Source organism: Paenibacillus tarimensis (genome assembly GCF_021532315.1).
In the GTDB taxonomy this organism is placed as follows: Bacteria; Bacillota; Bacilli; order Paenibacillales; family Paenibacillaceae; genus Paenibacillus_I; species Paenibacillus_I tarimensis.
In genome coordinates this window covers 346,027-427,185 of sequence record NZ_JAKGAO010000009.1, presented here as the reverse complement: position 1 = coordinate 427,185, position 81,159 = coordinate 346,027, and the positions used below count along the sequence as shown (strand labels likewise).

The following is an 81,159-nucleotide window of genomic DNA, read 5'->3' as shown; positions in this document are numbered from 1 at the left end:
GGCAAGGCCCCTCTCTAAGTCTGTCGCCTGCATACATTAGATCTAACGTACTCATTCAGGACCCATTCGGCTGTAAAGCTAAGCCTGGTATCCGCTTAAGCTGTCCAAGTTTCTTCTGCGCGAGCATCCGCCCGCTTGCCTTACCCTGTTACATTCACAGCCAATTCACGCGAGTTGGCTTCCATCTGCTCCTCCGCTGTAATGACACCATGCTGCTCCATGAGCTCCAGCACAAGCTGCCTCCGCTCATACGCCTTCTCCGGGTTCCGCAACGGCGAGTAATTCTCGGGCGCTTTCGGCAGAGCAGCCAGCATTGCCGCTTCCTCCAGCCGGATCGTTTCCCGGTCCGGGTCTCCGGCCCGTACAGTTTTCCCGAAATACAAATTAGCCGCTTCTTCAATTCCATACTTGCCGTGCCCAAAATAAATCTGATTCAAGTACATCGACAGAATCTGCTCCTTGGTATAGCTGCGCTCCAGATGAAGAGCAATCGCCGTTTCCTTGATTTTGCGCAGCACGGTCTTGTCATGGGTCAGAAACAGATTGCGCGCAAGCTGCATCGTAATCGTGCTTCCTCCTTCAACAAAGCCTCCGGCTTTAATGTCCTCCGCCAACGCCCTGCCCAGCGCTCTGGGGTCCACCCCATGATGGCTCATGAACCGGTTATCCTCCACCGCAATGAATGCCTGCCATACATAGTCCGGCATCTCGTTAATCGATATATAGTGCTCTCCGTTCAGTACCGCATTCAGCTTCTGCTCTTCGGTTAACCGGCCTCCAACGGCCAGCACGCTGTGCCATACGGCGAGCAGCAGCAGCACAAGTGCCATTAACAGCACAGGTACTTTATATAAACGATAAATTCCTCTCTGCTTACCTCTTGCCGCATGTTTATTCCCAGCCTTCGCATGCTCTTTAACATAGGTTGTATGAAGCATTCGCACCGGCCTCCTTCAAGTCGTCTTGTCTACACTCTAACGGAGCGGGCTAAATGCTGCTATCGAATAACCTTTCTTAAGCCTTACATCTTTGTAAGAAAACAAAAAAACCTTCAAGCGGCTGGCTTGAAGGGATGCAGCATACCTGCGTTCAGCCCCGATTTACAGCCGTCACTCCTGTACCGGTCACCTCCACAATACCAAACGGCCGCAAAATTTGCAGAAAAGCTGTGTTCTTTTCCCTGTCGCCTACCACCTGAATGGTCATGGTTTCCGCCCCGACATCAATGACAGAGCAGCGAAAGGTATCGGCAAGCCCCAATATTTCCTGGCGGGCTCCAGCTGCGGCATGACATTTGATAAGCATTAATTCTCTGGTTAGCAATGGCTTCTTGCTAAGAAGCTTCACCTGAATGACATCGATCAACTTGTTCAGCTGTTGGCAGATCTGGTCGGCTATCCGCTCCTCGCATGATGTGACAAGAATGATTCGCGAGCAGCCCTCTGACTCAGAACGTCCAACTGATATACTGTCAATATTATATCCCCTCCGGCCGAACAGGCCGCAGACACGCTGCAGAACACCCGGCTGATCTGCGACCAGGACGGAAATCGTATGTTTGGTCATCTGTCTTCATCCCCCAGTATCATATCCTCCAGCGACTGGCCCTGCGGCACCATGGGATATACATATTCATCCCTGCTTACATGGAAGTCTATTAGTACAGGACCATCCGTTCCGAGCGCTTCCTTCCATGCCTCTTCTGCTTCCCTCGGGGTAGTGGCCCGCAGACTCTTGACCCCGTAGGCTTCACCCAGCTTAACAAAATCCGGACTGCCGGACAGGTCGATATGGCTGTAACGGCTCTCATAGATGACCTCCTGCCACTGCTTAATCATACCAAGTGTCTGATTATTAATAATAACAATCTTGACCGGTATCCGGTTAATGGCGCAAACCGCCAGCTCCTGCACACACATCTGCATCCCGCCATCCCCGTTAACGGAAATGACAAGCTTATCAGGACAGCCGATCTGCGCCCCAATCGCGGACGGGAAGCCGAAGCCCATGGTACCCAAGCCGCCGGAGGTTATGAGCGAGCGCGGGTGACTGAATTGGTAAAACTGCGCTGTCCACATCTGATGCTGCCCCACATCTGTCGTTACAATGGCCTGCCCTCTCGTCGTGCGAGAAATCATCTCAATCACATATTGCGGCTTCAGTTCCTTCTCCGAGGCGGTATAACGCAGTGGAACCGCCTGTTTCCAGCTCGCAATTTGACTATTCCAAGGACGCGGCTCAATTGGTTCCGCTATCCTCAGGGCTCGTTCCAGGACAGCCTTCACATCGCCCTTGACCGCCAAATCCGCCCGCACAAGCTTACCTATTTCGGCTTCATCAATATCGATGTGGACAATTCGTGCCCCCCTAGCGAACCCGTCAAGACGCATGGTCACCCGGTCGTCGAAGCGTGCCCCGCATGAAATAAGCAGGTCACAGTTAATTAACGCCTGGTTGGCTGTATAGGTGCCGTGCATGCCAGGCATGCCAAGCGATAAGGGATGTCCTCCTGGTATAGAGCCAAGCCCCATCAGCGTCGTCGTTACCGGCAGATTCAGCTTTTCGGCGAAATTCCTCATCACCTCCGCCGCTTCGGAATGAATCACCCCGCCCCCTGCAAGGATTACCGGTTTCTCGGCAGCTCGGATCATGTCCGCCAGTTCTGCTGCCGCAGCTTCCTGTGAAGCCCCCAGCTCAGCGGCATCTTCAACGGCCTCTATCTCCGGGTATATGAAGGTTGTCGATGCCGCAGACACATCCTTTGGAATATCGATCAGCACCGGACCCTTGCGCCCTTCATTGGCTATCCGAAAAGCCTGCCGGATGGTAACAGCCAAATCCTCCACACGCTGGACCAGATAGCTGTGTTTTGTAACCGGCTGTGTGATCCCAACAATATCGGCCTCCTGGAAAGCATCTGTTCCGATCAGCGATGTGGCAACATTACCCGTAATGACCACCAGCGGAACCGAATCCATGCAGGCGGTTGCAATGCCTGTTACGAGGTTCGTTGCCCCCGGACCTGACGTCGCTATGCATACCCCTGTTCTGCCGGTTGCCCGTGCATACCCGTCGGCCGCATGGATGGCACCCTGCTCATGCCGGGCCAGCAAGTGCTTGAAGTGCTCATTACCATGCATAGCATCATAGATATAGAGCAGCGCGCCTCCCGGATAGCCAAACACACATTCAACACCCTCGAGCAGCAGCATCCGGAGCAGAATCTCCGAACCGGTAATCCGGTCCTGCTGCATCAGCTCCCGGCGGAATCCGGGGTCTCTAAGCTTATCTTTCGTTGACATGGAAACCATACAAATCCCTCCTTAGCATCTTGTTTACAAGCTAACATGGAAACGGGGAGGAATACGGTATCCATAAGTAGAATTATCTGGTACCCATTCTGATAAGTTGGAGGGCCGAGTAAGCGATATGGAGGATTGGCAAAAAAACGGAAGCCCGCCGACCATAGGCCGGCAGATGCAGGAGTGGATGGAATCCGACTTTGTCGGAAGAGCCTTCGAGCTTCATCTTATTGAAGAATATATAGCACGGCTGGAATTGCGGGATGAACGGATTATCAATATTCATGGAACTGGCGGGATAGGCAAAACCAGTCTGCTCGGACGCTGCCGCACACTAGCCCGCAAGCATGGCGCAAGATATGCAGAATTAAACATGAAGGATATGGTTCCTAATCCCGGCCAGGTGTATTTGCGATTATTGACACAGCTAGGCCTCCCCGCCCCTCATACTGACAAACAGGGAGAAGACGTATGGGCAAACTGGGATATTGTGAACGAGCTTGCAGAGCGTCATCGGATTGTCCTTGCTATTGATCATTACGAAGCAGCCGGCCTGGTTGATCAATGGCTTAGGGAACAAGCGCTTCCGAAGCTGCATACGAACATTCTTATTATTGTTGCGGGACGTTATCCGCTGGCAGGACGCTGGAGACTTTCGTCAGCTTGGCAGCGGCTGATTGTCCCCCTGCCCCTAAAAGAACTAAGTTACGAGGAAACCTGCGCCTATCTGCAGCGTTCGGGTATCCAGCAGGAGCAAGCGATGGATGCAATATGGCTTAGGACCTTCGGACATCCGCTAGTTCTGTCTCTGGCTGTTCCCCTGGCCCGCCATAATCGTATTTTCGATCCGTCACGAACCCTTTTACCGCTGGATGACATCATGGATCTGTGGCTGCAGGAAATTACGGACACAGAGCTGCGGCAGCTTGTTATGGCAGCCTCCATTCCACGAACCTTTAACCTGGAAACGTTGTCTCTGCTGCTTGAGAACGAGCTGCCTGTAACACGCTTCGAAGAGCTCATCCGCTTGTCCTTCGTCTCGCAGTCCTCCAGAGGCTGGAATATCCATGAACTGGTTCGTGAGACCCTTCAACACAGCTTCCGGAGAAGAATGCCCGATACCTACGACAAGCTTAATGCCAAGGCCCTTCAAATCTTCTCTGCACGAATCAGGAACAGAATTGCGAATAAGCAGGATATTACGCAAGAGGTTGCAGAGGTGGTCACCTTTTCGGATAATCCTGTTCTGCGCGCCCATTTCCGCCATACCTCCTGGTCACAGAATGTTATCGAGCGGTTCAGGCCGGACAATATGCCGGAGCTGCTGAGCTATCTTGAGCGCCGGATGTATAGTGGGAAGGGCTATAAAATTGTCTGCTCGGACCCGGATTCAGCCACAGATTTCAGCTACACCTTTACAGCGGAGCAAGGGCTGCTCAGGCTCAAGGCATTCGATATTCCCGGCATGCACAGGCACGGTGCAGAGCTGAAGATTTTGCGGAATCCGGAAGGTCGCATGATCGGTCTGCTTGCAGAAATACCAATCCACAGCAGGAGCCTGAAGCACTTAACCCGCGCGCCAGTGACGTCAGCTTATTTCAAGCAGCTGCCGCCTGCAATCCTGCAGTCTATGCGCACAAGCGAGGAGGATTCGATCGCCACGTATATGCTTACAGTTGACGTAGAAGACCCGGAAGATCAGGAGCTCCGGTCAGATATGATCCGGATGCAGTTTGGCTGCATGCTCTCCGGCAGAATCGTGGTCACCTCACCGCCACCCCTAGATTATTATAGGATGGCCTGCATCAGCCTGGGCTTCCGGGAAGTTCCCGGCGCCGTGCATTATGATTATGATGGCGTTACACCGGCTTCGACCTACATGCTGGATACCCGGACTGATAAAATACCCGAGCTCCTCGCGTTTCTCGCCGGACCTCAAGACATTGACAAGCATGTTCACGTGGTAAAGAACAACTTGCCTCTCCTCTCATTCACCCAGAGAGAGCAGGAGGTTGCGGAGAGGCTTATCAAGGGAGAAACCAACCGGCAGATTGCAGGTGCGCTGTACATCAGTGAAGCGGCGGTCAAGAAGCATGTCCAGTCCATGCTGCAAAAAACAGGCCTGCGCAACCGTACCCAGCTGGCCAAGACCATCCTGGAGCACAATTAGAGCATATATAAGCCGCTGCGGAGCCTTTCATCATCTCCTTGCGGCTTATATGCCTCTATTTTTTTACCACCTGCAGCAGCTGAACATCCTTTAATAGGTAAGTATCCTTAATCTGCTCTTCGGTGAGCACATTCAGCTTGACGAGACTGGCCACCTTGGCGGTATCCGCTCTGGACAGCATTCGCCACAGCTCTGGTTCAGGCAGCGCCGAGAGCAGCTTCGCATCATCGTATTCCCTGCGCTGCTGCACAACCAGAGTAAGCTTGCAGCCGCCAGCTTCCAGTTGCCGGACCTCATGCTCCATACAGTACCCAATCAGTTCATCACGCAATTCGGCCAGCTCATCGCTGAGCTGTTTGATCTGCTGTTTCAACTCATAATACCGCCTCAGCTTTGCTTCCACTGCTGTCACCACACTCCTTCTCTCCCATCCTATGCACAGAAGCCATGCATATAACCGGCTCCACCGATTCAAGCGGACCTGCCGGGGTTATAAAGGAGCATATGTATTTTGCTTGCTGGCTTGCTTTTCAGCTATGCCGCCTAATCGTTTTGAAACAGCTGTTCGGGAATGAGGTGGACAACAACAACATGAGTTGCTTTTTATTTTACACCGCAGCTCCGCTGACCTATAATTAGATGGAAGATACATTTTGTATCAAACACTAACTGCCTTTGGAGGTAATACCATGAAACGGAAAGCAGCCTTACTGCTTGTTACAGCAGCAATCACAATAGCCACCGCGGTTCAGCCTATCCGCATCCTGGCACAGGACACGCCTGTACTCGATGCTGCACCGGTTGAAGTGCCTGTGCCGGTTACCGTACAAGCAGAGGATACGGCCGCAGTCGTTAGACTGACGGATTTTGACTATACGACCGGGTGGACGGATGAAGATGCAGCCAATTACTACGGCCAGAACGAGGACGACGGAGACCGCCGGATCCAGGTCATGCTCGAAGGCCGGCTGGGCCGCGGCCAGGAAGCTGCTGTAAGATACAAAGTGGAGCAGCTGCATTTTGTCGGACCCGCAGCCAATGCGTGCGGATATGCACAGATTCCCCCCCGGGAGGGTACGCTTACCTTTACAGACGAACAGCCTCAGCAGGAAATAATCGTGCCCATTACGGACGATGAAGTGTCCGAATGCATAGAATATTACACTATATCCATCAGCCCTGAGACCGACAATATTGTCGTCCCTTACCAAAGCGCAACAGCGGAGCTGTACGTCTTTGATGACGATGAAACAGTTGTCACTTACACAAGGAAGAGCAACCGGGCTAACCCCTGGTTTGAAGTCGTGGAAGACGGCCAGCTGGCTGTCCGCCCATGGCAGACAGATAATAGCATCATGGATGGCATTATCATACTAGGAGACCGCAGCAAGCCGGTGACGGTTGATCTGAATTACATCGATTGCTGCGCCAAGCGGAACGAGGACTACACCTCCAGAATGACGAAGTTTTCACCGCAGAAATTCAGTTACGACAAGGATGTTGAGTATACGCGAGCCAACAATCCCTTTACCAGGTTCAGCTGGAATAACACACATATGCTCTATGAACCGAATCGGCTGTTCGGCATTATCGACGATAAGGAAGTGGAGCTGAAGCCGGAAGGGTTCAAAATTGCCCTAGCCAATCCTGTTAACGCTGCAATAGGTGCGATCGATCACGGCTATATTGCCATCCGGGATAATGACCGGCCAAACTTCTACTTCAAGTCTCAATATATGTACGGTACGTACAAATTCTCCAAGACGTTAACAGTGACTGTTATGCGCAGCAGCGGCGAGGGGGAAGCGTCGGTGACGCTCACACCGAAGGAGGATCACTTGACACAGGCAGGGGACCGCTGGATGGCGAAGGCAGGCGTCGAGTATGACGGCACACCTCAGAAGATAAGGTTTGCGCCTGGCGAGACGGAGAAGACGGTGAAGATCCCTCTGTATCCGAACGGCTATGTGACACCTTACAGCGCGCTGGCATCCAAGTATTTCCTGCTCGAGCTGAGCGGTGCATCCAAAGGCTACCGCGTTCTCCACACCGGCATGGTTACCGTTCACTAACGACTTTCCCGCCTCGTTCCGATATAATCAATAGCGGATATTAAGATAAGGCGGGGGAGATATGACGGAAGTCAACCGCATCGACTGCATGAAGTGCAAGCATTTTTACGTAACGTGGGACCCAGGTTTCCCGCGCGGCTGCCGGGCTTTCGGCTTCAAGACGAAGAGCATGCCCAGCCAGACTGTACATTCCTCTTCCGGCCAGCCTTGCATGAACTATGAACAGAAAGTGCCGGCCGCAGGGATCAGTGCCCCGGTTATGGGGAAGCGGAACTGGCGGAACTGACCGTTACAATGCAGCAGGGGCTGCCGTGCACGTTACAAGACGTGTCGGCAGCCCCTGCTTTTATTAGTATTAGTTATAAGCTTTAGCGGATTACTGCGGCTCCTGGCCCCACTGCAGGCTGCCGGCAGTATAGACGGTTGTCTTGGACCAATCCGTATAGCTGCTGGCCGAACCGTTAAAGGAATAATCGCCCGTTTGCGAGTAGCTGCTCCAGTTGTTTTTGGCTATACGGGTTTGTATATCAATGCTCTGGCCTGCAGGCAAGATCCCCGCCCCGCTGGAAAATCCGATTTCCACGTAATGGTCGGCACCATCCTTTGGAGAGGCCATTTTCACAAATTTAGCGGTCACATTACCGCTTCCCGCAGTCGACCAATCGCACCAGAAGCTCTGCTCCTGCTCGCCGTCTATTGTGTAATAATAGCGAATCTTCACGTCAGCCAGAGAGATATCCGCCGCTCCCGTGTTCATCAGCTTGAAGCGCGGATTCAGCGTATTGACTTCCGATGAGGTGGAGCCGTTAAACATCTGCGCCTTCACACTGCCCGGCTCAGCCGCCGTGCTGTCCGACACTGCAATCTCCAGTACGGGGTCCGTACCTGCACTGAAGTCGAAGGTAAGACTAAGTGTACCGAGCGGCTGGGCAGCCAGATAGCTTGATTTGATCGTCACCTTATTCTCGTCTATCGTATAATCCTGCCCTTCGACCAGTACCTTGCTGACGTTGCGGACAGCTGTCAGTGTATTGCCATTGGGGGTTATGGTCACCGTTACATCCGTCTGGCTGCCTGCCTTCTTATCAAAGGCAGCCGCGACAGGCGTGATGGACGAATTATTCACTGGCTGAGCCGATGTTGAATCTTCAATGGCAATCTCCAGCACGGGGTCCGTCCCTGCACTGAAGTCGAAGGTAAGACTAAGCGTACCGAGCGGCTGGGCGGCCAGATAGCTTGATTTGATCGTCACCTTATTCTGGGCTGCCGTATAATCCAGCCCTTCAGCCAGCACCTTGCTGCCGTTGCGGACAGCTGTCAATGTGTTGCCATTGGGTGTTATGGTCACCGTTACATCCGCCTGGCTGCCTGCCTTCTTATCGAAGGCGGCCGCCGCCGGCGTAATGGACGAGTGATTCTGAACCGGACCGGCAAGATCACCATAGACTATTCCCCGTCCGTTCGTACCCACATAAACCCGGCCGTAAATTCGCGGGTCTCCCGTTATGGCCGAGCCTGTATAGGCATATTGATGCTTGTCATCATTAATCCGAACCCAGCTCAATCCGGCGTCATCCGAACGGAAGATTCCCCTTACCCCGTCGATTTGAGCCGAAATATACAGCGCCATGTAGGTCTGGCCCGGTGCCGCTTTGCCGAAGCCGACGACGTCCGCTTCCTCCACATTAGCGAGCTTCGTAAAGGACGCGCCTGAGTCGGTCGAATGCCACAATCCGTACACACCGCTGCTTTCACTGCCGCCAGCCAGCCAGATATCCCCTTCCACGCCCGGCATCGCCTTGAATTTCAGTGCACCTTCTGCGGGAAGACCTGCAGCAGCCGTCTGGGTGAAGGTCGCGCCGCCGTCTGTACTCACATAGAACGCACCTGCGGCAGCCGCATAAAATTTGTTCTTGTTCACCCTGTCAGATGCCACCTTGGCTCCGTCAGGCAGACCAGTACTCTTCATCCACGAGTTGCCGGAGGACTTGGAGTAATACACACCGACATCCGGTGTACTCCATACTAACGAGCTGTTGTCGGCTCCAACTGCCAGTGTGCCGCCGCCCTTGGTTCCGGCCGGTTCCGAAGACGGATTAAACCAGTTGGTTCCGCCGTCATATGAGAGTGCAATGGACTTTGCGTTAGGATTATTCTCATAGTCTCCGTAGCCGACACGCGCTATGAAGGTCGGGTTCAGCTCAGCGTAATCTATGCTGGCCGTGCTGCTCGGACCAATGAACATCTTGGCTGGCGCTTTCGTAACATCATCATGCCGGAAGCCTGACACATCACCTACACCACTGAGCAGCGGAGCGCCTGATGGCGGGCTGATCAGATCGATAACCGAAATCTCCTCAAGCCCCTTGGCCATCACAGAGATATTAATTTTTTTGTCCGCATCCCAGTCCGTCAGATTGTTCGTTCCGTAAATGGTGGCACCCGTTCCATACATCATCCGGTTAGAGTTATGAGGGTCGATCTCCAGGTCACCGACCATCCAGCCAAGCTTTGGCGTCACTTCCGGAGGCTGCGGATTAGTGCCAAAATCCAGCCAAGGCGCTGCAGAGATATCCTGTGTATACCGCAGCGTCCGGTTAGGATAACCCGCCCAGTCCCAAATGCGCGTCCAGGTAGCCCCGCTGTCCGTGCTGCGGAACAAAATCGTATCCGGCCACCACGAGTTAAGCGCAGAGACCATCAGCGTACCCGGCTGCTGTTCATCCAGCGCAAGGCCCCCGTAACCGAAATAATTGTCCGTACTCGAGCTTGGCACCGGGCTCACATTGGTCCATTCACCCGTAACCGTGTTATAGCGCCATACATCGCCCTTCTCCCCATCATAGGGGCCGATCGCATCATTATACGTTATGAACAGATTGCCGCTGCTGTCGAGCTCCCCATGATGCGGCAGGAAGCCGCTTGGCTGGCCTGGGACCGCCGACCAGGTTGCACCGCCATCTGTACTGCGGTAAATACTAGTCTCTTTGTCGGCTACACCGATATATATCGTCTGGGTTGGGCTGCCAGGCGAGCCGGTCGCAGGATCGAAGGTGATCCAGGCAAGCCCCATAATGTCACTTTGGTAGGAGTTGGATGGGTCCTGAACATAGGTTCCGGGGTTCGGGAAGGATGTCACTTTATTCCAGGTCGCGCCATAGTCGATGCTCTTCCAGAGACCGTTGCCGCTGCGAGCGCCAAAGTACAGGATGTTGTTGCTGTTCGGGTCTATTGCCAGACGCTCGCCCATTGACCGGCCCGGCATATTCCCGCCAACCTTGAAGGGCAGCTCGGTCTCCTGCCAGGTATCCCCGCGGTCAGTAGACCGCATAATGTAGCCGTTATTCGGGTCCCAGTCATTCGTGTAGGTGCCAACAGCCAGATACAGCCGGTCAGGGTCGACCGGGTCGGTAGCCAGCGCATCGACACCCGTCTTGCCCCACTCATCCCAGCCTACAAAATCAAGCAGCGGAATCCAGCTGTTGTCTGCCGGGTTCCAGCGGTACGCGCCGCCTATGTCTGTCCTTGTATAGATCAGATCCTTTTCCGTCTTGTTGAAAATAATGCCCGGGATAAATCCCCCTCCGGCACCGGTCACGACATTCTTCCACGTATACGGTTCGCTCGGGGCGGCCTTTACAGACTTGGTATCGCTTACAATAGTAGTGCCCGCAAATACGGCGGCCAGTGTGAGCAGTATGCCCGCTTTACGTATCGTTTTGCTCAGCTTCATCAGTTCACCCTCCAACTTTAATTAAATTTGGTTTGCTCTTGAAGCTTTATAGACCATTCTGTTCGCTGCAGCCTCCCTGTTTTCTGATGATGTCCGTTTAACGGAATTTGTACTCCTTTCCATTGATTGCGCTTTCATAATAACATAAAAATTCATACGATAATACATGGTATATTAGACATTTTTTACACTGTAAATTAGTTATTTATCTATTTCTTCAGAGCGCCTGTATTTACCTGAGAAATGAGCCGGGCCCGGCTGCCTCCTGGCCAGTGACACTCTCTATGAATAATATACTGTAAGAAGAGCCGGAAGCCCCCGGCCCTTCAGCATGAATGTCATCCTTAAGCATATATTCGTTAAATTTTATAGTCTTGCGTCTAATGACTGCCTTCCGTTATCTGCAGGTGCACGCCTGAACGCTGAGCAAAACTGCCGGTTTATCCGGCACTGCCCTTCAGGCTCTCCGGCTCCTTGCAAGGCAAGCCTAAGCGGTAAAGTCCTTCCGCCGCCAAAGCTGCAACCATCCTGGCTCCAAGCTCCGAGAAATGGGTGTCATCATGGACGCCCTCCGGATAGTTCGGATGCACGCCCGGCTCCAGCCACATGAACAGCCGCTTCGATTCCTCAGGACCGAGCCGCTCGTAGAGCCGCCCTGTCAGCTCCCTTAAATCCAGCAGCGGGATGCCCCGCTTGCGCGCCAGCTCTTCCATAGCCGCGGGATAGTCGCCATGCGTATGCTCCAGCAGACCGTCAGAATTAAACTTGCGCCGCTCTACCGATGTAATCAGAATCGCCTGCGCTTCCCTGCCGGATGCCCCTAGCAGGTAACGCTCCAGACATTGCTGATAGCTTCCATACGGATCGGTACGCCGCTGCTCATCAGACTTGGCATCATTATGCCCAAACTGAATGAGTATGTAGTCACCCGCCTGTACTCCGCTCAGCAAGTCTTCCAAACGCCCTTCATCAATAAAACTTTTGGAGCTTCGCCCCGACATCGCTTTATTGCGTACGGACACATGCGACTGGACAAATTCCTGAAGCATCTGGCCCCAGCCCGCTCTTGGCGCTTCCTCCGGTCCGTATTCGGACATCGTGGAGTCGCCGGCCAAATGAAAGGTTACAGGTTTCATTCCTTCATTCATCCTCCTCATACCGGGTTCCAGCCGTCATGACCCGCCAGAACCCTGCCTATTCTATAGTGCTCCGCCTCCTCTGGAAGCAGCTGCCTGGACCAGCTGACCCGCTGTGAGGGACATGCGCCCGGCCCTGTATTGGCGTACTCCTCATAGCGGACTGAATGCTCACTATCCGGGCGGCCCCAGTTGTCCCAGCCCTCGGGCCTGATATGTGTGCCCATCCAGCAATTCATATATAGGGTATGGGCGTGGTCACGCCAGGGTCTGCCCAGATACACACTCCCTGGTGGTGCGTCTCCGGTTAGCCGGCAGGTGTCGAATACATAACCGAAGGGAGCATGCTCGGGCGTTGAAGCCGCAGTTATCCAGCCATGCGTCACAGGGTGAGCTTCTCCCACTCCTGGCAGGTCTCTTCGCCTCGAGAAGAGCTCACAGCCGAGGAAATACGCTGTCGCCGAGCCAAAAATAAAGTCAATGTCGCCTTCTATGTAACAGTCCTCGTAAAGTTGACGAGTGGCCCGCCTTGGCAGGATATCGCGCGGTCCGCCAAAGCTTGCCCTCTCCTTCGGCTTTGGCGGCAGCGGCCCTGTGAAGAGCGTATCCTGTTTGCCAAGGAAACGGCAGCGCCGGAATACGGTCCGGTCCCCATCCGCATACACGGCCAGCGCTTGGCCTACCCGCTCGCCCGGACCAGCCGTGTTCGCGAAAGTAAGCTGTTCTGCCGTAAAATCATCTGCCCCCACTAGAAAGCTGTAGGAATGAAAGGTATGATAATGTTCTCCATCCGGAAACTGCTTCTGCGCGTAATCATCGTAGGTGATGATTGTGCTCTCCGCATCGTCGCCAATCAGTGTAACACCCGGACGTTCGACAGACACCTTCTCCTTATAAATCCCGCTGCGGATCCGGATCGTAACCGGCTGCCCGCTTCCATAAGCATCAGCTGCATCTATAGCTTCCTGCACGGTACGGAAATCGCCGCTGCCGTCAGCTGCTACAATCATCATAAAAATGCCCTCCCCTGCGCAAGAAAGTCCAGCTGCCTGCACTTACTGCGGCTCTGCATGAAGCCGAATCCGGCGGGCCAGCCTGCGCGCAATTTCCTGCATGCCCTCTGCTGACGGATGCAGCAGGTCAATAGTCAATGCCCGATCATCCGGCAGCAGCTCGCGTCCAGATAGGTAAACGATTTTCTCCTGTCTAAGCGCTCTTACGCAGCGGCGGACAATGTCTCGATATTCAGTAATAACAGGATCCCGGTTATAATCCCGGTGGCATGTGAAGAGGTCTGTGCAGAAAACCCATCTGTCTCTGCTGTTGTCGGCTATGGTGCGAAGCATATAGCGCACCCGCTGTTCAAACTCGGCCAAAGGCATAAAATCAATGACATTGACACCGAGCTCCAGCACGGCATACTGCCAATCCCTTCGGGAAGCAATATAGTCTGCCATTGCGGGTTCTACATGACAGCTTCCCGAGAAACCTAGGTTAATAAGATCGGCTCCAAGACGCCGGGCAGCTGCATGCGCATAGCTGCCCGAAGGCAGCACTGCATCCCCGCCGGCCGTAATGGATGAGCCGTGCACGAGCAGCCGGCCAGCCGGCACCTGTCCCCTCCTCGGCGGCGCCACTGCTCCTTCAACACGTAACAGGCGGACCTGCAGATCATTGGGCAGCATAATACGCAGCAGGGAGGGATCGAAGTTCAGGAGCCCTTCATCATACCTGCGCCTTAACAGCTGCTCATGCTTGCGGCTTCGGCGAATGACAAGCCTGGTTTCACCGCCCTCCCCCATCGGCTGGGGAGTGGTGTCATAGGCGCCCTGATAATCCCCCTGGTATACTTCAAATACCCCTTTGGGGCCGGCACTGCCGGCAGAACGGTCAACGGGATCATGCAGGAAGGTAAGGACTGCTTCGTCTCCCTCCAGATTGAAGCGAATCTCCGATCCCGCTCCAAGCAGAGCCCGCCCCTGCGCCTTCTCATTCAGTGCCATACGCACCTTGGACGGCACCCGCGACAGCTGGATACCCTGTCCTTCCCCAAGCTCCTCTACCTCAGCAATATTATGAAGACCGACACCTTGAACCACAATATCTCCCGGCATGGAAACCATCCGGTCAAGCATGGCCTCTCTCCTCCTTCACCTTCGTCTGCAGCCAGTCAAATGACAGTCCTCCCCTGATCTCGTGTCCGCCCTCAAACAGGTCAAGTCTGAAACAGTCTGCCGCGCCCAGCTCTGCGTACAGCTCCACCAGATAGTCTGCTGCGGCCTGTACCTCTTCCACGGGAAAAAGATGATCGGAACGGCCGGACTCCAGCAGCAGCGGCCTCGGAGCTATCAAACCAAGCAATTCAGGCATTTCCGCTTCCCGCAGAATGCCCGGCAGATAATTATCCAGACAGTGCTGCATGGCCAGAATACTGCCCCGGTATGTGCTTCCGTAACCGCAAATAACGGCAGCACGGATCCGATTCTCCACAGCTGTTGTCAGAGAGGCAACCATCCCCCCGCCGGAGAAGCCGATACAGCCGACACGCGCTGCATCCACATCGTCCCTGGTATCCAGGTAATCCAGCGCCCTTCTTGCTTCGAAGACACGCAGTCCGGCCAATGTCCTCCCCGTCATCAGCAGTGCGGATGCCAATCCGAAGCAGGAATTAGCCGAAGGATCGGATCGCCCTGCATCCCTCATCAGCTTCCTGTCCCCGAACCCGGCAATGTCCGGTACCAGAACAAAGAACCCCCTCTGCGAAAGTGCTTCAACTGTATCGCCGTGGATGCCCGGGCCATCCGGTTTAGGCGTGCCATCCGGGCTCAGCCCCAGCATGTCACGGCTGCCGCTTCCATGCCCGTGCAGAGCAAGTACGGCAGGGAGCCTGCCGCCGCCTGACGTCTTGCTCCATACCGCATAGGCAGGCACACGAAGCCCATAGCCCGCGGTAAATTCCACACGCTCCCGGATCATTCCCGCGGTCTCAATCCGCTCAAGCAGCCTGGGGGCAAGCGGTCCCCCTTCTTCGGCCAAATCATCGAAATCACCTAATATGCGTTGCAGAGAGGCGAGCAGTTCTGCTCTCCTTTGCTCGCGTGTCCTAACGGAAGCTTTAACCTTCCGTTCCTCTTCCAGCCGCTCTATCAGCCTCTCAAGCGCTAGGTCCGGCGCCCAGCCGGTTCCTTCCTGCTCAGCCGCCCTTCTCTTGTTATCCTGCATGGATTACCGCCACCTTTCACCAGTGTCATTTCAAAGCAGACGCCTGCTGCTTCTTATAAGCCGCATTATATTCCTGCACAATATTACTGCCTCCCTTCTCCATCCATTGATGAACCGCCCGGTCGAAACCAAGGTCATTCATATCTCCCATGATATATTGGAAAGTAGCATCTCGAATGATTTCCTGGAGTCTAATGCCTAGGCTGCTGGAAGTCTTTGAATCCAGCGCTGCTGTCGGATCATCGATCAAGTAGGCCTCATTTTCTAAAGTTAGCGCCTCTGCCTTATCTCTGGCGGGAAGCTCATAATCCGGCTTAAGCATATCTATGGTGCGCGGGCCGCCGATTTGGAGCGCCTGATAAGGTTTTATTTCCTCTTCAAACCGGCTGTATGGCTCCTGCAGAACAGCTCTTCCGTCAACCAGCCGGTAGTGCTCATCCTCTACACCCCAGAACAGCAGATTGGCCGCCTCCGGTGTCATCAGCTTATCGTAAAAGGCAAGAATGCTTCGCAGTTCCCCCTCTGTGGCCACAGCCGATTTGGGGAAGAGAACTACAGCGCTATAGCCGGGAATTGACCAGATTCCAAAGCCCTTCGGTCCATAGATACGGTTATGCACATCCAGCTCGGCATCCGGATTAACCGCCTGCAGCTGTGCGTGCAGGGTCTGCACATTGACCATTGCTCCGATATACACGCCGGCTCTCCCGCTCACAAACAGCTCAGCCTGATCCTGCTTGCCTGTCACCGCAAAATCACGGTTCATCAGTCCCTCCTGATGCAGTTTGCGGAAAAAACGCAGCGTCTCCTTATAGGCAGGAAACATAAATTCCGGCTTCAGCTTGCCGCTCTCTATCCCCCAGCCGTTCGGCGTTCCGAAATAGGAGCCTACCGTCTTGAACGCTCCGTAGACCAGGTCGCTGCGGTTTGCAAGACCAATGGTGTCATGAAGTCCGTTGCCGTCGGGATCCTCTTCCGTAAAACGCTTGAGCATAACATACAGCTCATCAATGGTTGTCGGCTCCTTCAGTCCCAGCCGGTCGGCCCAATCTTTGCGGTATATAATCCCCTGCCTGGACAAGGGCCGTTCCTGGTACAAGCCATATATTTTGCCATCCACTGCCGTGTTACGGAGCACCTCGGCCTCCAGCTTACGAAGGTTAGGGAAATCGGACAGCAGCGGTCCGATTTCCCAGAACAAGCCGCTGCGGAAGGCTTGACGGTAAATATCCAGCGAGGCAGCGTTCTTGACGTATACCGCCTGCGGTAGAGAACCGGTGGCAAAGGCTGCCTGCATCTTCTCGTCATAGCTGTCATCCGGTACCCAGTCGATGATGAGATTCATGCCGGTCAAGGCTTCCAGCTCCCGCTCAATTCGGTCATCCGGCACCTGCGGCGTATGAAGATCCGCCATAACAGTCAGTGTCATTTGCTTTCTGTCCGATCCGTCCCGCGACATATCCTTCATAGGATGAAAAGCATCCTTCTTAGGGATAGCGCTTTCATTTTGTGCTACACTATACGTACATCCAATCAATACCAGCAGCAGGACAGCGGCCGACATCAGACGCATGTTCCCGGCTGTCATCACATTAGTCCCCTCCCCCGCAACCTAATATTTGGCATCCTCTTAACAGCATATCGCAGGACACCCGGATGGATCAAGCGGAACGTTGGACGAATGCGATCTCTGTTCCCACTCCTGCATAGAATTCCGGACAACCTGATCTAATGATTATCGTTGTCATAGTGATTATCGGACATTAGGAGCTGCCAGTCCAGGAATAAGCCGTCAATCTGCATACTCTACAGGAGGAATAACCTTATGAGCAGAATCAGCCTCTTTAGCAAAATGATCCTTTTCGGCTGTGCCGTCAGCGTCCTCCCTCTGCTCGCTCTCGGCTACTTCTCCTACCAGAAGTCATCCGCGTCGATCCAGCAGCAGGTCAACGAGAGCAATCTGCAAATCATGGGCCAGATCAACGGCAGTACCGAGCAGGTTCTCCGGACAATCGACTATACGCTTAACTATGTCATCAATACCAGCCAGCTGCAGGAGGCATTGCACCGCCGGCTTACCTACCATGATTTTCAGCTGTACTATAACCTCAAGCGCGAGCTCAGCCTGCTGCAGTCGCCGGAGACGCATGTGACCGACGTAATCCTGGCTAACGCTTCCAAGGATTGGCTGATCAATAACCGGGGACTATATACATTCTCCGGTTATGAACACAAGGAGACGCTGGCCGAGCTGATGAAGCTTCCCGAAAGCACCAGCTGGGTGCTCCTAGAAACCGGCACCATCGGTTCCAGCGATAACGAGAGCTATGGCTGCAGCCATACCATTGTACTGGTCAAAAAGATGCCCCTCCTTCATTTAGGTGAAAAACGCGGCGCGGCTTTCGCCACCATTCCGAGCTGCCAGCTGGGCACCATGCTGGGCAGCCGTGACGATTCAATACAGACCATGGTGCTGGATGGCGGCAACCGGATCGTCGCTCACCCGCAGCCGTCGATGATCGGCAAATACCTTCATGAAACCTATGTGGGAGAAAATCTGGATCCGGCCTTGTTCACCGGACTTTCCGGTCAATTTGCCTCTAACGCGGGAGGCAGGGAGCTATCAGTCACCTATGTGCGCTCCTCCTTTAACGGGTGGGTATATGCCTCCTTTACGGAGATGAATGAATATACCCGGGAAGCCCGTTCGATAGGATGGTTCACTTTTTATGTAAGCGTTCTTATGGTTATGCTGACCGTCTTATTCGTATGGCTGGGCAGCCGCAGGGTATACACGCCGATCAGACAGATGTTTCAGGCCATCGCGCAGCGTCTGCCCGTCCATATGGAGAATAGCAGGAATGAGCTGCAGGTTATCGATACCCATATCAAGGAGCTGTTTGCATTCAATACCCAGCTTCAGGAAGAGCTTGATCAGACGAGCCGTCAGGTCCGCACTTACTTCCTGCTTAGACTTTATCAGGATCAGCTGGGGTCAACCGAAATTATGGAGCGGATCAGGCTGTACGGATACGGCAAGCAGGTCGATAGCTGGCAGCGGCTCATTGTGATGACGCTTCAAATCGACGACCTTGAAGACACCCGGTACAGTCAGAAGGACCAGGATCTGCTGCTGTTTGCTATTAATAACATAGTTGAAGAAATGATCCCCCCCGGCGACAGGCTGCCTCCGGTAATCGTGGACCAGACGCAGGTTACGCTTGTCGGTTCGGCCGGTAGATCGGAGGAAGAGTTCGGAGATGATATCTATAAGCTGACAGAACAGATTCAACAGCACATGAAACATTACCTGGACCTTGATGTCAGCATCGGGATCAGCCTCCCCTTCGAATCACTGTTGAAAGCCGGGCGGGCTTACCAGGAAGGATTAGAAGCGCTCAAGCACAGGCTGAAGTTTGGCAAGGGCGTCATCATTCCTTATCACACTCTCAACGAAGGCAAGCATACCGGCGTCTGCTTCTATCCCAAACAGCTGGAGCATCAGCTGATTGATGCGATCAAGCTGGCAGATGAGGCTAGAGCACAAGAGCTTCTGAAGCAATGGCTTGATCAGGTATTCTCCAAAGAGCGCACTCCACAAGAATACCAGATTTCGCTGATCCGGCTGCTGAATGACCTGCTCATCGTCCTGCAGGAGGCCGGTATCCGGTGGTCGCAAATTGGCCTGCAGGAAAGCTCATTATACGAAGAGCTGCTGCAGCTATATGTCTACCCCGAGATCGAAAGCTGGTTTAGAGCACGCCTCATCATCCCCATGGCGGATGTATTCCGGCAGCGGCAAGAGGCGCAGTACCACAACCTGTCAGAGCGGATTATAGCCATAATACAGAACGAATATGATACGGATCTGACACTCGAGAAATGTGCATCCCGGCTCCATTACAATCCCTTCTACCTAAGCAGCGTCTTCAAGAAGGAAACCAATCTGTCATTTAGTGAATACTTGTCCCGGTACCGGTTCAACAAAGCTAAGCAGTGGCTCATCGAGACCGATATGCCCATCAAGGAGATTGCCGAGCGGCTGACCTACAACAACTCCCAGAATTTCATCCGCTCCTTCCGCAAGCAGGAGAACATGACGCCAGGACAGTACCGGAAGCAGTACAGCAGCCGAGAGAGCTAGTCCATTGCGAAGGCTGCGTCGTGGCATTGGCGGTTATGCATACACCTGGCAGAACGGCTCCCGCCGGATCATCTCGGCAGGAGCCGTTCCATTATTTTTCCGACCAGATACCACCCTTATATTCCGTCTCGTCATGCTTGACTGCTTCTCCCGCACATTTAGCTCCTTCCATTACCTCGGCTGCATTATCAAGCGGCTTGTACCCGATCAGCTCCTCCAGATAATCAATGTTGTAGTAATTGTCCGTGTTATTGGAGGTGCCGTACATCGCGAGGAATTTGATGTCCTTGTCCGCTTCAATGCATCGCTCTGTTAGCTGCACAAGATCTCTCGCCGAAATCCATATATGCGCCGCACGGTCCGAATGAGGGCAATCGTCGCCCGGGAAGTTGCCAATCCGCATATTGAGGGAGGACACGCCGTATTTGTCGGAATACAGCCGTCCCAGCAGCTCGATATAACATTTGCTGAGACCGTAGAAGCTGTCCGGCCGGTAGGGGTCGGTAGCTCCAATCTGCTCGTCCACCTCGTAAAAGCCGGTAGCATGGTTAGAGCTCGCGAAGATTACCCGTTTAACCCCATTCTTGCGGGCCGCCTCGTAGATGTGGTAAGCCCCCGTTACATTGATAGGCAGCACTTTGCCGAGAAAATCCTCCTGATCCTTTGCCCATGCGATATGGAGGATGGTATCTACTCCTTCCGTGAGCTCCAGAAGCCTCTGAGGATTAGTCACATCCAGCTCGATGACACCTCTTTCCTCATCAGCGCGGATATCACCGGCTACAATCTCATACTTGTCCTTCTCATGAAGCCCCTCCAATATTGCGCTCCCAACAACTCCAGCAGCACCCGTGATTAACAGCTTTCGTTTCATCAGCCTCATCCCTTCCATTCGAATTGGGGAAGTCTTGTATCTTACCTTTATTACCCAAACAAGCTGGTATTATTTCCTGCAGACTTTAGACCCCTAATATAATAGATGAGCTATAAAATGTAAGCGCATTCCGAAAGCCATCGTTTAATCTTCTCAAAACCACATATAATAATAAATATGCTTCTATCCCCCCAGAGGTTTATTCCAGAAACTCATCTTCTGTCAGTGCATCTCATTTTACTAATTGGAATTAAATTGCTATTATTGAATTCGTATCTTTATTTTATAGCGTTGACGCTTACAAATCGCTTCCCTCCCGGTAAATCCTTAGCTGCTCCTTCTCCCGAGCAGGCGCCCCCCGCCTGCAGTCATCCGGACTGCTTCCATTTTGCCGTCTGCCTTTTTAGCGCTAAATTAGAATAGGAAATTTTCATTGATTATTAATAAATAATTTAATACAATCATTAACAGATGTCTTATTTATACGATGCGTGAAGCAGCTGATGCTCACGCGACCAAAAACCCGTCGGAGTATTTGAATACGCTGCCGATTCAGTGGGGGAACCATGAAAATTGATGTTACTGATAAGTGGCTGCCGGTATATGAAGCATTGGCCAGCGCTGTCCGCATTGAGATGATTCAACTGCTCGCCAAACAGGAAATGAACGTAAAAGAATTAGCGCAAGCGCTTAACTTGAGCAGCGCGATAATGACTATGCATGTCAAGAAGCTGGAGAAAGCCGGCCTTATTAACACTACAATGGTATCCAGCCGCGGCGGCGCCAAGAAGGTCTGCTCGCTGGCCGTTGAGGGTATTGAAATCGCTTTTCCTTCTAAAGTTTTGCCGCAAAATCGTGATTACCATCTTACAGAGGTTTCGGTCGGACACTACACTGATTTCCAAATTGAGCCTACCTGCGGACTAGCCACAGTTGAAAGCGTAATCGGTATCTTCGACGAGCCCCGTTATTTCCTTGACCCTGAGCGGGTAAACGCCAAAATTTTATGGTTTGGTCAAGGGTACGTCGAGTATAAGGTGCCGAATTTCCTTCTGAGAACCGAAGAACCGGTAGAGCTTGAAGTTTCGATGGAAATCTCCTCTGAAGCTCCGTTTGCTAATGAGAACTGGCCTTCTGATGTTACCTTCTTCCTCAACGGTGTCCATGTTGGTACATGGACCAGTCCCGGCGATTTTGGCGGCGGTAACCGCGGCAAGTATACACCTGACTGGTGGTGGAACGAAATTAATCAGTTTGGCCTGCTCAAGGTGCTCAAAATTAACGACAAAGGGACTTTTATTGACGGTCAGAAGCTCTCCGAAGTCACACTGGATCAGCTGGACATTAAGCAGAAGCAGTGGACCTTCCGCATGGCTGTAATGGACAGTGCTCAGCATGTTGGAGGATTAACGATTTTTGGAGCTGGTTTTGGCAACTATAATCAGGATATTAATTTCAAGCTGTACTATGAGAAGAATCCACAGGCATAGTTAACCTGACAACCCTGCCGGCACAACAGCCAGCAGGGTTGTCATATATTTTAGAATAACGATAAGGCCCTCAACGCACTTGAAAGCGCGTGAGGGCCTTATTAATAATACTTGAGCTGGCAGGCTCAACTTAACGGGAATACCATAGCCGAAATTAAGCTTTGACCAAACGGATAACATTCCATGACTTTGCTGAAAGAACAGCATGCAAGACGCCGCCGTCGAGTTTGCTGTTACCGCCTGTATGCGGAACAACTTCCTCTTTTGCAGCACTGTTTCTAGCTTTCAAGTCCGAATGCTCGAGCACGATATGCTCTGCGATTTTATAACCTTCAAAGCTGCGGACATCGCACTCCAGCTGAAGCCCTTCCTCAAGATGACGGTTCACTGCAAAGATGGTGACTTCTTCCTTCTCTTCATTAAATACCGCGGTAGACTCCAGGTAAGGAACATCTGTGAATTCCTTGGAGTCATAAGTCGGCGACTTCGACAAGGTATGAAGCGCCACTCCTCTGCCGTATAAAGAAGCATGAAGGTAAGGATAGTAGATCGTTTGACGCCAAGCACTGCCGCCCTGTTCTGTCATAATAGGCGCGATAACATTGACCAGCTGTGCAAGGCAGGCAATCTTAACTCTGTCAGCATGCTTCAGGAATGTAATAAGAAGTGTACCAACAAGCAGGGCATCTTCAAAATTGTAATGGTCCTCCAGCTGTGGAGGTGCGATCGTCCATGGCTCGATCTGCTTATCAGCATCGTTGGAGTGATACCACACGTTCCACTCATCAAAGGAAAGGTTCAGCGTTTTCTTGCTGCGCTTCTTCGCCTTGATGAAGTCTGCCGTTGAGATAACCGTCCGGATAAAGCGATCCATCTCAAGCCCTTTGGCCAGGTAGTTCGCCGGGTCGTTCTCGGCATTGCCGAAGTATTGATGCAGCGACACAAAATCGACATGCTCATACGTATGCTCCAGCGTAGTCGCCTCCCACTGCGGGAAGAGCGGCATCGCTGAATTGGAGCTGCCGCAGGAGACCAGTTCAATCGTTGGGTCTACAAGCCGCATAGCCTTGGCTGTCTCAGCAGCCAGACGGCCATATTCCTCCGGCGTCTTTTGGCCGACCTGCCAAGGACCGTCCATTTCGTTACCCAGACACCAAGTCTTAATTTTGTGAGGCTCTTTATAGCCGTGCGAAATTCGCAGGTCGCTATAATAAGAGCCGCTTGGATGATTACAATATTCAAGCAGGTTACGTGCAGCATCGATGCCGCGCGTTCCCAGGTTAACGGCCATCATTACATCAGAACCGGCTTTTCTTGCCCAGTCAGCAAATTCATTGGTTCCCATCTCATTGGTTTCGATAGTCCGCCAAGCAAGCTCCAGCCTACGTGGTCTGGAGGCAACCGGGCCTACGCCGTCTTCCCAATTATATGCGGATACCATGTTGCCGCCCGGATACCGGACGATCGGAACATTAAGGTCACGCACCAATTCCAAAACATCTTTACGGAAGCCCTGTTCATCTGCCGAAGGATGGCCAGGCTCATAAATACCGCCATATACCGCCCTTCCCAAATGCTCAATGAACGAACCATAAATCCGTTTGTCTATTTCTGCTACACGGTAAGCTTTGTCAACGACCATACTGGCTTTTTTTAGCTGAGACATGTCTTAACCCCTTTTCCGGTAGTGTATTGAAGCGCCTTAATCAAAGAGAAGGGGTAATCAATTGATTACCCTTTCACTCCTGATATTGCAACTGACTCAATAATCTGCTTCTGGAAAATTAGGAATACAATCAGCATCGGGAGCAGTGCAATAATAGATGCTGCCATAATAAGCGGATAGTCGGTCTGGATGGCATAGGTCGCATTATAGTTGGCAATAACCAGCTGCAGCGTCTGCTTCTCCGGTGAATTCAGATAGATGATCGGTGCCAGGTAGTCGTTCCAGATTCCCATAAACCAGAGAATAAGCTGAGCTGCGATTGCCGGCTTAATCAGCGGGAACGTAATTCTGGTAAAGATACCGAAGTACGAAGCCCCGTCAATCTTGGCCGCTTCAATGATCGCATTAGGCACGCTCATCAAATACTGCCGCAGGAAGAAGATCATAAAGATGTTACCAAATAATCCCGGAACGATCAACGGTAACAGCGTATCCACCCAACCTGCCTTGGAAAACATAATAAACTGCGGAATCATAACGGCAGGATACGGTATCATTAGTGAAGCAAGCAATCCCATGAAAATGTAATCTCTAGCCGGGAAGCGCAGCTTCGAGAAGGCAAAGGCAGCCAAGCTGGATGTCAGCGTACCAATAATCGTAACACTTACTGCCACGATTATACTGTTCATAATACCTTCAAGCAGCGGCCCCTTTTCCCAGATTTCAGAGTATTTCTCAAACTGCCATGGATCAGGAATCCATTGAGGCGGAAGTGCGAAGACGTCATCCCTCTCCTTGAAAGAAGTCGTCAGCATCCAGATCAGCGGTGCGATCATGAAGACAGCACCCACCAGAAGCAAAATATAGATAATTATATCGGCAAATATGCCTTTTCGTTTGGTTTCACTCATGACGGTTCTCCTCTCTATAGACTATTAATCGTGATTGTCGGACGATTTGTCCAGTTTGAATTGGATGAGCGTAACGACAAAGATAAACAGTCCCAGTACTGCCGCCATGGCGGATGCATAACCCATTTGCAGATTGCCAAATGCTTTCTGCCATACATAGAAGACTACTGTTGCCGACGAATATTCCGTACCACCGGTCGGTGTCATGATGTTGATTTCGGTGAAGATCTGCGATCCGCCGATGATGCTTGTTACAACGATAAAGAAGGTAACCGGTTGTACCATCGGCCATGTGATATGGCGAAGCTTCTGAAGCGCGTTAGCCCCATCCAGATCAGCTGCTTCATAATACGATCTTGGAACGCTCTGCAGAGCCGCAAGATACAGAAGCATCGAATAACCAAGACCCTTCCACACCGTCATAATAATAATCGCCGGTTTTACCGTATGTTTATTGGCTAACCAGTTCGGCCCTTCGATACCGAAAATCTCTAAAAACTGATTAACCAAACCATAGTCACCATTGTAGGCCCACTGCCACAGAATCGAAATGGCAGCCAGCGATGAAATAACCGGAATGTAATAGATAACCCGGAACGTTGTCGTCCCGAACTTGCCTCTGTTAAGTGCCAGTGCCAACATAAGTGCAAGTACCAGACCAACAGGTATACCTAACATCAAATAGAACGTATTGAAAAGCGCCTTATGAAACTGTTCGTCTGCTAATAGCTCTTGATAATTACCAAGACCCATAAAGTCCATGCGCCCAAGACCATCCCAGTCGGTAAAAGAACCATATAGGGAGTACAGTGCCGGGAACAAAGCGAAAATCAGAAATCCTAGAACGGGCGGCAGTATGAATAGGTAGCCATAATATTTCTCTTTACGGTACAGATTGGATTTGGTTTTCATGTTTCACCCCTGGTTATCCACGGAACGAAAATGATGTTAGTTGTCATGTTAACCCAACTAACATCATTTCCCCGTTAAAAATGACTACTGTTTATCTCTTTTTATATTACTTTTTGGACTTTTGCTCTTGCTCGATAGCTTTATCAAGAAGCTTTTGCATTTTTGGCTGCTCTGCTTTTACAAACTCAGCAGCTGTAATCTTGCCGTCAAGCACAGGTTGAATATCCGTGAAGAACAGCTGGTACCACTCAGCGTTGTATGTGCGGTAGCCAGGAAGCGGACGGCCGTACTCATTTACGATCTGCAGGAACTCTTGCTTGTTAGCAGGCTTCGTGGTCTCATCTGCAGCCCATGTTTCAGCCATTTCAACCAGGTTAGGAATCTGAATCTTCGCATCAACAAGCGCTTGCTGGCCTTGCTCGGATGCTGTCAGGTAAGCAACCAATTCTGCTGCTTCCTTAGGGTTCTTCGTCTTGCTGGAAACACCCACACCAAGGGAACCGAGCCATGCAGCAGTCTCACCAGTAGAACCTGCCGGGTAAGGAATCAAATCATAGTCGAAAGGAAGCGATTCGTAAGTGGCCAAGTCCCAAGGACCAACCGGGAAGAATGCAAGCTCGCCTTTCATCCAACGCTGGTAAGTATCAAGCGTCTGAGCGTCTTCAATCGATGGTGTAATCTTGTATACGTTTTGCATATCAGCAAAGTACTGGAGTGCTTCAGCAAACTTCGGATCATCGATTGTTACCTTCGTGCCAGACTCGTCCAGCCAGTCCGCGCCATTGCTCCATACGAAGGATTGAAGCGACCAGTTAACGTTGAAGCCGGTACCATACTGATCTGGCTTGCCGTCGCCGTTCTTGTCAATCGTCAGCTGCTGGTTGACTTTAATGAACTCGTCCCAAGTATAAGGCTTGTCCTTGTCTGGAAGCGGAATGCCTGCTTCTTCAAACATTGTCTTGTTGTAGCCCAGGGAGAATGGCCCCAAATCCTTCGGCAGGCCGTAGAGTGCACCTTGTCCTACCTTGTCTCCGTCGTAACGGTACAAGTCAACGCCTTTTTGCCACAGTTTGCTAATATCGATGTTCTCTACATTCTCAACATACTGAGTAATATCAAGCAGCACGCCGCCATTTGCGTAAGCTCTGAGGTCACCTGTTTCAAAGAAGAATACGTCTGGCAGGCTGTTGCCTGTAATAGCAGCCTTCAGCTTTGTTACATACTGGTCAGGCGCAGTAGTGATAACCTTAACCTTTACGTTCGGATGGTCTTTTTCATATTGAGCTACCGTATCTTTATAAGCCTTTTGCTCCTCTGGACCACCACGGAACATGAACGTCAGCTCTATTTTTTTGTCGCCGCCTTCTCCGCTTCCGCCAGTATTGCCGCCGTTGTTGCCACCGCAGCCTGCAAGAACGAGAACAAATGCCATCATCAGAGTTACTGCCGACAACCATTTCTTTTTGCTACCCAATTCAAACCCCTCCTAAATGTAAAAGCCAGATGTTGTATCTATTTGCAGAAAGGCCCGCAAATATTCAAAAACATTTTTTTAGTCAATCATTAATATCTATATTAACTGCAAAATGTTTTTGTTACCTTTATGATAATTCAAAGCGCTTACAATGTCAATGTATAATTTTAAGCGCTTTCTTGAGAGACGCAGAGTAGTATTTAATATTGGTATTAGCACAAACAATTAAATATTTACTGCCAATATAAAATTAATCATAGCGGGAACCGAACCGAAAGGCAGCGCTTTCATCCAATCCGCATGATAATGACTGCAGATTTAGCGCCTTCGCTGCAGCCACACTTTCCCGGAAAGCATGAGACCGGTAGACCGCCAGCCTCATGCCAGTCGCAGGAAATGCTGTTGAAGCGCCCCTTATTTCTGCCCGCCAGGAATGCCGAAGTCCGGCGTTCCATCTTCACGCCATGCAATCGCCTGTACGCGTGTGTGGCGGTTAGGGTCATACAGCGGATCACCTGTGATATCCTTGTAGCTGCGTGCATGATATACGAGCAAGTCTTCCTTGCCGTCTTCAGACACTGTAAAGCTGTTATGGCCAGGCCCGTAATGCTCGGTTTCCTCATTAGTGGTAAACACCGGCTCCGGGTTTTTCTTCCATACCGACGGATCAAGCAAGTCAGCGTTCTCATCAGCGGACAGAATTCCCATACAATAGTTAAAATCTGTAGCGCTTGCAGAGAAGGTTATGAAGATTTTACCGTTACGTTTCAGGACAGCTGCACCTTCATTAACCAGGAAACCGATCTTCTCCCAATCATATTCCGGTGTCGTAATCATAACCTGCTTATCGATTTCAATCGTCCACGGGTTGGTCATTGGTGCAATGTACAAGTTCGAATTTCCAACGATATCAGGATCCTTCTGAGCCCATACCAGGTACCGAACTCCGCGATGCTCAAAGGTTGTGGCATCCAGAGCGAATGATTCCCACTTTGTCTTGATCTGACCCTTCTCAACCCATTCGCCTTCAAGCGGATTCTCGGAATCGTTCTCAAGAACGAACATACGGTGGTCGAACAGACCTTCGTTTGTCTCAGCAGTCCAGGCAGCAGCAAAGTAGATATACCACTTGCCGTCAATGTAGTGAATTTCCGGCGCCCAGATGTTCGCGCTCATTAAACCGGTTTCATGTTTGCGCCAGGCTACCACAGTCTCGGCTTCAGCTAGTCCATTAATTGTCTTGGATCTGCGCAGCTCAATCAGATCGTAAGCCGGTACTGAACCAGTGAAGTAGTAATAGCCGTCAGTGTGGCGATAAATCCACGGATCAGCCCGCTGGAGAATAAGAGGATTGGCGTACTGGTTTCCCTTAGTGACTGTTGACATGAATGTCCACCTTCCCATCTGCTAATTTAACGTTTTTGTTATATTGTTAATATCATGATTATATAAATAACATCAATGTGTGGCAATAGCAATTTTCGAGTATTTATCCGCCCGCAGGCTTGTTAACAGTTTTGACACATATTTGCTCCTGCTATTTTTAGCATTGCCTATACCGAGCACAGCTATTCGAAGCTAATAAAAAACCGGTTTCCTTATTTATATCGGAAACCGGCAAGAAGTTCATTAACCGCTTTAGTGTAAAGATTATTAGATTTGTTAACGACTCTGGGTGATAAGAAGGGCATTGCTGATCTTGCGCCCCGGCGTGGTAATATAGCTGCCCTTATAGTATAAGCCGCTCGAAGCCCCGCCATCCATATTCATCGCTTGATAAGCTCCGGCCTGCTTCATAATGCTCGCCATCTGGGGAATAGTCGCCCCCTTACTCGTCACAAGAAGCAGCTTGTGGTCACGGGTCAGGCCAATAGCGCTTCGCGCGCCGCCGCCGGTCAGTATTTTCGGATCACGGAAGCCCTCTTCCTTGACATTGAGAGTTATCTTACCATTAGTGACAAGCCTCGGGCCTACCTGCAGGGCTCCGTCAACATCTCCCTGCTCGTAACGCTCAGGAAATGAAAGACCCGCAACCATTTCGGCACGGTTCATCTCATCAAACAGAAAGACAGTCTTTCTGTCACCCGAGCTCTTCTTCTTGATTTCCCCGTTATTGACAATGTAACCATACGGCGTTTTGAAGCTCGCATCCGAATAGGCATCAAAGAATGTTCCGTTCATGGCTACGACCGCCTTATGGCGCGAGGCTAACGTCTTTAGCTCCTCGACACGGCCTACTGCACCGCCAGCTATCCCAACTGACAAATCTATAGACGGATGCAGAAGGGTTACTGTCACAATGTCGACTGACATAGAAGAGCCGCCTACCCGGAACGAACGTTTGGCATGCTTAATCGGCTCCCCGCTGCTTACCTTCACACCTTTGTTGATTACAGGCAGCTTATACGTATCTCCCTCATAAGTAATGAAGAGAGAGGAGGTTGCTGAATCCATTTTGGCACTTAAACCAAGACTCTGACAAATGAACTTTAGCGGCGCATAAACAACCCCCTCCTCCCTGAAGGGCTTGTCATCAAGCGTCACCTTCTTATCATCAACCATAGCCTGTGGCTTGTCTACAAAGAATGTAATTACCTTCGTATCCTTAATGATGGTGACCTTACCATCCTTGCTGTTCCACTGTACCTTGGCACCTGTCTGCTCGCTGATGAAGCGGATCGGCACGAACGTACGGTTCGCCTTCTGGTCATTGTAGCCATACATCTTGGTTCCAGCCGAAGCTGGTAAAGCACCGAGCAGTAATGACATGACTACTGTCCAAACGATAATCTGACTGCGAATCGGTTTCATACTCACTTTCCTCCGTGTTATCTCTAGTGGCTCTCACCCTAGTTTTATATCGGCACGGAGTGAGGAAGATTTTAGGCTATTTGGTCGGATCCTCGTTTGTCATCCTTCTTTTTGCTCCACGGCCTTGAATGTGTTGGTTACTAGTCCAGCCCTGCGAAGCTTCGCATTGACCTTGACAGAGACAGCTGCCTTGCTGAATTGAATATTCCAGCGTCCCTTCACTCTCTGGAAATAATCATGTTGCTGCCTGTTCATCTCCTCCCCGAAACCAAAAATATCACTTCCATATCGCGTCTGGACCAGCACAATTACATCCTTCAACCGCTGAGCAAGCACAGTCTCTGTTCTGCTCTCATAAGCTTGGTAAACCTTCTTCTTGCTCAGGTCATCCGCACATTCCGTCCCATCAATCTGCCCTTCAACCTCAATACCCAGGTGGATCTGCGGTATGTCATCTTTCACTGCCATCTTTATTTTTGCGCGCGTATCTTTCAAGTCGACCGTAAACCGCTCACTCGCATTCTCTCTGCAGGCAGCTGAAATAACGGTCTCCCTGAGCTTATTATCCGCAAGCAGCACGTAGGGTATAGCCTCAACTGGCAGGGAGCCAACATACTTGTCCTCCTTGAATATGGCAAGTCCGTCCATGAAGACAAGTGCGTCCGGAGTTACTTTCTCCATATTGCTGACTGACTTTCCTTCCTCTGCAGAGCCGCGTATTTTGACTATCGACATTACCGGTTCACGTCCGGGTGACATTAGGGAATTAACGATGTCCTTCAGCCTGATATCCGGATCTCCGCCCCACTCCCGCTTGAGCGTCTGCATCTGCGTATTCAGCTTTATGGAAGGCACCTTCTGAACCGGATACGTGATTTGCAGGACATCAGCAGCCTTCCCCTTACGTGCCAGAATAATCTCAAAATCATTTCGGATTTCCCGGCTTCGTTCCAAGTAGTCCAAGAAATCAAACAACCCTTCACGCGCAACATCCAGACTGATGACGAGCAGGCGCATATGGGAAAAGACTAGATCCCGGGTCAACCCGGTATTCATTTTTTGCGCAAGCTCGGCAATCGTATGCCCCTCTCTCCAATAAACAATTGCCGGTGCCGCTGCTCCGCCCTGCTGCTGGTTCAGCTCCGGGCTGTTAATCACCTCGACCGTAAGTCTATATTTCATCTCCTCACCCGTATCAATTGCCATCCCGGTAACAACCGACACTTCGTTAACTTCCCGCCGGTCCCAGCACCCTGTCTGGCAAATTAATGACAAAAGCAAGAGAGGCAGCAGTATACCGTGTCTATTCATGGTTGATCACCTTTACTTTTACGCTTTCCTCTTCGTTCTGAAGGATATACCGGAGGCGGTGAAGGCGATTCACTTTCCTGCTGCTTCACGGCGCTGTCGGGCTTCAGCATCTGCGGCCGCAGCTTGGAGGCCCATACCGGAAGGCGGATAAAGATATCCTTCTGATCCTTCATAATGAAGGGAGCGATAGGTGCCAGATAAGGCACCCCAAAGGAACGGAGTCCGCAGAGATGACCAACCATCACCATAAGCCCCAGGAACACACCATACAGACCAAAAACACCGCCCAGCACAATAAGCCCGAAGCGAAGCAGTCTGGAGCTGATCGAGAATATATAGTAGGGGGCAACGAAGCTTGATATCGCGGTCAGAGCCACGACTATTACCATTGTGTTGGAGATAATTCCTGCCTCCACAGCAGCCTGGCCAATTACCAGACCGCCTACAATCGAGATGGTTCCACCCACTGCCCGGGGCATCCGCACCCCCGCTTCCCGCAAGATTTCAAAGGTTACCTCCATGAGAAAAGCTTCCACGACAGCGGGGAAGGGGACACCTTCCCTCTGTGAAATCACAGAGATCAACAACGGCGTGGGAATCAGCTCATGATGATAAGTAATGACCGACACATACAGGGACGGCAGCATTAGCGCGAACATGAAGGACAGATACCGGATCAGTCGGAGGAAGCTGCCCATCATGAAGGACTGGTAGTAATCCTCCGGTGCGATCATAAAATCATTAAAGACAGTTGGAAGCGTAATTACAAACGGCGTACCATCCACTACGATGGCAGCCTTGCCGGATACCAAATGAGCCGAGACAGCATCGGGACGTTCCGTACTGTAAACGGTCGGAAACGGCGTTATCGTCTTATCCGCGATAAATTCCTCGATGTTCCCTGTCTCAAAGACAGCATTCGTGCGGATATCCTGCAGCCGCTTCCGAGCCTCCTCCACTATACCTTCATTCGCTATTCCCTTCATATAGATCAGGCAGACATTAGTGCCTGTGTCTGTGCCAATCGTGAATGTCTCGATCCGAAGCTTGTGATTCCTGATCCGCTTGCGCAGCAAGCTAAGATTGGTCCGCAGATCCTCCACGAAGCCGTCCTTAGGCCCTTTCACTATTGTCTGGGTGGTCGGCTCCTGTATCCCCCTCTTGCCGCCCCCTTCGGTGAATATAGCGACTGCAGCAGAAACTCCTTCCATAACTATCACACTGAAGCCTTCGAGGATCTTCTGAACAGCATCCTGGTTCGTGTGAAGGATTACGTGAGCAGATCCGCCTAACATTTTTGCACAGAGCTGCTCAAACTCATCAACACTTGCAACCGATTGTTCGACAGGAAGCCGCCCTATCGGCTGCAGTACCCGTTCAGTGAGCAGCTGTGCATCCGTGATGGTGAGCAGGTAGAGAAGCATGGCCTGCTTCTGTCCAATCTGCAGATCCTCCATCCTTAGATCCTTGGTTTCACCAAAAAGTTCAGTCATTTCCTCACGGCATTCATCAAGATTACCCGTTAACGGCAGCTCACTTCCACTTCTGTAACGTTCCCCTGAACCCATGACGCTTCACCCTCCTCTGCCTCCAGCGTTGTATGAGCAGTACGGCAAGCAGCAGCACCGGTATTATAATTTGGAAAGGAACATGAAAGAATAAAGGCACGATTTGCACTCCTTCTTCGATATGCTCCGCAAAATTGGCGGCAATAATGATCGACAGAAAGCCTACCATCAAACCGCAGGGAAGGACAAAATGCCGGAAGGGGATGCGGGTGAGAAATTCAAGGCCTTTTAAGCCGCCATAGAAAAACAGGCTGACTTTTACAAAAATGCCGACCATCATAATAAAAACAACAAGCGCATCCAGCCGCTCAATAAAGTTGGCAATGGAGACTTCCCTTACAACACTAAGCAAAGGGAAGGTCGACCTGGCTACCATATCCCCGCCGAGCACAGCAATCATTAAGAAGGCATGGTACGAAAGCACTGAGCCTGACAATACGGTCGCAAGCAGGGCAGTGAGCGGCATGTAGCGGGGATGGGTGGTGTGGGCCATAATAATCATGAGAACAACAGTCTCACCGTAAGGAAAGGTTACCAGCTCAGGGAAGACCACCTTCAGCACGGGCTCCCACCCATCCCCTAATACCGGCAGCAAATTCTCAACACTGATATCTTGACCGAATATTAAAAATAACGTAATAAGCAGGACAAAGGTAATAAAATACGGCACAAAGGTCTCTGACATTCTGCCCAGCACCTCAATCCCCATATAAACCATGTAGATCACCGTCAGAATAAACAGCAGCGTCACAATTTCCAATGGTGTTTCCGGCAGGACATCAATGATGAGGAGCTCGGTAAAATCGCGTAAAACACGGGCCGATATATAAAAGAAATACAGGATGTAAAGAACCGCAAGCAGCCGTCCCGGCCATCTGCCGAAGACCAAAGACAAAATATCATAGAGATCATATCCCGGCTTGAGACGAAGAATATAAACGTAAATTACGACAAGTATAAGCCCAATCGCACAGGCCACAATTTCAGCAATCCACAGATCCTGTTTGGCATCGGCAGCGCCAGCCCCTACAACAATAGCTGACCCCACCTGAAACAGGAATATAAGAACGAACTGCTGCAATATGGAAATCCGCTCCAGCAGCGGAGAATGCATACGTCACTCCTCCTTCCTTGCACGCCAGCGTCTGAAGTCAATCACTATAGCGCACACGAGTATAGCCGGTATATAAAGCAGCAGAAGCATTTCACCTTTGAACAGATTATCTATCCAGAGCATCTCCACAGCCTCCATAATCGGTAGCTTGTAGATGAATGCATCTAAGACAGCCATACCAGATATTAAAAGCAGGAGCAGCAGAACGGTCACTAATGAAACCACCGGTCATCACCTTATTCCATCCAATATCTCGTAGTGTGAGCATAAACTGCATTTTCCATTCCGCGCCTGCAGAAGTGCGGATATTTCGCAGCATTAAGGCGGATGCCCGCAAACACAAAAAAGACTGCCCGAATGAATACATCGGGACAGTCTGTGTTCTGCCTAAATCGGAGGCATATTCTATTGCAGCACCCGTAGCGGCGGTGCTTGAAGCTGCTCCTGCCGCAGAGCAGTCCATACGGCACGCAGCGTCTTTTGCAGCTGCCAGGCTGTACGGCCTGCAGCCAGCACTGCCAGGCCGTGCTTGCTTGTCAAGCTTGCTCCTGCCAGAACGGGATGTTCTCCGGCTGCCTGAAGCGGCTTATCCAAGACTTCCCGGGCTGTTGCGAGCCAGCCGGGATTGATCCGGTCAGAGAAGGCATAGAGAGTGCCAAAGTGAGTCTGTCCTTCCCACGCTCCAGGCGCCTCAAGCTGTTGCAAGCCAGGTTCTATCAGCTGCCGCTGATAAAAGACCAGCTCATCCCCATGATAAACCTTGAGACGGTTATCCAGCTTCCGGTAGAGGAACGATTCTCCGCGGAGCAGCCGGCCCGGACTCAACACCTCTGCCTGCATCCATACCGCTCCACATCCGAGCTGTACCTCCGAATCATTCATCAGGTCAGCGTCACGGTAGAGCATAATCGGCTCCATCATGCTCTGCATTAATGCTCCGTCCTCCACCTTGAAGCGCTGCTGCATAACAGCCCCACTTCCATCCCCACAGGGGTGTACCTTCGTATAGCTCTGGTTGGTCACATAGACAGAAGTTCCTGGTCCAGCCCGCCAATCAAACCGATAGGTATCACCCTCCAGCATGCCTGGTGAGGCATCCATGACAATGGCCGCAAGCTCCCCGCTGTAATCGAACGTTTTGGCGATTTTGATTGGAGCGGTCTGATATTTGCCAGTCATGACCGTTGTTCCGCCCCGCTGTTCAAACTCCGCCCGCAGGAAGGAAGTACGGGAAGCCTTCTCTTCCCGCTGCTGCTTAGTGGGAATGGGTAATGCCTTGGGCATGCTGGAGTTCATGCTCAATCCAATGCATGATCCGGTCAACGCCTTCACCGCCGTGCAGGTTAGAGAAAATGTACGGACGGTCGCCGCGCATCTTCTTCGTATCCTCTTCCATAACCTCGAGACTGGCACCTACATAGGGAGCCAGATCAATCTTGTTAACGAGCAGCAGATCCGAACGCATAATGCCCGGTCCGCCTTTACGCGGAATTTTCTCCCCTTGAGCCACGTCAATAATATAGATGAACCGGTCCACCAGCTCCGGACTGAAGGCCGCTGCCAGGTTATCCCCGCCGCTTTCAATCAGAATAAAATCAAGATCACCAAACCGGGCTTCAAGCTCCTCAACCGCCTCGAAGTTCATGGAAGCATCCTCGCGGATTGCCGTGTGAGGGCAGCCGCCCGTTTCCACGCCGATAATGCGCTCCTCCGGCAAGCATCCCGTGTGAAGCAGGATACGAGCATCTTCCTTTGTATAGATATCATTCGTAATGACGGCCATATTGTATTTGGCGCTGAGCGCTTTGGCGATACGCTCAACAAGCGCCGTCTTGCCGGAGCCTACAGGACCTCCGATACCGATGCGAACCGGCCTCGACCGGTCTAGCTCCGGACGCTCCCATTCCTGATGATGATGCCCTTGACCTTGACACATTGTGCATTCCCCCTGTGCTATTATTGGTATTGCTGCGTTGCCCTTCTATCGTTTATGACATAAACAACCGAGAATAGAGTGTTTCATGACGGATCATCGCAAGCTCAGACATCGGCATATTGGTATAGGCTTCCTCTGGCCTCAAACGCTCGACCAGGCGCCAAGCTTCCGCCGTACGCGGAGTAAGCCTTGCGATCAGCTTCTGTCCTTCTGTCTGCCCCATCGACATGAGGCGCAGGGCGCTGTTGACACAGGTCACAATACAAGTATACAGATATCCCTGGACGGCCTGTTCAAGCGATACACCCAGTCTCAGACAGGCGATCCCGTGAACAAGCGGATGCGAGGCAAAGCATCGTCCTGCCGCGGCCGCCTCCCTAAGCGGCTCCCAGTCCAGATCCGAGTGGACACTAACCGCCAGCTGCATCATTCTCCGGCCCATTTTCTCGACACCTGTACGGGATTCTGCTCCAATCCGCTGGAGATGAACCAGCCTCTCTATGGCCCATACACGCTCCCAGCCTGCCTCTTCCCATTCATATACGGCCTTGATGATCATGGCATCACTTGTTGCCCAGCTCTGCAGCAGCATCGCACCAGCATACTGTTCCAGCTCTGCAACCGTATTAATTCGCCCTTCTTGCACCAGAGTCTCCAGACCGAAGGAATGAGAGAACCCGCCGATCGGCAGTGCCGAATCCAGCAGCTGCTGCATAGCCAGCCACGGAATCATACGCCTTCCCCCTTCCCGCTCGTCTAGCTGCCTCTCTGTCAAAACAGAAAATACCGCTGCGCCATCGGGACGACCTCGGCCGGCTCGCAAGTACACAGCTCTCCATCCACCTTAACCTGGTAGGTTTCCGGGTCCACCTCAATACTCGGCGTTGCATCATTGAGGATCATATCCTTCTTCGTTATTCCCCGGCACCCTCGGATAGGTTCAACCCGCTTCCGCAGTCCAAGCTCTTCATGGATCCCCTTCTCATATGCCGCGCGGGACACGAAGGTAATGGAGCTGCTCGTCAGCAGCTTGCCGAAGGAGGCGAACATGGGCCGGCCGTAAACCGGCTGGGGCGTGGGTATCGACGCATTCGGATCTCCCATCTGCGCATAGGCAATACTGCCCCCCTTCAGCACCAAATCCGGCTTTACCCCAAAGAACATCGGGTTCCAGATAACCAGATCGGCGAACTTACCAGGCTCCAGCGAGCCCACAATATGGGATACACCATGCGTGATTGCCGGATTGATCGTATATTTTGCCACGTATCTCTTAATCCGGAAATTGTCACTCTTGGTATCAGGCGCAAGCGGACCGCGCTGACGCTTCATCTTGTCAGCCGTCTGCCAGGTACGGATAATAACCTCGCCCACCCTGCCCATCGCCTGAGAATCCGAGCTGATCATGCTGAATACGCCCATATCGTGCAAAATATCTTCCGCCGCAATGGTCTCCGGCCTGATTCGGGAATCCGCAAACGCAACATCCTCCGGAATCCGGCTGTCCAGGTGATGACAGACCATGAGCATATCCAGATGCTCTTCAATTGTATTCACCGTAAATGGCCGTGTCGGATTCGTCGAAGAAGGCAGTACGTTTACCTGGGACGCCGCACGGATAATGTCGGGCGCATGCCCCCCGCCGGCCCCCTCCGTGTGATAGGTATGTATCGTTCGCCCGCCAATTGCCTCAAGTGTATCCTCCAAAAAACCGGCTTCATTCAGCGTATCCGTATGAATGGCCACCTGAACGTCATACTGGTCAGCTGCCTGGAGACAAGCATCAATAGCTGCCGGCGTAGTGCCCCAATCCTCGTGAAGCTTAAGACCGATCGCCCCTGCTTCTATCTGTTCAATCAACGGTCCCGTAAAGGAGGCATTGCCCTTCCCGGTAAAACCGAGATTCATCGGGAAAGCCTCCGCAGCTTCAAGCATCCGCCGGAGATGCCACGGTCCCGGCGTGCAGGTGGTTGCATTCGTACCTGTTGCTGGCCCCGTGCCTCCGCCAATCATCGTTGTAACACCTGAGGAAAGTGCCGTCTCGATCTGCTGCGGGCAGATAAAATGAATATGCGCGTCAATACCGCCCGCCGTAACAATTTTACCTTCAGCCGCAATGACTTCGGTCCCCGCCCCTACAACCATGTTGGCGTCGACTCCATCCATCAGATCCGGGTTTCCCCCCTTGCCAATTCCGACAATATGACCATCGCGGATACCGATGTCCGCTTTTACGATTCCCCAATGATCGATAATGACTGCGTTCGTAATCAGCGTATCGAGCACGCCATCGCGGTGAAGAGCGCCGCTTGACTGTCCCATGCCATCACGGATAACCTTGCCTCCGCCGAACTTGCACTCATCTCCATAAACTGTATAGTCCCGCTCGATCTCCGCCCAAAGCTCCGTATCTGCAAGACGGACGGCGTCACCAGTTGTAGGCCCGAACATCTGCGCGTAGCTCTTCCTGTCCATCCTGCTCATGACCCGGCCCCTTTCCATACAGTCAGCCGCTGACGGACTTCATCGCTCATCCCGCCGCTGCGCGCTTCCCCCCGGCTCAAATTATTCAGCCCGTAAGCCCGCCTGGCGCCTCCGATCTCCGTCAGCCGAACCGGCTTCTCCTCACCCGGCTCAAACCGGACAGCGGTGCCCGCTGGTATATCAAGACGCATGCCAAAAGCGGCTTCACGGTCAAATTTCAGACCCCTGTTCACTTCAAAGAAATGATAATGCGAACCGACCTGTACAGGCCGGTCTCCCGTATTGACAACCACCAGCTCCATCCAATTCCGGCCGGCGTTAAGCTCAATTTCTCCATCCTCTACTCTGTATTCCCCTGGTATCACTGCTGCACGCTCCCTCCGGCTGCTTATCCATCTAGTTAAGAATACTCACATGCTATCCGGCAATCGGATGATGAATAGTTACAAGCTTAGTCCCATCCGGAAAGGTGGCTTCCACCTGGACTTCATGAATCATGGCAGGCACACCCTCCATGACCTGTTCAGGGCTTAAAATCCTTGTACCGTATTCCATTAACTCAGCTACACTCATCCCATCCCGGGCACCCTCAAGAATTTCAGAGGTAATCAGGGCCACACATTCCGGGTAGTTTAGCTTCACACCCCTGCCAAGTCGCCGCCTTGCGAGATCGGCGGCAATAGTAACCAGTAATTTCTCTTTCTCCCGTTCGGTCAGCTGCATAGCTCCCACTCCTGTTGGCTAATTTTTCTACAGCTATTATAGCTCCATTTGTCAACTAAGTAAACCTAAGATGTCAGTTTACCTTACATGTTAGAGTTTTGTTTATGTGCTTTCTTGCAGTGGGAATCCATCGTTCATATGTTTCTTCGTATCAATCTCTTCCGAGGAGGCCGGCCTAGCTTTATTCGCCAGAAAACGACAAGGTCTTTTAAATCCCTAGCAAATGGGTCGGGCTTATGATAAAATAATAGGCATGTACAAGAACAGGGAGGGAACATCTTGGCGGCTAATAAAATGAGATCCGATATGATCAAGAAAGGGTTCGACAGAGCCCCGCACCGCAGTCTGCTTCGGGCTGCAGGCGTTAAGGAAGAGGACTTTGGCAAGCCGTTTATCGCGGTCTGCAACTCATACATTGACATCGTACCCGGTCACGTGCATCTTCAGGAATTCGGCAAGCTGGTTAAGGAAGCGATCCGTGAGGCCGGCGGTGTTCCTTTTGAATTCAATACAATTGGCGTCGATGACGGCATCGCAATGGGCCATATCGGCATGCGTTATTCGCTCGCAAGCCGCGAGATTATCGCAGATTCCGTTGAAACCGTCGTCAATGCACACTGGTTCGACGGCATGGTTTGTATTCCGAACTGCGACAAGATCACCCCGGGCATGATGATGGGAGCACTCCGCGTCAACATTCCGACCGTATTCGTCAGCGGCGGACCGATGAAGGCAGGCAAAACCTCCGACGGCCGCTCCATCTCTCTCTCCAGCGTGTTTGAAGGCGTAGGCGCTTTCCAGGCTGGCAAGATTGACGAGGCAGGTCTTCAGGAGCTTGAGCAGTACGGCTGCCCGACTTGCGGATCCTGCTCCGGCATGTTCACAGCGAACTCCATGAACTGTCTCGCAGAGGCGCTTGGCCTTGCCCTTCCAGGCAACGGCACAATCCTGGCAGTTGCTCCTGAACGCCGTGATTTTGTTAAGCAATCAGCTCGCCAGCTCATGGAGCTGATCAAGCTGGACCTGAAGCCGCGTGATATCGTTACGAAGGACGCTATCGACAATGCATTTGCGCTTGATATGGCAATGGGCGGTTCAACCAACACGGTTCTTCACACGCTTGCGTTGGCTCATGAAGCCGGCTTTGAATACCCGATATCTCGTATCAACGAGGTAGCCGAGCGCGTACCGCACCTGGCGAAGATCGCTCCGGCATCGGATTATCATATTGAAGACGTGCACAATGCCGGCGGCGTATCTGCTGTTCTTAACGAACTGCTGAAGAAGCCTGGGGCTATTAACGGGGATTGTATAACGGTAACTGGCAAAACACTCCGCGAGAATGTACAGGGCCAGGAAATCAAGGATACGGATGTTATCCATACGCTGGACAACCCGCACAGCGAGCGCGGCGGACTGGCTGTATTGTTCGGCAATATTGCACCTGAGGGTGCAATTATCAAGGTAGGTGCAGTCGATAAGTCGGTAGGCGGCTACCATAAAGGTCCTGCGATCTGCTTCGATTCCCAGGACGAAGCGCTTGCCGGCATTGCAGGCGGCAAGATTCAGGAAGGACATGTTGTTATTATCCGCTACGAGGGTCCGAAAGGCGGCCCGGGTATGCCGGAAATGCTTGCCCCAACTTCCCAGATCGTGGGCATGGGTCTTGGTGCGAAGGTCGGCCTTGTAACGGACGGCCGTTTCTCCGGTGCATCCCGCGGTATCAGTATCGGTCACGTTTCTCCTGAGGCTGCTGAAGGCGGTCCAATTGCCTTCGTGCAGGACGGTGACATCGTTGAACTGGATCTGAACAACCGTACCATGAACGTATTGGTCAGCGATGAGGAGCTGGCTGCCCGCAAGGCACAGTGGAAAGGCTTCGAGCCTAAGATCCGCCGCGGCTATCTGGCTCGTTACTCCCATCTGGTTACTAACGCCAGCATGGGCGGCGTAATGAAGATCTAATACAGCAACTGCCCCTTAATCGATACTATCGATGTAAGGGGCAGTTTTTTTTGTGTTATAGAGTCCTGGAACGATTAATAACCTTGGCCCTGACCACCAGACATAATGATTACACCAGAACTGGTACCAATACGTGTGGCGCCTGCTGCGATCATGGCCTGTACAGATGCCATGTCTCTTACCCCGCCCGATGCTTTGACACCCATATCAGGTCCGACCGTACGGCGCATAAGAGAGATGTCCTCTACCGTCGCTTGACCAGGTCCGAAGCCTGTTGATGTTTTGACATAATCGGCTCCTGCCGCCTTGCAGATCAGACACGCTCTTACTTTCTCCTCATCGGTCAGCAGCCCGGTCTCCAGAATGACCTTAACGGCTGCACGGCCGCGGCACATGCCCACCACTCCCGATACGTCGGCCTCTACAACATCATCCATGCCCGACTTCAGAGCACCCACGTTCAGTACCATGTCAATTTCAGTGGCTCCCCCTGCGATAGCATCTCTGGCTTCCGCCATCTTGGCAAAAGTCGAGGTTGCCCCAAGCGGGAAACCAACGACCGTTGTAATACCCACGCCTGAGCCGGCAAGCTGCAGTGCTGCTTCGGGCACCCAGAACGGATTCACACATACCGTTGCAAATTGATGGGTCTTCGCCTCTTCACAAAGCTGTGTAATCTCCTCGAGGGTACTCTGCGGCTTTAACAGGGTATGGTCAATATAAGCAGCAATCTCCTGGGTAGGAATTGGTTGGTTCATCGTATACACTCTCCTTCTATTATCATGAATTTATATTGTCGTCGCTCTTTCTTCCCGCTTTAACAAACTGTCTGCCGTATACTGATCCGTAACCAGAACATTCGTGTATCTGCCTCTGAGGGCGCCGTATACCGCATTCACCTTAGACATACCGCCCGCTACCAGGATAGACTGTTCTTTCTTTCTCAGCTCATCCAGTGTAATGCCAATAGTTCGGTTGTCCAGCTCCACGCTGCAGAGAACACCATCCGCATCGATATACCGGGAGCAAATATCTCCTGCTCCATGCTCATAGATAACCGCGAGATCATCCTCCGTAAAATAATTCGCTTTAATTAATAGGGAATCATCAGTAGGCGCTCCCACGGTAACTATCGCAATATTAGCACGCTGGCCAAGCTCCAGAATATTACGGATATGGCGGTCAGCCTCAATGGCATGCTTTACGACCGCGTGATCGACAATAGCCGGCAGCGGAATGAAATAAGGCGTTGTCTGAAAAGCCTTGCCAAACAGCTGAACAATCTGGTGTGCGTATGTATCGGTCTCAGAATGGCTGACTCCTCCATTCAATTGCACGACTTTCACATTCCGGACATGCTTGGGTTTCAAGTGAACGGCCACCTGATATAGTGTTGTTCCCCATGTCGTGGCAATAATATCCCCGTCCTTGACGATTTCCCTCAAGTAAGCAGCTGCGGCCTCGCCCAGATACCGCTTAATAACAGCCTCTTCATCGTCAGGAACCGGCACTACTACCGCTTTCTTTAACTGAAACTTCTCCTCCAGCCGTCTCGCCGTAATCCCGCTGTTCTCCTTCGGATCAACAATCCGGATCTGTACAATACCTTCCTCCTTGGCAAGCTGAAGCAGCCTGGATACAGTCGGGCGCGATACGCCAAGACGCTTGGCAATATCTTGCTGGCTGTAATCCAGCTCATAGTACATGCGTGCCGCATCTACGACTTTAGCCTGCTTGTCCTCCTGCTTGTCCCAAGTTAGTTCTTTACCCACTTTGGTCTGCGTCATCCTCCCTACAGTAGCCGCCTTCTTGACATTTTCCTCCCATATAGTATGAATAAATTAAGAAATTTTGTAAAGTCATAAATTTAACATCTGTTCTACAATGGGCGAAAAAAAAGCCGCTCAAGGCGTAACTTCCCCGGCGGCTTTGTCAGCTTCGTATGCTCTTAATGGCTTTGCTGCCAGCTCAATAGGCGGTCTTGTCCACTGGCGGTCAGGCGTCGTCGGCGGGTCGTACCGCTTATGAAATTCGTCCATCGACATCGCAATAATACGCGGGATGAGTGTCCCCTTCTTGTTCGACACACGCTTGCCTCCTCCTGGGTGCAGTACACGCAATAGAAGCCGCAGATAGAACCGGGTTAATATATTAAACAGCCCCTTGGGAAGATCAAGGACACTGAAGCCGAACGATTCCGACCCCCGGTGTATCATACTGATGCCATAGAGACCGCTCACACCATCAAACTCCTTGCGGCCAGCCATATGTACAGCCAGCTTGGGCAGGGACTGTTCAACTTCCCTAATCAGCTGGATGGCGCTCTGAAGCACCGAACGGGAATTCATCATGACATGAAGCAGCTTGCGGTTGTCGAAATGCAGCTCGATCACGCGGTCATTATTTCGGATGATACGGCCGTCAGCCAGCTTCAGCGGCTCACCGTGATATGGACATATCCGGTAGTGGAAGATGGAATCTCCTGTCCCGATTCTTTCCACTTTGAACATTACCCGGAAGCATTTCTCCCAGCCGATCCATAGGCTGATAGCAGCCCGTTTCCAGATGCTGAGCTTTGTTTTAGTTGAAGCGGACAAGGCTCTCTTGCCCGCATGGTCAGAAGCGTTATCAGTCAGCTCAATCATCTGGTCAATCGACACAAAGCGGTATCCCTGCTCCCGGCCTGCAGTCATGTAAGCTTCCAGTGCAGTTAGCATTTGGACAGGAGCATCATGGTCCGCTAAAAACGTCGTACCGCAATCATGCAGCAGTAATACCTCTCCCGGCCTAAGCTTCTTCATCATTCGCTTGGTCAGCCGCTCTGCCCCAACCCGGTTTCGCCAGTCCCCAAACATGCATGACCACAAAATAATTTGCAGGTAACCCATATTAGAGAAATCAAAAAGATTGACAATGCCCCAAGGCGGCCGGTAATAAATGGGACGTTCCCCCGTGGCGGCTTCAATTATTTCACTCGTGCGCTGAATCTGCTTCTTAACCGTAGAGGGTCTCATCAGCCAGTTCGTCTTATGTACGTAATTATGAATTCCAACGATATGCCCTTCGTCCTTCATCCGCTTCAGCAGCTCGGGATGGCGTTCAGCATTGGCTCCTACCACAAAAAAGGTCGCCTTTGCATCAAAACGCTTCAGCAAATCAAGCAGCATTGGTGTATAAACCGGATCAGGCCCATCATCAAATGTCAGGGCGATTTCCTGTTCTGCCCGGCCTTTCTTGAAGACCCTAAATCCGAAGGTTCTGCTGATAAAGCCAGGAAGAAAGGCGTAAAATGTCAGGAGGTAAAATCCCCACAGCAGTAAGTTCTCCATATTGTCGCTTCCCCGCTATCTCGTTATGTACGCTCTCCTCTGAGCGTCTCCGCTAGATGCCCAACTTAAACTATTGTATCATAATGCATTAAGAAATAGGCATATTTTTAATTCTATAGTACAATCAAAATTAGCGGGTAACCTTACATATAACGAAGTGTATACGTTTAGATCACCAAATATAACCATGTCCAAAGGAGAACCTCAATGATCACGTTCTACCAGAAATACTGGCGTACCGCATTTGATATTGCGCTAATTGCTTTAACAGTCTGGCTCATTATGTATGCCTTCAGTTTTCTGTACCGGATCGCAACACCTGTATTCATGTCATTTGTGATCTTCCTCTGCATTGAGCCGCTTGCTAGGTGGCTGAGCCGGATCGGGATCAAAAAATCACTGGCTTCTGCTATATCTATCCTGTTCTTCAGTATGGTTATCCTCAGCGCCTTTATCGGGGCTGGTATACTGCTCACCAATGAAATCACGCAGCTGATCCATAAGCTCCCTGAATATCAAAAGCTGCTGACCGTTCAGGCGACGAACCTGATTGCATGGGCTCAGGATCAGATCGGCGCCCTTCCGGCTGATATGGATCTTGTAAACAAGTCACAGCAGATTATCGGTACCGTGACCGCCTGGGGACAACGGGTAGCCGTGGAAGCGCTGAGCTCACTGGTTGGATTTCTGTCCTCCCTGTCTTCCTTCGTCTTTAACTTCGTCATCGGAATTGTGCTTGCTTATTTTCTTAGTGTCGAAATCGAGAGCTGGAAGCGCGCCGCCAAGCTAAAGACACCCAATACCTTCAAGAAGGCGTTCTTCTTCCTGAAGGATAATGTACTCGCAGGAATCGGCGGGTACCTGAAGGCGCAGGCTATCCTGATATCGATCACCTTCGTCGTCATACTTGCAGCTCTGCTGCTGCTCGGCGTCAACAATGCGTTCATGATTGCCGCCTTGTCCGCTATTGCCGACGTGCTGCCGCTGCTCGGCGTATCCACAGTGTTCATTCCATGGATCATCTACTTGTTCATTGTCGGGAATACAGCTCTTGCAATCTGGCTCTCCGCTATTCTGCTAATCGTGATCCTGACCCGGCAGATTCTGGAGCCCAAGATAACCGGTGATACACTTGGCGTGTCCGCTTATACCATGCTGGTCTTTATGATTATCTCGCTCTCACTGTTTGGTGTAGGCGGCGTCATCATCTCCCCGATTCTCGTTATACTGATCAAGGCATTGTACGATCAGGGATATTTTAAGCGATGGATCCGGGCACCAAAGGACGAATATGACGACCCTGCCGGCCCGCCGAATGAGAGGCCAGGCATGCCCGGTCAACCCCTCGTACCGCCCAGCAGTCCGCCCACAGCTGACTAAGCTGCCATAATTAAAGAAGCTGCCCTGCTCTTAAGAGCGTCGGGGCAGCTTCTTCTCTTGGTCGGCAATCACCTTCATAACACCATGGAAGATTTGCGCTGCCTGATTAGCACTGTTCTTAGGGCGACTCTTCGCCAGTACCGCTATCGCATAACGCGGACTATGGATTGGCCCGTATCCCGCAAACCACTGGTGATTAACCTCTTTACCGTTCAAATAGGCCTGAGCCGTACCGGATTTGCCGGCCAATCGCCAGCTTCCGGCCTGCCCGATCGTCCTTCCTGTTCCATGGTCCATGACAGCTTCCATTCCCTTCAGGAGAGTGGAGGCGGTAGAAGCACTAATCCGGCCTGCCGGAGAGGGGGAATCTTGTAGCGGAAAGCTCATCATCGTTTGCCCGTTGGCATAACGGATCTCCTTGACAAGCCTTGGCGCCAGCACCCTGCCGCCCTGCAGAAGGCTGACTACAAGATTGGCGGCCTGTAATGGTGTAACAGCGGCATCCCTCTGGCCGATGGCAGTCTGGGCTACAATGCCGCTGTCTGCAGAAGTCTCTGCTTCTGAAGCAAAGATACGTCCCTCCGCCTCTTCCGCAAGCGGGCGCAGCGGACCCTTCAGCACACCATTCCCTTTCTCCGAGTACCAGCCAATCCGCCGCCCTAGCCCGAGCTGCCGGGCGGCAGCAGACAGCTTCCCTGCGCTTAACCGCTCTGACAGAGCAGCGAAAGCAACATTGCAGGACTGGGCAAGCGCCTCGGTCAGAGTTAGTTCCCCATGCCCTCCAGGCAGCCAGCAGGATAATCCGTACCGGCCATATTCGCCGTTACAGCGGAATGTCTCCTTAGGTTCTATCACACCAGACTCCAGCGCAGCTGCTGCGGTTACAAGCTTGAATACCGATCCAGGCGCCACTGGCTGCAAGGCATGGTTAACCGTCTCCCTGCCGCCTTCCATAATGTGATAAGGATTGAATTCTGGCTTTGACACGATAGCCGCAATATCGGCGCTGTCAGCTTCCAGGACAACAACTGCGCCCTCCTTAAGCCCTGCTCGTTCCGCGTACTCTTCAATCAGCTGCTGCAGCTCAAGATCAAGTGTTGTGGTAACCTCAAGCGGATAGAAGGGATTATCCGGCTGCTTCAAGCGTATCTCCCTGCTCGCGGATCCAGCAGGCTCATGAATCTGGGAACGGTATAGAACAGTCGGCCCTATGCCTCTCAGGAGCTTGTCCAGTGAACGTTCCAGCCCTTCCCCGCCAACCCGGTCGGACAGCTTAATCTTCCCTGAGGCCAGCTCAGAAGCATACAGCTCTGCAATCTGTTCAGGATTCTGGCTTATGTATCCAATGGCGTGGATGCCTGGCCGTGATTCGTCATAGCGGATAGAATAGGGAACAACAAGTATTCCCTTAACATTTAATGCCTTTATATCTTTAACGAGCTCTTCAGATAGCGCTGCCGGGGTCCGCATTCCCGGCTTATGCCACAGCTCCGGCTCCTTGATTGCAGCAAGCCAGCCTGATAGTGTTCCTATATCGGTATGCAGCAGCTCGGCAAGCTTAGCCAGCTTGGATGAAGCACCTCCGTCAATTTCCCTGTCAGACCCATCAGGAAATGCAGCCAGCGCATAAATCTGTTGGCCCGCCAGCACCGTACCATTCCTGTCTGTAATCCGGCCCCGGCCGGAATCTAGAACGATTCCTTCCTGCCGCTGCCTGACAGCATGCTCCGTAAGAACCGAACCATAAGCAGGCCATAGCCCGCTCTGGATAACAGCAAGCCTAGCAATGTAGAGTAGATAGACCAAGCTAATCAGAACGGTCAGCAAACCTATCCGCCGGGCCCGGCCCGCCTTTGTAAAGCCTTGATTCCTGTCACCGTTCAAGCTAATACCTCCCTATATAAAAAATGGAACGTTCGTTACCAGTTTCACCATCCGGCAGAAAATCCATCCATGACAGACAAGAAAACAGGCTGTCTTCCATGGGTTTATTCACTCCATGAAAGACAGCCTGCCAATATATGCCCTTGTTAACTTGCCTCTTTAACCCCCGGTCTGGAACCGTGAGAGCGAACTTTGAAGCTTATTGGACACTTCCTCCAGCTTATTGGACAGCTCAACAAGCCTTTCGCTTATCCCAAGCTGTTCGTTACTGAGGGAAGCCACCTCCTCAGAGGTTGCAGACGATTGCTCGGCAACCGCGCTGACATTACCCATTGCTTCTGTCAGAACAGATTGTGTTTCATTCAGCTCCGTGATTGATGCTGTAACAGCCTGCAGCTGGCCTGCAAAGCCGCCCATCTGGTTTTGAACAGACAAGAAGATCTCATTCGCTTCCTTTACAGACTGGATCTGCTCCTGGAACAGCGGATAAGCCTCCGAAAGGACGGAAACTGTGTCCTCAATTTCTGTTTGAATCGTCTCCGTTATCTGGCCGACAACATCAATAGATTGCCGCGACTGGTCAGCCAGCTTGCGGATCTCGTCTGCCACCACCATAAAACCGCGGCCTGCTGCTCCGGCCCGCGCTGCCTCGATTGTGGCGTTCAGCGAGAGAATGTTGGTCTGCTTCGTCAGATTATTCAGCACATCAAGAATTTTACGGATAGAGCTTGTGCTGTCCTTGAGCTTGTCCACCTTCTCCACCATGCTGCGTGTCATTTCCTCGGTTGTACCCGTCTTTTGGATCAGCTCACCCATATACTGGGTACCTTTCTCACTGGCACGCTCGACTTCTGCAGCAGCGGCCCCCATCTCCGTATTCGCATCGGTTACCTTTCGCATACGGCTTGCCATGCTATCGGTAATATCACTTCCCCGCTCGGCTTCAACCGCCAAGCTGGAAGCGCCGTTGGCGATTTCCTCCGTAGCAACGGCAATTTCCTTCGCCGCTACCGCTGTTTTCCGGGAGGCATCCGTCAGATCGCCTGCTGTGCTCAGCACTTCCTTAGCCGATGAATTCGTCTGATCAACCAGAAGTGTAATCTGCTCCATCATCTTGTTAAAGCTTTGCGCCAGCTGTCCAATTTCATCCTCCTTGCGGATATCCGAACGGACAGCCAGATTGCCCTTCTCGCCTTCATTCATCAGGTTGCGAAGCTGGCTGAGCGGAACTGCGATCATCCGGATCACGAGGAACCCGATTCCGATGGCTATCAACACCGCGGCTGCGGCGATAATCCAGGTCAGATTCCTTATTTGTTTGGCATCTTCCACAAGGGAATCCACCGGTATGGATCCGACAACACGCCAAGGCATCGTGCTGAAAGTATCGTAGACGGCGAGCACCGTTTTACCGTCTCCCCGTTCAGTTCGGAGTGCACCGGACTCCTCCGCATATGAGCTTAAGTCCATATCGAATGGCTGGGCTAATGCCTCACCATTGGGTCCAAGAACTACATTCCCGCTGTCATCAATGATATTCAGCATGCTGTCTTCGCCAAGGGATATGTCTGCAACCTGCGCCTCGATTATGTCATAATCAATTTCCATCACAAGCAAATACAAAGGCGCACTACTGGCCATGGATTTAATCACACGAGCCAATCCGATCGACGGTGTACTGTTATTACCGCTCAGCCCGTTTGGCTGAGTCGGAATCCAATACGTCTTGCCGTTAGCTTCTAACGCCTTTTCATACCAATCTGTCTGCATCACACCAACGTCTGTAAGCTGAGTGCCGCCCCCGTTCATGATGCTGAGACCGTCTGTGAGCGGAATCAGTGCACTGCCGAACAGCATCTTGCCGTTGGAGTTCAAGAAGCCTTGAAACTTTGTATCCAGTTCCTGTATCAGCGAAAAGCGGGTGAAATCGTCTTCATCTTCCGCTAACAGGTCGCGTGCTGCATTCTGAAATTCGGTATCGACAACGAGCTGCATAGACATAGACTCATAGTTTTGGAACATGAGATCCAGTTTACCGGCTGTCTGTATGATGGTTTCTTCGCTCATGCCCGCTACCTTATTCTCAATAATCGCTTTTGACCGCGAGTACGAGAAAAGCCCTACTGTAAGCACGCAAATAAGGATACCGGAGAAAATGATCAAGAAGAGCTTTGTTCCGACTGACTTGGATACCCCTGCCGACAAAAGAGCTTTAGTCTGCTCCCACATCCAAGCGGACAGCTTCCTTGTACGCTTCCCTAAAACAATTGACTGCGTTTTCAACTTGTCCATCAGGAACTGACGTTTGGCAGGTGACGGGAGCAAGCTGGCCAATCTGCTTCCTCCGTTTTGACTCCCGGTTTTCCCCTTCTGCGGTCTTTCCGGTTTACTCTGTTTGCCCTGCGAATCGGTCAAGCCTGTCTTATCCTGTTTCTTGAACCCCTTGAACTTCATAACTTAGACACCACCCGGGTAGAATGTTGATAATCGACTGTCTCCATACCTTATTCCTTTCCTTAAAATACCTATACCTCTATCTCTAGTATCGGTCGAATTTTGTAGAATTGTTAGATCTTTTGCATAAAAAAAGAGATTTCTACCTAAAGTAGAAATCTCTTCACATCTTCTATGCACAAATCCCTTGATTACTTGCTCTTCCCTGTCCGCTTCCGCATCATATCCATCGCCTTAACCGGCTGCTCTACCCGCATCCGGATCAACTGCAGCGGATGACGTGCAGCGTCCAGTTCGTTGCCCTCTTCATCCGTAATCGCGCCGACGATTTGCTTAAAGAAGGTGCCTTCCGGCCCAACGAACTCGACCTCCTGGCCAGGCTTAAAGTGGTTCCTCTGCTGGACTAAAGCCTCACCTTTCACCTCATCGTACGCCATCACCACACCGGCAAAATCATAGGGTGCCGGCTTGTCTTCCGGCTCATAAATATGATCCTCTGAGCCCGGTGTATCGAAGAAGAACCCGGTGTTAAGCGGACGGTTGGCAGCCTTATGAATTTCATCCAGCCATTCCTGCTTGAGCTCATAGCCCTCCGGGTCGGCAAAATAAGCGTCAATCGCTTGTCGGTATACGTTAACGACAGTAGCGACATAGTGCAGGCTCTTCATCCGGCCCTCAATCTTGAAGCTGTCAATACCAACCTCAATAAGATCGGGAAGGTGTTCGATCATGCAGAGGTCCTTCGAGCCCATCGTAAACTTGTCATCCTGCTCTTGGAAAGCCGGTGCATCTTCGTCAACAAACAGATCATACTTCCACCGGCAGGACTGACAGCATCCGCCGCGGTTAGAATCGCGATCCGTAAAATGATTAGACAGCACACATCTTCCAGAGAAGGAGGAACACATCGCGCCGTGGATAAATGCTTCTATCTCGATATCAACATGGGCCTTAATTTCGGCAATTTCCTCCACGCTGGTTTCGCGGGCAAGCACGACCCTTGGCAGACCCTCGTCCTTCCAGAACTTCACAGCCTGCCAGTTCAGTGTAGACTGCTGAGTGCTCAAATGAACTTCCAGCTTTGGCGCTACCCGCTGAGCGGTCTCAATAATGGCCGGATCAGCCGCGATAATGGCTGCAATTCCCGCATTCTCAAGCTCCTTTAAATACTGCTCAAGGCCTTCAATATCCTCGTTATGGGCATAGATATTCGTCGCTACGAATACCTTTGCGCCATACCGGTTAGCAAATTCCACGCCTTCCTTCATCTCCTCAAAGCTGAAGTTGCCGGCGTTGGAGCGGAGCCCGTATTTTTGTCCCCCGATATATACAGCGTCAGCGCCGTAATGCACAGCGAATTTCAGCTTCTCCAGACTGCCTGCAGGCGCCAGCAGCTCCGGCTTGTCCAAGCGGTGCCGTTTGCCTGTATAACGGGGTTTAGTCATGGTTGTCATGTTCTCCACACCTCCTGTGCATGTTATGGTTCATGGGGACTGCATGCTGCAGCGCCATTATTAATACACTTGCTCTTTATAGAAAAATCCGAAGGACAGCTCTCGCTTGGGGTCCTGTATCTCCCGGATCGGCTCCAGCCATTCGTCCTGGAACTGATAGCCCGCCGGGTCTTTTAAATACTTATCGATAACGTAACGGTAAGCACGTACGACCGTTTCATTATAGGCTGGTGTCTTTAGAATGCCTTCGATTTTAAAGGAATCAATGCCTGCCTCAAGCAATTCATGCAGGTTCTCCAGCATACAGATATCGTCCGAGCTCATGATATGCGTACCATTGCTGTCCTCATAGATGGGATAACGTTCTTCCGGACGCTCGGTTTCCACCAGGAACAGACCTCCTGTTTGACCGAAGCTTCCCGGCTCTTCCTTCAATTCCGATTCGATACCCGATTTGGCTTGGTGGTCCAGGTAGCTGTGAAGCAGACTGCGCTTACTATGATAGATGTTCGTCATCCCATGCACCTGAACCTCTACCTGAAGCTCTGTATGCTGCTTGACCTCAATAACCTGTTCCATGTTCAGTTCACGGGCCAGTACAACCCGGTGCGCTCCGCGCCGTCCCCAGTAATTGGCTGTGGCATAGTTGGTCGAGGTCATTTCGGCATTCCAATGCAGCTCCAGCTGCGGCGCTTCGGAACGAACCGTCATCAGAACGGCCGGGTCCCCGAAGATGACCGCATCTACACCGGCTTCCGCTAATCCGCGAATATAAGCCGGAAGATCGGGCAGTGTTTCGTTATCAATAAGATTGTTGACAGCTGCATAGAGCTTGAAATTATTTGCCCGTGTATATTCTGCCGCATGCTGCACAGCTTTCAAATCGAACTCACCTGCAAGCCGCATGCCATAGCGGGCCTCGCCAACCGTGAACGCATTAGCTCCGGCAGCGCCCAGCAGCCGCATTTCCTCCAGAGAGGAAGGCATGACAAGCAGCTCCGGCCTGTATCCATTATCCATTGTCTGCCGCTCCTTCCTTCGCTGTCCTTTTGCTTATCTCAATGTTCTTTCTGTGTTCATTATAGCTCTCGGCGAACAAATGTGCATAAGTCCCGTCTTTCTTCGTCACATAATAATAATATGGCGTATCCTCTGGATAAAGCGCCGCCTCAATGGATTCCAGACTCGGACTTGCAATCGGCCCAGGCGGTATGCCGTCAATCTGGTACGTATTATAAGGACTTTCCACCTTCAAATCCTTCTCATACAGTCTTTCCTTCGGTTTATCCAGCATATATTGGACGGTCGCATCAATCTGCAGCCGCATATTGTCCTCAATCCGGTTGTAGATCACGCCTGCTACCAGCTTGCGTTCCTCATCAACCACTACCTCTCGTTCAATGAGCGAGGCAATGGTCATCATATCATGGAATGAAATGCCAAGCTTATCCAGCTGTTCCTGCCAATCATCGGGCAGGTTGTCCAATTTGCGGTCCAGCTCATGCAGCATACGCTGCAAAATGTCCTGCTCCCCGCTCTCCTTAACCAGCTCATAGGTCTCAGGGAATAAATATCCCTCGAGCTTATGACGAAGCTGTCCGTTATTTACGGGTATATGCTTAATCGCACCTGACTGGTCAAACAGCTCTGGCTGCTCAGCCAGCCGCAGGAATTTCTCGCGATCCACCAGTCCCTCAGCACTAAGCTTGTCTGCAATCTGCAGCACCGTGAAGCCTTCAGGAATCGTAAAACGAAAGGTCGGCGGCTTAACTGTATCCCCATTATTCAACTGCTTGATAACCGCCTGCAGCGATGTGCCTGGTGCCATTTCATACGTACCGGCCTGAAAGCGGGAACCCTCGCCTTCATAGCGCAGATAATACTTGAAGATAAAAGCATTGCGGATAATACCCTGTTTCTCCAAAATTTCCGCTACCTTAAACGGGGAAGAGCCGCTCGGTATTTCGAACTGGACCGGTTCACCGTCTGGAGCCGGACGAAGTCCATTCCACACAAACAAGGCGATGCTTCCTGCTCCGGCCAGCATGAGCCCCAGCAGAGTCAGCACCACCCACATGGTGATCCGGCTTTTGGAACTGGGCGGACTCATATCCTCCCGCCCCGTATGCCCTCCCGTTGTATACGGTTCTGCCATGCAATATTTCACTCCTCAACATACTGACAATAGGGTAAGGGACGGGATATCCCGCCCCTTCTGCAATCCATATACACCCTGTTAACTCACATTCCAGACTGTTACTCCTGTTCAAATAACAGCTCGTCGTAAGCCTCTGCAGCGGACTCCCATTCGTCTTCATCATCAATCGATTCCAGACTCAGCTCCCCGCCCGGCTGTTCCGCGACCTTGAAGAAGGCGATCTCGTCCTCTTTCCGCATGGCAGGTGTCTGAAGAGCTGCATAGGCTTCTGCTCCGATACGATACTCAGCCAATATACGAAACGGTTCGGTGCTGCCATCCTCGGACACAAGCTCCAGCTCATTGCCGAACGCTTCCTTCAAACGTGCAAGCCGCTGGACGGTACTAGAGAATCCTTGGTCAGCCATCGTTTAATCGCTCTCTTCCATTTCGCCAATCAGCGTATTGAAGGTCTCTTCGACCATATTCCATTCTTCTTCATCATCAATCGTGTAGAGCTTGAGATCATCGCCGTCTTCCTCATAGCGGAAAGCGTACACCTCATCGGTCTCTTCATCTTCGCTGCTGAGCGGCACGACCATCATATACTTCTCGTCTGAGCCATCAACCTCGAACTTCATCACGACTTCGAATTCTTCCTCGTTACCTTCTTCATCCGGAATATATATGATTTCCGGTTCTTCAAACTGCATGTCGTCCTTTGTCATCGTTACCCTCACCTTTTCGTATTAGAGTCAAGAAAATTTTGCAAAATGAGCGCTGCCGCCATTTTGTCCACCACTTGCTTCCTCTTCTTGCGGCTGATGTCCGCCTCAAGCAGGGTTCGCTCCGCGGATACCGTAGTCAGCCGTTCATCCCATAGGTGAACAGGTAAGTTTAGTTTCTCGCGCAAGGATTGCGCAAATGCGATGCAAATTTCGCCACGCGGCCCGATCGTCCCGTTCATGTTCTTCGGCAGACCGACAACGATTTCACTGACCTCGTGTTCCTTAACCAAGCCGGCGATTTCCTCCAGCTCACCACTATCATGGCGTTTTGCTACAACGCCAAGACCCTGTGCGGTCCACCGGAATGCGTCGCTTACAGCAACACCTATTCTACGGTCGCCGTAATCCAGCCCCATAACACGCATGTACTGCCGGCCCCTTTTCCATGTGTCCGCTAACCTTACCTGTGCTGACGCAGATAAGAGCGAACGAGCTCTTCGATTAATTCATCTCTTTCCATCTTGCGGATCAGGCTTCTGGCGTTGTTGTGGCGGGGAATGTAAGCCGGATCCCCAGACAGAAGATAGCCGACAATCTGGTTAATCGGATTGTATTCCTTCTCCACCAGAGCATCGTAGACCGACAGCAAAATCTCCTCTGAAGAAGATTCCATCTCCTCTGCCTTCACATTGAACTTCATTGTTTTGTCCATGGAACTCATCGCCAGCGCACCTACCTTTCAGGGTAAAACCGTTGTCATATTTCCACTATATCACATTTGCCTCTGCAAGAACCAGTTCCTCTGCAAGCGCTAGCGCTTCTTCCAGCTTCGACGGGTCCTTGCCCCCTGCCTGGGCCATATCCGGACGGCCGCCGCCTCCGCCTCCGCAGCGTGCCGCAATCTGCTTGATCAGCTTGCCGGCGTGATAGCCCTTCTTCACCAGGTCTTCCGACACGCTCACTACGAAATTGACCTTCTCATCCTGCACGGCACCCAGCACCAGCACGGCCTGCCCGCCAAGCTTAGGCTTCAGCTCGTCAGCGATACCGCGCAGTGCATCCATACTGCCCGCATTAACCGCTGCCGCGAGAAACTTCACTTCACCCAGCTGCTTGGCCTGCTGCTCCAGAGATCCCGCTTCAATCCGGGACAGCTTCGCCTGAAGCGACTCATTCTCCCTTGACAGCTCTTTCACCTGGCCGAACAGTGCATCAAGCCGTTTGGGTACGTCAGCCACATTCGACTTCAGCATGCCCGCCGCCTGCTTCAGCAGCTCCAGCTGTCCATCCATATACGTATACGCATGACGGCCCGTTACGGCTTCAATCCGGCGTACGCCCGAGCCAATACCGCTCTCGCCAACCAGCTTGAACAACCCGATTTGGGCTGTATTCGTGACATGGCAGCCGCCGCACAGCTCAATGCTGTAGTCGCCAACCTGAACGACACGGACGGTATCCCCATACTTCTCACCGAAGAGCGCCATTGCACCCATTGCCTTGGCTTCTCCGATTTCCTTCCACTCAATAGTGAGCGGTGTCCCGGCCCAAATTTGTTCATTCACCCGGCGCTCGATATCCGCTAACTCCTCGGATGTGATACTGCCGAAATGGGAGAAGTCGAACCGCAGCCGCTCCGCCTCAACCAACGAGCCCGCCTGGTTCACATGCTCGCCAAGAACCTCCTTCAGCGCTTTGTGCAGCAGATGGGTCGCTGTATGGTTCTTTATAATATCATCGCGTTTTTCGCGGGTTACCTCGGCCTTAACCGTGTCACCCGTACGCAGCGAGCCGGATTCTACCCGAACATAATGCACATGCTGGCCGTGCGGAGCTTTGGATACATCGGTCACTTCAGCACGCACGCTGCCGCCTGTAAGCGTACCAAGATCGCTAATTTGGCCTCCGCTCTCAGCATAGAACGGTGTCTTGTCCAGAATCACCAGACATTCTGTTCCTTCACCAGCGATATCTACCAGCTGGTCATCCGCGATAATCGCCACTACCTTGGCTTCTGCCACAAGACGGTCGTATCCGATAAACTCACTTGCTTCCGTCAGGTCCGCCAACGGTCCGCCCTGTACCTTCATACTGCCGGAGTCCTGGCGTGCAGAGCGTGCACGCTCACGCTGTGACTGCATAGCTGCATCAAAGCCTTCCCGGTCAACGGTCATGTTATGCTCGTCAGCATAATCCTCGGTCAGGTCAAATGGAAACCCGTACGTATCGTAAAGCTTGAATGCATCGTCACCGCCAATTACTAGGCGGCCTGATTCCCTTGCGGACTCTACCAGACTGGACAATATAGCAAGCCCATCAGACAGCGTCTCATGGAAACGCTCCTCTTCGGTGCGGATCACGCGCTCGATAAACTCACGCTTGTCCACCACCTCAGGATAATAGACACCCATTACATCCCCTACCACCTTGGTCAGGCTGAAGAGGAACGGCCGGTCTACTCCAAGCTTCTTGCCATAGCGAACTGCACGGCGCAGCAGTCTGCGGATCACATAGCCGCGGCCTTCATTGGAAGGAAGCACGCCGTCGCCAACCGAGAATACAACGGTACGGATATGATCCGCGATGACCTTCAGCGCGATATCGGCTTCTGTCTGCTGCTTGTAGCTCACGCCTGCAATCCGGCAGGTTTCTTCAATGATCGGCATGAACAAGTCCGTATCAAAGTTAGATTCAACATCCTGCAGAATGGAAGCAAACCGTTCCAGTCCTGCCCCGGTGTCAATATTCTTATTCGGCAGCGGCGTATAGCTGCCGTCCTTGTTATGGTTGTACTGCGAGAAGACAAGGTTCCAAACCTCCAGGAAGCGTTCGTTCTCTCCCCCCGGGTAGCATTCCGGATCAGCAAGATCTCCGTATTTTTCTCCGCGGTCATAGAAAATTTCCGTACAAGGGCCGCAAGGTCCTTCGCCGATATCCCAGAAATTATCCTCCAGCTTAATGATACGCTCAGCAGGCAGACCAATCTTCTTGTTCCAGAACTCGAATGCTTCCTCATCCTCCGGATGGACGGTAACCGAAAGCCGGTTCGGATCAAAGCCGATCCACTGCGGACTCGTCAGGAACTCCCAGGCCCAGGTAATCGTCTCTTCCTTGAAATAGTCTCCGATGGAGAAGTTGCCGAGCATCTCGAAGAACGTATGGTGGCGCCGCGTCTTGCCGACATTCTCAATGTCATTTGTGCGGATACATTTTTGGGAATTGGCAATCCGCGGGTTGTCCGGCTTCACCCGGCCGTCAAAATAGGGCTTCAGCGGCGCCATACCCGCATTAATCCATAGAAGGGTTGGATCGTTATGCGGCACGAGCGGAGCGCTCGGCTCGATATTGTGGCCTTTGCTTTCGAAGAAGGCGAGCCACTTGGAACGGATTTCACTTGCTTTCATGACTGGTTACCCCCAATGGTTATAAAAAAATAAAAAACGCCCTTGCATGATGCAGGGACGAATTGTGTTCGCGGTACCACCCTGGTTATCGGTCCTAAAACAACAGCCGATCTCCTTCACTAAAGACGGTAACGGGTCTTATCCGGTGAGGTTCGCTCACGCTCTGAAACGAGCTTTCAACCGTCCTGTTCACCAGGGATTCTCACAGCCGGCAGGCCTAATGGTAGGACATCTGCCGGAATCCCCTCTCTGCTGGCGGGCTCCGGTTTACTTATGTTTCATCATTGCTTTATCCGGTATACGGTATACGGTTACAACTGGCATATTCAATGAAAAGTATAGCGAAGGCGGCGAAACCTGTCAAATGGTCTTACGGCGCACGTAATAGGCGAACAGATGCTGCAGAATTACCTTAAGAGCCGCAAAGATCGGCACTGCCAGAATTAGCCCGACAAGCCCCGCTATTTCTCCGCCCACCAGCAGGGCAAATATTATTGTAAGAGGATGCATATGAAGGGTCCGGCCAACGACCTGCGGTGAAATCACATTGCTCTCAATCACCTGGCAAGCGGTATTCACGATTACGACAAGCAGCATCATTTTCAACGAAATGGTCGAAGCAACCACCAGCGCGGGCGCCGCTCCCAGGAATGGCCCCAGGTACGGAATGACGTTGGTAACCATGACCACCCCGGCCAGCAGCAGCGGATATGGCAGACCGGAGAGCCAATAGCCTAGATAGGCCAGGATGCCGACCAGCACACAGACAATGAACTGCCCGCGAATGTAACTGCCGAGCGCCTCATCAATATCCTTGAACAGCCGTACGGCACTCTGTCTGTGTGCACTGGGCACATAAGCGATTACCGTACGCTCAAAGACCGCGAAGTCCTTCAGGATGTAGAACGCTAGAAACGGTATGATAAAAGCCACAAACACGACATTTATCATGGCGCCGATATTATTTACGAAGGAGATAACCGCTTCCGACATCCGCTTTTCAAGCTCGTAGATTGAGTTATTAATCCCTGAGCGGATACTCTCGGGCAGAAAGGAGTTGTTATTTAAATCGTTGATAAACGTCTGTGCCCGCATCGTCAGCTCCGGAGCATGCTTATTAAGCGCCTCAAGCTGCTCCACAAACATCGGAATGAGATTCAGCAGCAGAACCGTAAGCGCCGCACAGAAGACCGCATAGATCAATAGTACGGCAACGGAGCGGGGCATTTTCCGCTCGGCTAGCATACAGACAATCGGATTAAGCACATAAGAGATGATCATCGCAATGAGGAAGGGGGCAAGTACTGTTTTCAAAAAACTGTATACCACTACAATCACCGGCTTCAGCTGAAGCAGCAGAAGCAATGCCGTGAGTCCCAGAATAACAAGAACAAGTCCATAAAACAGGCGGCTGTTTGACCATTTATCCACTCTATCCCCCCTCTGCACTGCGTCAATCTGAACCTGTACCATCATTATATGTACAAGGTGGACAATTCATCCTTTTTCATGCCGGCAGCTAAGGGGATAATCGGATAGACGCCAAAAAAAAGGCAGCCTGAGCGGCTGCCTTAGATCCTCCATGCGCGTATTGCGCTCTTATGTAGCATGAATGTGATGGACAGGCTGATCTTCAAAAAACAGATCGTCCAGAGAGCTGAGTGTTCCGTCTTCCTCTACCTGGAATACAGACATCTTCTCTCCGTTAACTGTCAGTTCTATGAAGCAGCCCCAGCAATAAAATTGGTGCGAGCCTATTTTTCCGATATCCTTCGAGTTGCAGTTGGGGCATCTCATCATAAAAGCATATCTCCCTATTTTCCCGTTTCAGAAGCCACGATTGCCTCCAGGTCTTTCTCGCAGCGGGCCGGGACGATAATGACATCCTCTCCCAAAGTGACTTCGTCAGGATCAGCAGGTATTTTCAACCACTTCCGTCCTTCCATCAAGTCCGAGACAAAACCATCTGACAATTCAAAACCTACTATTGGTGTACCCATTTCTTTCCTAAAATAAACATCTGATACATGTCCAAGCTGGTTGCCCTTCTCGGTGACGACCGCCATATCCCGGAGCTTGATTACGCCAGTCTGGAAAGTACGGCCGATCTCTGTGGCACGGAGACGCTGTACGTCATTCCTGTCCTTAATCATCACTGCATCGCTGCCGCAGGCTTGTACATTATCCCAAAGAACAGCAGTATAGTAGGTAGTCAGCCACCATCTGCTTGATTGTATAATCAGTCCTGAGGCAACCCAGTGCTCATCGAACCACAGATCCATCACCTTGCCAATCTGGTCACCTGTACCGACTTCGATAACTGGCAGCCTGAGCACATTCTGAAGCTTGATCACTGTGTTGCAAGCCCCCTAAGAATTACTACGGATTCGCTTCACAACGGTTGCAATTTTACCCACCGCTGTCTCCACTTCTTCCATAGTATTCCCCAAACCGAAGCTGAAACGTACGGCTGACATCAGCCGATCCTCCGGAAGGCCCATTGCCTTCAGAACATGTGAGCGCTCGAGCGAACCTGAGGTACAGGCCGATCCGCTTGCCGCTGCTATGCCTTCCATATCCAGATTCATCAGCATCGTCTCCGTATCCGTCCCGATCAGGCTGATATTAGTGATGTGGGGCAGGCGGTTGTCCAAGCTGCCGTTGATCACAGCGAAGTCCTCGCCAAGCGCGGCCTTCATCTGCTGCTCGAACCGATCACGGAGCGCTGCCGTACCGGCAGCTTTGTTATGTAAATCTGAGGCTGAGAGACGGACAGCCTCGGCAAAACCAGCGATACCGGCAATATTCTCGGTTCCCGCGCGCCGTTTGCGCTCCTGCGCTCCGCCGAAGACGGAAGGCTCAAAGGGCGTTCCTGCTGCTATGTACAATGCGCCTGTGCCATGAGGCCCGTTAATCTTATGTGCCGAGAAGGATACGAAATCTGCCGCGAGCTCTGACAGCCGGATTGGTACTGCACCCAGCGCCTGCACGGCATCTATATGGTATAAGGCGCCATGGCTGCGGACCAGCTCGCCGATCTGTCCGACCGGCTGCATTGTGCCTACCTCATTGTTCCCCCACATGATGCTGACAAGAGCTGTTTCAGGGCGTAGGGCCTCCCTCAGCTCATCCAGAGAAACGTTTCCCTCTGGGTCAACAGGCAGAACCGTTACCTCAAACCCCCGCTCCGCAAGCGCCTCACAGGCATGCAGTACGGCATAATGCTCGATTGCGGAAGTAATGATATGATTCCGGCCCTTCTTCAGCATGGCGGCCGCCCCGCCCATCAGAGCAGTGTTGTCGCTTTCCGTACCTCCCGAAGTGAAAATCAGCTCGGAAGGCTTGCAGCCGATCGCCTCCGCTATCATGTCTCTTGCCTTGTTAAGCCGCTGCCTTGCGGCACGGCCGTAAGCGTGTATGCTGGATGCATTTCCCGGCTGTCCCTGCAAAATATCCATCATTACTTCCACAACCTGCGGATGCATTGGTGTCGTGGCCGCATGATCCAGATAAAAGGTTCTCATCAGTATCATTCCTCAGTCATTCATTAAATGTAGAACATATAGCTGTCTATTTCACTCTCATCCTTGAAGGCGATCAGGTCAGCCAGCGTGGTCGAATCAAGCACACTTGCAATACTGTCTCTGATCCGCAGCCACAAATCCCGCTTGGCCGGATCATCCTCTTCCGTAAAATCGACTGGTGAAATCGGCCCTTCCAGGATCCGGATAATATCGCCGGCTGTCACATTCTCAGGCTCTTTGGACAGCACATAACCGCCATAGGCGCCTCTAATGCTCTTGACCATGCCTGCGTTCCGCAGCGGCGCAACCAGCTGCTCGAGATAATGTTCCGACAACTGATTCCGTTCCGCAATACTTTTGAGAGAAAGCGGACCCTCGCCAAACTTTGCAGCTAGCTCCATCATTATCGTTAGACCGTAACGGCCCTTCGTTGAGATTTTCAAATTAAGCGCACCTCTTCCGTCCGAACGGCACCGGTCCGTCAAATGGACCTGTACCTGTAGTATCTACCTAAAGTAAAACATGGTATTCCCATAACAGTTCTATGTTAACATATCAGCTTAAGTTTGCGTTAAAAAACGTGTCGGCTCTGTAAATTAATTCGTTCGACTCATGTCCTCTGGCATGCTGCTCAATGGCTTCGGTCCGTATAACATAGTATGAAAACATATTGCGGGATGTGGTACAATGTTAAGACGGCCAGAACACTGTTTTGGTTGCATATCAGGCTATATGTCAGGCGGTGAATGTAATGACACAGAAGAGCAACAGCGAAACACGCGTAGTCGTGGGCATGTCGGGCGGCGTCGATTCCTCGGTAACCGCACTTCTGCTCAAGCAGCAGGGCTATGATGTGATCGGCATTTTCATGAAAAACTGGGATGACACCGATGAATTCGGGCACTGCACGGCTGAAGAGGACGCAGAGGACGTGCGCCGTGTGTGCGATCAAATCGGCATTCCTTACTATACGGTTAATTTCGAGGAAGCGTATTATGATAAAGTATTCAGCTACTTCCTTGATGAATATAAGCGCGGGCGCACACCTAACCCCGATGTAATGTGCAACCGTGAGATTAAGTTCGGCGACTTCCTGAAGAAAGCGCTAAGCCTTGGAGCTGACTACCTGGCAACCGGACATTACGCTCGTGTAGAGCGTTCCGGCAGCGGTGTCCGTCTGCTTCGGGGTGTGGATGCCGGCAAGGACCAGACCTACTTCCTGCATGCACTGTCCCAGGAGCAGCTGTCGAAGGCGATGTTCCCGATCGGCCACCTGCCGAAGCCGGAGGTCCGCCGTATTGCTGAGGAAGCGGGACTTGCTACAGCCAAGAAGAAGGACAGCACTGGCGTCTGCTTTATCGGGGAACGCAACTTTAAGGAGTTCCTGAGCAACTACCTCCCGGCCAAGCCGGGCAGCATGATCGATGTCCGGACAGGCGATATTAAAGGACGCCATGACGGGCTAATGTATTACACCCTCGGGCAGCGTCAGGGTCTTGGCATCGGCGGCTCAGGCACTGGAGAGCCTTGGTTTGTTGCAGATAAGAATCTCGAGCGCAACGAGCTGATCGTCGTACAGGGCGAGAACCATCCTGTTCTGTATTCCGAGGGCCTTACAGCTGCGGGCGTCAATTGGATCGCTCCTTCCAAACCGGAGGGCTCCTTCCGTTGTACGGCTAAATTCCGTTACAGACAGCCTGACCAAGGCGTTAAGGTCAGCATTAGCGGAGACGGGACAGCGGAGGTCATATTTGACAAGCCGCAGAAGGCTGTTACGCCAGGCCAAGCCGTCGTATTCTACGATGGCGAGATATGCCTTGGCGGCGGGACCATCGACCGGGTTCATAAGGTTGACCCGGCCAGCTTCGAAGGAACAGCCGGCAGCACCGTTATAACGCAATAAGAGACAGGCCCTGCAGTCTAACGATTGCAGGGCTTGGCTTATTCTAGCCGTTTATCACAGTAAAACATAGTCCGGTAATCAAACATTGCAAAAAAGGCTGCCAGCTTGGTCATTAGACCGCTGACAGCCTTCTTTTGGCATTTGCTATCCTGTCTCCGATTGAAGCAGCGGTTCCTCGCTGTCCAGTGAATCCAGAAGCTTCACAGTAATTCGGGAGATACGGAGATGATCCGTTTCCTCAATCTTAAACTCATGGGTATCGCGATAGTAAACGCTCTGCCCCTTCTTCGGCGGGATTTCCACCTGCGCATAAATCCAGCCGCCGATCGTATCATAATCATCGCTCTCGATCTCAAGGCCAAAGTAGCTGTTCACCTCTTCAATCAGCATTAAACCGTTGATGGAATAGGTCCGCCCGTCACGCTGCTCAAGATCCGGACGTTCCTCGTCAAACTCATCCTGGATCTCACCGACAATCTCTTCCATAATATCCTCAAGTGTTACAAGACCGGAGGTTCCGCCGTACTCATCAATGAGGATGGCAATTTGCGTCTTTTTCTTCTGCATAAGCTTAAGCAGTGTACTGATCTGTATCGATTCAGGCACCGTCGTAATCGGTCTTGTAATCTGACGGATGTTGGTCAGCTTCTGGGCGCTGACTTTGAGCAGATCTTTTATATGGACGAAACCGATAATGTTGTCTTTATCCTGTTCGCAAACCGGGTAACGGGTATGCATTTCCTGCAGCGCAAACTTCTGATTCTCCTCAAAGGAGAGGTTAGCGTACAGACAATTCATTTCCGTCCGTGGGATCATAATCTCCTTCGCAGTTGTATCCGCGAAATCAAAGATATTGTCCACGAGGGTAAGCTCCGTGTTGTCAATCAACCCGCTCTTATGGCTCTCCTTCATCAATATCCGGATTTCTTCCTCCGTATGAGCGGATTCATGCTCAGATGCGGGTGCTATGCCAAACAGCTTCAACAACGCGTTGGCGGTTCCATTAAGAAACCAGATGAACGGATACATGATTTTGTGAAAAATAATCAGCGGCCACGCGGTCAGCAGCGTAATGCCCTCCGATTTTCGGATTGCAAGCGTCTTAGGTGCCAATTCGCCAAGTACGATGTGCATGAAAGTAATCAGCGAAAAAGCAATAATAAATGCAATCGTATGAACGACTACTGCATTTCCGACCCCAAGCTCCACCAGCCAAGGCTCAATAATTCTTGCGATTGCCGGTTCACCCAGCCATCCCAGTCCAAGCGAAGCCAGCGTGATACCAAGCTGACAGACGGACAGATAGGCGTCCAGGTTATTCGTCACCTGCACCGCATATTTGGCCCTGCTGTGGCCTTCAAGCATCAAGGAGTCAATCCGGCTGCCTCTCACCTTTACCATGGCGAACTCAGCCGCTACAAAAAAGCCGTTCAAAAATACAAGTAACAAAATCAAGATCAAGCTCAAAAATATGGGTAACGGGTCGCTGTTCAACGATTCCCTGTCTCCGTATGCCGCCTGGCGGCTTTATCGGGGGACAGGTGCACCTCCTTCAGGGTATAAAATATAATTAATCATTATAATAATTAAGATTAGTCGATGAAGGCCTTTGCGTCAAACGCCGGTTTTATGGCTGTATTTATGTTTATTCGGCATAGGTTGACCTTTATGAACCTTTTGCTGGCTCTTACGATGATTTTTGCCCCTCTATCTCGATGTACCACGGTTTCGGCGGCGTTTGGCCTGGTTTTGCTGGATTTTCTCCTCCATGCCTTGTGCGGTTGCACGATAGTATTCCTGTCCGTGCAGACTGTCCGGCAGGTACTGCTGCTCCACATAATGGCCCGGATAGTCATGAGGGTACAAGTACCCGGTATGCCCAAGCTGGACGGAGCCCTTATAATGGCCATCCCGCAGATGCAGCGGCACCTCCATCGTACCGCTCCGCTCGATCGCTGCCCCGATACGGCCGATTGCTTCTGTTACAGCATTGGACTTCGGGCTCTCCACGGCAAACAGGATCGCCTGCGATATATTGTACTTGGCCTCCGGCCAGCCGATCTTATGGTAGGCGTCCATTGCGGTCACCGCCTGCACCATCGCCTGGGGATTGGCCAGCCCAATATCCTCACTGCATGCGACAATCAATCGCCTAAGGAAGGTCATCGGGTCCATTCCAAGCTTCTCTACCGCATACAGAAACCAGAACAGTGCCGCATCGCTGGATCCCCGTATGCTCTTGTGAAAGGCCGAGAGCACATCGTACTGCGTCGATTCATCAGCCTTCATCGTCGGCTTGCGGATCGACTCCTCCGCTACCTCCAGATTAATATGAACGGAGCCGTCAGGCTGGGAGGGGGTCGTAACGGCAGCAAGCTCCAGCGCATTGAGCGCACGCCTGATATCACCTCCGGCCATGGAGGCGATATGCGCCAGCGCCTCGTCATCGGCCGTCAGCTTCATGAAGCCGAGCCCCCTGTCCTTATCCTTCAGCGCCCGCCGCATAGCCTCCATGGCGTGCTCCTCTGTCAGCGGCTCCAGCTGAAACAGCGTAGATCGTGACAGCAGCGCCCCGTTGACATGATGGAACGGATTTTCAGTGGTTGCGCCGATAAAGATAATGATCCCCTGCTCCACAGCCGGCAGCAGAGCATCCTGGCGTGATGTATTGAAGCGATGGACCTCATCCAAAAACAGAATCGTCTTCCTGCCGTACATCGATTTCGTTGTTTTCGCACGGTCAATCACCTCGCGGACATCCTTAACCGATGCATCGACGGCGTTCAGCTTGATGAAATCCCCCTCAGTCTTCTTCGAGATAATGTGGGCGAGCGTTGTCTTGCCGCAGCCTGGAGGACCGTACAGCAGTATGGAAGACACCTGGTCTCCCTCGATCGCCCTCCTGAGCAACTTGCCCGGGCCCACGATATGGGCTTGGCCGATGTAATCATCCAGCGTCTCAGGACGCATGCGATCTGCGAGCAGTCTGGCCCGGGGCTTCGCCTCTTCCTGATAGGAGAATAAGTCCATATCCGCTTTCCTTTCATCCGTAACTTAATTATTTCACTGCCATTATACCATATTCGCACACATGTTCTCCACTTGCTGCATGAGTACAGCCAGCTCAAAAAACCGGCAGGTCATTCCTGCCGGCTTTCAACATGCCAATATTTTAAGATGTTCTCTTAAACCTTCACACCGTTCCGCTCCAGCAGCTCACGTACAGCCACACTGACCATAATCAGTCCGGCTACAGGCGGAACGAATGCATTGCTTGCAGGCGGCATCTGTGCTTTACGAATCTCCGGCGCATTCTCCGGTACGATTCGCTGGGTTACATCTTCCCTCGGCTTCTTAGGCTCCTCCGTCGAGAAAACAACCTTAACTCCGCGCCTGACGCCTTCGCGGCGTAGCTTCTGGCGCACGACTCTGGCTACCGGATCCGTATGCGTCTTCGAAATATCAACAACCTGGAACTTGGTCGGATCCATCTTGTTAGCGGCGCCCATACTGGAGATGATCGGTATTTTCCGCTCCAGGCACTGCTTAATCAGATGGACCTTATAAGAGAGTGTATCCGACGCGTCCAGCACATAATCAAGCTCATACTCAAACAGCTTCTCATAGGTTTCTTCCGTATAAAACATCCGCAGCGACACAGCGTCGCACTCCGGATTAATCAGCTTGATACGCTCCTGCATCAGATCGGCCTTCGGCTGGCCGACCGTAGTCGTAAGCGCATGGATCTGCCGGTTAACATTGGTTATATCAACCACGTCTTTGTCGATCAGGATGATCCGGCCCACCCCTGTCCGGGCCAGCGCCTCGGCAGCAATTGATCCGACTCCGCCAATTCCGAGCACGGCAACCGTGCTGTTCTTCATCACATCAAGCCCTTCAGGCCCAATGGCAAGCTCCGTACGGGAAAACTGGTGCAGCATCTAAATATCGCTCCTTCCGGGACAGACCGCAGGTCGGCTATATCTGCCCGCCTGCTGCCGTTTACTTAAGAATGGACTGTCTCTCCAGGAAATTAACCCGTAATGAGACAGTCCACACTTTGCACTTCATCATGTTACCCGCGGAGAACGCCCGCAGGCATTCTCCCCGGTATCGTCCTGCTATTATGCTTTTGGTCCTTCTGCCTGTCCAGGCTTCGCGCTTGGCTTCGGCACGGTACGGATATGCAGCTGCTGAAGCTGGGACGGCTCAACAGGCGCTGGCGCGTCACAGAGCAGATCGGTAGCATTGGCTGTCTTCGGAAATGCAATCGTCTCACGCAGGTTGGTCCGGCCTGTAAGAAGCATAACGAGACGGTCAAAACCAAAGGCAATGCCGCCATGAGGCGGTGTACCATATTCGAACGCTTCAAGCAGATAGCCAAATGATTCGTAAGCTTCTTCCATCGTAAAGCCTAGTGCCTTGAACATCTTTTCCTGTACCTCACGCTTGTAAATCCGCATCGAACCGCCGCCGACCTCATAACCGTTCAGAACAAGGTCATATGCCTGCGCGCGAATCGCGCCCGGATCGGTCTCGAACAGATGCAGATCATCTTCATGAGGGCGGGTAAACGGATGATGCTCGGCTACATAACGCTTGGCTTCTTCGTCCCAGCCAAGCAGCGGGAAGTCAACCACCCACGCGAACTTGTACACGGAATCGTCAATCAGGCCCAGCTCGCGGCCGATCTTCAGGCGAAGATTTCCAAGCACATCCGCAACCACTTTCTTCTTGTCGGCTGAGAACAGGAGCAGGTCTCCCTCCTCTACGCCAAGACGGTCGCTCAACGCACTGATCTCTTCGGGTTTAAAGAACTTGACGATCGGTCCGCGCCACTCGCCTTCCTTAACGGTAACCCATGCAAGACCCTTACCGCCGTATCGTGCCGCAAATGGCTGCAGATCATCCAGCTCCTTGCGGCTCCAGCCTGCGCAGCCTTTGGCGTTCAGCGCTTTGACAACACCGCCTGAGGCAGCTACGCTCGCAAACACCTTCACGTCACTGCCGGAGACGATATCGGTAATATCCTCCATCTCCAGGCCAAAACGAAGGTCAGGCTTATCCGAGCCATATTTGTTCATCGCATCGGCATACGTAATACGCTGGAACGGACGGGACAGTTCGGCGCCTACTGTTTCACGGAACAGCTTGACCGCGAGCTCTTCCATCATATCGAGCAGCTGATCCTGAGACAGGAACGAGGTCTCGATGTCCACCTGCGTAAACTCCGGCTGGCGGTCCGCACGAAGATCTTCATCACGGAAGCAGCGTGCGATCTGATAATAACGCTCAATGCCGCCTACCATAAGCAGCTGCTTAAAAATTTGCGGCGATTGTGGGAGTGCGTAGAACTCCTCCGGGTGAACCCGGCTTGGTACAAGGTAGTCTCTGGCTCCTTCAGGAGAGCTCTTGGTCAGAATCGGCGTCTCTACCTCGATAAAGCCCTGTCCGTCAAGGAAGTCACGGAAAATTTTGGCCGCCTTCGAACGAAGCAGCAGCGTATTCTGCATCTCGGGCCGGCGCAGATCCAGATAACGGTACTTCAGTCGCAGGGATTCATCAACCTCTACGCCGTCCTCAACCGGAAATGGAGGCGTCTTGGCAGCACTCATGATTTCGATTTCCTTAACGCGGATTTCGATCTCTCCTGTCGCAATGTTCGGATTGAACGTTTCCGGGTCACGCTGGACCACTTCGCCGCTTACGGCAAGCACATATTCACTGCGGGCGCGGTCAGCGATATCAAGCGCCTCTCCGGAGAAATCCGGGTTGAATACAATCTGTACAATACCGGTGCGGTCGCGCAAATCAATGAAGAGCACGCCTCCAAGGTCGCGTCTGCGCTGTACCCAGCCATTCAAGATTACCTTTGTTCCCACATCGGCTTTTGTCAATTTGCCGCAGTCATGTGTTTTGAGCATCATAGTCAAGATTCCTGCCTTTCTATGTTCCTAGTTGGTTTATTGTGAGATGGACTGCTTGATTTCATCCGCAAGCTTGTCCAGTGATACCACACGCTGTTCGCCGGATTGCATATGCTTCAGCGCAATCTCGCCGCGCGCCAGCTCGTCCTCGCCGAGAATCGCCGTAAAGCGAGCTTCGTAGCGGTCTGCCGACTTCATCTGTGCCTTCATCTTACGACCAAGGTAATCACGGTCTGCAGCAAGGCCCTGTTCCCGAAGCTGCTGCACAATCCGTACGGTTTCCCGCTCTGCATCAGAACCGAGCCCGACAACATACACATCCAGGCGGCCAAGGCCTTCAACCCCGCTATTCTTGCTCTCCAGCAGCATGACAGCCCGCTCAAGACCAATACCAAAGCCAATCCCCGGCTGATCCGGTCCGCCGATCTCACCGACAAGCCCATTGTAGCGGCCGCCTCCGCCAACCGTGTCGATTGCCCCGATGCCTTCCGCCTTATATTCAAAAGCGGTGTGCGTATAGTAATCCAGTCCGCGCACAAGCCGGGAATTGATGGTGTAGCCGATACCCATGGCCTCCAAGTATGATTTTACCGCTTCAAAATGCGTGCTGCACTCCTCATCCAGACTATCCAGTATCGAAGGCGCATCCGTGAAATGCTTCTGATCCGTCTTGCAGTCCAGAACGCGCAAGGGGTTGCGGTCCATCCGCGACTGGCAGTCCTTGCACAGCGTCTCCCGCATCGGCTCCAGGAAGCCAAGCAGCTTTTCGCGGAAAGCGGCGCGGACGGACGGAGTACCGACCGAGTTGATCTCCACGCGCACATCCTCCAGCCCGATAGAGTGGAAGAACGATAAGCCGAGCGCGATAACCTCTGCATCAATCGCTGGGTCGGCTGAACCAAGCGCCTCTACTCCGAACTGATGGAACTGGCGGTAACGCCCTGCCTGCTGGCGTTCATAACGGAACATTGGACCAATATAATACAGCTTGCCGACATCCGGTTCTCCGTAAAGCTTGTTCTCCACATAGGCCCGTACCACCCCCGCTGTTCCTTCGGGACGAAGAGTAATGCTGCGGTCTCCCCTGTCCGTGAAGGTGTACATCTCCTTCTCCACAATATCCGTCGTTTCGCCGACTCCCCGCTTGAACAGGTCCGTCGTTTCAAACATTGGCGTCCGGATTTCACGGTAATTATAGCTGCGGCACAGCGCTCTGGCTTTGCCTTCCACGAACTGCCACTTGGCAGTTGCTGCAGGAAGAAAGTCTTGTGTGCCCGGCGGCTTCTGAAAAGCCATCTGCAATCCCCTCCTTCTTGTTTCCAAACATTTCGTGAAGCTGTGTTAAGCCGGTCTGAGAAAACAGCGATGAATGTAAAAAAGCCCCCCGCCTCAAGCGCTCTGATGCGCTTGGGGCGAGAGACTGTTATCAGCTCACGCGGTACCACCCATGTTCCGGTTATCTGCCAGTATGCAGTCTAACCGCTCAACGGTTAACGCCCGTTACTCGCGTACCGGCTAATGAGCATACCGTTACAGACGGTCTGCTGGTTCACCGGACGTTCTCAGGGAGGTTCTTTCACCTGCTCAGCATAAAGACGTTTGCAGCCTGGACGTCTCTCTCTGGGTATGTGATACAGATTACTTTGTCCCGTCATCGAATCTTCTGCAGCTATGGCCGCAGCCTTCAGTTGATTACCAATTTTACCTGCCGTGACACGTAAAGTCAAGATTCGCACAGCTTTTTTTGTCGCCATAGGCCCTAAGGTCTTGTAAAAGAAAATAACCTGCAGCCAGCGGGGCCACAGGTCCAAAGTTTATATCTTATAAAAAAGGGGGTCGACTATTATTCTAGCCGGGCTATATTAGGAGAACATGTTAATTAGATTACAGTCTTATTACAATAAATGAAGCGTTTACTTATAAGAGTAAAAAAAACACTGGCGCTGTACACGCTCAGTGTTTTATCTGCCCCTGCGGCCTTACAGCATCTCCCTGTCCGGGCTGGTGCGACCGCCGGACCACAAGGCTGAAGCCGGACGTTCTCCGGCCGCTACGGCTGTCATACAAGCTAATGCCTCGCGGCGTTCTGCATGCATCAGCCCGGAGGCCGTTCTTAGAATCTGCTGCTCTTTGGGTGCTTGGCGCATGAATTACTCTCGGCTCCTTTCGACATCTGTCTCCATTTGCCATTAGTGTATCCAGCAGTCCCGAATCTAACCGTCCATGCTGTCGATAATCAGCGTAACCGGTCCCCAATTAATGAGCTCCACATCCATCATGGCGCCGAAACGGCCTGTCTCAACATGAAGCCCCCGGGCACGCAGCAATTCATTAAATTGATTATAGAGAGGTTCAGCCTGTTCTGGTCTCGCAGCAGACATAAAATTAGGTCTTCTGCCCTTACGGCAGTCCCCGTAAAGTGTAAACTGCGACACAGACAGCACCGCACCGCCGATGTCAGTTACGGACAGGTTCATTTTCCCATCCTGATCCTCAAAGATCCGAAGACCAGCCAGCTTGTCCGCCATCCAGCGGATGTCACGCTCTGTATCCTCCTGTGTAAATCCGACGAGCAGCATCAGGCCCTCTTCTATCGCCCCGGTGACCTCACCTGCGACCGTGACCGAGGCCGAACGGCAGCGCTGTACGACAACTCTCATCGTTACCCCCAAGTATCCTTCATTCTTGCATACGCTTATTGCATGATCCGATGCACCGAGAACACATCCTGGATGCGCTTGATCTTGTCTACAACCGACTGCAGATGCTCAATATTGCGGATCAGGATCGTCATATGAATCAAGGCGAGCTTGTTCTTATCCGAACGGCCCGAGACAGCCGAGATATTCGTCTTGCTCTCCGATACCACCTGGAGCACCTCGTTCAGCAATCCTTTGCGGTCATGGCCGCGGATCTCGATATCAACGGCGTAATTAGCTTCTACCGATTGCTCCCATTCCACCTCGATAACACGTGCAGCTTCTTCCCCATCACCTGTAGTAGGGATATTGTTGCAATCCGTCCGGTGTACCGAAACGCCTCTGCCCCGGGTTATATAGCCGACAATTTCATCGCCGGGTACTGGATTGCAGCAGCGGGCAAAGCGCACAAGCATATTATCTACGCCTTTCACGCGGATGCCGTGTGTCGGGCGTTTCTTCTTAGCGATCGTCGGCGACTTCATCTCTTTAACTTCCGAAGTCAGCTCAATCTTGTTGGCTTCCTCTGCTTCTTTGCGGAGCTTCTCAGTGAGCTTCGTCACGATCTGAGCGGCCGTAATGCCGCCAAAGCCCACTGCGGACAGCATATCCTCAATATCATGGAAGGTGAATTTGTTCGCCGCTTCCAACAGCTTATCATCCTGCAGCCATTGAGAAGGCTCAAGTCCGAGACGCTTCAGCTCCCTCTCCAGAAGGTCACGGCCCTTAGCGACATTCTCTTCACGCTTCTCCTTCTTGAACCACTGCTTGATCTTGCTTCTGGCATGGGAGGATTGCGCAATCTTGACCCAGTCCTGGCTTGGGCCGTACGAATGCTTCGATGTCAAAATCTCGACAATATCCCCGGTCTTCAGCTTATGATCCAGCGGCACGATACGACCATTCACCTTCGCGCCGATCGTCCGGTTGCCAACCTCCGTATGAACCCGGTAAGCGAAGTCCAGCGGCACTGAACCGGCTGGGAGCTCAAACACCTCTCCCTTAGGCGTAAATACAAACACGAGATCGGAGAAGAAATCCATCTTCAGCGATTCCATGAACTCTGATGCATCCCGTGCTTCATCCTGAAGCTCGAGAATTTCACGGAACCACTTCATCTTCTCGCCAAAGCTTGTATTCGGGTTGCTTCCGCCTTCCTTGTACGCCCAGTGCGCAGCAATACCATACTCGCTCGTCCGGTGCATCTCCCAAGTCCGGATCTGCACCTCTGTAGGCTCGCCGTTCGGCCCGATCACCGTAGTATGCAGCGACTGATACATATTCGCCTTCGGCATGGCGATGTAATCCTTGAAGCGTCCCGGCATGGGCCGCCACAGCGTGTGAATGATACCAAGCGTGGCATAACAGTCTTTAATGTTATCTACGATGATGCGGATCGCCAGCAGATCATAAATCTCGTTAAACTGCTTGTTCTTATCCTGCATCTTCTTAAAGATGCTGTAGATATGCTTGGGCCGTCCGGAAATATCGCCATCAATACTCATTTCAGACAACTTCTCTTTAATCTTGCTGATTACGTCTGATATGAACTGCTCCCGCTCCACCCGCTTTTTCTGCATCAGGTTAGCAATCCGGTAATACTGCTGAGGATTCAGGTACCGCAGCGCAATATCCTCCATCTCCCACTTGATTGCCGAGATGCCGAGCCTGTGTGCGATTGGACAAAAGATTTCCAGTGTTTCATATGCAATCCGCCGCTGGGCTTCTTCTGACTGGAACTTAAGGGTCCGCATATTGTGCAGACGGTCAGCCAGCTTAATAAGAATAACCCGGATATCCTGGGCCATCGCCACAAACATCTTCCGGTAATTCTCATTCTGCTGTTCTTCCTTGGAACGGAACTTGATCTTCTCCAGCTTGGTCAATCCATCAACCAGCATGGCGCATGTATCGCCAAAACGAACGCGGACTTCTTCAAGCGGCACTGTCGTGTCCTCCACGACATCGTGAAGCAGAGCCGCAATGATGGAGATCACGTCCATCTGCATATTCACTATAATTTCCGCAACCGCAACCGGATGCAATATATAAGGTTCTCCCGATTTTCGCACTTGGCCGTGATGGGCTTGTTCGGCAAAATCGTAGGCTTCCCTGACGCGCTCCAGGTCCGATTCTCTCAGGTAGGTCGATGCCTTTTCGAGTAACTGCTCTATGCCCATGAAACGTCCTTTCCGAAACAGAGTCCCTCGCGACAATCGAATCTTGTCTTTCCGAGTTTTCTAATATTATGCCTGTAGTAATGGGCAAACGTCAACTGCCTGCCGAACGCTTTCATCCAAGCTTCACGTTACCCGGGTTCTAAAGACGTCTAATCAGGTAATAGATGGAAGCTAATCACCGGCTATTCCATTACAGGAAGACCCCAACCTGCCATAGCCGGCAGGTTGGGGTCTTGTGTATCCGAATATGCGCCTAGCTTAAGCAGCTGACATTAATAAGTTACAAGCGAGAACACATCAATACCGTTCAGCTTGTCCCTGCCGGTCAGGTAGGAAAGCTCAATCAGGAATGAGGCTCCTGCCACTTCGCCGCCAACTGACTTGATCAGATTCATAGTGGAAGAGATTGTACCTCCGGTAGCAAGCAAATCATCTGCAATAAGAACACGCTGTCCCGGGCTGATCGCATCCTTGTGCATCGCCAGACGGTCCTTTCCGTATTCGAGGTCGTACGATGCTTCAACGGTTTCACCAGGAAGCTTACCGCTCTTGCGGATCGGCACAAACCCAACGCCCAGTGACAGCGCCAGCGGTGCGCCGATAACAAACCCGCGCGCCTCAGGACCTGCCACAATATCAATTTCGAGATGCTTTACTCCTTCTTTAAGCGCCTCGATGGCAGACCGGTAAGCTTCCCCGTCCTTCAGCAGGGTGGTAATATCTTTAAACCGGATTCCCGGCTGCGGGAAATCGGGGATAACGCGGATATAATCTTTGAAGTTCATCTGTAATCCTCCTAGGATCATGTGGAATAATGTGATCGTATCAAATATAAAGCCGAATGGAAACAAACTTTTAAATCCAGTTATTTACAGACTCCTGAGCCACTGCGCAAGCTCAGCAGCCGGGGCAAGCCACAGCCGCTCATAAACGGCCGCCTGTTCAGCCCGCTGATATATTGCGGACTCCGCCAGATCCCTGCGCTCAGGTTTTGCGACTATCTGAAGACGGCCCTGTTCCGAAAGGATAAAACCCAGCTCAATAAACACATCAAGCATCATGCGGACCGCAGCTTCGGACCACCCGGTCCATGACAGGGAATGATGGATTCGGTTGTAGACCCGTTCTTCGGGACTTAGCTTACGAACCGCTTGGTAGATTTCTGCAAAATGGCTGCGTTCAGGAAAGCGGGGGGCTCGCCGATCCGGCTTATACAGCGCGTGGACAGCCTCCAGTCTGGCAGAGCGCCGAATGAACGCGGCCAAGCTCTCACCGCATGGCGGTTTATCCAGCAGCACGAGCACAGCATAGTCCATTTCATGACCAGACAGCTGGTCGTAGTGAAGAGTCACGCAACGCCCCGGCCCCACGGCATCCCATCCTCCTACAAGAGCCGCTTCCGCCCCTGCCGCCGCTTCCTTACACGAGGTATCGTGCGTAAGAACGAGGATACAGGACTCTGCTGCTCCGCCCGGCCGGTTACCAGCCGGGCGCATCGAGTTTTCCGGCGGCGGGTACAATGCTTGCAGCTGCCGTATGACAGCTAACGGATCCCTCTCTCCTCTTCCATCGAAGAACTGCCTATGCGGGATACGCAGATCACGAATAAGCAGCTGAGGCTTCTGGATACCATTCCATTCATTCACGCTAAGCTCGCCCAGCATCTCGACACTTGCTTCTTCCGCTATCCGCCCCGCCAATCCGCCTAGTCCGAAGCCGACCGCCTCCAACGCTCCACGGCCGCGGGCCGCAGTCAGTCTAAGATGCTTGCCCTCCTTGCCGATCACCCGCTTTTCTTTGAGACGGCCCGCTGTCACCAGCAGCTTCGGCTGCGGGTTCCCAGCCCCAAACGGTTCCAGAAGCTGGAGCTGGCGAACCGTATCAAGATCGGCTTCATCCGCACCGCATACCAGATCAACATCTGTCTTGCGGATCAGGTCCTCCTCCTTAAGCCACTCCCCTGCCAGATTGTCAAGCATAAGCTCCAGTTCATCCAGCCGGTCACGGTGCAGTGTCATGCCCGCCGCCGCCTGATGTCCACCATAATGTTCCAACAGGTCAGCGCACTCGGTCAACGCCGCATAAAGGTCAAATCCGTCTATAGACCGGGCGGATCCTTTCGCTTTTCCCGTCTCCGGATCTATGCCAAGAACTAAGGTCGGCCGGTAATGGCGCTCGATCAGCTTCGATGCAACAATACCGACAACGCCAACATTCCAACCTTCCGCAGCCACAACAATAACCCCAGGATCCGGCTTACCCTGCTCAGCTGCCGCACGGCGCTTATCCGACCAGAGTGCTTCGGCTTCCTTCACCATGGCATCCACTATCTGCTGGCGCTCACGGTTCAGGGCATCCAGAGAATCCGCGTGCAGCTCCGCTTCGGTCGACTCGGTGGACGCTAGCAGCCTGACCGCGATGTCAGCATGGGCAAGTCTGCCGGCGGCGTTAATACGCGGCGCCATTCCAAAGGCAATCCCTTCCGAGCTCAGGCTGTCGAGGCTTAGACCACTGACTTCTGCCAGCGCCCGGAAACCCGGCTCAGCTGAACGGCGCAGCTGCTCCAGGCCTTTCTTAACCAGTACCCTATTCTCGTCTATGAGCGGCATTAAGTCTGCAATCGTCCCTAGAGCGACCAGATCCGTCCACTCCAGCGGTGTACGGCCGAGTAATGCTGAAGCCACCTTAAATGCCACGCCAACACCGGCCAGCCCCTTGAAGGGATACGGGCAGTCCTTCTGCTTCGGGTTAATAATGGCTGCCGCCTCCGGCAGTACCTCTGGAGGCTCGTGATGGTCGGTAACCACGACATCAATACCCAGCTCGCTTGCATACGCGATTTGCTCGACTGCACTAATTCCCGTATCCACTGTTATCAAGAGCTTGATCCCGGCAGCAGCGGCAGCCTCGATGGCCGCTTTATTCAGCCCGTAGCCCTCCAGCTGCCGGTGCGGAATATAGTAATCGAACGAGCTGTCCAAGCTTCTGAGCAGCCGGATCATTAGCGAAGTGCTGGACACCCCGTCCGCATCATAGTCACCGTAAATCCGGATGGCCTCCCTGTCAGCCAGTGCCTGCCGGATTCTGTGTACGCCCTGCTCCATTCCTTTTAGCAGGTAAGGATCATGGAGCAGCTCAATCTCCCCGTACAGAAACCTCTTCGCCGCTTCCACACCTGTAATTCCTCTTTGCAGAAGCAGCCTTGCCGTTAACGGCGACAACCCCAATTCACCAGCCATGAGGGCAGCGCTTTTCTCTTCTTCATCTGTCAGCTTCGAAACGACCCAACGGGTCTTCGAATTCAGCAACGCCTCTTCCCCCCCTGTTAATTGATGTCGTTCTACAGTCCTTGAGCGTGTATTCCCGCAAGCAGCAAAAAACCGCCGCTGCCGGCTTACTGCAGCAGCGTCGGTATATGCTCCTCGTTCGGATCATGATTGGATTTGTATGGATAGCCGCCGTCGTAAGGATCCACGTGTACCTGCACCTCGCTTAAATGTATAAACCGTTTAAGCAGGTGTTCCCTGACACGCCGGGCTATTTCGTGCCCCTCCTGAACCGTAATTCTTGGATTAACACTTATGGTGACTTCCACTGCAACATAGTGGCCCTGTTCCCAGGCCGACAAGGAACCGATGGCGATGACCCCATCCATTCGCTGGACAGCCGCTGACAATTCCGCTTCATCCGTCTTAGCTAAGCCGGAACCTTTGGACGTTGCAAGGCCACCGGCAAGCTGACGATAGCCATTCCATGCGACAGCCGTCCCGACTGCAAATGCCGCTGCCGGATCGCCGTAGAGAAGGATGGGCATATCCAACTGACCGCCCAGCCATGCAATGAATGTTCCCAGCAATACGACTGCGGATACATACATCTCGGCTGCGGCACGGCCCTTCTCAGGGAAGAACAGCATCTTGATCAGCCAGGCTGCCGGAACTACGATCATGGCTGCCCAATGGGGTGCTTCTACAACCCCATCCGCAGTAAACCTCACTGCCGATATACAGATTTCGATTCCGACAATGAGCAAGAGCAGTGAAATGACTAGTGTAAAGGCCTGATCACCGCCAGCCTGCCTGCCCTTCAGGTCAGCCGGACGCCGCTGTTCCTGCCTGATTTGGCGTTGCTGTGATACGGCAGAAGCATAATCTCTGGCTAAATCCGTTGCACTGCGGAAGGCGTCTGCAAGCAAGGCCTGGCTGCCTGTGAACCAGCCGGCGCCTCCCTTAAGCAGGGCAAGTCCGGCATTTCCCCACAGACTTTTACCTCCCGCGGATGGTTGTCCGATTGTCCCCTGCTTTTGCAATGTACTTCACACCTTTCTAGCTGGCTGGCTGGGTATTAGCCGATGCCTTCGGTTTTTGCTTGTTCTTCAGCACAAGCCACAGTGGACTTGCAATGAAGATGGACGAGTAAGCGCCGCTGACCAAACCGAACAAGATAGCGAGCGAGAACAGCTTAATCGACTCGCCGCCAAACAGGAAAACGCAAAGAGCTGTTACGAATACGGTAGCGACGGTGTTGATCGAACGAGTCATCGTCTGCCAGATACTCTCGTTCACAAGTGCCGCAATATCTTCTTTTGTTTTGAGCTTCGCAAAGCGCATGTTCTCACGTATGCGGTCAAAGATTACGATTGTATCATTGATGGAGTAACCAATTATCGTCAGTACAGCCACGATGAATGGAAGATTGACCTCAAGCCGCAATATCGAGAACAAACTGATGACGATGAAGGCATCATGCAGCAAAGCGACAATAGCGGCAATCGCAAACCGCCATTCAAACCGGATGCTAACGTAAATTATGATCCCGATGCTCGCAATTGCAACTGCCACCAGGGCATTGGTCTGCAGCTCGCGTGCCATCTGTACATCTACCGTGTAGACTTCAGCTGAAGCCTTTGGGTCGAATGCATCTGCAAACCCTCTCTTGAGCTGCTGTTCCTCCTGATCGCTCAGGATATCATCAAAACGGATGGACACGCGCTCCGCGCCGACCGTCAAGGTATACTTGCCAAGATTCTGTTCATCCAGGAAGGATTGAATCTCTTCCTTCTGCCCCTGAAGATTCTTCTGAACGGCCAGGTCCATACTGGAGCCCGCCCGGAAATCCACCCCATAGTTCATGCCCAGAGCAGCCAGCGTGATAACACCAAGCACTGTAATGGCGATTGAGAAGATAAAGAAATACCGGCTCAGCTTGATGAAATCAAATTTTCGCAAATTATAGCGCACGGATTTCACTCTCCTTTACACCGAACAGCGCCTTATTCTTGATCACGTTGCTGCGAATCAGCAGGTACAGCAGCAGACGCGAGTACCCGACGTTCGTGATAATACTGATGACGATACTCATAATTAGGACTACCGCAAATCCCTTGACAGCGCCGGTCCCGATTATATAGAGCACACTGCCCGCAATAATGGTCGTTACATTCGCGTCCATAATCGTACGGAACGAATTTCGCGAGCCCGCCTTTAAGGACGACAGAATGCTCTTGCCGCTGCGAAGCTCTTCCTTAATCCGTTCATAGGTAATAATGTTGGCATCTACCGCCATACCGATACCAAGAACAACAGCTGCAATACCCGGCAGGGTAAGTGTTACGTTCATCAGCCATACTCCGACAAGCAGGAGCCAGATATATGCGATAAGGGAGATCGAAGCTACCAGCCCCGGAAGACGGTAGAACACCAGCATGAACAGCAGCACAATCGCCGATCCCAGAATGCCGGCAAAGACGGTCTGCTGCAGGGACATCTGTCCCAGCGTTGCATCTACGGACTGCATGTAGCGATCCTCAAGCTTCAGGGGCAGCGCACCAAGGTTGATAGTGTCTGCGATCTCCTTTGCTTCCTCGCGTAAGAAACTGCCGGTAATTTCGGCACTGGAGCTGTTAATCTCACCCGACACGGATGGAGCCGAAAGCTGCTCTTCATCCAGATAGATCGCCAGCTGGTTCTGACCGAGCGGAAGCTTGGCTATTTCCCGGGTAATTTCCGCAAATTTTGCTGCGCTCTTAAGCTGGATCGTGATTTTCCACCCGCCAAGAGCGTCCTGATCAATACCGGCACCATTCTCAACAAAATCGGTGCCAATAAGCTCTACCTTACAAAAACCTTCCTCAGGCTGGCAGCCGCGCATGCTCCGGAACGTAAGGACAGCAGGCTCTTTCAGCTTTGTTCGCACGCTCTCTTCATCGTCCACGCCCGCAAGCTTGACCCGGATCCGGTTGTCTCCTTCAGTTGTTATCTCTGGTTCGGAAACACCTGTGGCATTAATCCGTCTTTCCAAGCTCTTGGCCGTCTCGATCAGAGACTCCTTCGTCACTTGACCGCCCGGCTGCAGCGGCTTCGCCTCATACAAGATTTCAAACCCGCCCTTAAGATCCAAGCCCAGATTAATTTTACGTACTAAGTCCGGGCTGGTGACCGCTATGGCTGCGAACGTAACAACCACAATCAGGATGAAAGCCAGCATTCTCTTCATTGCCTTCTTGCTCCCCCTTGTCTACTCAATATTCCCATTATACCGACGCTTGAAATTCGAGTCAAAAAAAGAGACCCGACTTTTAGAAGTAGGTCCCTTTGTAAGCGCCCAATGTCAGGAAATTCATAAACTGCGTCGTCTTCAGCGATAAAATATCGTTCACGATTTGATGCAGCGCCGGCATTCCTGTCCGGCTGTATTTCTCGCTTACGCAGTCCCATACTTCCCTGCCTGTCACATGCTCATACCCGATTAATCGAAATTCCTCCGCTTTACTCTCGCAAAGTGATTCCACCAGCATCGTAAGCTCCTCATCGGTCAATGACTGTTCCGACATCGTCGCAAGCCTCCCCCGATATTCACGTCTATCCGATACTAATTCGCTGCTCCCCTTCATTATCCTGCTGCGCCCAGTGATTTACTGAAATGTTGGCATGCGCCAAGACAGGCTGCATACATATTGACTATAGGGCACGGACAGGCCGGCCCATCAGCCTTCCATAGAGATGAGGGGACCTAACCTTGAGTAAGACGAAGCAAACATTCATTAAGGGAGCTATGATACTGCTCGCAGCCGGCATCATTAATCGGATACTTGGATTTATCCCCCGTATTGCCCTGCCAAGAATTATAGGGGCAGAAG

The 81,159-nt window shown here is 52.1% G+C and carries 68 protein-coding genes (1 of these 68 only partly in view); 9 read left to right on the top strand and 59 right to left on the bottom strand.

The genetic code is table 11. The annotated features are described in order from the left end of the window. Positions 1 to 140: 140 nt before the first annotated feature. The 3 genes from L1N82_RS10650 to ilvB all read right to left on the bottom strand — a co-directional run bounded on the left by L1N82_RS10650 (position 141) and on the right by ilvB (position 3,302). A complete protein-coding gene (locus L1N82_RS10650) occupies positions 141 to 938 on the bottom strand; it encodes a transglycosylase domain-containing protein (protein ID WP_235287344.1) in 798 nt (265 codons plus the stop codon). A gap of 151 nt (positions 939 to 1,089) precedes the next feature. Further along, positions 1,090 to 1,566 carry an acetolactate synthase small subunit gene (gene ilvN / locus L1N82_RS10645; protein ID WP_235287343.1) on the bottom strand — a complete coding sequence of 159 codons (477 nt, stop codon included), beginning with the start codon at positions 1,564 to 1,566 and terminating at the stop codon, positions 1,090 to 1,092. Further along, positions 1,563 to 3,302 (bottom strand): biosynthetic-type acetolactate synthase large subunit, encoded by a 1,740-nt coding sequence (gene ilvB, locus L1N82_RS10640; RefSeq protein ID WP_407946741.1) that lies wholly within the window; start codon positions 3,300 to 3,302, stop codon positions 1,563 to 1,565. The genes ilvN and ilvB overlap by 4 nt, the downstream gene beginning before the upstream one ends. A gap of 127 nt (positions 3,303 to 3,429) precedes the next feature. Here ilvB and L1N82_RS10635 point away from each other — a divergent pair, with 127 nt between their 5' ends. Further along, the gene (locus L1N82_RS10635) at positions 3,430 to 5,472 is read left to right on the top strand and encodes a helix-turn-helix transcriptional regulator (RefSeq protein ID WP_235287341.1); all 2,043 of its coding nucleotides are present in this window, start codon (positions 3,430 to 3,432) and stop codon (positions 5,470 to 5,472) included. Between the two features lie 55 nt (positions 5,473 to 5,527). On the opposite strand, the gene L1N82_RS10630 is transcribed toward L1N82_RS10635, so the two are convergent. Next, entirely contained in the window at positions 5,528 to 5,887 is a 360-nt protein-coding gene (locus L1N82_RS10630) for a hypothetical protein (RefSeq protein WP_235287340.1), read from the bottom strand. 274 nt (positions 5,888 to 6,161) lie between these two features. On the opposite strand from L1N82_RS10630, the gene L1N82_RS10625 reads away from it, so the two are divergent. Beyond that, complete coding sequence (locus L1N82_RS10625) at positions 6,162 to 7,544, top strand: Calx-beta domain-containing protein (RefSeq protein WP_235287339.1); 1,383 nt, start codon at positions 6,162 to 6,164, stop codon at positions 7,542 to 7,544. 61 nt (positions 7,545 to 7,605) lie between these two features. Further along, positions 7,606 to 7,830, top strand: coding sequence for a uracil-DNA glycosylase (locus L1N82_RS10620; protein ID WP_235287338.1), 225 nt, complete (start codon positions 7,606 to 7,608; stop codon positions 7,828 to 7,830). 90 nt (positions 7,831 to 7,920) lie between these two features. Here L1N82_RS10620 and L1N82_RS10615 read toward each other — a convergent pair whose 3' ends face one another. The 6 genes from L1N82_RS10615 to L1N82_RS10590 form a co-directional block, all read right to left on the bottom strand. Further along, entirely contained in the window at positions 7,921 to 11,277 is a 3,357-nt protein-coding gene (locus L1N82_RS10615; RefSeq protein WP_235287337.1) for a X2-like carbohydrate binding domain-containing protein, read from the bottom strand. Between the two features lie 440 nt (positions 11,278 to 11,717). Then, positions 11,718 to 12,413 (bottom strand): rhamnogalacturonan acetylesterase, encoded by a 696-nt coding sequence (locus L1N82_RS10610; protein ID WP_235287336.1) that lies wholly within the window; start codon positions 12,411 to 12,413, stop codon positions 11,718 to 11,720. A 17-nt stretch (positions 12,414 to 12,430) separates the two neighbouring features. Beyond that, positions 12,431 to 13,426, bottom strand: coding sequence for a pectinesterase family protein (locus L1N82_RS10605; RefSeq protein WP_235287335.1), 996 nt, complete (start codon positions 13,424 to 13,426; stop codon positions 12,431 to 12,433). Between the two features lie 42 nt (positions 13,427 to 13,468). After that, positions 13,469 to 14,548: a GDSL-type esterase/lipase family protein gene (locus L1N82_RS10600; protein WP_235287334.1), complete on the bottom strand. Its 1,080-nt coding sequence runs from the start codon at positions 14,546 to 14,548 to the stop codon at positions 13,469 to 13,471. Next, positions 14,541 to 15,635, bottom strand: coding sequence for a dienelactone hydrolase family protein (locus L1N82_RS10595; RefSeq protein WP_235287333.1), 1,095 nt, complete (start codon positions 15,633 to 15,635; stop codon positions 14,541 to 14,543). Before L1N82_RS10595 ends, L1N82_RS10600 begins: the two co-directional genes overlap by 8 nt. Before the next feature lie 25 nt (positions 15,636 to 15,660). Beyond that, on the bottom strand, positions 15,661 to 17,223 hold the full coding sequence (locus L1N82_RS10590) for an extracellular solute-binding protein (RefSeq protein WP_235287378.1): 1,563 nt from the start codon (positions 17,221 to 17,223) through the stop codon (positions 15,661 to 15,663). Between the two features lie 237 nt (positions 17,224 to 17,460). Between L1N82_RS10590 and L1N82_RS10585 the strand changes: the two genes are divergently transcribed. Further along, positions 17,461 to 19,779: a helix-turn-helix domain-containing protein gene (locus tag L1N82_RS10585; RefSeq protein ID WP_235287332.1), complete on the top strand. Its 2,319-nt coding sequence runs from the start codon at positions 17,461 to 17,463 to the stop codon at positions 19,777 to 19,779. A gap of 91 nt (positions 19,780 to 19,870) precedes the next feature. On the opposite strand, the gene L1N82_RS10580 is transcribed toward L1N82_RS10585, so the two are convergent. Further along, positions 19,871 to 20,653, bottom strand: coding sequence for an NAD-dependent epimerase/dehydratase family protein (locus tag L1N82_RS10580; RefSeq protein ID WP_235287331.1), 783 nt, complete (start codon positions 20,651 to 20,653; stop codon positions 19,871 to 19,873). Between the two features lie 566 nt (positions 20,654 to 21,219). On the opposite strand from L1N82_RS10580, the gene L1N82_RS10575 reads away from it, so the two are divergent. Next, positions 21,220 to 22,143 carry an ArsR/SmtB family transcription factor gene (locus tag L1N82_RS10575; protein WP_235287330.1) on the top strand — a complete coding sequence of 308 codons (924 nt, stop codon included), beginning with the start codon at positions 21,220 to 21,222 and terminating at the stop codon, positions 22,141 to 22,143. A 154-nt stretch (positions 22,144 to 22,297) separates the two neighbouring features. On the opposite strand, the gene arfA is transcribed toward L1N82_RS10575, so the two are convergent. The 16 genes from arfA to L1N82_RS10495 all read right to left on the bottom strand — a co-directional run bounded on the left by arfA (position 22,298) and on the right by L1N82_RS10495 (position 39,053). After that, entirely contained in the window at positions 22,298 to 23,809 is a 1,512-nt protein-coding gene (gene arfA, locus L1N82_RS10570) for an arabinosylfuranosidase ArfA (protein ID WP_235287329.1), read from the bottom strand. 65 nt (positions 23,810 to 23,874) lie between these two features. After that, complete coding sequence (locus tag L1N82_RS10565; RefSeq protein ID WP_235287328.1) at positions 23,875 to 24,720, bottom strand: carbohydrate ABC transporter permease; 846 nt, start codon at positions 24,718 to 24,720, stop codon at positions 23,875 to 23,877. Positions 24,721 to 24,744: 24 nt separating this feature from the next. Continuing rightward, positions 24,745 to 25,632, bottom strand: a complete 888-nt coding sequence (locus L1N82_RS10560) for a carbohydrate ABC transporter permease (RefSeq protein WP_235287327.1) — start codon at positions 25,630 to 25,632, stop codon at positions 24,745 to 24,747. A gap of 106 nt (positions 25,633 to 25,738) precedes the next feature. Continuing rightward, positions 25,739 to 27,067 carry an ABC transporter substrate-binding protein gene (locus L1N82_RS10555; protein WP_235287377.1) on the bottom strand — a complete coding sequence of 443 codons (1,329 nt, stop codon included), beginning with the start codon at positions 27,065 to 27,067 and terminating at the stop codon, positions 25,739 to 25,741. Positions 27,068 to 27,520: 453 nt separating this feature from the next. After that, positions 27,521 to 28,492 (bottom strand): glycoside hydrolase family 43 protein, encoded by a 972-nt coding sequence (locus L1N82_RS10550; RefSeq protein WP_235287326.1) that lies wholly within the window; start codon positions 28,490 to 28,492, stop codon positions 27,521 to 27,523. A gap of 276 nt (positions 28,493 to 28,768) precedes the next feature. Then, positions 28,769 to 29,917, bottom strand: a complete 1,149-nt coding sequence (locus L1N82_RS10545) for a phosphodiester glycosidase family protein (protein ID WP_235287325.1) — start codon at positions 29,915 to 29,917, stop codon at positions 28,769 to 28,771. A 99-nt stretch (positions 29,918 to 30,016) separates the two neighbouring features. Further along, complete coding sequence (locus L1N82_RS10540) at positions 30,017 to 31,228, bottom strand: Ger(x)C family spore germination protein (protein ID WP_235287324.1); 1,212 nt, start codon at positions 31,226 to 31,228, stop codon at positions 30,017 to 30,019. Next, positions 31,225 to 32,796 carry a spore germination protein gene (locus tag L1N82_RS10535; protein ID WP_235287323.1) on the bottom strand — a complete coding sequence of 524 codons (1,572 nt, stop codon included), beginning with the start codon at positions 32,794 to 32,796 and terminating at the stop codon, positions 31,225 to 31,227. Before L1N82_RS10535 ends, L1N82_RS10540 begins: the two co-directional genes overlap by 4 nt. After that, a complete protein-coding gene (locus L1N82_RS10530; protein ID WP_235287322.1) occupies positions 32,762 to 33,910 on the bottom strand; it encodes a GerAB/ArcD/ProY family transporter in 1,149 nt (382 codons plus the stop codon). The genes L1N82_RS10535 and L1N82_RS10530 overlap by 35 nt, the downstream gene beginning before the upstream one ends. A gap of 3 nt (positions 33,911 to 33,913) precedes the next feature. Continuing rightward, positions 33,914 to 34,087, bottom strand: coding sequence for a hypothetical protein (locus L1N82_RS10525; RefSeq protein ID WP_235287321.1), 174 nt, complete (start codon positions 34,085 to 34,087; stop codon positions 33,914 to 33,916). A 228-nt stretch (positions 34,088 to 34,315) separates the two neighbouring features. Continuing rightward, entirely contained in the window at positions 34,316 to 35,194 is an 879-nt protein-coding gene (locus L1N82_RS10520; RefSeq protein WP_235287320.1) for an urease accessory protein UreD, read from the bottom strand. Further along, positions 35,166 to 35,846, bottom strand: a complete 681-nt coding sequence (gene ureG, locus L1N82_RS10515) for an urease accessory protein UreG (protein WP_235287319.1) — start codon at positions 35,844 to 35,846, stop codon at positions 35,166 to 35,168. Before ureG ends, L1N82_RS10520 begins: the two co-directional genes overlap by 29 nt. 52 nt (positions 35,847 to 35,898) lie before the next feature. Next, positions 35,899 to 36,579, bottom strand: a complete 681-nt coding sequence (locus L1N82_RS10510; RefSeq protein WP_235287318.1) for an urease accessory protein UreF — start codon at positions 36,577 to 36,579, stop codon at positions 35,899 to 35,901. 38 nt (positions 36,580 to 36,617) lie between these two features. After that, positions 36,618 to 38,330, bottom strand: a complete 1,713-nt coding sequence (gene ureC / locus L1N82_RS10505) for an urease subunit alpha (RefSeq protein WP_235287317.1) — start codon at positions 38,328 to 38,330, stop codon at positions 36,618 to 36,620. Further along, entirely contained in the window at positions 38,327 to 38,695 is a 369-nt protein-coding gene (locus L1N82_RS10500; protein WP_235287316.1) for an urease subunit beta, read from the bottom strand. The genes ureC and L1N82_RS10500 overlap by 4 nt, the downstream gene beginning before the upstream one ends. A 52-nt stretch (positions 38,696 to 38,747) precedes the next feature. After that, entirely contained in the window at positions 38,748 to 39,053 is a 306-nt protein-coding gene (locus tag L1N82_RS10495) for an urease subunit gamma (RefSeq protein WP_235287315.1), read from the bottom strand. Between the two features lie 294 nt (positions 39,054 to 39,347). Between L1N82_RS10495 and ilvD the strand changes: the two genes are divergently transcribed. Beyond that, positions 39,348 to 41,018, top strand: coding sequence for a dihydroxy-acid dehydratase (ilvD, locus tag L1N82_RS10490; protein ID WP_235287376.1), 1,671 nt, complete (start codon positions 39,348 to 39,350; stop codon positions 41,016 to 41,018). Between the two features lie 74 nt (positions 41,019 to 41,092). Here the strand turns inward: ilvD and deoC are convergent, their stop codons facing one another. From deoC to L1N82_RS10475, 3 genes are all read right to left on the bottom strand, one after another. Further along, complete coding sequence (deoC, locus tag L1N82_RS10485) at positions 41,093 to 41,776, bottom strand: deoxyribose-phosphate aldolase (protein ID WP_235287314.1); 684 nt, start codon at positions 41,774 to 41,776, stop codon at positions 41,093 to 41,095. A 30-nt stretch (positions 41,777 to 41,806) separates the two neighbouring features. Beyond that, on the bottom strand, positions 41,807 to 42,805 hold the full coding sequence (locus L1N82_RS10480) for a sugar-binding transcriptional regulator (RefSeq protein WP_235287313.1): 999 nt from the start codon (positions 42,803 to 42,805) through the stop codon (positions 41,807 to 41,809). 117 nt (positions 42,806 to 42,922) lie between these two features. After that, entirely contained in the window at positions 42,923 to 44,347 is a 1,425-nt protein-coding gene (locus L1N82_RS10475) for a polysaccharide deacetylase family protein (protein ID WP_235287312.1), read from the bottom strand. A 207-nt stretch (positions 44,348 to 44,554) separates the two neighbouring features. On the opposite strand from L1N82_RS10475, the gene L1N82_RS10470 reads away from it, so the two are divergent. After that, on the top strand, positions 44,555 to 45,727 hold the full coding sequence (locus L1N82_RS10470) for an AI-2E family transporter (protein ID WP_235287311.1): 1,173 nt from the start codon (positions 44,555 to 44,557) through the stop codon (positions 45,725 to 45,727). 30 nt (positions 45,728 to 45,757) lie between these two features. Here the strand turns inward: L1N82_RS10470 and L1N82_RS10465 are convergent, their stop codons facing one another. The 15 genes from L1N82_RS10465 to cymR form a co-directional block, all read right to left on the bottom strand. Beyond that, positions 45,758 to 47,611, bottom strand: a complete 1,854-nt coding sequence (locus L1N82_RS10465) for a peptidoglycan D,D-transpeptidase FtsI family protein (RefSeq protein WP_235287310.1) — start codon at positions 47,609 to 47,611, stop codon at positions 45,758 to 45,760. A 159-nt stretch (positions 47,612 to 47,770) separates the two neighbouring features. Continuing rightward, positions 47,771 to 50,065, bottom strand: a complete 2,295-nt coding sequence (locus L1N82_RS10460) for a methyl-accepting chemotaxis protein (protein WP_235287309.1) — start codon at positions 50,063 to 50,065, stop codon at positions 47,771 to 47,773. 191 nt (positions 50,066 to 50,256) lie between these two features. Continuing rightward, positions 50,257 to 51,519: a peptidase U32 family protein gene (locus tag L1N82_RS10455; RefSeq protein ID WP_235287308.1), complete on the bottom strand. Its 1,263-nt coding sequence runs from the start codon at positions 51,517 to 51,519 to the stop codon at positions 50,257 to 50,259. 60 nt (positions 51,520 to 51,579) lie between these two features. Beyond that, the gene (locus L1N82_RS10450; RefSeq protein WP_235287307.1) at positions 51,580 to 52,539 is read right to left on the bottom strand and encodes a peptidase U32 family protein; all 960 of its coding nucleotides are present in this window, start codon (positions 52,537 to 52,539) and stop codon (positions 51,580 to 51,582) included. Next, positions 52,532 to 53,596: an endolytic transglycosylase MltG gene (gene mltG / locus L1N82_RS10445; RefSeq protein ID WP_407946740.1), complete on the bottom strand. Its 1,065-nt coding sequence runs from the start codon at positions 53,594 to 53,596 to the stop codon at positions 52,532 to 52,534. The genes L1N82_RS10450 and mltG overlap by 8 nt, the downstream gene beginning before the upstream one ends. A 179-nt stretch (positions 53,597 to 53,775) precedes the next feature. After that, positions 53,776 to 54,084: a DUF1292 domain-containing protein gene (locus tag L1N82_RS10440; protein ID WP_235287306.1), complete on the bottom strand. Its 309-nt coding sequence runs from the start codon at positions 54,082 to 54,084 to the stop codon at positions 53,776 to 53,778. A gap of 3 nt (positions 54,085 to 54,087) precedes the next feature. Further along, positions 54,088 to 54,384, bottom strand: coding sequence for a DUF1292 domain-containing protein (locus tag L1N82_RS10435; protein ID WP_235287305.1), 297 nt, complete (start codon positions 54,382 to 54,384; stop codon positions 54,088 to 54,090). An 8-nt stretch (positions 54,385 to 54,392) separates the two neighbouring features. Then, positions 54,393 to 54,809, bottom strand: a complete 417-nt coding sequence (gene ruvX / locus L1N82_RS10430) for a Holliday junction resolvase RuvX (protein WP_235287304.1) — start codon at positions 54,807 to 54,809, stop codon at positions 54,393 to 54,395. Positions 54,810 to 54,844: 35 nt separating this feature from the next. Next, positions 54,845 to 55,105: an IreB family regulatory phosphoprotein gene (locus L1N82_RS10425; RefSeq protein ID WP_235287303.1), complete on the bottom strand. Its 261-nt coding sequence runs from the start codon at positions 55,103 to 55,105 to the stop codon at positions 54,845 to 54,847. 46 nt (positions 55,106 to 55,151) lie between these two features. Beyond that, complete coding sequence (gene alaS, locus L1N82_RS10420) at positions 55,152 to 57,788, bottom strand: alanine--tRNA ligase (RefSeq protein ID WP_235287302.1); 2,637 nt, start codon at positions 57,786 to 57,788, stop codon at positions 55,152 to 55,154. 360 nt (positions 57,789 to 58,148) lie between these two features. Further along, complete coding sequence (locus tag L1N82_RS10415) at positions 58,149 to 59,219, bottom strand: AI-2E family transporter (protein ID WP_235287301.1); 1,071 nt, start codon at positions 59,217 to 59,219, stop codon at positions 58,149 to 58,151. Positions 59,220 to 59,387: 168 nt separating this feature from the next. Then, positions 59,388 to 59,588 carry a hypothetical protein gene (locus tag L1N82_RS10410; RefSeq protein ID WP_111148530.1) on the bottom strand — a complete coding sequence of 67 codons (201 nt, stop codon included), beginning with the start codon at positions 59,586 to 59,588 and terminating at the stop codon, positions 59,388 to 59,390. A 14-nt stretch (positions 59,589 to 59,602) separates the two neighbouring features. Next, positions 59,603 to 60,142: a PRC-barrel domain-containing protein gene (locus L1N82_RS23450; protein ID WP_235287300.1), complete on the bottom strand. Its 540-nt coding sequence runs from the start codon at positions 60,140 to 60,142 to the stop codon at positions 59,603 to 59,605. Positions 60,143 to 60,157: 15 nt separating this feature from the next. Then, a complete protein-coding gene (locus tag L1N82_RS10400; RefSeq protein ID WP_235287299.1) occupies positions 60,158 to 61,312 on the bottom strand; it encodes a cysteine desulfurase family protein in 1,155 nt (384 codons plus the stop codon). A gap of 23 nt (positions 61,313 to 61,335) precedes the next feature. After that, on the bottom strand, positions 61,336 to 61,755 hold the full coding sequence (gene cymR / locus L1N82_RS10395) for a cysteine metabolism transcriptional regulator CymR (protein ID WP_235287298.1): 420 nt from the start codon (positions 61,753 to 61,755) through the stop codon (positions 61,336 to 61,338). Positions 61,756 to 62,042: 287 nt separating this feature from the next. Between cymR and mnmA the strand changes: the two genes are divergently transcribed. Next, a complete protein-coding gene (gene mnmA, locus L1N82_RS10390) occupies positions 62,043 to 63,215 on the top strand; it encodes a tRNA 2-thiouridine(34) synthase MnmA (protein ID WP_328284466.1) in 1,173 nt (390 codons plus the stop codon). Between the two features lie 144 nt (positions 63,216 to 63,359). Here the strand turns inward: mnmA and L1N82_RS10385 are convergent, their stop codons facing one another. From L1N82_RS10385 to L1N82_RS10320, 14 genes are all read right to left on the bottom strand, one after another. Continuing rightward, positions 63,360 to 64,709 carry a hemolysin family protein gene (locus L1N82_RS10385; protein WP_235287296.1) on the bottom strand — a complete coding sequence of 450 codons (1,350 nt, stop codon included), beginning with the start codon at positions 64,707 to 64,709 and terminating at the stop codon, positions 63,360 to 63,362. A gap of 213 nt (positions 64,710 to 64,922) precedes the next feature. Next, positions 64,923 to 66,245 carry a replication-associated recombination protein A gene (locus L1N82_RS10380; RefSeq protein WP_235287295.1) on the bottom strand — a complete coding sequence of 441 codons (1,323 nt, stop codon included), beginning with the start codon at positions 66,243 to 66,245 and terminating at the stop codon, positions 64,923 to 64,925. 155 nt (positions 66,246 to 66,400) lie between these two features. After that, positions 66,401 to 67,156 (bottom strand): tRNA threonylcarbamoyladenosine dehydratase, encoded by a 756-nt coding sequence (locus tag L1N82_RS10375; RefSeq protein WP_235287294.1) that lies wholly within the window; start codon positions 67,154 to 67,156, stop codon positions 66,401 to 66,403. Between the two features lie 183 nt (positions 67,157 to 67,339). After that, the gene (gene aspS / locus L1N82_RS10370; protein ID WP_235287293.1) at positions 67,340 to 69,142 is read right to left on the bottom strand and encodes an aspartate--tRNA ligase; all 1,803 of its coding nucleotides are present in this window, start codon (positions 69,140 to 69,142) and stop codon (positions 67,340 to 67,342) included. Positions 69,143 to 69,178: 36 nt separating this feature from the next. Continuing rightward, positions 69,179 to 70,438, bottom strand: coding sequence for a histidine--tRNA ligase (gene hisS, locus L1N82_RS10365; protein ID WP_235287292.1), 1,260 nt, complete (start codon positions 70,436 to 70,438; stop codon positions 69,179 to 69,181). A 683-nt stretch (positions 70,439 to 71,121) separates the two neighbouring features. After that, positions 71,122 to 71,289: a hypothetical protein gene (locus tag L1N82_RS10360; protein ID WP_235287291.1), complete on the bottom strand. Its 168-nt coding sequence runs from the start codon at positions 71,287 to 71,289 to the stop codon at positions 71,122 to 71,124. A gap of 66 nt (positions 71,290 to 71,355) precedes the next feature. Then, positions 71,356 to 71,802 (bottom strand): D-aminoacyl-tRNA deacylase, encoded by a 447-nt coding sequence (dtd, locus tag L1N82_RS10355; protein WP_235287290.1) that lies wholly within the window; start codon positions 71,800 to 71,802, stop codon positions 71,356 to 71,358. A gap of 35 nt (positions 71,803 to 71,837) precedes the next feature. Continuing rightward, complete coding sequence (locus L1N82_RS10350) at positions 71,838 to 74,021, bottom strand: RelA/SpoT family protein (protein ID WP_235287289.1); 2,184 nt, start codon at positions 74,019 to 74,021, stop codon at positions 71,838 to 71,840. 272 nt (positions 74,022 to 74,293) lie between these two features. Next, positions 74,294 to 74,806 (bottom strand): adenine phosphoribosyltransferase, encoded by a 513-nt coding sequence (locus L1N82_RS10345; RefSeq protein ID WP_235287288.1) that lies wholly within the window; start codon positions 74,804 to 74,806, stop codon positions 74,294 to 74,296. Between the two features lie 84 nt (positions 74,807 to 74,890). Then, a complete protein-coding gene (recJ, locus tag L1N82_RS10340; protein ID WP_235287287.1) occupies positions 74,891 to 77,329 on the bottom strand; it encodes a single-stranded-DNA-specific exonuclease RecJ in 2,439 nt (812 codons plus the stop codon). Between the two features lie 86 nt (positions 77,330 to 77,415). Continuing rightward, entirely contained in the window at positions 77,416 to 78,330 is a 915-nt protein-coding gene (locus tag L1N82_RS10335) for a cation diffusion facilitator family transporter (RefSeq protein ID WP_235287286.1), read from the bottom strand. 16 nt (positions 78,331 to 78,346) lie between these two features. Next, positions 78,347 to 79,261: a protein translocase subunit SecF gene (gene secF, locus L1N82_RS10330; RefSeq protein ID WP_235287285.1), complete on the bottom strand. Its 915-nt coding sequence runs from the start codon at positions 79,259 to 79,261 to the stop codon at positions 78,347 to 78,349. Continuing rightward, positions 79,251 to 80,516 (bottom strand): protein translocase subunit SecD, encoded by a 1,266-nt coding sequence (secD, locus tag L1N82_RS10325; RefSeq protein ID WP_235287284.1) that lies wholly within the window; start codon positions 80,514 to 80,516, stop codon positions 79,251 to 79,253. Before secD ends, secF begins: the two co-directional genes overlap by 11 nt. An 82-nt stretch (positions 80,517 to 80,598) precedes the next feature. Next, positions 80,599 to 80,853 carry a post-transcriptional regulator gene (locus tag L1N82_RS10320; RefSeq protein WP_235287283.1) on the bottom strand — a complete coding sequence of 85 codons (255 nt, stop codon included), beginning with the start codon at positions 80,851 to 80,853 and terminating at the stop codon, positions 80,599 to 80,601. Positions 80,854 to 81,074: 221 nt separating this feature from the next. Between L1N82_RS10320 and L1N82_RS10315 the strand changes: the two genes are divergently transcribed. After that, a protein-coding gene (locus L1N82_RS10315) for a putative polysaccharide biosynthesis protein (protein WP_235287374.1) crosses the window boundary here: on the top strand, positions 81,075 to 81,159 show its start. 1,502 nt of this gene lie beyond the right edge of the window; the window shows 85 of its 1,587 coding nt (coding positions 1-85); its start codon is at positions 81,075 to 81,077; the stop codon falls past the right edge of the window.

What these genes read in the sequence shown, in the direction of transcription:
- L1N82_RS10650 (WP_235287344.1), bottom strand. Translation starts at nt 938, where the DNA reads ATGCTTCATACAACCTATGTTAAAGAGCATGCGAAGGCTGGGAATAAA.
- ilvN (WP_235287343.1), bottom strand. Translation starts at nt 1,566, where the DNA reads ATGACCAAACATACGATTTCCGTCCTGGTCGCAGATCAGCCGGGTGTT.
- ilvB (WP_407946741.1), bottom strand. Translation starts at nt 3,302, where the DNA reads ATGTCAACGAAAGATAAGCTTAGAGACCCCGGATTCCGCCGGGAGCTG.
- L1N82_RS10635 (WP_235287341.1), top strand. Translation starts at nt 3,430, where the DNA reads ATGGAGGATTGGCAAAAAAACGGAAGCCCGCCGACCATAGGCCGGCAG.
- L1N82_RS10625 (WP_235287339.1), top strand. Translation starts at nt 6,162, where the DNA reads ATGAAACGGAAAGCAGCCTTACTGCTTGTTACAGCAGCAATCACAATA.
- L1N82_RS10620 (WP_235287338.1), top strand. Translation starts at nt 7,606, where the DNA reads ATGACGGAAGTCAACCGCATCGACTGCATGAAGTGCAAGCATTTTTAC.
- L1N82_RS10615 (WP_235287337.1), bottom strand. Translation starts at nt 11,277, where the DNA reads ATGAAGCTGAGCAAAACGATACGTAAAGCGGGCATACTGCTCACACTG.
- L1N82_RS10610 (WP_235287336.1), bottom strand. Translation starts at nt 12,413, where the DNA reads ATGAAACCTGTAACCTTTCATTTGGCCGGCGACTCCACGATGTCCGAA.
- L1N82_RS10605 (WP_235287335.1), bottom strand. Translation starts at nt 13,426, where the DNA reads ATGATGATTGTAGCAGCTGACGGCAGCGGCGATTTCCGTACCGTGCAG.
- L1N82_RS10600 (WP_235287334.1), bottom strand. Translation starts at nt 14,548, where the DNA reads ATGCTTGACCGGATGGTTTCCATGCCGGGAGATATTGTGGTTCAAGGT.
- L1N82_RS10595 (WP_235287333.1), bottom strand. Translation starts at nt 15,635, where the DNA reads ATGCAGGATAACAAGAGAAGGGCGGCTGAGCAGGAAGGAACCGGCTGG.
- L1N82_RS10590 (WP_235287378.1), bottom strand. Translation starts at nt 17,223, where the DNA reads ATGACAGCCGGGAACATGCGTCTGATGTCGGCCGCTGTCCTGCTGCTG.
- L1N82_RS10585 (WP_235287332.1), top strand. Translation starts at nt 17,461, where the DNA reads ATGAGCAGAATCAGCCTCTTTAGCAAAATGATCCTTTTCGGCTGTGCC.
- L1N82_RS10580 (WP_235287331.1), bottom strand. Translation starts at nt 20,653, where the DNA reads ATGAAACGAAAGCTGTTAATCACGGGTGCTGCTGGAGTTGTTGGGAGC.
- L1N82_RS10575 (WP_235287330.1), top strand. Translation starts at nt 21,220, where the DNA reads ATGAAAATTGATGTTACTGATAAGTGGCTGCCGGTATATGAAGCATTG.
- arfA (WP_235287329.1), bottom strand. Translation starts at nt 23,809, where the DNA reads ATGTCTCAGCTAAAAAAAGCCAGTATGGTCGTTGACAAAGCTTACCGT.
- L1N82_RS10565 (WP_235287328.1), bottom strand. Translation starts at nt 24,720, where the DNA reads ATGAGTGAAACCAAACGAAAAGGCATATTTGCCGATATAATTATCTAT.
- L1N82_RS10560 (WP_235287327.1), bottom strand. Translation starts at nt 25,632, where the DNA reads ATGAAAACCAAATCCAATCTGTACCGTAAAGAGAAATATTATGGCTAC.
- L1N82_RS10555 (WP_235287377.1), bottom strand. Translation starts at nt 27,067, where the DNA reads ATGATGGCATTTGTTCTCGTTCTTGCAGGCTGCGGTGGCAACAACGGC.
- L1N82_RS10550 (WP_235287326.1), bottom strand. Translation starts at nt 28,492, where the DNA reads ATGTCAACAGTCACTAAGGGAAACCAGTACGCCAATCCTCTTATTCTC.
- L1N82_RS10545 (WP_235287325.1), bottom strand. Translation starts at nt 29,917, where the DNA reads ATGAAACCGATTCGCAGTCAGATTATCGTTTGGACAGTAGTCATGTCA.
- L1N82_RS10540 (WP_235287324.1), bottom strand. Translation starts at nt 31,228, where the DNA reads ATGAATAGACACGGTATACTGCTGCCTCTCTTGCTTTTGTCATTAATT.
- L1N82_RS10535 (WP_235287323.1), bottom strand. Translation starts at nt 32,796, where the DNA reads ATGGGTTCAGGGGAACGTTACAGAAGTGGAAGTGAGCTGCCGTTAACG.
- L1N82_RS10530 (WP_235287322.1), bottom strand. Translation starts at nt 33,910, where the DNA reads ATGCATTCTCCGCTGCTGGAGCGGATTTCCATATTGCAGCAGTTCGTT.
- L1N82_RS10525 (WP_235287321.1), bottom strand. Translation starts at nt 34,087, where the DNA reads ATGGCTGTCTTAGATGCATTCATCTACAAGCTACCGATTATGGAGGCT.
- L1N82_RS10520 (WP_235287320.1), bottom strand. Translation starts at nt 35,194, where the DNA reads ATGCCCAAGGCATTACCCATTCCCACTAAGCAGCAGCGGGAAGAGAAG.
- ureG (WP_235287319.1), bottom strand. Translation starts at nt 35,846, where the DNA reads ATGTGTCAAGGTCAAGGGCATCATCATCAGGAATGGGAGCGTCCGGAG.
- L1N82_RS10510 (WP_235287318.1), bottom strand. Translation starts at nt 36,579, where the DNA reads ATGATTCCGTGGCTGGCTATGCAGCAGCTGCTGGATTCGGCACTGCCG.
- ureC (WP_235287317.1), bottom strand. Translation starts at nt 38,330, where the DNA reads ATGAGCAGGATGGACAGGAAGAGCTACGCGCAGATGTTCGGGCCTACA.
- L1N82_RS10495 (WP_235287315.1), bottom strand. Translation starts at nt 39,053, where the DNA reads ATGCAGCTGACCGAACGGGAGAAAGAGAAATTACTGGTTACTATTGCC.
- ilvD (WP_235287376.1), top strand. Translation starts at nt 39,348, where the DNA reads ATGAGATCCGATATGATCAAGAAAGGGTTCGACAGAGCCCCGCACCGC.
- deoC (WP_235287314.1), bottom strand. Translation starts at nt 41,776, where the DNA reads ATGAACCAACCAATTCCTACCCAGGAGATTGCTGCTTATATTGACCAT.
- L1N82_RS10480 (WP_235287313.1), bottom strand. Translation starts at nt 42,805, where the DNA reads ATGACGCAGACCAAAGTGGGTAAAGAACTAACTTGGGACAAGCAGGAG.
- L1N82_RS10475 (WP_235287312.1), bottom strand. Translation starts at nt 44,347, where the DNA reads ATGGAGAACTTACTGCTGTGGGGATTTTACCTCCTGACATTTTACGCC.
- L1N82_RS10470 (WP_235287311.1), top strand. Translation starts at nt 44,555, where the DNA reads ATGATCACGTTCTACCAGAAATACTGGCGTACCGCATTTGATATTGCG.
- L1N82_RS10460 (WP_235287309.1), bottom strand. Translation starts at nt 50,065, where the DNA reads ATGAAGTTCAAGGGGTTCAAGAAACAGGATAAGACAGGCTTGACCGAT.
- L1N82_RS10455 (WP_235287308.1), bottom strand. Translation starts at nt 51,519, where the DNA reads ATGACAACCATGACTAAACCCCGTTATACAGGCAAACGGCACCGCTTG.
- L1N82_RS10450 (WP_235287307.1), bottom strand. Translation starts at nt 52,539, where the DNA reads ATGGATAATGGATACAGGCCGGAGCTGCTTGTCATGCCTTCCTCTCTG.
- mltG (WP_407946740.1), bottom strand. Translation starts at nt 53,596, where the DNA reads ATGTGGGTGGTGCTGACTCTGCTGGGGCTCATGCTGGCCGGAGCAGGA.
- L1N82_RS10440 (WP_235287306.1), bottom strand. Translation starts at nt 54,084, where the DNA reads ATGGCTGACCAAGGATTCTCTAGTACCGTCCAGCGGCTTGCACGTTTG.
- L1N82_RS10435 (WP_235287305.1), bottom strand. Translation starts at nt 54,384, where the DNA reads ATGACAAAGGACGACATGCAGTTTGAAGAACCGGAAATCATATATATT.
- ruvX (WP_235287304.1), bottom strand. Translation starts at nt 54,809, where the DNA reads ATGCGTGTTATGGGGCTGGATTACGGCGACCGTAGAATAGGTGTTGCT.
- L1N82_RS10425 (WP_235287303.1), bottom strand. Translation starts at nt 55,105, where the DNA reads ATGAGTTCCATGGACAAAACAATGAAGTTCAATGTGAAGGCAGAGGAG.
- alaS (WP_235287302.1), bottom strand. Translation starts at nt 57,788, where the DNA reads ATGAAAGCAAGTGAAATCCGTTCCAAGTGGCTCGCCTTCTTCGAAAGC.
- L1N82_RS10410 (WP_111148530.1), bottom strand. Translation starts at nt 59,588, where the DNA reads ATGATGAGATGCCCCAACTGCAACTCGAAGGATATCGGAAAAATAGGC.
- L1N82_RS10400 (WP_235287299.1), bottom strand. Translation starts at nt 61,312, where the DNA reads ATGAGAACCTTTTATCTGGATCATGCGGCCACGACACCAATGCATCCG.
- L1N82_RS10380 (WP_235287295.1), bottom strand. Translation starts at nt 66,245, where the DNA reads ATGGACTTATTCTCCTATCAGGAAGAGGCGAAGCCCCGGGCCAGACTG.
- L1N82_RS10375 (WP_235287294.1), bottom strand. Translation starts at nt 67,156, where the DNA reads ATGCTGCACCAGTTTTCCCGTACGGAGCTTGCCATTGGGCCTGAAGGG.
- aspS (WP_235287293.1), bottom strand. Translation starts at nt 69,142, where the DNA reads ATGATGCTCAAAACACATGACTGCGGCAAATTGACAAAAGCCGATGTG.
- hisS (WP_235287292.1), bottom strand. Translation starts at nt 70,438, where the DNA reads ATGGCTTTTCAGAAGCCGCCGGGCACACAAGACTTTCTTCCTGCAGCA.
- L1N82_RS10360 (WP_235287291.1), bottom strand. Translation starts at nt 71,289, where the DNA reads ATGCGCCAAGCACCCAAAGAGCAGCAGATTCTAAGAACGGCCTCCGGG.
- dtd (WP_235287290.1), bottom strand. Translation starts at nt 71,802, where the DNA reads ATGAGAGTTGTCGTACAGCGCTGCCGTTCGGCCTCGGTCACGGTCGCA.
- L1N82_RS10350 (WP_235287289.1), bottom strand. Translation starts at nt 74,021, where the DNA reads ATGGGCATAGAGCAGTTACTCGAAAAGGCATCGACCTACCTGAGAGAA.
- L1N82_RS10345 (WP_235287288.1), bottom strand. Translation starts at nt 74,806, where the DNA reads ATGAACTTCAAAGATTATATCCGCGTTATCCCCGATTTCCCGCAGCCG.
- secD (WP_235287284.1), bottom strand. Translation starts at nt 80,516, where the DNA reads ATGAAGAGAATGCTGGCTTTCATCCTGATTGTGGTTGTTACGTTCGCA.
- L1N82_RS10320 (WP_235287283.1), bottom strand. Translation starts at nt 80,853, where the DNA reads ATGTCGGAACAGTCATTGACCGATGAGGAGCTTACGATGCTGGTGGAA.